This is a genomic window from Cronobacter universalis NCTC 9529, assembly GCF_001277175.1.
Classification (GTDB): Bacteria; Pseudomonadota; Gammaproteobacteria; order Enterobacterales; family Enterobacteriaceae; genus Cronobacter; species Cronobacter universalis.
The window spans coordinates 2,004,997-2,113,285 of record NZ_CP012257.1; the positions used below are offsets into that span (position 1 = coordinate 2,004,997).

A 108,289-nucleotide genomic window follows, 5' to 3' on the forward strand; every position below is an offset into this window, starting at 1 on the left:
TAGGGAAAATCCTCTTCTGACCACTAAAATTGATAAAGCTTATGACTTTTTAAGTTAAATCATTGTTAAACCTGCGTGCTTCCCCGGCGCAGAATCGTTTTTTCCTCGCCGGAAAGAGCGTAAACGTAGCGGCTGGCAGCCGGTTTTAAGCAAAAATCCCTGTCAGACGGCGAGGACGCTACACTTTCACGCATTAACCGTTAAATAGTTGTCCCGGACGGTGGATCGAAGGCGGTTATTTCAGTAGGTTATAGAAAGTTTGTGACAACGATATGGATGGCGAACACCACGGCGCCGCGCTTTTTCGCCGGGCGTTTTCGTCTGCTAAGCGAGTGACAGACCATCTTAAAAATCGATGGAAGGGAATACTATGCGTATTGGTGTACCAAAAGAGCGGGTAACTCTGGAAACCCGCGTCGCGGCGACCCCAAAAACGGTGGAGCAGCTGCTGAAGCTTGGTTTCAGCGTCGCGGTGGAACGCGATGCCGGTAAGCTGGCGAGTTTCGATGACGACGCGTTTATCGCCGCAGGCGCAAGCGTCGTGGAGACCGCCGAGGTCTGGGAATCGGATGTCATCCTGAAGGTCAATGCGCCGCAGGAGGACGAAATCGAGCGGTTGCGTCCCGGCACGACGCTGATTAGCTTTATCTGGCCTGCGCAAAACCCACAGCTGCTGGAAAAACTGGCCGCGAAAAACGTCACCGTCATGGCGATGGATTCCGTGCCGCGCATCTCCCGCGCGCAGTCACTGGATGCCTTAAGCTCAATGGCCAATATCGCCGGTTACCGCGCGATTGTGGAAGCCGCCCATGAGTTTGGCCGCTTCTTTACCGGCCAGATCACCGCCGCCGGTAAGGTGCCGCCTGCCAAAGTCATGGTGATTGGCGCAGGCGTCGCGGGCCTTGCCGCTATCGGCGCCGCTAACAGCCTCGGCGCTATCGTGCGCGCGTTCGACACCCGTCCGGAAGTAAAAGAGCAGGTGCAGAGCATGGGCGCCGAGTTCCTTGAACTCGATTTTAAAGAAGAAGCGGGCAGCGGCGACGGCTACGCCAAAGTGATGTCCGAGGCTTTCATCAAAGCGGAAATGGCGCTGTTCGCCGCCCAGGCGAAAGAGGTGGATATTATCGTCACCACGGCGCTGATCCCGGGCAAACCGGCGCCGACGCTTATCACCCGTGAAATGGTCGATTCCATGCAGCCGGGCAGCGTGATTGTCGATCTCGCGGCGCAGAACGGCGGCAACTGCGAATACACCGTGCCGAATGAAATTTTCGTCACCCCTGGCGGCGTCAAGGTGATTGGTTATACCGATCTGCCGGGCCGCCTGCCGACGCAGTCTTCACAGCTTTACGGCACCAACCTCGTCAACCTGCTGAAACTCCTGTGCAAGGAGAAAGACGGGGCGGTCGTGGTCGATTTCGACGATGTCGTGGTGCGCGGCGTAACGGTCATTCGCGACGGCGAAGTCACCTGGCCTGCGCCGCCGATTCAGGTTTCCGCACAGCCGCAGGCCGCCGCGAGCGCGAAACCAAAGGCTGCGTCGGTCGAGCCGCCTGCGCCGTCGTCGCCGTGGCGTAAATATGCGCTGATCGCGCTCGCCATTATTCTGTTTGGCTGGCTGGCGAACGTGGCGCCGAAAGAGTTCCTCGGCCACTTCACCGTGTTCGCGCTCGCCTGCGTGGTCGGCTACTACGTCGTCTGGAACGTTTCCCATGCGCTGCATACGCCGCTCATGTCAGTCACGAACGCGATTTCAGGGATTATCGTCGTCGGCGCGCTGTTGCAGATTGGCGACGGGGGCTGGATCAGCTTCTTCAGCTTTATCGCGATCCTCATCGCCAGCATCAATATTTTTGGTGGTTTCACCGTCACTCAGCGCATGCTGAAAATGTTCCGGAAGAACTAAGGGGTAAGTTATGTCTGGAGGATTAGTTACGGCTGCGTACATCGTCGCCGCAATTCTCTTTATTTTCAGCCTGGCGGGGCTTTCGAAGCACGAAACCTCACGGCAGGGCAACCTGTTCGGCATCGCGGGGATGGCGATCGCGCTGATCGCCACTATTTTCGGGCCATACGCCAGCAATGTGGGCTGGATAATCATCGCGATGGCGATCGGCGGGGCTATCGGTATTCGCCTTGCTAAACGCGTTGAAATGACCGAAATGCCGGAGCTGGTGGCGATTCTGCACAGCTTCGTGGGCCTCGCGGCGGTGCTGGTGGGCTTTAACAGCTACCTGCACCACGAGCCGGGTCTCGCGCCGGTGCTGGTCAATATCCATCTGACCGAAGTGTTCCTCGGCATCTTCATCGGCGCGGTGACCTTTACCGGCTCGGTGGTGGCGTTTGGCAAACTGCGCGGCAAGATCTCTTCTAAACCGCTGATGCTGCCGAACCGTCACAAACTGAACCTGGCGGCGCTGGTGGTCTCTTTCATTCTGCTGCTGATTTTCGTGCAGACAGAGAGCGCCGGCATGCAGGGCTTTGCGCTGTTCGTGATGACGGTTATCGCGCTGGCGTTCGGCTGGCATCTGGTGGCGTCTATCGGCGGCGCGGATATGCCGGTGGTCGTCTCCATGCTGAACTCCTATTCCGGCTGGGCGGCCGCGGCGGCAGGCTTTATGCTGAGCAACGATCTGCTGATCGTCACCGGCGCGCTGGTGGGGTCTTCGGGCGCTATCCTCTCTTACATTATGTGTAAGGCGATGAACCGCTCGTTTATCAGCGTGATTGCCGGTGGCTTCGGCACCGACGGCTCCTCCACCGGCGAGAGCGACGAGGTGGGCGAGCACCGCGAAATCACCGCGGAAGAGACGGCAGAAATGCTGCGCAACTCTACGTCTGTGATCATCACCCCCGGCTACGGCATGGCGGTGGCGCAGGCGCAATATCCGGTGGCGGAAATCACCGAGAAGCTGCGCGCGCGCGGCATCAAGGTGCGTTTCGGCATTCACCCGGTGGCGGGCCGTCTGCCGGGGCATATGAACGTGCTGCTGGCGGAGGCGAAAGTGCCTTATGACATCGTGCTGGAGATGGATGAGATCAACGACGATTTCAGCGATACCGACACGGTGCTGGTGATTGGCGCGAACGATACCGTCAACCCGGCCGCCCAGGACGATCCGAAGAGCCCGATCGCCGGGATGCCGGTGCTGGAAGTGTGGAAGGCGCAGAACGTTATCGTTTTCAAACGCTCAATGAACACCGGCTATGCCGGCGTGCAGAATCCGCTGTTCTTTAAAGAGAACACGCAGATGCTGTTTGGCGACGCCAAAGCGAGCGTCGACGCCATCCTGAAAGCGCTGTAATTTGCTTCTATATCCAGAACCGCCAGCCCGCTGGCGGTTTTTTTCGCCCGTCGCCTGCGTTGCGGCAATAAAAAACCCGCCGGGCGGCGGGTTTTCTTCAGACGAGTGACGTCAGTCGTCATCGTCCTCTTCATCATCGAGCTCGACGCTGCTCTGGAAATCGTCCGGCTTAATCACCAGCAAATCGCAGCGCAGATGGTCAATCACCTGCTCGGCGGTGTTGCCGAGAAACGCCGCGGAAATCCCGGTGCGCCCGATGGTGCCCAGCACCACGATCCCGGCCTGTAAATGCTCCGCCAGATCCGGAATGACTTCTTCCGGCAGCCCTTTTTCGACATGCGTGACGCGCTCGCCGATGCCGAATTTCTGGCGCAGGGCTTTCATCGCCAGCAGATGCTGGCCGCGAATGGCGTCGTTATAAACGCTCGGGTCGAAATCGGGAAGCTCGATGGCGATGTTAATCGGCGTCGCCGGGTAGGCGCCCACCAGATGCACTTCGGTATGGTTAACCTGTTCGGCCAGGTGCAGCGTTTCACGCACCAGTTTCTCGTTCAGGCCTGTGTGGTAAGGCTCTTCGCTGGCGAGATTCACCGCCACCACGGCTTTACCGCCTTCCGGCCACGGCTGGTCTTTCACCATCCAGACCGGGCAGGGGCATTTACGCAGCAGGTGCCAGTCGGTCGGCGTGAAAATCACCGATTCCAGACGGTCGTGCTGGTGCGCCATTTTCAGCAGCAGATCGTGATGGCCGCTGATCACTTCCTGGATGATGGCTTCAAAGGGACGGTTATGCCAGACCACTTTGATATCGATGGGCACGCCCGCTTCTAAATAATATTTCGCCTGCTCGCGGATCCACGCGGTGCGCTGGCTGATAACGCCCTGGCGCATCGCGGTGCGCTCGTCAGGGGAGAGCAGGGTGGTCATTTCGTAGGAAAAGTCATAGATCGGCAGAAAGGCTTTGATTCGCCCGCCGATCCGCTGGTGTAGATAAACTGCACGCCGTAGAGCCGGTTGGTCATCCTGATTGGGGTCGATGGCCACCAGCATGTTTTGATACCTTGCCATACAGGGTCTCCTTACAACTGCTTACCCACAGTTTGTCGTTTAAGAGTAACCCATATGATGTGAATGAAACAGGAGAGAATTCCCAGCCGGATCAATAAATCACGAAAAATTAACGATCCGGCGGGAGAGGAAAAGCTTAAGCCACGTTGCGCGATTGACCGGCGAGTTCCGCCAGAATTTCGTGGTTTTCGATGGTGATATATTTGCCTTTTACCGCCAGCATTCCGCTCTTCTGGAAACGGCCCAGCAGACGGCTGATGGTTTCTACCGTCAGGCCGAGGTAGTTGCCGATATCGCCGCGGGTCATGGTCAGGCGGAATTCGCGAGGCGAGAAGCCGCGTTCGGCGAAACGGCGCGACAGGTTATAGATAAAGGCCGCGAGGCGCTCCTCGGCGTTCTTTTTCGACAGCAGCAGGATCATATCCTGGTCGCCTTTGATCTCGCCGCTCATCAGACGCATCATCTGCTGGCGCAGGCTCGGCATTTTACCGGAGAGATCGTCGAGCGTCTCGAACGGGATTTCACAGACCATGGACGTTTCCAGCGCCTGAGCGAAGCTTGGGTGATGCGCGGTGCCGATAGCATCAAAACCCACCAGATCGCCTGCCAGGTGGAAGCCGGTGATCTGCTCGTCGCCCTGTTCGGTGATGGTGTAGCTCTTAATCGTGCCGGAACGGATAGCGTAAAGCGATTTTAATTCATCGCCCGCTTTGAAGAGCGTTTGCCCTTTCTGGATGGGCTTTTTGCGCTCGATAATATTATCGAGCTGATCAAGCTCATGCTCATTCAGGGTAAAAGGGATACACAACTGGCTGATACTGCAATCCTGGCAATGGATGGCACAACCGCCAGACTGAATGCGTCGTATAATTCGCTTTTCCGGGATCATAAGTTCGCTCAAGCCTTAATTGATATTAGTCAATTTTAACATAAATTGACCGCACAGGTAAATCGGGCTAATGCGCAATAAGACAAAAGATCCTGGTTCAAATCTGACGTTTACTGCCATCCATCTGAATTACGGCGTATTTAATAATTGCCGGAAAATATTATTTTACGATGTGAATTAAAGCAGTAAATAACCTTCATGGCGCAGCAGCCACTCTTTGCGCGCCACGCCGCCCGCATAGCCGGTTAAGGTGCCGTTACGGCCAATAACGCGGTGGCATGGCACCACGATGCTGATGGGGTTTGAGCCGTTTGCCGCCCCCACGGCGCGGGCCGCGCCCGGACGTCCCAGACGCGCCGCCATCTCGCCATAGTGCGTCACCTGGCCGCACGGAATGGTGCGCAACATCTGCCAGACTTCCCGCTGAAACGGCGTTCCCGCCGTGGCGGTGGGCAGCGTGTCAATCACCGCCAGATCGCCGGCGAACCACGCGCGCAGCGCGTCTGAGAGCCCGCCCGGGTTAACACAGCCCACGCGGCGAAAGCCTTCCTGACGGTAGTGAATGGCGAGCAGCTGCTCCATGCGATCGCTGTGTTCTTCCCACTCGACGGCGCGCAGACGCGACGCTTCATCGGCAATGATCCACAGCGGGCCCAGGGGCGTGTCGATTTTATCTTCCAGTAACGTGAGCATGCGCGTCTCCTTGTTAAGGCGTCAACATAGCATGGCGACCAGCGGCTCGCCATACCGCCACAGGGGGAGCGGAGGGGGATAATAACGGGCACTCCATTGCCCGAAGCGGCCGGTAAACGGCGCGCCCACAGCACTGCGAATGGCAGGGTAAGGGATAACCTTTGCGCGAAGCCGCCTGCATTTCCGGAAAAAACAGAGCGGGCTCTCTTTTTTCTGGAAAATAAAAAAACAGAGCCTGAAGACATCATATTCAGGCCCCACAGTACACACAGCAGCGCATCCAGGCTTTGTACCGCGATTATTATTCCTTAACATGCGGATAAGAAATATATAGCAACATAAATGCATATTGTCACAGCGAAGGGGTGATTTCATTCACATATATTTAACACCAAACATTAACAGAGCTAAATAATGTGATCCCGGCTGACAATGTTCATTGCGCCGCCGCGCGGACAATGCGCCTGCGTTTCTGCTCTTTTCCGCTTCGCCTGAACGGTACGCGACATAACCGTGCAGAAAATAGTGCGCACAGCGCCGCACATTGAGCCATTCTGAAAGGGAAGCTATAGTGTGCGCCCTGACGAAGTCCCGGAGGATTGACCGTGAACCCTGACGACAAATCACTCTTTCTTGACGCCATGGAAGATGTCAAACCCCTGAAAAACGCCAACGTCGCGCCGTGCCTGAAACCGAAAGCCCCGCGCCTTGTGCCGCGTGTCGACACCTTACAGCTCGACAACCCGCTGACCACCGGCTTTCTGGATCTCATCCCGCGCGAACAGCTGCTCGAATTTCGCCGCGAGGGGCTCCAGCAGGGCGTGCTGGATAAACTGAGGCTCGGTAAATATACCCAGCAGGCGAGCCTCAATCTGCTGCGCCAGCCGGTGGAGCAGTGCCGCCAGATGCTCTTTACGTTCATCCATCAGGCGAAACGCGACGGGCTGCGCAATCTCCTGATCATTCACGGCAAAGGGCGCGAGGATAACTCCCACGCCAATGTCATCCGCAGCTATCTGGCGCGCTGGCTGACTGAGCTCGATGACGTGCAGGCGTTTTGCGCCGCGCTCGCCCACCACGGCGGCAGCGGGGCCTGTTACGTGGCGCTGAAAAAATCCGCCGAGGCGAAGCAGGAGAACTGGGAGCGCCACGCCAAGCGCAGCCGCTAATCCGCACCGGGCGGCAGTCGCCCGGTATCTCTGCATGACACCTTCCAGCTGCCGCGCTGCGGTTTCCGCTATCTTTAACAGGACCATTCCCTGTCGCCTGGAGGTTTCATATGAAAATGATTGCAGCTTTACTCATATGGAAACCGAATAAAACAGTGTTAGCATGAGCCGCTTATGTGGTAACGACTTAATGAGGCAGTATGAAAATTCAGCTCATCGCAGTAGATATGGACGGCACCTTTCTCAACGACAACAAACAGTACGACAAAGAAAGGTTTACCACGCAGTATGCGGCGCTGAAGCAGCAAGGCATTAAATTTGTGGTGGCGAGCGGCAACCAGTATTACCAGCTCATCTCGTTCTTCCCGGAGATCAAAGATGAGATAGCCTTTGTCGCTGAAAACGGCGCGCTGGTCTATGACCACGGCGAGCGCATCCATCACGGCGAGCTGACCCGCGGGCAGTATCATCAGGTGGTGAATACGCTCTCAGCGCAGGGCGATTTCAACTATGTGGTTTGCGGGCTTGCGAGCGCGTATTACCAGGCGGGCGCGCCGGAGGCGTTTATCAGCCTGATGTCGAAGCACTATCACCGCCTGAAGCCGGTGGAAAACCTGCTCGATATCGACGACACCATCTTTAAATTTTCCCTCAACCTGCCGGATGACCAGATCCCGGCGCTGATTGAGAACCTGCACAACGAGCTTGAAGGCGTCGTTAAGCCCGTGACCAGCGGCTACGGGTTTGTGGATCTGATTATCCCCGGATCGCACAAAGCCAGCGGTCTTGAGCGCCTGATGGCGCGCTGGAATATCACGCCGGAGGCCTGCGTGGCGGTGGGCGACAGCGCCAATGACCTCGAAATGCTGCGTCTGGTGAAATACTCGTTTGCGATGGATAACGCGGCGGCGGAAGTGAAAGAGACGGCGCGTTATGCGACCGGATCGAACAACCAGAGCGGCGCGCTGCAGGTGATCGACGCCGTGCTGTCTCACCACAGCCCGTTTAACGCGCAGTAGCCGGGCGCACAGACGCCCGGCGGCAGATCAGGCTGGCACAAACGGCTCGCCGAGCGTCAGCATCAGGCGGTTCGCCCAGGCGAAAAACGCGGTGGCCTGCGCCAGATCCAGCAGTTCCAGGTCGGTCAACCCCTGCTCACGGAGCGCTGCCACATGCGCCGCGCCAGCCGTGGCGGGGGTGGCCGACAGCGCGGTGCTGAAATCGATAATCGCCTGCCAGCGCGCCGATTGCCCCGCGCTCAGGCTCCCGCCCGGCGCCACCTCCAGCAAACGCTGCACCGCGTCGTTATCTTTCGACAGCTGACTCGCCTTGCGGGCATGGACCGAGGCGCAGTAAATGCAGCCATTCACTTTGCTCGCGACGGTCGCCGCCAGCTCCCGCTCCGCCCGCGACAGCCCGCCTGGGGTGTAGAAAATCCCTTTGTCCGTCAGCGTCCGGGCTTCCAGCACGGGCAGGTTACGCGCCAGCAGGCGGAAATAGCCGGAGTCCTGATGCCCGAATCGGCGCAGCGTCTCCTGCTCATCCGGGCTGAAGGCGGCGAGCGCTTTCGGCGCAAGCCACGGCTCCCAGCCCAGTTCAGCCTGCGTGAAGGCGGTCGGGGCAGGCTGTCCGCTCTGCGTGGTGGGCGTGGTATGCCAGCGGCCAGCGGGCGGTATGGCCGTCTCGCCCGCCACGCGCCCGCCGTTAATCAGCCGGTAGCCGCGCAGCAGTCGGCTCTCAAAACTGACAAACGCCACCACCTGCGCGAGCGTCACAATGGCTTCTTCGCTGAACCCGGCGTCCGTCAGCGCCGTTATCGCCTGCGCGGTCGCCTGTACCGGGCGAAACGCCAGGATCTCCGCATGGCCGAGCGCGGCGGAGAGACGCGCGGGCGGCGCCTGTTCGTCTTTCAGCGCCACCGAATAGTGCGCGTACAGCGCCTCATCCTCATGCCAGCGCGCCACCTCGCGGGCGAGATGCAGGCGCTCCGCGCGGGTGAGATCGCTTGCGCCGTCAAACAGCGCCTCGCGGCTACGTGCAATGTTCTGCGTGGCGGCGTCGCGGGTGGCGCGCGCCAGCGCCAGCGGAGAGCCGGGGGCGATATCCGCCAGGGTATCGAGAAGATCGGGCGAGCGGGTCATAAGGTTTCCTTGATCGGGTTAAGGGAGGCGACATCAGCGAACGGCGCGGCCGGTTTCCAGCCAAGCGCAGGCGCCACCTGCTGCGCCAGCAGCGAGATGGAGCGCAAAATAAACGGGTGCGGCGGATCGATGGAGTGCACCTGGAACGACAGATCGGTGGCGCGCGCCAGCGCCGTATCGCGCGACAGCGTGGCGAGCGTTTCCTGCGGCGTGCCGAGGTGCACATCGAACGCGGCGATATAGTCCTCCAGCGTCTCGCCCGCGAGCCGGTGGCCCTGGGCGCGGAACTGCGTCGCCTGGGCCGCAAGCCCGGTCTGCGCGAAGCGGCGGGCGTCGTCGCCGTTATCCGTCACAAACGCGGTGCGCGAGGCCATAATGCGCGGCGCGACGCCGGCGGGCAGCGCGTCGAGATAGGCGTCGATAATCGGGTTTTGCAGCGCGTCCAGCGGCATATCCGGCTCGCCTGGCGGACGCGGCTGGGTGCGTGACAGCATCAGGCCGTCGCCGTCGCGGCCGGCGCGCGCGCCGCCGTCCACCGAGAAAGTCGCCTGCCAGAGCCGCAGACGCAACCCGCGCGCCGCCGGGTAGAGGTGATTATCGGTGCCCGCCAGCGGTTCATCGTTCAGCGCCGCGCGCAGCAGCGCCAGATGACGTCCATAGGCCTCGCCGCGTTCTTCGCTCTGCAGCCCGAACGGCGGGAACGAAGAGGGCGTGCCGCCGGAGCCCAGCCCCAGCTCCACGCGCCCGTCGCTGAGCAGATCCAGCACGGCGGCGTCTTCCGCCACGCGCAGCGGCGATTCCATCGGCAGCGTAATGATCCCCGTGCCGAGACGGATGCGTCGCGTCTGCGCCGCCACATGCGCTAAAAACAGCAGCGGCGAGGGCAGCCCGCCTTCCGCTTCATGAAAGTGGTGCTGCGCCACCCAGGCGGTATCAAAGCCGCTGCGTTCGGCGTGCAGGATCTGCTCGGTGGCGAGGCGGTAGCGCTCGGCCGCGCTGACGCGGTCCAGCAGACGGGTGAAAAAACCTAAACGTTTTTTGGTCATGCGACATCCTTATTAAACGGGCGGGGCGCCGGAATGGCGTCCAGCAACTGGCGCGTGTAATCGCTCTGCGGCGCGTGGAACACGGAGGCGACATCGCCGTGCTCCACAAGCTTACCGGCGCGCAGCACCGAGACCTGATGTGCGAAGCGGCGCACGGTCGCCAGATCGTGGGAGATAAACAGGTAGGTGAGGCCGAGCTCATCCTGCAAGGTTTCAAGCAGCGTCAGGATCTGCGCCTGCACGGTGACATCCAGCGCTGACGTCGCCTCATCAAGAATGACGATTTGCGGGCCGGGGATCAGCGCCCGCGCGATCGCCACGCGCTGACGCTGGCCGCCGGAGAGCTGATGCGGCCTGTGCGCCAGTAGCGCAGGGGCCAGCGCCACGCGCGCGGCCATGTCATAGACTTTCTCGCGCCGCTCGGCGCGGGAGAGGCGGGTAAAGTTGCGAAGCGGCTCTTCGATAATCGAGAACAGGCTCTGGCGCGGATCGAGCGACGAAAACGGGTTCTGCCAGACCATCTGAATCGTCTGGCGCAGCGAGCGGCGCGCCTCGCGGCTGAGCGTGGCGTACTCTTTGCCATTAACCGTCACCGTGCCGCTGACCGGCGTCTGAAAGCCGAGCAAAATGCGCGCCAGCGTGGTTTTGCCGCTGCCGGATTCGCCCACCAGCGCATGGGTCATGCCGCGTTCCAGCGTCAGGTTTACCGCATCCAGCGCGGTCAACGTATGGCCGCCGCCCAGCGTGAAGCGTTGCGTCAGCGCGCGGATCTCCGCAGCCGGCGGGCCATTTCGCGCCGGGCGCGTCCGAAAGCCGTCGGCGAACGCCGGAGCGTCGGCAAAGAGCTGCCGGGTATAGGCCGCGCGCGGCGCGTGGGTGATTTGCGTAGCACCCCCCAGCTCCTGGATCTCGCCGTGACGAAACACCAGCAGCCGGTCGGCGCGCGAGGCGGCGAGCGCCAGATCGTGCGTGATAAACAGCACGGCGGTGCCGGCGTCGCGGCGCAGTTCATCGAGCAGATCGAGAATGCGCGCCTGTACCGTCACATCCAGCGCGCTGGTGGGCTCATCGGCGATGATAAGCGCGGGCTTCAGCGCCAGCGCGATGGCTATCAGCACCCGCTGTTTCATGCCGCCGGAGAGCTGGTGCGGATACTGCTTCGCCCGCAGCGCCGGTTCGCTCAGCCCGACGCGCGCGAGCAGCGCCGCCACTTCCGCGTCACGCGCCTGTCGGCTAAGCCCGGTGTGAAGCGCTAACACCTCCGCGACCTGATCGCCGATGGTTTTCACCGGGTTCAGCGAACTGCCGGGGTCCTGCGGCACGAGGCTGATGACTTTGCCGCGCAGGGCGTTCATCCGCCGTTCGCTTGCGTGGGTTATCGTTTCGCCGTTCAGGCGGATATCCCCGCCCAGCCATACGCCGTTTTCGCCCGCAAGCCCGATGATCGTCTGCGCGAGCGTAGTCTTGCCGGAGCCGGATTCGCCGACAATCGCCAGCACTTCGCCGGGATCGACGGAAAAAGAGACGTTATGAACCACGCGGCGCACGTCGCGCCCGTGACGCCAGCCGAGGCTGAGATTGCGCACATCCAGTACAGGTTCGCTCATCATGCTCTCCGGGTGTAGTGGTGGCTAAGGGTATTGGCGGCCAGCACCACGGCGATCGCCGCAAGGCCGGGGAAGGTGGTGAGCCACCAGGCGGTTGAGAGATAGTTGCGCCCTTCGGCAATCAGCAATCCCCATTCCGGCGTGGGCGGCGGCGTGCCGTAGCCGAGAAAGCTCAGGGTGGAGAGCGCAAGAATGGCGTTGCCGAACTGGAGCGCGGCGTAGGCCAGCACCGAGGTCAGCGAATTGGGCAGAATATGGCGCCACAGCGTGCTGAAGAACGTGCCGCCGCAGGCGATCGCCGCCTCGACATAATCGGTATGCCGCACGCGGACGACTTCGGCGCGGGCAAGACGCGCGAAGCTCGCCACCGAGGTGACGCCCACCGCCAGCGCGGCGTTCACCGTGCCAAAACCGAGCAGAATGATGACGCACAGCGCCAGCAGCAGGCCTGGGATCGCGAGCAGCACATCCACCAGCCGCATCAGCCATTGCTCGGTGCGACCGCCCGCGGCACCCGCGACGACGCCATACAGCGTGCCTGCGCCAAGCCCCAGCGCGACGGCCACCAGCGCGCCGCTGAGCGTATGCGACGCGCCCCAGACCAGCCGGGCGTAAAGATCGCGCCCCAGTTGATCGGTGCCGAGCCAGTGTTCGGCTCCCGGCGGCAGGCGCTGCGCGCCCGGCGTGCCGGTGAGCGGATCAAACGCGGTGAAGACGGACGGAAAGAGCGCCCACAACGCGGTCAGCAACAGCGTAAGCCAGGCGAGCGTCAGCCCTGGCGGCAGATGAGGACGCCGCAAAAAACGCCCGCGGCGCGCCCGGACGTGCGAGAGGTCAAGTGTGGTCATCAGGCGGCCCTCCGCGACAGTGACAGCCGGGGATCGAGCAGCGGATAGAGCAGATCCACCAGCAGATTGATGAGTACAAACCCGAGCGCCGCCACCAGCACAATCGCCTGTAACACGGCCAGATCCTGATTGTTCACCGCGTCGCGGGTCAGTTGCCCAAGCCCGTTTAAGCCAAACACGGTTTCGGTCACCAGCGCGCCGGCGATAAGCTCACCCAGCAGCAGGCCCGCGACGGTCAGCACCGGCAGCAGGGCGTTGCGCGCGACATGGCGCCACAGCACGCCGCGGTGGCTGGCGCCTTTGGCGCGCGCGACGGTGACAAAGGGCTGGTGCATCACCACGTCAATATTGCGAATCAGCAGTTGCGCCAGCGGGGCGCTGATGGGCACCGCAAGCGTCATCACCGGCAGTATCAGCCCCTCCCAGAATCCCGGATTAATCACCGGGATCAGCCGCCACTGGAAAGAAAAAAGCTGAATAAGCGTGATCCCAAGCCAGAACGTCGGCACCGCGACAAACAGCGACGGCAGCGCCGCGAACGTCCGGCGCAGCACGCGCCCGTGGCTAAGCGTGGAGAGCGCGGCGAGCAGGACGGCGATAACCAGCGCCAGCGTAAACCCGAGCGCGGCGAGGCGCAGCGTGGCGGGAAGGCTTTCGGCGAGCAGGGCGCTCACCGGTACGCCCGCCTGGAGAGAAAAGCCGAAATCCCCGCGCAGCGCGCCGCCGAGGCTTTCCAGGTATTTCCGCCACAGTGGCGCGTCGGCCCCATAGGCGGTGCGCATTTGCGCTATCTGAGCGGCGTTTAACCCCAGCTCCGGGTTCTGAAACTTAATGGCGATCGCATCGCCCGGCAGCAGTTGCAGCAAGACGAACGAGACCGTAAAGCTGGCCCACAGCACCAGCAGCGCCTGAGCGACGCGCGCGGCGAGATAACGCCCGTCCATCAGTGTTTCTCCAGCCAGACGCCGTAAAAGCTCGGACGGCCCACCGCTTCGAACGCGAGGTTTTTCACCCACGGCGCGGCGGCGTAGACCTGCGGCTCTTCGAAGATCGGAATGATATAGGCGTTATCGATGAGATAGGTCTGCGCGTCGCCCGCCGCCGCGAGGCGTTTTTGCGGGTCGACCTCCGAGGCGATGGTGGTGAGCAGCGCATTGAGTTTGTCATCGATAAAATCGGTTTTCTGGCTCAGACCGCCTTTTTGCAGCAGCGCGTCGCGGTTTAACGGGTGAAACTGGCTTTTGATGACGTCCGGATCGGCGCGGCCCACTTCCACCACGTTAACCGGCGTTTTGGCCGGGTCGAGGCTGTCCTGCGCTTTGGTGCCCGCGTCGCCCGCGCGCACGTTGAGCTGCACGCCCACCTGTCTCCACTGCTGCGCCACCAGTTGCAGCACCTCTTTATTCTGCGGCTGCGGCAGCGATTCATAGACCGTCAGGCTCAGCGGCTGTCCCGCTTTGGCCCGGATGCCGTTGGCGCCTTTTTGCCAGCCCGCTTCGTCCAGCAAACGGTTCGCAAGCGCCGGGTCAAAGGTCAGTCTGGCGCTTAAATCGCGATAGCCGGGCGCGCTTTTCGCCACCACAGACGTAGCGACCGGATAATTCGGCGAAAAGAGGGTATCGACAATCTGGCGCGCGTTGGTCGCATGGAGCAGCGCCTGGCGCACTTTCAGATCGGCCACCAGCGGGTTGGCGGGGCGAAAGGCGATGCTGTCATTGACGCCGCGGGTCGGCGCGGCATAGACCGGGAACTGCTGGTCGGCCGCCTGTTTTTCATCATAGGCCTGCACCTGGCGAATGGCGTCCGCCTGGCCTGCCAGCAGCGCGCCGATGCGCACGCTGTCTTCCGGCGTCACCACAATTTTAATGCCGTCGAGATTCGCCGGGCCCTGCTGCGCGCTGTTCTGCGGGCCCCACTGGTAATCCTTGCGCGCGGTAAGATTCACCTCGCGGCCCAGCGTCTCGCTCTGCACCACAAACGGGCCGGAGCCGATGATATGGCGCGCGTCGCCGAGTTCATCAAGATTGCGCGCGAGCGTGCTGAGCGACACCAGCCCGGAGCCGATCGCCGAGGTGCCCTGTAAAAAGCCGGGCGAGGGCTTGCTGAAGTAAAACTTCACGGTCAGCGGATCGATGACTTCGCTGCGCTGGTAGTTGTTAATCACCTCGGAAACCGGCAGGCGCTGCGCCTTATTGCCAAGTCCGTAGGTATCGAAGTTTTTCGCCACCGCACTGGCGTCAAGCGGCGTGCCGTCAGAGAACGTTACGCCGGGGCGGATTTTAAAGGTGTATTCGGTTTTATCCGCGTTGCTGCTCCAGGACTGCGCTATCCACGGCTCTATTTCCAGCGTTTTCGGGTTCTGCCAGGTGAGCTTATCGGTTATCTGGTTCAGGATGCCGCCGTTGGGGTAAAAGCCGCCTGCGGGCGGGTAGAGCGTCGTGTGCGCCTGCTGCTCCAGATAAATCAGCGTGCCGCCTTTCACCGGCGCGGCGCTGGCCGTATTTATCAGACCAAACGCGAGGCCGAGCGCCACGCCGCGCGCGGTAATGGAAAAATGCATGGTGAATGTCCCTTATCGTCCGTTGTTATTAACTGTCTGTCGACGTTATAAAAACGCAGGCCGTCGGGGATGAGAACCAACAAAAATCGCTATCTAAATGCGGAAAATATATTTGGCCCCTCCGCGGGCGCGAAGGGGCGAGGGCGTCAGAAGAAATATTTAAAGCGCACGCGGGCGCCGTAGCGGTCTTTATCGCCCTCGTTGTCATACTCGCTCTCTTTGAGCGACAGCTGCGACCAGTAGGCGCCGAGGTAGATATTGAAGTTGTCCATATCCATCACGTTGGTGAAGCCGTATGAAAGGTGGACGGTGTGGATATCATATTTGCCGGGGTATTTCAGCTGGCCGTCTTCTTCACCGACGCTCGTCATATTGAAATCATCAATATTGTTGTGCGCGTAAATATAGCCAAGCTCCAGATGACGCCACAGCACGTTGGCCCCGGCGCTGAAGTCGGTTTCGTCGTCGGCGTCCATATACGCGGTGTTAAGGTTTATCACCGTGCCGTCGTCCGGATCGTTCTTCAGGCTGTTCCAGGTGAAGGTCGCGCCATAGCCGGTGCGGTCTGACTGATCCTGAAAACGCCCCTGGGCGTCGTTATAGCCGTAAGCGTTGCTCACCACGTTGGTTTCCATCGCCACGGCGGCGGAGAAGTGGTCGTCGCGCCACGCAATCACCGGGCGCATATAAATGACGTTCTTTTTGTTCTCCAGCGCGTTGCCGTGATAGGTATCGTCGGCAAACAGCGTGGTGCCGTCTTTCACCATATTGTTCAACTCGAAATACCAGTTGCCATATTCGCCGCTGAACTGCACCGCGCCGCCGTTGCTGCTGCGCCCGCGGCCCTCTTTCATCATGTAGACATAGCCGAAACCGTCGCCGTAGATATCGTTCGCGGTGTTGCCGGAGTACTGAATAAAGGTGTCCTGATTGAGCGGGAACATGTCGTAGGCTTCAAAACGGCCGACCTTGATTTTCCAGGCCTGCGGCTGGCCGAAGTAAAACGCCGCGTCATCGAGATTGGTGTGCCCCGACAGATCCGCGAGCGGCTGCACCGTGAACCCGGCGAAATTGCCGTTTTTCTCGCGGTAACCATCCACGCCCAGCAGAATACGGCCGTTGACGTCCCACTTTTCGTGGTCGCCCGGTTTCCAGTCTTTATCGTCAGAGGTGCGCAGCGACGTAAGCTGTCCGGTGCGGCTCGCCGCATCGACGTTAAACTCCACGTCGCCGTAGAATTTCAGCTCGCCCTGCGGCGTATTCACTTTCATTTCCGCCATCGCGCAGGGCGCCAGCAGGCTGAACACACAGGGCAGTACCATCATCTTTTTCATCGTGTCTCTCTTATTGTTGTCAGTTTTTGGGCATAAGGCGGCCTTACCGCCGTCCGAAAACGGCGGTGCGGGCCTGTCAGAGGTTTTATTCCGTACGCGCGGGGCGTTCTTCTTTACGCGCGGGCGACCGACAGCGTGATACGGTTCCAGGTGAGCGGCGCGAGCGTGAGCGTGTTCTCGCGCAGGCTGCCGTGCGGGTAGTCGATAATCTCCGGGCGCACGCGGTTCGGATCGTCGAAAGTGTTTTTCGCGTACAGATCGTCGCTGCGCAGTATTTTGTGTTCCGTCAGGCGGCAGTCGCTGAAGGCGGGCAGGGTGATATCAAGCTCATAAGCGGTGGTGAAATCGCAGTTGACGGCAAATAGATAAATTTCGCCGCGCGCCTCGTTATACACCACCGACGACTGAACGCTGCGGGCGTCGCCATATTTGCTGGCGAACGTCGGCACCGGCAGCTGGTGGCGCAGCACCACGCCGTCGCTGACGCTCGCGACCATCTCGAACGGCCAGTAGAGCGTCTGGCAGAGCGCGCCTTTGCCGGGCTCCGTGAAAATCGGCGCGATGACGTTCACCAGCTGCGCCAGGCTCGCCATTTTCACCCGGTCGGCGTGGTTCAGCAGCGAGCAGAGCAGGCCGCCCATCACCAGCGCGTCGAGGAACGAGTAGCGGTCTTCCAGCAGCGGCGGGGCCTCGCGAAAGCGGTTCGCCGGATCTTTCATCGGCGCGTCCCACGGATCGCCGCGCAGATACCAGACGTTCCACTCATCAAAGGAGATCATCATCTCTTTATTGCTGCGCCGCACCGCTTTGGCGTAATTGGCGGTGCTGACGATGGTTTCGATGAAATTGTCCATATTGACGAACGAGGCGAGGAAATCGGTCTCGCTGCCTTCGTTCTCGTAATACTGGTGACAGGAGATGAAATCGACATAATCGTACAGCTCCTCCAGCACGATGCGGTCCCACTCCGGGAAGGTCGTCATCGCCGAGCTGGAGCTGCCGCACGCCACCAGCTGCGCCTTAGGGTCGATACAGCGCAGGATCTTGGCGGTTTCGCGCGCCTTATGCGCATACTCGCGGGCGTTCATCTGGCCGGTCTGCCACGGCCCGTCCATCTCATTGCCAAGACACCACAGGCGGAAGTTATACGGCTCGCGGCGGCCATGCTGAATGCGCAAGTCGCTGAGCGTCGTGCCGCCGGGGTGGTTGCAGTACTCGGCGAAATAGCCCGCTTCCTGCGGCGTGCCGGTGCCGAGGTTCACAGCGATCATCGGCTCGACGCCGGTTTTTTCGCACCAGCGCGCAAATTCATCTATGCCAAACTGGTTGGTCTCTTTGCTAATCCAGGCGTAATCGAGGCGCACCGGGCGATCTTCTTTCGGGCCGATGCTGTCGCGCCAGTTAAAGCCGGAGACATAATTCCCGCCGGGGTAGCGCACCGTGGTGACGTGCAGCCCTTTGACGAGGTCAATCACGTCCTTACGAAACCCGTCCTCATCCGCGAGCGGATGCGCCGGCTCATAGACGCCGGTGTAGACCGCGCGGCCCAGATGTTCGATGAACGAGCCGAACAGGCGCGGATCGATGGCGGAAATCACGTTCTGCGGGTCGAGCGTGAACGAAAGCGTGGTCATAACGTCTCCTTATTATCGAAGGGCGGCATCGCTGGCATATTTGCCGACGCTCAGGTCATCCTGAATTTTCTGCATCGTCTTTTTGTCGAGCTTATAAAACAGGAAAATGGTGGAGGTCAGTACGCCGCCGATGGCCGGAATAAAAGTAATCAGCATCATAATGGCCTGCTGGGTGGCGGGCGCCTGCACGGCGGCTTCCGGGACATAATGCGTGGCGGAGAGCACCAGCGCGGTAATGGCGCCGCCGATGGCGAGGCTCACTTTCAGCGCGAACAGGTTGCCGGAGGCGTAAATACCGGACATGCGTTTTTTCAGTTTCCATTCGCCATAATCGTCGGCATCGGCGATAAACGACCAGAATACCGGAACGGTAATCGCGCCAATCCACGCGCGCAGCGTATTCAGAATAAAGATCAGCATCACATTTTGCGGGTCGACAAAATAAATCACCACGGAAATAGCAGCCGTAATAAAACCCACCGCGATATAGAGTTTCACTTTGCAGATATAACGGGTGACGACACTCGTCGCGAGATTACCGAGCACGCAGGCGACCACGCCAATACTGATAAACAGCGTCGTCATGGTGTTATCGAGATGCATTAAATATTTGGTGAAATAGATAGTCGCGCCGCCGCAGACGAACGCCGGAATACAGCCAATAAACATCCCGGCGACCACCATCAGCCACTGGTCATTTTTAAAGGCCGAGCGGAAATTACGCACGATATTTTCCTGCTTTTCGCGCTGCGGCATAATGCGCTCGCGGGTATTAAAAAAGCAGAGTAAAAACAGGCACAGGCCGATAACCGAGAACATCGCGTTAGTAATAAAAAAGCCTTTCTGCTGATTGCCGCCGCCGAGATAATCCACCAGCGGCAGCAGCGTCAGGGAGCAGAGCAGCACGGCGCTGTTGGCCATGGTGAAGCGGTAGGACTGGCAGGCCACGCGGTCTACCGGGTTCGCGGTAATCACGCTGCCAAGCGAGCAGTAAGGAATATTCACGGTGCTGTAGAGTACCGAGAGCAGTAAATAGGTGACAAAAGCGTAAATCTCTTTCGCGCCGGTACTTAAATCCGGCGTATAAAACGCGAAAATACAGATGGCGCAAAAGGGCACGCAGCCGTAGAGGATCCACGGGCGAAAACGGCCGTGGCGGGTCGGGTAACGGTCGGCCAGCGCGCCGATCAGCGGATCAATAAACGCATCGAGCAGGCGCACGACTAAAAACATCGTGGCGATAAGCGCGGCGTTTAAACCAAATATATCGGTATAAAACCAGGTTAAAAACATGGTTACCGGACCCCAGCTCATATTGCAGGCCGCATCACCAAATCCGAAACCTAATTTCTCCCGGACCGTCAGACGGTCCTGGGCAGGCGTCACTTTATCCAGCACTGCTGATTGCTGCACCATGATAAACCTCGTTAAATGAAATACCTGAAAGCCAGGGTGAGCATAAGGTAGCGGAGGAATACCCGGTGCGATGTGGCGCGCTTTTTATATTTTATAAATGCCGCATCTCATCCATATAAACGACAAAAAAATACATACCGCTATTTCGAATGAAAATTAATGTGGCGAGATAATTACTTTCTTAAAGTGATTATAATTTCAGGAAATAATCCCGGAGATATTTGCTGTTATTATTTGCCGCTACGCTTATAGGCTTAATAATGGTGTGCCTATATTGGATGGCATAATAAAAATATATTTTCTGTATTAGGATTATCCTTAGGTCTGGAAAACCATAGCTTCAGGCCAGGCAGGGAGGGATAATAAGAAAACGCGATGGCCGGGCTCACCGGCCTGGCGAAAAATCAGTGCGCTACGGCGCGAGAAAAAAGGTTAATCACGATAACGCCCGCGATAATCAGCCCCATGCCGAGCATGGCGGGCAGATCGAGCTTCTGGCCGAGGAAGATCCAGCCCACCACACTAATCAGCACGATGCCGACGCCGGACCAGATGGCGTAAATAATGCCGGTCGGGATGGTGCGCATGGTGACGCTTAAACACCAGAACGCAATGCCGTAACAAACCGCCGTCACCAGCGTCGGCAGCAGGCGGCTGAAGCCTTCAGAGAGTTTCAGAAACGTGGTGCCAATCACTTCACACACAATCGCCACAGAGAGCAGCAGCCAGGTCATAACGTCACTCCGTCATTGCCGGTAAGGTTTCGATTCGCGCCGCGTTATTTCAGACGACGCATATTCATTATCGTCACGCGGCAGGGAAAGCGAAAAAGGCCAGCGCGAAGGCTGGCCTGAAAGGGGATTAATGCGCTTTTAAGCCTGCGGCGCTCATCAGCAGGCGCAACACCATGCTGACCGCGCCGAGCGCCAGAACGCTCGCGGACCAGATTACCACCAGCCACATCAGCTTTTTCCAGCGCGGCGAATCGTGCTGTTCCATCAGTGATAGCCCTCCCCATGCTGAACTTTGCCGCGGAACACGTAGTAGCTCCAGAAGGTGTAGACCAGGATTATCGGGATAATCAGCAGCGCGCCCACCAGCATAAAGCCCTGGCTTGCGGGCGGCGCGGCGGCCTCCCAGAGCGTGATATCAGGCGGAATGATGTGGGGCCAGATGCTGATGCCAAGCCCGCTGAATCCTAAGAAAATCAGCCCCAGGGTGAGCACAAATGGCAGCGTGTGGCTCTCAGTATCCGCCAGTTTGCGCCACAGCCAGAGGCTGAACAGCGCCACCAGCGCCGGCACCGGCAGCAGGAACCAGAGGTTCGGCAGCGTGAACCAGCGATCGGCCACCGCCTGATGCGAGAGCGGCGTCCAGGCGCTGATGATGACAATCACCGCCAGCAGCGCCAGCAGCAGCGAGCGCGCCAGGCGACGCATATTCTGGTGCAGCTGGTTTTCACTCTTCATGACAATCCAGCTTGCGCCGAGCAGCGCATAGGCCACCACCAGGCCCACGCCGCAGAAGAGGTTGAACGGCGTCAGCCAGTCGAGCGCCGAACCGCTGAAGGTGCGGCCGGTGACTTTAAAGCCGTTGATCACCGCGCCCACGACAATGCCCTGGCAAAAGGTCGCCAGGATCGAGCCGCTCAGAAACGCCTTATCCCAGAAGGGGCGGTGGGCGGGCGTCGCCTTAAAGCGGAACTCAAACGCCACGCCGCGAAAGATAAGGCCAATCAGCATCAGCGTCAGCGGAATGGTCAGCGCGTCGATGATAACGGCGTAGGCCAGCGGAAACGCGCCGAACAGGCCCGCGCCGCCCAGCACCAGCCAGGTTTCGTTGCCGTCCCATACGGGCGCCACGCTGTTGACCATCACATCGCGGTCGTGGCCGTCCCGCACAAACGGGAACAGAATGCCGATGCCGAGATCAAAGCCGTCCATCACGATATACATCAGCGTGGCGAAGACGATAATCACGAACCAGATAATGGAGAGATCGATACCCATTACGCTTTCTCCTCTGCGCTGTCCAGAGATTCACCCGCCGCCGACAGCGGACGCGCTGGCCTGCCGTCGGTGCTGGAAGGCATATCGTCCAGCGGCTGCGGCCCTTTTTTAATCAGTCGGATCATGTAGCTGTAGCCGACGCCGAAGACCGAGGTATAGACCACGATAAAGGCGATGAGGCTCAGGCTCATCTGCAAATCGCCGTGGCCGGAGACCGCGTCGCGGGTGCGTTGCAGCCCGTAGACCACCCACGGCTGGCGGCCCACTTCGGTCGTCACCCAGCCCGCGAGAATGGCAATCAGTCCGGCGGGGCCCATCCAGAGCGCGAAGTGGTGGAAGGGGCGAGACGTGTAGAGCCGGTTCTTATAGCGCAGCCAGACGCTCACCACGCCAAGCAGGATCATCAAAAGCCCCATCGCCACCATAATGCGGAACGACCAGAACACGATAGTGGAGTTCGGTCGGTCTTCTTTCGGGAACTCTTTGAGCGCTGGCACCTGTTTATCGAGGCTGTGGGTCAGGATAATGCTGCCGAGTTTCGGCACTTCCAGCGCGTACTTAGTGCGTTCTTCATCCATATCCGGAATGCCGAAGAGCGTCAGCGGCGTCGCTTCGCCCGGCGGGTTCTCCCAGTGGCCTTCGATGGCCGCGATTTTGGCTGGCTGATGCTTAAGCGTATTCAGCCCGTGCATATCGCCAATCATCGCCTGAACCGGCGCGACGATCAGCGCCATCCACAGCGCCATCGAGAACATGCGTCGAATCGCGGGGGTATCGTTGCCGCGCAGCAGATGCCAGGCGGCGGACGCGCCGACGAAAAACGCGCTGCTCAGGAACGCCGCTATCGACATATGCAGCAGGCGGTACGGGAAGGAGGGGTTAAATATCACCGCCACCCAGTCCACCGGCACCACCTGGCCGTTGTGGATCTCAAAGCCCTGCGGCGTGTGCATCCAGCTGTTGGAGGCGAGGATCCAGAAGGTCGAGATCAGCGTGCCGAGCGCCACCATGCAGGTGGAGAAAAAGTGCAGGCCGGGGCCGACTTTGTTCCAGCCAAACAGCATTACGCCGAGGAAACCGGCTTCAAGGAAGAAGGCGGTCAGTACTTCGTAGGTCAGCAGCGGGCCGGTAATGCTGCCCGCGAACTGCGAAAAGCCGCTCCAGTTCGTGCCGAACTGATAGGCCATCACCAGCCCTGAGACCACGCCCATCCCGAAGTTAACGGCGAAGATTTTCGACCAGAAATGGTACAGCGAGCGCCATACCGGATTTTTTGTTTTCACCCACAGCCCTTCCAGCACCGCCAGATAGCTGGCGAGACCGATAGTGATAGCGGGGAAAATAATGTGGAAAGAGACAGTAAAAGCGAACTGAATCCTTGCCAGATGAAACGCATCTAAACCGAACATGCAAACCTCATGACATATAGTTGTCCGCGATCATAGTAATCAGGAGCAGCACTCACGTGCAGAAACAGAAAAACGTTATTTGACTATAACAGTTAAATAAAAAGTTGCGATTTCGCTTGCCTGATCTAACCAGACGGCACGATGATACGCGCTCTGCGTTAACCCCTTGTGAAGGCGGCCGGATGCCGCGAGGTGCGATGAAAAAATACCAGCGACTGGCTCAGCAGATTACCGATCAGATTGCCCTCGGGGTGTGGCACCCCGGCGACCGGCTGCCGTCCCTGCGCGAGCAGGTGGCGAACAGCGGCATGAGCTTTATGACCGTGAGCCACGCCTATCAGACGCTGGAAAGCCAGGGGATCATCGTGGCGCGCCCGCAGTCGGGCTACTACGTCGCCCCGAAACCGACGCCCCGCGCGCCGCAGGCGCTCGAACAGGTGACGCGTGACGAGCAGGTCGACATCAACACCTATATTTTCGATGTGCTCCAGGCGAGCACCGACGCCGCCGTGGTGCCGTTCGGCTCGGCGTTTCCCGATCCGCGTCTGTTTCCGCTGGCGCAGCTTAACCGCTCGCTCTCAAGCGTCAGCCGTTCGGCCAACGCCATGAGCGTGATTGAAAACCTGCCGCCGGGCAACGAGGCGCTGCGCCACGCCATCGCCCGACGTTACGCGATGCAGGGGATGAATGTCTCGCCGGATGAAATTGTCATTACCGCAGGCGCGCTCGAAGCATTAAACCTGAGCCTCCAGGCGGTGACCGAGCCCGGCGACTGGGTGATTGTCGAAAACCCGTGTTTTTACGGGGCGCTCCAGGCGCTGGAGCGCTTACGGCTGAAGGCGCTCTCTGTGGCGACCGACGCGGTCAACGGCATCGATCTCGCGGCGCTGGAAAAAGCGCTTCAGGAGTATCCGGTGAAAGCCTGCTGGCTGATGAGCAACGCCCAGAACCCACTGGGCTTTACGCTGAGCGCGCAGAAAAAGCAGCAGCTGATGGCGCTGCTTTCGCGCTACAACGTGGTGCTGATTGAAGATGACGTCTACAGCGAGCTTTATTACGGGCGCGAGAAACCGCTGCCGGTGAAGGCCTGGGATGACCAGGGGCTGACGCTGCACTGCTCCTCTTTTTCTAAATGTCTGGTGGCGGGGTTTCGCATCGGCTGGGTGGCGGCGGGGCGTCATGCGCAGCGCATCCAGCAGCTCCAGCTCATGAGCACGCTCTCCACCAGCTCGCCGATGCAGATGGCGCTGGTGGATTATCTCGCCACCCGGCGCTATGACACCCACCTGCGCCGTCTGCGGCGCGTGCTGGCGGAGCGCAAACAGGCGGCATGGCAGTCGCTGCGCCGCCACTTTCCGCAGGCCGTCAAAATTCACCGCAGCGAGAGCGGCTATTTTTTGTGGGTGGAGCTGCCCGCGTCGCTGGACGCCGGCAGGCTGCACGAGCGCGCGCTGGCGCACCAGATCAGCATCGCGCCGGGCAAGATGTTCACCACCAGTACGCTCTGGCATAACTATTTTCGCTTTAACGCTTCCTGGGCGTGGGGCGAGCGCGAAGAGCAGGCGGTCAGGACCCTCGCGCGGCTTATTCGCGAGGCGCTGGCGAAGGCGCCGCAATGAAGCGATAAACGCGCGAAATAACCTTTCGGGCGCGCGTTTATATTCTCAAATAAAGAAAAGGTTATTGCCGAAATAAAAAACCACGCCTGCTTCAGGCTTATTCCGCAGCGATTATTTCTGTTAATCGTATTTCCGTTCGGGCATACGAAATCATAATAGTTAACGGAAAACGCTTCACATCGCTAAGCGCCTGTCTACACTGTGAAAAACCACCCCATGATTTATGTAACGACAGCACTGAAACAATAAAGAGTGCGCGGTTTGTCACAACCTGAATAAATTCCGCCAGCGGTCACAGGCGCGTTTATCCGGGCCTGTATATGGTTATTTTGGGAGATATTTTTACGGCACGGCGGCCGATTCATCATTCAGACAGGAGCAACGACCATGACCAAATCCTTCGCGCTTAGCGCGGCCGCCGCGCTGTGTCTGACGACCGGCATCGTCAGCGCCGCCGAGCCGCCTTCACAACTCGGCCAGGGAGAAGGCCGCCTCGATATCATCGCGTGGCCGGGCTATATCGAACGCGGCCAGACGGATAAAGCCTATGACTGGGTAACTGAATTTGAAAAATCGACCGGCTGTGCCGTCAATGTGAAAACCGCCGCCACGTCGGATGAAATGGTCAGCCTGATGGCGAAAGGCGGTTACGATCTGGTCACGGCCTCCGGCGACGCCTCGCTGCGCCTTATTATGGGCAAGCGCGTGCAGCCGATTAACACCGCGCTCATCCCGAACTGGAAAAATGTCGACCCGCGCCTCGTTAAAGGCGAATGGTTTAACCTTGACGGCAAAGTCTACGGCACGCCGTATCAGTGGGGGCCAAACCTGCTGATGTACAACACCAAAGCGTTCCCGACGCCGCCGGACAGCTGGGCGGTGCTGTTTGTGAAGCAGGCGCTGGCGGACGGCAAATCCAACCAGGGCCGCGTCCAGGCCTACGACGGGCCGATTTATATCGCCGACGCGGCGCTTTACGTCAAAGCGACCCAGCCTGAGCTCGGCATCACCGATCCTTACCAGCTGACCGAGGCGCAGTATGGCGCGGTGCTGAAAGCGCTGCGCGACCAGCATCAGCTTATCCACCGCTACTGGCACGACACCACGGTACAGATGAGCGATTTCAAAAACGAGGGCGTCGTGGCCGCCAGCGCGTGGCCGTACCAGGCGAACGCGCTGAAAAACGAAGGCCAGCCCATCGCCACCGTTTTCCCGAAAGAGGGCGTGACCGGCTGGGCCGATACCTCCATGCTGCACGCCGACGCGAAACACCCTAACTGTGCTTACCAGTGGATGAACTGGTCGCTGACGCCGAAAGTGCAGGGCGATGTCGCCGCCTGGTTCGGCTCGCTCCCGGCGGTGCCGGAAGGCTGCAAGGCCAGCACATTGCTCGGCGAGAAGGGCTGCGAAACCAACGGCTTTACCTTCTTCGACAAAATCGCCTTCTGGAAAACCCCGGTGTCGCAGGGCGGGAAATATGTGCCCTACAGCCGCTGGACCCAGGATTACATCGCCATCATGGGCGGGCGCTAAGCGCGGGGGACGTATGGCTTACGCAGTGGAGTTTCAGCAGGTCTCGCGGCGCTACGGCGACGTGCGCGCGGTCGATAACGTCAGCATGACCATCGAAGACGGGGAGTTTTTCTCCATGCTGGGGCCGTCCGGCTCCGGCAAAACCACCTGCCTGCGGATGATCGCGGGCTTTGAGCAGTTGAGCGACGGCGCGATTCGCCTGTTTGGCCGCGAAGCCAGCGAGCTGCCGCCGTGGGAGCGCGACGTTAACACGGTGTTTCAGGATTACGCGCTGTTTCCGCATATGTCGGTGCTGGAGAACGTCGCCTACGGGCTGATGGTCAAAGGCGTCGATAAAAAAACGCGGCTGGCCCGCGCCCGCGAGGCGCTGGAGCGGGTGGCGCTCGGCTTTACCCATGCGCGTAAACCGTCGCAGCTCTCCGGCGGCCAGCGCCAGCGCGTCGCCATCGCCCGCGCGCTGGTGAACCAGCCGCGCGTGCTGCTGCTCGACGAACCGCTCGGCGCGCTCGATCTCAAACTGCGCGAGCAGATGCAGGTGGAGCTGAAAAACCTGCAACGCTCGCTCGGCATTACGTTTGTGTTTGTCACGCACGATCAGGGCGAAGCGCTGTCGATGTCCGACCGGGTGGCGGTGTTTAACAACGGGCGCATCGAGCAGATAGACGCGCCGCGCGAGCTCTACATGCGTCCGCGCACGCCGTTTGTCGCGGGCTTCGTCGGTACCGCGAACGTGCTGAGCGACGCCATGATGCGCGAACTCGGCGGCGAGCCGGGCACGTTTTCCCTGCGCCCTGAGCATATCCGGCTTAACGAGCCTGGCGATATTCATGTCCGCGGCACGGTGCAGGCGGTACAGTTCCAGGGCGCGGCCACGCGCATAGAACTGATGCTGGAGAGCGGCGAAAAACTGCTGGTGAGCCAGGCGAACCCGTCGCCGGTCGCCGATGCGGCGCTGCCGCGGGCAGGCCAGGCGGTGACCGCCTCCTGGGCGCGCGCCGCCATGATCCGACTGCAGGGAGAGGGGTGAGATGGATATGACGCTTTCGCCTCCTGCGCGCGCCAGCGGCCCGCTGCGACGCGCGGCGGCGCTGCTCTGGCGGCGTCCCAATCTCTGGCTGTTTCTGCTGTTGCTGCCGCCGCTGATGTGGTTCGGCATTATCTATCTCGGCTCGCTCCTGACGCTGCTGTGGCAGGGGTTTTACACCTTCGACGACTTTACGATGTCGGTGACGCCGGATTTCACGCTCGCCAACCTGAGCGCGCTGTTTAATCCCGCTAATTACGACATCATCGTGCGCACGCTGGTGATGGCGATGGCCGTTTCCATCGCCTGCGCCATTCTCGCGTTCCCGATGGCCTGGTACATGGCGCGCTACACGCGCGGCTCGCTGAAGGCATTTTTCTATATCGCCGTCATGCTGCCGATGTGGGCAAGCTATATCGTTAAAGCCTACGCCTGGACGCTCCTGCTGGCGCGCGACGGCGTGGCGCAGTGGTTCCTGCAACATCTGGGGCTGGAAGGGGCGCTTAACGCGCTGCTGACGCTGCCAGGCATTGGCGGCAACACGCTCTCCACCTCCGGGCTCGGGCGGTTTCTGGTGTTCGTCTATATCTGGCTGCCGTTTATGATCCTGCCGGTGCAGGCGGCGCTGGAGCGTCTGCCGCCGTCGCTGTTGCAGGCCTCCGCCGATCTCGGTGCCCGGCCCTCTCAGACGTTTCGCCACGTTGTGCTGCCGCTGGCGGTGCCGGGCATCGCCGCCGGTTCGATTTTCACGTTTTCATTAACGCTCGGCGATTTTATCGTGCCGCAGCTCGTCGGCCCGCCGGGCTTTTTCATCGGCAATATGGTCTATTCCCAGCAGGGGGCGATTGGCAATATGCCGATGGCGGCGGCGTTTACGCTGGTGCCGATTATCCTGATTGCCGTTTATCTGGCGTTCGTAAAGCGCCTGGGAGCGTTCGATGCACTCTGACCGCGCGCCGTGGCTGCTTAAAATCGCCGCTTGGGGCGGCGTGATTTTCCTGCACTTCCCGCTGGCGATTATCGCGCTTTACGCGTTTAACACCGAAGAATCCGCCTTCAGCTTTCCACCGCAGGGCTTCACGCTGCGCTGGTTTGAGGTGGCGGCGCAGCGCGCCGATATGCTCGAATCCGTGACGTTGTCACTTAAAGTCGCGACGCTTGCGACGCTGCTGGCGCTGGTGCTTGGCACGCTGGCCGCCGCCGCGCTCTGGCGACGCGAGTTTTTCGGCAAAAGCGCGGTGTCGCTGCTGTTGCTGCTGCCCATCGCGCTGCCGGGCATCATTACCGGTATCGCGCTGCTGACCGCGTTTAAACAGCTCGACATCGAACCGGGCTTTCTCACGATGGTGGTGGGCCACGCCACCTTTTGCGTGGTGGTGGTCTTTAATAATGTGATTGCGAGACTGCGGCGCACGGCGTACAGCCAGATTGAGGCGTCGATGGATCTCGGCGCCGACGGCTGGCAGACCTTTCGCTATATCGTGATGCCCAATCTCGGCACCGCGCTGCTGGCGGGCGGGATGCTCGCCTTCGCGCTCTCGTTTGATGAAATTATTGTCACCACGTTTACCGCAGGCCACGAGCGCACGCTGCCGCTGTGGCTGCTGAACCAGCTTGGCCGTCCGCGCGACGTGCCGGTGACCAACGTGGTGGCGCTGTGCGTCATGCTCCTCACCATGATCCCGATCCTCGGGGCGTGGTGGCTGACGCGCGATGATGAAACTGTCGCCGGTAGCGGCAAATAACCTCAAAGGAACACGCTATGCAGAGTCAATTACTGATTAACGGCGCGCTGGTGGAAGGCAAGGGCGAGCGCCTGCCGGTCTATAATCCCGCGACGGGCGAGGTGCTGCTGGAGATTGCCGAAGCCAGCCCTGAACAGGTGGATGCGGCGGTAAAGAGCGCCGACGCGGCGTTTGAACAGTGGCGGCTGACCACGCCGAAGGAGCGCGCCGAGGCGCTGCTCAAACTTGCGGAGGTGATTGAGGCGAACGCGCAGACGTTCGCGGAGCTGGAGTCGAAAAACTGCGGCAAGCCGCTGCACTGCGTGGCGGGTGACGAAATCCCGGCGGTGGCGGATGTGTTCCGCTTCTTTGCCGGGGCCGCGCGCTGTTTAAACGGACTTGCCGCCGGGGAATATCTGGCGGATCACACCTCGATGATCCGCCGTGATCCGGTGGGCGTCGTGGCCTCTATCGCCCCCTGGAACTACCCGCTGATGATGGCCGCCTGGAAACTGGCCCCGGCGCTGGCGGCGGGCAACTGCGTGGTGCTCAAGCCCTCTGAAATTACGCCGCTGACCGCGTTTAAACTCGCGGAGCTGGCGAAAGATATCTTCCCGGCGGGCGTGCTGAACGTGCTGTTTGGCCGCGGCCAGACGGTGGGCGACCCGCTCACCAGCCATGAGAAAGTGCGCATGGTGTCGCTCACCGGCTCTATCGCGACCGGAGAACACATCATCAGCCGTACCGCGTCGTCCATCAAGCGCACCCATATGGAGCTTGGCGGCAAAGCGCCGGTACTGGTGTTTGACGACGCCGATCTTGACGCCGTCGTCGAAGGCATTCGTACCTTCGGGTTCTATAACGCGGGCCAGGATTGTACGGCGGCATGCCGCATCTACGCCCAAAAAGGGATCTACGACGCGCTCGTTGAAAAGCTCGGCGCCGCGGTGGGCAGCCTGAAAACGGGCGCGCCGGAGGATGAAACCACCGAACTCGGGCCGCTCAGTTCACAAGCGCATCTGGAGCGCGTGAGCCAGGCGGTGGAAGCCGCGAAAGCGCTGCCGCATATTCGTGTGGTGACCGGCGGCGCGAAAGTCGACGGGCCGGGTTATTTCTTCCAGCCGACGGTTCTCGCCGGCGCGAAGCAGGAGGACGCCATCGTGCAGCGCGAAGTCTTCGGCCCGGTCATCAGCGTGACGCCGTTTGAGGATGAAGCGCAGGCGCTCACCTACGCCAACGATTCGCAATATGGCCTGGCGTCATCCGTCTGGACCCGCGACGTGGGCCGCGCGCACCGCCTCAGCGCCCGCCTGCAATATGGCTGCACCTGGGTGAATACGCACTTTATGCTGGTGAGCGAAATGCCCCACGGCGGCCAGAAACTCTCCGGCTACGGTAAGGATATGTCGATGTACGGGCTTGAGGATTACACTGTGGTGCGGCATGTGATGATAAAACACTAGGAGGTGGTGAAGTGGTTGATTTGCTAAAGGATTACATGTCAGCCGCTTTACCCTGGGGCATCGGTGGGGCATTAAAGCCAAAGTTTTGGTTCAGTATGGCTACCTGGTCTCCGTTTTTATCGGACATCCACTTTGCATAGACGTTGAAAACCATCTGTGCATTTGTGTGCCCCATCTGATTTGCAATGAAGCTCGGATTCACTCCGGCGCTTAGAGCCCAGCATGCAAATGTATGCCTGGATTCGTATGCTTTCCTATGCCTGATTCCGGCTCGCTTTAGCAGATGGTTCCATGAGGCTGCAATCGATCCTGGAATGTAGCATATGCTTTTGGTTGGATACCGTCCGGAAACTGATGGATTGAAAACAAATGTGCACTGGTCAGTCCTTGTTTTACCGTACTCCCTGAGGTGGACAGTAACGTCATGCTGTTTTTGCATTCTCGTATACTGCATCTGGTCCTTTATGGCCTCGATGGCTGCGGTGGTCAGAATGATTGTGCGGATTCCACTTTCAGTTTTTGGCGGTGTGAAGTGATCTGAAATAGCCAGGTTGCGCTGCACCTTAATTGTCCAGTCTGTGGTATCGATATCCTCCCATGCCAGTGCGCATATCTCTCCATGCCGCATGCCGGTGCTAACGGCCAGTATCCATAGATTTCTTATCTGCGGGTGATTAGCCATTGCCAGCATCCTTACGAACTCATCCTTGCTTAGCGGATCTGGTTCAGACCTGGACTTTCTGAGAGGCTTCACATCTGAAATTACTTTCCCGCCGGTATATCCATTTTTCTCTGCAAACTTAAGCATCTCCAGCATAACCGCCATGTATCCGTTAACGGTTCTTACTGTTCGGCCTTTTTTGTGTGATCGCTCCAGCGTTTTCCCTACAAGCTGGTAACCGGTCAAAAGCTCATGACGCAAAGAAAGCAGGTTCTCATGAGTAAGAGAAGAAACGGGCATCGTCTCATCCAGAATTCTAAGGCACATCTTTATGTAAGATGTGTATCTCATGTGGGTGTTCTTAGCCAAAACGGTTTCTTTTAGCGAAAGCCATTTATTGGCTAATTCCTCAATCGTCACCTTAGCTTTTGTGTCCTCATGTTGTGTAACCCGCGGCGAGTTAGGGAACTGCGATGCGTAATCAAAATTACCAGTCCTGATTGCATAGCAAACCGCTGTCCTTAACTCGCCAGCGGCTTTCCTGTTTTTCGGTGTATCAGGGACGCCGAGGTTTTCCCTTACCCTGGCACCCTTATAGATGAACCATATCCGCAGTGTTCCGCCGTGATTCTCCACTCCTGTTGGATACTTGTTCATAACGATTCCTCGTCAGTTAATGGGGAAGGGTATTTAAGCAGATTTCTGGCGGGGAATCGCTGGACGTTGACGCTCTACCCACGCATCGACTTCATGCCGGTTGTAGAGGATAGGGGAGTTATCCTTGGGCTGGCAGTCGCCGGAGTAGTGCCGATACTCCTTACCCTCCATCCATGACTTCTCTCGCGCTGATTTAATGGCATTTTTCGTCAGTCCGGTGATCGCCATCAGTACTTCTTCGGATACCCATTTGTTGGGGACAAGCTGAATCACTTCATTCATTCGATTATCTCCAGGCAATAAAAAACCCCGCCGGGGCGAGGTCGATTAGTAAATTCTGCTATTTATGGATTTGACTGGAAAATAAAGCCAACCTTATCAGCAGCAAGATAGTAATAATCAACATATCCTGCTCCATCAAGTGAGAATCCAATGCAGCGTTTGTCATTTAACTGACTGAATAAACGAATGGAAACTTCTGACTTTAATACTTTTAATTGATTGTTGACTGAAGGGCCATTCCTTCCCGGCTTAATGCCAGGCGTGAACTCTGCCTGCATTTTCAGATCGGGATACTCTCTTGTATGCACTTCGACCATTTTAACCTTCCTTTTGATAGACCGGGTCCGTTCCCCGTGGAAACTTCATCGACTCTTCCCTGTAAAACTTTAGCTGCTCCTGAAAGTACTCCCGAAGCGCTTCCGGCTGTTGCATCTCAACTTCATACGCCACTACCGGCATATTCATGCGCTATTTATAAGCAACGCCTGAAGGAAGCCACTAAATCCACGTTAATCTTATCCCTTTCTTCTTTGCTGCGCGCTAAGAGATTATTTGTCATCATGACTCCTTACCATCAGCCGAGCGCCCGCGCTTTACTCTTAATTCGTATGGCGAGCGGTAGGTGTCAACTGAGGTGACTATCCCATTTTCAAAGCGCTCACCGTTTGCCACATCGATCAGACGCTTAATATGGCTGTATTTTTTCAGCATGTGACGGTGACGCTCAGCGGGGGTCATTCTGGCGAGCAGATCATTTTCTTTTTTTCGACTTCTGCTTTTTCTTCGTGACATGATGGTACCTCCTGAGTGGAGTATATCGCTTATCCGGCGTAATAGGTCAGCCGTGATAGTGGCTCACTCACTCACCCCCTGTCTCAAGATTGATGCCAGCAGCGCGTAAAGAACGTCGCAGAACAGTCTCAAGTTCGCTACGAACACGCCCAGCGAGAGCGCTGTAGTCTTCTCCGTCAAATTCATAACCGTCTTCGTACATGAACGAGGCGACAGGAGCCATCACATCGTGCTCGCAGTTATCAGGCAACTTAACCGCGCGCGCCTCAAGCCCGGCATTGCGCTTCTCTGCGGCTTCCAGCGCTGCTATCAGCTCAAGCACGTCACGCGTTGAGACCACAACGTTGGGGCGGAAATCATCTTTCGCCTTCTCAGCCGCCGCTTTCAGTTTTGCCATCAGTTCTTTGGTGTTATTCATGGTTGGGCCCCATGCGTTTTATTTTTACCGGCTGCACAGGGATAGCTTTAAGCTCACCATCGTCCAGCGCTGCGAGTTGAGCGGATACCAGTTTTGCCTCCCACTCATTCAGAGTTCGGATATAACCCTGGCCTGTTGATGCATCAGTGAATACCAGTGCAGCATCCGCTAATTCGATTTGACGGCTCATGCGGCACCGCCTTTACGCAGCCAGCGGTTGAGGTATTTGTTGTTATTCACAGAGCCGAAGCTGTTGCGCTTCATGAGCTCTTCGCGGCTCGGCATCGGCTGAGATTTGACGCGAGCGGCCAGCTCGCTTGGTGTGATAAGCGGGTCATGTGTAATCATGGATTTTTCCTCGCGCCGTCCGTGGCGCACGATTAAACGCGACGCAGGCTGATGTGCTCGCGCTTTGCCATCTGGCGGATAGATTCGTATGAGCGGTTTAACTGGCGGGCGATGACTTTAGGGTGGACGGTGCCAGCCAGGGATTTGATGAGGGTTAGCTCTTTGGTAGTCCAGTTGCGGCCCAGCGTCTGCTGATTGCCACGGCGTTTTTTGAATGGCTCGCTCATGGCAGCTACCTGATTAACAGTGATGGCTTGCCGGTCTTCAGTGTCGCGCCAGGCACATCCTTGCCGCCCTCCAACAGATGCTTGATAGCCATTTTGTCGGGCTTAATCACCGTGTCGTATTCGACGTATTCAGGCGGGAGAAGGGCGCTGTCGGTTATCTCTACTGAACGACAAGGCGCGCGGACTGTTACCTGGTGAATACCGGCCCGAATTGATTTCTTACCGGCGGTTTCGAGTGATGTGGCGATGTAGGCGCGGATGCTGGCAACCTTGTTTTCAATACTCACCGCTCGCTCGGTCAGGTTCTTTGCCTCATCCCTGAGGCGCTCCGCATACGTCGATTCGTTTTTGCAGATGGCAAGCAGTTGCTCGATTTTATCGGCCAGCTCACCCTCAATCCCTTCGAGGGTGTCTGCCATTGCTTCCGGGTCGATATCGGCATCCATCAGCCTGGCGTAGTCGCTGGCAACTTCATACAGTTTGCTCATTGGCGGCCTCCAGTTTCACTTTGCATTCTGCGTAAACTGCCTGGACGTTTTGCTGCAACTTCATGCCGGATGTCAGCTTGTACGCCTCTGCAAATTTCCGTTTCAGGTCGTCCATGGTTTCGGACTGAGCCATTTCATCACAAAGGTCGCTGGCTTTATCGATGACTTCCTGTTGTCGCTTGCGCTCGTCTTCCCTGATTTGCTCTTCGGAGTGGTAGGGCATTACCGGCTCCTGATGCATCCCTTCATCATCGTTAAGCAGGTGAATAGCGTTATCCAGACGCTGCGCTTTAGGCCAGTATTTGCTGGCGCGCTTAACGATGGTCTTGCGGGCCATCTCTTCCCAGAAGTTTTTCCAGGGACCGTTCTTAGCCTTGCTGGTAGCTTCTACGGCCTTGATTTCTGCGAGGCTCATCTCTTCCGTGAGGTAATCGCCATCAGGCGTTTTAATGGTGCAATAACCGCCGACAACTTCGCCACGGTCGCCGAACGCGTTGTATTTGTGCGTCGGCGCTTTATCCAGTCCATTGGATTCGTAGGTATCGTTGGCGCATACCAGCTTGCACTGACCCCACTTAATTGAGCCGGACGACTGAGCCAGATGAAGCAGGCCCATGTAGCTGATGTCGAGGCACACCATGCCGTCACGCGGCACCAGGTACGCCAGCTTGCTCGCCGGGTTCAGCGTGATGCCGATGGCCGCGACATTGATGATGGCGTTCTGCGCGCTGGTAGGGTTGTTGATTGCCGTCTTCGCGAGGAAGTCGTTTTTCTGAAATAGTTGGATGGCAAACTGGCTTTCCTTAGCCCATGTGACCGTCTGGTCTGTCATTGCTCCGCAAAACAGTGGCTCCTGCTGCTTAACGAAACTGACGATATCGAATGGCATTACGCTGCCTCCCTGTGTGAATGTCGCGCTTTGAAGATGCTGATGGCGTACTCAGAGGTAACGCGCTCGGTCAGCGCATCAATCCACCAACCTTCCGACGCGTCCTGAAACGCGATGCTATGGCCTTCGAGGTAGTTCATGGCGTCATTGGTATGCTCATCTGCATCCGTCGACGCCAGAGCCGAAATAAACGGGTTAGCTTTCTTCGCCAGACGCTCAACCTCATCGCTGATTCGCTCGTTGTCCGTTGCATCCAGAGCCGCGATAATCTGCTCAATTTCTTTGACGTCGTTCAGGGTCAGTCTCATTGCTTCTGCTCCTGTGGTTTGGGTTGCTGTTTCATCAAATCTTTCATGAGGCGGATAAAGGCATCATCCGACCATTCGCGAACTGGAGTTGTCATTGCGGCCTCCGGTACCAGGGCATGCTCACTGCCTGCTTCATCTGCTTATTGGCCTGTAGCCACATCCCGGCGTCACCGAGGAAGCGGGCAATAACCGCCTTGCTCTGCGCGGCCATAAGGGCCTGATGGTTTACTGTTTGATTGCCGTACATGTCAGCTCCTTAAGCGTTTTGCAGATACCGCGCATGCGGCGGGTGATGAGGTCGAGTAGCGATTCATTGAGTTGAGCGGCACCCAAGACGGCACCGCCCGCGATAGCAAATGTCATCGTGGGATTCCTTATGTTTGAATGATTGGCATAGCGAAAACGCCTCGAATGAAGCGCTGTTGATATGCGGCGATGAAAAAGCCGCGCTTAGGCGGCCTTTGTCAGATCAGCCCTTTTACGATTTCTTCGGCGATTTCTTCCGCGTCGTCTTCGCCATAATTTTCGGCGAGCTTATCTACGAAATCGTCCCAGTTATCTTCCAGAAAGTTGCGGACATACGGGGCATAGCAATCTTCAATTTTCTTTGACATGGCATTCTCCAGGCGAAAAAAAGCCCTCCGGAGAGGGCGAACAGACAACAAAGGTTATTTCTCCATTTAACCAGAACAGGTCTTCGTCTCCTGTCTTGGTTATGATGCGGATTGCATCAGATAACCGACTCCATGAATCGGCTATCGGCTGCTATTCAGCGGGCGGAGCTGGCAATTCCGCCCAATGTGTCACTTCTCCAATCGTTGACCAGTCATTGCCAGAATGAATGACCGGGAAATGCTTCTCTGAATGCCTTGACTGCCTGCAAGCAGCCATGCCGACTGTTTTCCCATCTGTGACCATAACGTCTGTATTCACAGGCGGCATCTGGTCGCTACATTTAATCCATTCGCTCATATCTCACCTCAGATAAGTGGCTTGCTGCCAAGTTTCATTTTCTGCCGGCCGACACAGGTCACACCCATTTCATTGCGCGGCGCGCTGTACCATTTGCGGTTAGGTTTCTGCTGCGTTACTTCCGGCTTCTTGTCGCGGAGAGCTACGAGCGAAGTGGCTCGCGATGCTCTGACGCAACCAGAGAGCTTCTGTTCGATTCGGCGAGCAAGAGAAGCGTCTTGCTGTGCCTGTTCAATCTTGGCGGCCCGGCGCGCTTTATAGCGGCTCTTGGCAGTGCCTTTTGCTTCTTTCCAGATGATGGTTGCCATGCTGACCTCCGGTTAAGTGGTTTAGGTACATGGCGCGCCAGATGCTTATCTTCTGGTTGCTTCTGCGAGCTGCAATTCGCGCCATCTCCAAAACCACCTTGGTTCTGGTCTCAACGGTTAGGTTGAGAGTTCATCGATGTTAAAGAGCGACGCCAATCTGTTCCGTTTGGCTACCAGCGTCCTGCTGATGGAAATGATAGTCACATATTGTGATTTAATGGTCAATCACAAAATGTGTAAAATAAGGATGTGACACGTTATGTGTATGATTTTTTGGTGTAAATAGTTTTCCCCGCGATGGTTTTGCTTACTTAAGTCGGGGGCAACAGCAGGATGGTGTGCTGAAAAGTTCGAAAAACGAGCGAAGTAGGTGGTGGCGAGATGGCGGGATATGGGAGTTGTATTAAGAATTATAGTAACTTAATCAAAGGCTTGCGCTGGCTGGCAGGTGCTGTCCTGATAGTGATCGGCGGGAAATAAAAAACCCGGCGCGGTGGCCGGGTTGTTTTAGAGGATGGGGGTAACAGAAATATGGATAAGCCGGATTTAGCTAGCCCAAAAGGTTTGATCAGGTAGGGTGCCTTTGGCTTGCCACTCAGTCATAACCTTACGGGCCGCCCTAGCAAAATATAATTTCCTGTTATCATCTGGCATTGAAGATATCAGCTTAAGGTCGCCTGTTTGTGAGTTAACCGCAAACTTCCCCTCACTCCCTTTTTCGCTTACAAAAGAATAGGTTACACTAGTTGGTGTCGATTTAATTTTTTTTATCCTAACCAGAATCGCCATCATATGCCTCCTCTGGGTTCCAGTGATAGCCTAGTCCAATAGCTTCATTGTGGGCTTTGACGTAATCTAATCCTTTTCTCCTCTCAAGTATAGACTCTACTTGCTCGTGCTTGAAGAAATCGATATCACTTTCAACATGGTCACCTTCGGTGAGACGACTCCATGCATTGACTATCTCTGGGTCTGGATCGAATCTTCTTTTCTCAATCAAGTCATCCACTATAAAAATGTGTTCTCTAAAGAAGACATGATCTTTTACTCGAGTCACAACTCTTGATGATTCAGAGATATTGCTGCAAATCCTATCTATGTCTTTGTGATCGTTCCTTATTTCTTCATAATGCCGCTCTGCTTCGACCCAGCTATCACTATCGTTTTGATCAAGTATGATGCGAGCCTGCTGTGATTTTAGCTTTGACTCTTCCGATAGGATTGCATCTAAGTCACTTAAATACTTATTAAAAGCATCATCATTGATCATTTTGTGATTTCAGAAAGACCTAGTTCTTCAACAATATAAGACATAGTAAAGGTATGATAATCAACAAATTCTTTAAAGCTTTTGGCGCCCATGCCGTATGGTCGAATTAGCGTGTAACAAAACATAGCAACGCCATCTTTAACAGAAAGATTTCCTGAAATAATCTGAAAGTTGATTTCATTAACCTTTTTTAATACTTCATATTCATTTAGGCCATCCTTCAATTGTAAGGTAATCATGAACAAGATGTTACCGCTGGGCATCATAGCGGCACTTGATTTAACGCCTTTTATAGTAAAAATAAGCCTATTTTCAACAACTTCATCACATTCATAACCGTTTTCTGATAAGAATTTCTTTATGTCATCAAGGGTAGTTTTTTTGTTGATGATATCCATATTTAATCCCGGAATGGCTTCGTGTGTTTATATCGGTTAATGAGAGTGAATTTTTACCCAAACGTCTCTTCAGGCCACTGCGCCTTAACTACCTTGCCTATGATGCGGCAGCTATGGTCGCAATCCAGGGTTCTGTATGCCGGGTTTAAAGGCACCAGGTAACTAACCCCTGCATCCTTCTCATACTTCTTGAACGTTGCCTCTGAATCACCATTTGCAGAGGCCACGCAGAAATCCCCAGACTCTACCGGCTCGGCCGGATCAACGAGTATCAGCATACCCTCAGGAAAGCTCGGCCTTACGCCCTGTGGCGCAGTCATAGAATGGCCTTTCACCTCAAGCCAGAAAGCTTTTTCGCTGGCTTTTGTAGTCGTTGGGACCCATGCCTTTGCATCGCTGGCTGTGTAGCTTCCCACCTCCGAAAATGGCCCGGCCTGCACTGAAGAAAATAACGGGTACTCATATTGGCGAAATACGGCGTCTGAATCCTCGCCAAACATTATTTTTGCCGGAGATACGCCAAGTGCCGCCCCAAGAACCAGCGCGTCATCCGCGCTAACCTTTCTTGTTCCTAACTCGTAGTTCCCCAGGCGTGAAGGCGCAGCCCAGCCGCAAAGCTTGGCCAATTGAGCCTGGCTAAGTCCTTTAGCTTCTCTAAGGGACTTGATCCTTTCCCCGATAATTTCATGCATCGTTTTCATCCCTTAAATGTAACACGCAACGTGATTGAACTCTGTACACGAATTGAGGTTGACTGTTAATCACAAATTGTGTGTAATGGGTGTGTGATTAATGCTAGGGAGACCGCAATGAACAAAATTGCCCAGCAGCGAAAAAAAATCGGAGTTTCGCAAGCTGTACTAGCTTCGGCAATTGGTTGGGGGCAATCCCGCATCGCCAACTATGAGCTGAATATCCGTACTCCTGGCCTTAACGATTGCCGAATGATCGTAGAAGGCCTCAGGAAGTTAGGGTGCCAATGTTCTTTGGATGATGTTTTCCCTCCATCCAGTAACAAAGCCGCCTAAGTAGTACCCGCTCTTTAACAGTTCTGGCCGCTCACCTCTAACCGGGTAAGCAAAAACCAAGTGGCAGACCCCACGGTCTGCGCACGTATCTATCTAAACAACAAAGGAAGAATACCGAATGGAACACGCAAATAAACGCAACGAGTCGTTACGCATTGAGAGCGCCTTGCTTAACAAGATCGCAATGATTGGCACAGAGAAAACAGCAGCAGCTGTCGGTGTCGATAAAGCGCAAATCAGTCGGTGGAAACGCGACTGGATACCGAAGTTCTCGATGTTACTTGCAGTGCTGGAATGGGGTGTCGTGGATGACGAGATGGCCCGCCTTGCTGAGCAGGTAGCGAAGATACTCAAAAATGAAAAAGCCCCTAAGAACGGTGAATTCTTAGAGGCTTAAGCACACTGTGTTACGCCAAGTAACAGGAGTAATTATGTCAAAAACACTCAGTCCTGACCAGGACAAATTACACAAAAACATTATTCGTGATCGCTACCTGTCCAGTTTTAAGCAGCCTGGTCGATTCCGGGCTGAGTGGGAACGGGTGAAAAAATTATTCAGAGGTAAAGGTCATGAGTAATCTCGCAACAGTAACTCAGTTAAGGCCTGTAGAGCGGCCTGCGGAGCGTCGCGTGGCAGAAATTGAAGATGGATATACCCGTCTTGCAAATGCCCTGTATGACGAGCTTATCGGCGCAGATTTAACGAAGAACCAGAGCAAGGTTGCTCATGCCATTTGTCGAAAAACATACGGCTTTGGTAAGAAAATGGACCGCATCTCCGACAGCCAATTAGCTCAACTTACCCGGCTGCCAAGACAGAAAGTCAACAAGGCCAAGAATGAGCTGATCGCAATGAAAGTTATCAAGCGTGACGGGCACTTAATCGGGCCGAACAAGGAAATCAGTGAGTGGCAAATCGAAGGGTGTCACTACTCTGGTGATAATGTCACTGCAATGGTGACAAATAGTGTCACCAAAACGGTGACAGCGCTGTCACCAAAACAGAGTCACACAAAAGAAACTATTACAAAAGAAAATAAAGAAACTACCCCCTTACCCCCTGAAGGGGGAGACGGGCAGGGCTCTAAACCTGAAAAGCGAAAAGCAAATCGCATCGACTACCAGGCATTCCTGCTGGCCTACAACGAAGAAGTCGGCGAGTTGCTACCCCACGCGGTGGCGCTGAATGATTCCCGCAAGCGCCGCCTGAAGAAATTAATCCCGCAACTGAAGACCCCGAATGCAGAAGGCTGGCGCGCTTACGTGCGGGCTTTCGTGCATCAGGCCAAGCCGTTTTACTTCGGTGAGAATGACTCTGGCTGGTCGGCGGATATCGATTACCTGCTGCGAGACTCCACCCTGACAGGTGTTCGTGAAGGCAAGTTTGCAGGCAAGGAGATGGCATGAGACAGGATATCGAGGCGAGCGTGATTGGCGGCCTGATGATTGGCGGATTGACGCCGATGGCGAGCGAGGTTCTTGCGACGCTTGAGCCGGAGTCGTTCACGATCCCGCTCTACCAGAAAGCCTTTCGCGTTATCCAGAAGCAAGCCCGCAACCGGAACCTCATCGACATGCTCATGGTGGCGGAAGAGTGTGGCGACGAGCATTTCGGCGACATCATCGAGACTGCAAAGTCGTGCCCCAGCGCGGCGAACCTGAAAGGGTACGCTGGCATGGTCGCGGACAACCATCACCGGCGGCTGGTTTTGCAGCTGATGGATGAGATGCGAGGCCCAATTCAGAGCGGCACCATCGACGCATCAGGTCAGGCAATGGACGAGCTGGTTAAGCGTCTTTCGGCAATCCGCAAGCCGCGCGACGAAGTAAGGCCTGTTCATCTGGCTGAGGTCATCAACGAATACGCCGACGTGCTGGAGAAACGGCAGTGCAACGGCGAAGAGTCTGACACGCTGAAGACCGGGATTTATGAGCTGGATGCGATCACCGGCGGCATGAACGCGCAGGACCTGGTAATTATCGCGGCTCGTCCGGGGTGCGGTAAAACAGAGCTGGCGCTGAAGATTGCCGAAGGCGTTGCAAGTCACGCAATGCCTGGCGGTGAGCGTCGCGGCGTTCTGATTTTCAGCATGGAGATGAGCAATCTCCAGATAGCAGAGCGAAGTATCGCCGGAGCCGGGATGTTGCCGGTAAACGCGCTTCGCAACCCAGCACGACTGGACGATGAAGGCTGGGCCCGAATTTCTAACGGCATTTCAGCTCTCATTGGTCTGGATGTGTGGCTGGTTGATGCGTCGAGCCTGACCATCGAGCAGATCCGCTCTATCGCAGAACGGCACAAGCAGGAACATCCAAACCTTTCGCTGATTCTGGCTGACTATCTCGGCCTGATTAAGAAGCCAAAGGCGGAGCGTAACGACCTGGCAATTGGTCACATATCGGGAAGCCTGAAGGCAATGGCAAAGGACCTGCGAACGCCGGTTATCTGCCTTAGCCAGCTTTCGCGTGATGTGGAAAAACGCCCCAACAAACGACCAAACAACTCCGACCTTCGAGACTCCGGCAGCATCGAACAGGACGCCGACTCAATCATCATGCTCTACCGCGAGGCGGTGTATGACGAGAACAGCCCTGCTGCGCCATTTGCAGAAATCATCGTCACCAAAAACCGCTTCGGCTCACTCGGCACCGTGTATCAGCGATTTGTGCATGGTCACTTCACTTCATGCGACCAGGACGAAGCCCGCCAGAAATGCACGCAGGCCGCCGCGCCTAAACAGAAGGGCCAGCGTTACGCGCTGCCTGACGTCTAACCAAACATCACAAGGATTAACCATGAGCAAGGCAACCACAACGGCGGCGCTACAGAGCGCAGCGCTGAAGGAGTTCTCTGCGCGAAATCAGCGATACTGGTCAGCTTCAAGCCTGCCGACGCGCGAGAAGGTGAAGCACCGGAAGCCGCTTAAGGCATACCGTCGCGACCGGGTTATGAACGCCATCCTGCGCCGGGATATCAACCGAAAACTGGAAGTCGCCCGCAACGAAACCATCGCCAAAATCGGAGGGAAGAAATCATGAGCACTATTAGCAATGTAACCCGTTATCGGGCAGGTCTTGATGAAGACGGCATCGTCTGTCACAGAGAGAAGGAAGATGGCAGGTGGGTTAAGTACGAGGATTACGAGCAACTTGAGAAAGAGCTTCTGGCGCTGCGCAAAGATCGGGAGAAGGTAGTCAATGGTGGCTGCGAAAAATGCGGCGGAAATGGCTCTGTCGAAATCGACCACGGCGAGATGGGAATAGAGCACATGCAATGCCCTAACTGCGTTGCAAAGCCTGTAGCAGAAACCGACAACACCGCGCAGCAGTTCGAATCGCTGGCAGGTAAGGCGTCTGTGCCGGCGGGATGGAAACTGGTGCCAATTGAGCCGACTGTTGAAATGCAGATTGCCTTTGCTGAGACATGGTTCAGCAAAGTGCGCTGCATAGATGACTGTGAGCTTGAGGATGCCTATATCGCCATGCTCGCCGCAGCGCCTGAGCCATGCAAATAACCCGTGACGACATAGACACCATAGCCGCCTACATCGGCACCCCTTACTTCCTCAGCATCGAAACACTCACTAAACAATATCTCAATTCCAGCCTGCTAATTGCTTTAGAAGCGATAAGCCGCGCGAGGTATTGAGCGGAGCAATCCCATGAAAACGATACGAGCAAAAATTCTCGCCATCATGCAGGCAGGGAAGGTCATGACCACGACCGAAATAGCTGACCGGACAGGAAATACGTTAGAGGCTGTGCGCAGCGTACTCAATCGAATGAAGCGCGACGGAGAGCTTACCGGAACAAGTCAGAACCCCAAGCGCTGGCGTCTGGTCGATTCCGTTAACCACAGAGCCGAGCTAATCCGCTGCGTGAAAGAGTTCGGCGCGCTCACTGCAATTCAGGCCAGCGAAATTACCGGCCTTTCTCCGGTGTATTGCATCAACACCATGCGGGTGCTGGAGATGAACGGCGAGCTGACACGGAAGTATGTCCACACCGAGCTATCAGATGGCCGCAAGACACGCTGCTACGAGTATTACCCGGCACCTGAGCGCAAGCCAATTAACCAAGCTGCGGCGATAAGCCCGTTTGCAAAACTCATCACCTCACGAATCGGAGCCTGATATGAGCGTCCTGATGACTGGATTTACCGGCGCAATGTTTCTTATTGGCGCTATCGCAATGCGAGATGGGCTGATGTTCACCAACGCCTGTGTATTCATTTGCTGTTCGTTGTTGCTGGCCAAAGAGGAGAAGCGCCGTGGATAAGAGCAGAGAGCAGTTTGAGGCTCGGGTAAAAAGTGAAACAGGATTGAATCTTGACCGGACTAACTACGCGCTCTCAGAGGTGGGTGAACAGCAATATATCGACCATGACACCAATCTTGCATGGTGGGCATGGCAGGCATCCCGCGCGGCGGTTGAGATTGAGTTGCCGCCAACAACAGAAGTACACCCACTCGGACCAAGCACGGCGAAAATGTTTTGTGAGCTGCATAAAAACACTGTCGCAGAATGTGCCAATTCCATCCGCGCCGCAGGTCTGAAAATTAAGGGGGAGTGATGAGTGCATCAGTTTTTGTCGTAAGCATCCGGGGCTTTGAGGGTGAAATGGAATCAGTGGCTGCATTCACCACATATAAAAAAGCGAATAAATATCTGAAGAGCAAAGGAATAACTTCATGGGCAATTGAAGAGCTTAAACTTGACGAGGAATGCCATGAGGAAACAAACGTTTGAAATCCGCACTCCGCTAGTCCAGCAAAACGCCATCCGTACCATCCAGCAGCTTTACCCCGACCCCGAAAGACCTCTCATCGTGACCATTCAGGAAAAGACGCGCTCAGTAGAGCAGAACAAGCGTCTTTGGGCCACGCTGCGCGATGTGTCTGAACAGGTCGTCTGGCATGGCATGAGGCTCGATAGCGAAGACTGGAAGCACATCTTCACGGCAGCGCTTAAGGGGCAGCGCTCAGCGCCAGGCATCAACGGCGGCTTTGTCGTGCTCGGGCAGTCGACCAGCAAGATGCGCGTAAGCGAATTCAGCGAGCTTCTGGAGCTGATTTACGCATTCGGTGCAGAGAGAGGCGTCCGGTGGAGCGAGGACGCTCAGGAAGCAATTGAGTGGGCCAAACGAACAGGAAGAAGGGTGGCGGCATGAAGCGATGTTACAGATGCGGTGAGCTGAAAGACGATTATCTTTTCCGCCCTGGACAGCCTTACTGGTTTCAGTGGTGTATCCGGTGCGAGCGCTCTCCGATTGGTCAGTTTCCGCTACCTCAGACTCAGGAGGACGTATGGCGCGACAGCGACGAAGTATCACCGACATAGTCTGCGAAAACTGTATCTACCGCGTTACCCACCGAAAGAAACGAAAGCCAGAAGTATCTCCATCCGAAATACCTTCATTCCATTACACCGCGCACCTAACCGACATCCGTTGGTTGCGTAGTCGCGCCAGGAGGAAAAATGTCATCTGAATACGAGTACGCAGAGCGCTTTGCTGATTTGATGGAAGATATGCAGGGCGATGGCGTGGACGCGATGAACATCCTGATGAATTACCTCATGGGCTTCGTTGAGCAGATGAGCGAGGGCGAAGAAGACAAAGGGCTCATCTGGCAACTGGAAGACAAAGAGCTGGTTATCACCATTGAGCCAGTCGACGGCACAAACACAGCGAGGCTGCACTGATGGACTATTCACAGTTAAGTGATGATGAAATTAATAACATGGTAGGGCGCGTAGTTTCACAGAGATTTCGCACCGACTACTGCAACGACCCCGGCGCCGCATGGCCGATTATTCGAGGTAACAGGATTGGGATAATTCCAGCCCCTTGCGCTGGCGAATGGAAGGCTGCTCATCGTGATGTTGGTGACGATGGAACTCCTCGCCATTTTACCCGACATATCAACCCACTCCGCGCCGCCATGATTGTCTTCCTCATGATGCAGGAAAGCCAACATGCTTAACCCCATCCAAACCCAAGCCTACGAGCAGCAGAGCATAGCCAGAGCTCTCTGCGCAGGATGCAGCAAGCAACTGGAGCCGGATGAAACCTACGCATGCGGCGAGTGCATCAACGAATGGCTTGTGTATCGAGACCCGAACGGAGATATCGCAAATGACGATATTCAGGAGCAATAAATGGCTTCAGGCAGTCAGGGAAATAGATTGCTGCGTTATGTGTGGTCGGTATGGAGTTCAGGCTGCACATCGAAACGAAGGGAAGGGAATCGGCCTCAAGGTCGACGACAGCTTAACAGCGGCGCTTTGTCCGTCATGTCATGAGCGAATCGACAACGGCAAAGACCTCAGCCGGGAAGAAAGGCGATCTGAAATGGACCGCGCTATCGTCCTGACGCTGCAAAAGCTAACGCGAGAAGGGAGGGTAACGGTGCGATGAATCAATACCGAATAGTCCTGCCCTGGCCGCCTTCCAATAATCGGTATTGGAGGCACTCAAGAGGAATCCACTACATCAGCGATTGGGGTAAGCGATACCGACGAGAAGTAATCGAAATCATTCAGCAGCACAAGTTAGACATCAAGATCCAACCCCGCATCAGAATCACCATCCACGCAGCACCCCCCGATAACCGCAAACGCGATTTGGACAATCTACCCAAAGCCGTTTTTGACGCACTCACAAGTGCGGGCTTCTGGCTGGATGACGGTCAGGTAGACGATATGCGCATCAAGCGCTGTCAGGCGGTTAAAGGCGGAATGCTCGTTTTGGTGGTGACTGAGCTGGGCGGCAAATTACCCGATATAGCCGAAATTATGGAGGCAGCATGATTATCGTTCAGACAGTTCCTCGCTTACTTCAGGAATGTAACGGATGCCTCAGCGAGGTAGCCCGTAAGCTTTCATGCCACCGCGATACTGTCAGGAAGTACATCGGTGACACTAACGCTCAGCGTCACGCAGTCATTAATGGCGTGCTGATGACCAGCGCCCGCTCGCATGAGGAGGCATCATCGTGACCACAGTAACCAGTATCGCATTAGCGCAGCAGCGCCAGAAGGACAAGGAAATGCTTGAGGCTGTTGAGTGGCAGCTTAACAACGTTCACGAGACGGAGAAGCGCCTGATGGAAATGCGCCGGGAGCTGGTAAATCGGCTCGGCATCAATAAGCCAGATGGAGGCGATGCAGCATGAACCTGGAAAACGCACTGAAATACCACTTCGCTAAATCGACCATGATAAGTGATTCCCCGAGAGCCACGGCATCAGACGCATTGACCGGCACTGATATCATGGCAGCTCAGGGAATGGTGCAGAATCGCGCGCAGATGGGCTTTGCGGCATTTATGGGGAAAATGGGTGTCAGCAGCAATGACCGTGAGAAAGCTATTGAACTGCTGACCCTGTATGCAATTGAGCGCTGCGATAAGGTTGCCGCCTTACGCAAGCTCGAATGTGATATTAAGCCAAAGGTAATGCAAGCGCTCGCAACTTACGCCTTTGAGGACTACTCACGCAACGCCGGGAGCACCCGGCAGTGTGAATGCTGCAATGGCGCTGGCTTCATACATGCTGAAGTCGTGACTATGAAGCATATCGGCAGGCCGAATCTGGCGGCGAGGAGGGAGCAGGTGAAAGTGCTGTGCCAGAAGTGCAAAGGGAAGGGCGTAGTCTCGACAGCATGCTCTGACTGTAAAGGGCGTGGAAAGGCGATCAACCAGGAGGAAACAGAAAAGCAGGGCGTTCCTGTGATATCTGACTGCAAACGCTGCGGCGGCGTCGGCTACCCTCGACTGCCGTCTACCGAGGCCTTTGCTGCGGTATGCCAGATTACTGATGCCATCTCACTCGATACGTGGAAGAAGTCAGTTAAACCTTTCTACGACGCTCTTATCATCAAGTTTGAGGTGGAAGAATCGTGGGCTGACGCACAGTTACGAGAAGTCACCAGGTAGAAACCGAAAATAGCGCATTAATTTGTCGTGCGCTATTTACTTTTCCCGAACCTGCGGATATGATTTCTAACAGTGGAAGTTGCGCACGTTGTTAAGCGCTCAAAGAAACATGAAGCCCCTGAGTTTATCGCTCCGGGGCTTTTGTTTTATTGGTCAGATTCTTTCAGGTGCTTCGCCAGCATGTTGAGTGCTGTAGTCACAACATGAGATTGCGGCGCTCCCATCTGGTCTGACAGTTGCTCCAGTAGCGCGATGGTGTCAGTGTGAAGCTTAATGCCTTTAACCTTCATCCCGCGCTTCTCATCGCTACGCTTCTGAATGTCTGATATTGACTGTGCCATGCTCCAACCTTATATTTTGAGTTATGGGTTGGAGGGGATTTCTCCCCTCCGCCTGACTGTCTTAGTAAGCTGGCCAGCTAATCACTAAGAGAACAATCAGGATGATGATTAACTTCATCATAACCCGTTCCTCACTAGCCCCTGCTTCGGTAGGGGCTTTCCCGTTTCAGCGTCTTGCTGATGAAATAAATTATAGGTTAACCTATATCATCAGGCAAGCACTATTTTGCTAAAACCAGCAAATAATCAAATTATTAGGCTCGCTTCGGCGGGCCTTTTTCGTATTAGGCCACAGGCAATCAATCACAGATGAACCCTCGCATCCGATGCCTCGCTGGCCTTTCCTGACACTACCCACAGCACCCGCTTTAACGCGAGGTGAGAGATATGAAAATGCCCTACAAAAGCGATCCGAATATCTGGTCCATCCTCATCGCTTTCGGCATGACCCTTGTTGGCGCTATAGCCAGTTACTCCTTCAAAGTTCTCAACGGAGAATCCTTTAGTTGGAGGACAATGTGCCTTCAGCTAATTGTGTCGATATTCGCTGGTTTAATCATGACCATGATCGCCATCCACTATAACTGGCCGCAAGAGGTGATGGGCGGCGTGTGTGGAATGGCTGGCTGGTCTGGTTCCTCCCTGATTAAAGCGCTTGAGAATCGTTTTCTGAACAAAGCATCAGGCAAAGAGGTATCCAATGACTAAAGACCAGTTCATGCGAGCTGCGGGCATCAGTAGCTCGCTGGCTGAGAAGTGGTATCCGCACATCGTCGAAGCCATGAACACCTACGGCATCGACACACCAAAACGCCAGGCTCACTTCATTGGGCAAATCGGCACCGAGTCGGGCGGCTTCCAGTCTGTGCAGGAGTCGCTGAACTACAGCGTCGCCGGTCTGGCGATATTCGGCTCTCGTTTAACAGCTGCCCAACGCGAACAGTTAGGTCGCAAGCCCGGCGAAAAGGCTTTATCCCCTGAACGACAGGCAGCTATTGCCAACATCGTCTACGGCGGCCGATTCGGCAATAACCTGAATGGCGACGGATGGAAGTATCGCGGTCGCGGCCTGAAACAAATCACCTTCAAAGCCAACTACGAAGAGTGCGGCAAAGCGCTTGGGCTCAATCTGGTCGACTCGCCGGGCCTGTTACTACAGGACAAATACGCAGCTCTCTCTGCCGGATGGTTCTGGAAAGCAAACGGCTGTAACCAGTTTGCTGATGCTGGCGACGTGAACGGTCTGACCCGGCGCATTAACGGCGGCCTTAATGGCTTGCAGGACCGCATCGACAGGACGAAGCGAGCGGAAGGAGTTTTGTTATGAGTTTCACGACTATCAAAAACCTGATCCCGTTCGTGTTCGCCCTCATCATCATCGGATTCATTGCAAAGCTTGGCGCTGATAATCGCCAGCTGCGCATTGAAAACAGCTCTCTGGTGAAAGACAACCGCGAACTGAACGGTAAGAACGCTGACCTGGCGAACACGCTGCAAAATCTGGCTGACAAAGTCGGCGAGATGAACCAGCTCGTTGATGCAGAGTCACGCCGTCGCGCAGCAGCAGAAATGAAGTCACAACGGCTTCAGGAGGAAGTGAAGAGTGCGCTCAAAGACAACAAGTGCTCTGTCGAGCTTATTCCTGATTCTGTTATTGACCAGATGCGCCGACAAGCCGACGCAATACGAGGTGTTGAAAGCACCGACGCTACCGATACCGGCAAACCTTCTCGTTGACTGCGTTATCCCTGAAATACAAAGCAACATGACTTTCGGGGATAGCGTACAGCTCAACATCCTGTTGCTCGATTCACTGGACGCCTGTAACGGGCAGATTCGAACGATCAGAAAGATAGAAAGTAAACGAGCCTCGCAATAGCGGGGCTTTTTTATGCGCTTCACACGCGCAAACAATAGTCCGAGCCTTTCGGAATATATAAATAAGGTGTTGATTAACTCTCTTAAGGAAAATAATTCATGATGAAAATTGTTAAAGCCTCAATCGTAGCTGTTTCTGTGATCGCATCTTTTTCAGCTATGGCTGACTGGCAGCCTTATAAAACCGTTGTATTGGATGGTTATACTAATACAATTCCCGGGGGTAGTGTTTACAGTGAAACAAGTGTGCCTTCAGGCGTTTATCGCTTCCGTATTGACCCGGCTTCAGCTGGAGTTGACTTTGCCACTGGCCAAGCGGGAAATACGAAATCTAAATCCGCTGTACTAATGACCTATGATCGTACGACCACCACAGATAAAACCGCTGCTGTGAGTTATTATGGTTTGAATAATGACGGTCTTAAAGCTTCATCTCAGATGCATGCCTTTCCACAAGGAGGCGCGTTTAACCTATTCTTAGAAGACTGGGTACGGCAGGATGATTCTGGCTCTGTGAGCGTCATCATCGAAAAATGGAAGGATTAATTTCCAAGTAGAATAATTTTGAAAGTAAGCACTCTATATCGTCAGTGGATTATATAGGGTGCTTTTTTATTGTTGGTATCAGTTACAGGAATTAGCTTTTATCAAGCTTAAGGGTATTTGCACACAAAAATAACTGGTGGGTAAGTAATTGTTTAGATTGAAAGAAAATATGCCGTATGTCTGCCAATCCAGAAATATGGTCTGTTTGGAGTGCGAAGATGGCAGACTGATTCGCCGCCTTATTACTACCAAAGTTACCATCACAAGGCGCATTCACGGATGCGCTTCAGGACTACATCAGGCAGCAGTGCCTGAAATAAGTCGCCTGAAATATTGATAGGTCCATTTAGTAGCGGACTGGATTGCGTTTGCTACGAGCATTACTACGACACCACTGACGATTTGATCAAGCATGAAGCCCCCTTGTTTGGTTTAGTTGTTAAAGGGGTGCCAATTCAATTGCCATCCCTTGCTTACTAATCCTTAGTGAAGCTTACCGAGATTCATTACAGATACATCAGCAGCACAACCCCTTCGCGCGTCGCAGCGCATAACATTCCCGAGTCTTTCAGAAAGCTGAGCCTGAGAACTGCCGTATATGGTGGCGACCATCTCGGGGCGGCTTTTCTGTGCGAACAGGCTCAACTTTCTAAAAGGTAATCGCTATGCAATTAGTTGAAATCAAGAAACTCGACCTTGTCACTAACACTGATGCCATCGCCAAAGGCGTTGGTCGAGACCATGACACCATCATCAAGCTGGTTGACCGTAACAAAAGTGACATTGAGGAATTTGGAAGGGTCGGATTTGAAATCCGTACCTTGGAAACTAATGGCGGCAAGCAAAAGCAAAGGGTGGCGCTGTTAAACGAACAACAAACCACGCTGCTAATCACCTACATGCGAAACAACGAAGTTGTCCGGGCATTCAAGAAACGCCTGGTCTCTGAATTCTTCGCGATGCGTGGAGAGTTGGCTAAGAAGAAGATGGACCGCAACGCCGCGCGCCTTGAATACAAACCTATGACCGACGCTATTAAGCATGAGCGCGAATCTCAGGGTAAGCAGATCGCGCCTCATCACTTCAGTAACGAAGCCGACCTGATTAACCGCATCGCTCTTGGCATGACCTCTGCTAAGTTTCGAGTGCATCACGAAATAGGCAAGAAAGAGCCTATTCGGGATTACCTGACGCCAGAGCAGATTCACTGCATCACCGAATTACAGCGAGCAAACACGGTATTCATCACCATGGGATGGGATTTTGAGCAAAGGAAGGCGAGTTTGACCGGCCTGTTTGAGCGCAATCATCGCCAGCCTCTGATTGAAGAGCAGCACAAGCTGGCAGCCTAAGAAGAGGTGAGAGCCTCTTTCACAACGGCTTTCATCACAAGGCGCATTTGCGAGTGCGCCTGATGATATGGCCTGATTAAGCACAGCCTTATCGCGAGACAAGCGGTTTTTACGATCTCATTTATGGATGGGCTGATGGCTATAAAAGCCGCAATATAAATTTCTGACGTCATGAATCCTCCTGTGGATGTTAATCGGACGCTTTGTTGCTCCTATAGTCCGCCCTAATTACTTAATGACGAATGGAGGAGAGCATGACAGACACCTACCGCATCACAGTCAAAACCAAAACTGGCGAGACGCATGAAGGTCTGATGAACCGATCTCAGCCAGAGATTATCAACGGCTTCATCGGCATCGCTCGCGAAGACGGCTCATGGGTATACCTGGCACCTGATGAGGTACTCAACATGGAGTACGTACTTGCTCAAAGCGACATTCTGCATAATGAGAAAATCTGAAAGAATGCCCTTATGGATAATATCAAGGGCACTTGATGACTTAGGAGGAAGGTATATAGGGTGCAAGAAGTGGCAGAAATGGTGCAACAATGGACACATGTTGAGCTGTGACCTCTATAAATCTTAAATAGGATTTTTTGAAATCCTTACCTTTGTAATTATTTCTCATTTGTTCGATAGTTTTTGAAATTTTAACAAAATCATCGACAGGCACCTTCGATTTCATCTCCTGCTCAATAGTGTCGATAGTTTTATGAAAATTCTCATCGTTGGTAAAAGAAGAATCACTGAAGTTGTTGTTGTTGCTATTGTTAAGGCTGACTCCCACATCGAAGTTTTTAACTTTCATGCCTGAAAAGTCATTACCATGGCTGTCTTCCATCACAATTGCACAGCTTTTACTGCTATCTAAGATCGATCTTGAATTACTCATAGGACCATCCTTTACTCAACCATAACATTTTCGTGTAGTTAAAAGGTATTTATGGCACTCACCGACAAACAAGAAATGTTCTGTCGCGAGTACCTCATCGATTTGAACGCTACGCAAGCGGCTATTCGGGCGGGGTACAGCGAAAAGACCGCCAATGAACAAGGCTCGCAAAACTTAGCGAAACTTAACATCCAGTCCAGAATCTCCGAACTTAAAGCAGAACGCAATGATCGGGTCGAGGTTGATGCTGATTATGTGCTGAAACGCTTGTTTGATATCGACCAGATGGACGTCGCTGACATCCTACTGGCTAACGGGGAAATCAAGCCGATTAAGGACTGGCCGAAGGTATGGCGCACAACACTTTCTGGAATTGACGTCATAGAGATGGCTGCCGCCGATAGTGCTGCCTTATTGAAGAAGATTAAGTGGCCTGACAAGGTTAAGAACCTTGAGCTTCTCGGCAAGCACATTAGCGTGATGGCTTTCAAAGAGCAGGCGGCGCATGAGCATACAGGCAAGAACGGCGGACCGATTGAAGTTGCCGCATTAACGAAAGACGAATACAAAGCTGCCCGGCGGGAGATGTTGGAGGATGACGACTGCTGAGCAAAAGAACTATGCGCGCCGGATAGAGTGCGAAGAGGACGGGCTTTACTTTGCCCGCTACTTCTTCAAACAGCGAACTGGCGGCAAGATGATAGTTGCACCTCATCACAAGGTTATTCAGCAAACGCTGGATAGAGTGATAGATGGCGAGATTAACCGGCTTGTCATCAACGTTCCACCTGGGTACACGAAAACAGAGCTGGCAACCATCAACATGATGGGGCGTGGGCTAGCGCTGAATAAGCGGGCCCGGTTCATGCACCTGTCCTACTCGCACAACCTCGCGCTTCTGAACTCATCCACTGCCCGCAGCATGATTAAGTCGCAAGCCTACCAGGCGATGTGGCCGATGGAGCTGCGCGACGATGCTGACAGTAAGGCGATGTGGTGGACTGAGTATGGCGGCGGTGTGTATGCCTCATCGTCAGCAGGGCAGGTAACGGGTTTCCGTGCCGGGCATATGGAGCCAGGCTGGCAGGGCGCGCTGATTATCGATGACCCGGTTAAACCCGATGACGCCTATTCAGAGACTGTTCGTGACGGCGTAAACAGCCGCTTCAACGAGACGATTAAATCGCGTCTGGCTATCGAAACCACGCCGATGATAGTCATCATGCAGCGCATCCACTACCACGACCTGAGCGGGTATCTGTTGCGAGGTGGTAGTGGTGAGATGTGGCACCACCTGAATCTGCCGGTAATCATCGACAACAGCCGATCCTATCTGGAGCAGTACCCTGACAACAGTCACGCCATACCGATTGAGCACGGTTTGCCTGATGGCTGGCTCTGGCCTTTCAAGCACAACGAGAGCCATCGCACAGCGCTGTTCTCTCATCGCCGTACAGCCGAAGCGCAGTACATGCAGAACCCTCGCAGGTTCAACGCAGAGGGCGCGCTGTGGACAGAGCAGATGATTGCAGCAGCACGCGCTCTGAACATCACCGAGCAGCTATCCAGAACGGTTATTGCTATCGACCCGCAAGCCACCAACAGCGAAGAGAGCGATGAAACGGGGATTGTGGCCGCAAGCTCATACGGTGCTGGAGATAAGCGACAGTACTCAGCCGATGGTGACTACAGCGGCAAATATTCCCCTAACGGTTGGGCAACGCGTGCAATGGACGCTTACAAACAGCATGACGCCGATGCGATTGTGATTGAAACCAACCAGGGCGGTGACATGGCAGAGGACACGCTCCGCAATGCCGGGTTCAAAGACCGAATCATCCGTGTCCATGCGAGCAAGGGTAAGTTCGCGCGAGCCGAGCCAATATCAGCGCTGTATGCACAGGGCCGCGTCGCCCACCGCGGCAATCTCTATCAACTGGAAAACCAGCAAATGGAGTACGTGCCAACCACCTCCAAAAAATCACCCGACCGCCTCGATGCGCTGGTATGGGCGATGACCGAATTAAGCGGCCAGGCTAAAGGCGCAATCTTCTTCTAAGGAGTTCATCAGTGAGTGAACAACAAGGCGAGGTTTCATTCCTCGTGAACGCCCTTGCTGATGCGATAGGGCGGCAACGAATGCTGTACGCCCACGGGCAGAACGGGAACACCAAGCGCACAAAGCTGTGGGACGAGTTCGGATATCCGAGCGAGGTACGTTTCGACCAGTACTATCGCGCTTATGAACGTAATGCTGTTGCTCATGCAGCGGTGCATAAGCTTCTGGACTCGTGCTGGGTCGATAATCCGACCATCATCGACGGCGAAGAGAAGGATGAATCTGGCGAGACCACCGAATGGGAGCGCACCGTTCAAAAGCTTCTCAAACGCCATTGGGCGAAGCTGAAAGACGCCGACCGCCGCAATCTCGTGGGGCGCTATTCGGCCCTGTTAATTCAAGTTAAGGATGGCCGCGAATGGAAAGACCCGATCAACGCCGACTACATCAGGTCTCTCGGCACCGAGCGCCTGAAGGCAGTGGTTAAGCTTATCCCGGCATGGGAAGCGCAGATTAAGCCAGGCAATTTCGACACAGATACAATGTCGGAAACGTACGGCCAGCCTGTGATGTACAACTTCAACGAGCAGCCAGTCGGTGATGATGGCACTTATGGTCAGGTGCGTAGCGTTCAGGTTCACCCGAGCCGCGTAATTATCCTCTGTGAAGGCGCAGAAGACGAGAATATGCTCTCCGGCATCCCGCTCTTGCGCGCCGGGTACAACAAGCTTCTCGACATTGAGAAAACATCGGGTGGTAGTGCTGAAGGATTCCTGAAGAATGCCAGTCGCCAGCTTAGCATTGCATTTGGTGAATCCACGCAGATGGAGAACATTGCTCGCATGGCAGTGGAGGCGGGATATAAAGACCTCGGCGAAGCGATGAATGACAAGATGATGAAGCTTAATAGCGGTACTGATTCAGCGCTGGTCACTCAATCTGGAACAACGTCTGTGCTGTCGGTTGCTACCGCCGACCCGACACCTACATGGAATGTGGCTGCTAATGAGTTCTCCGCGACGATTCAGTGTCCGTTCACCATTCTCTTTGGCCAGCAGACCGGTCGTCTTGCTTCAGATGAGGACAAGACGGACTGGGCCAAGCGCTGCAATGGTCGTCGCTGGGGCTTCATGTCTGACTTCATCACCCGCGTCATTGAGCGCTTCTGGGAGATTGGCGTCATCGACCCACCGAAGTCTGGCGAGGTTACGCTCGCATGGTCTGACCTACTCGCGCCGAGTGAGAAAGAGAAGATCGCAAATATGCAGGCGATGGCAGCCGTGGCTAAAGACACTCAGCAGGCATACGGCACTCCAGCGATTACTGAGAATGAAATCCGTGCTGTCGGTGAGCTTGAGCCAATCAGTGAACCAGAGGAGCCTGCCGGCACCGCGACTACAGACCCGCTGACAGGTGACCCAATTGAACAACCGACAACGACCGGGCAGCCCGATAATTCCGCGCAATAAAGCCGACCCCACGCAGTCATACCGACCGGTTAACCGGATGTTCCGGGATATCGAGAACCGTTATTACCAGATAAAGATGGCACTGAAGCAGTTGCTCGATGGGTATCTGGTTGGCAGAGAGCGCAGTGGCAATTCGCTGTACGGCTATATCCTGGCGAGGGAAGGTAGTAAGCCGGACACGCTCTACCAGGTGAATGCGGGAACTTTCATCTACGATATGTCGCCACAGCAACTGTCTGACCTGCTAGTGCGCATAGAAACGATTCTGGACGATTATCTCCTGGAGGGTGGGAGTAACAACCTTTGGGCGCTCCAGTACGTTTCTGATGAGTATCAGCGCGGTACATTGCAGGCGTTCACCAATCTTTCGGCGCAGTCGGCTGTCTACGAGCAGTCAACGACGCTTCAGCAGTTGCTAAGCAGTCCGGCGTATCAAAACCAGGTTGCAGCGGCCTATATCTCCACTTACAGCGAATGGCGCGGGATAAGTGATGCCGCCCGTGCTGACCTGTCGAACATCGTAGCTGATGCGATAGGCCGTGGCGTTAACCCGCGCGAGACGGCAAGCCTGATTAGCAAGCGCCTCGATGTTTCGATGAGCCGAGCCAAAACAATAGCGCAGACGGAGCAGGTTGGTGCGTTAAGGCAGGCTCAATGGTCAGAAGCAGAATGGTCGAAGGAGCGTCTGGGCCTTAACACAGCGCTGCTGTGGATATCGGCTCTGAAATCGACGACACGCCCCTGGCACGCTGCACGACACGGTAAGACTTTCACCACGGAAGAAGTAGAGGCTTTCTACGCGCAAAATGGCAACCGTTGGAATTGCTATTGCAGCCAGATTCCGGTGCTGCTGGATGATGATGGACACATTTTTAATGAAGGTCTGGCGGATAAGTTGGCAAGTGAAAGAAAGAAATGGCAACCTGCAAGCTAGGTGGTAGCTATTTTTCACTGTAATGGAGATGAAAATGGAAGAGCTGGATCTAGAAATTCGTAAGATTCTAACCCGGGCCGAATACGAAGGAAATATAGGGTCTTCGTCGACAGGTAATCTAATTCTGGAAGCAATTAAGCGGCATTACCATGACCCAGCCGTGGCTGCAGCTGCCAAGGATCGGATTGAAGCCCTGAAAAAGCAGCCAGGCGTCTCCTTCCCGGCTAATTACGAAGAATTACTTGCTAACTAAATGAACACATAATCTAAGGTCGCCACGGCGGCCTTTTTTATTGCCTGAAATCCACCAATGAGGCTGCTATGTGGCAATTAGCTTATGACCTTAATTTCCCGATTCGAGGCTGGGTTTACTCAAAGCGTATAGAGATGCGGTGGGACAATGGAAACATTGAGAATGTGTGCTTATGCCACTTCTTTCCTGCCAAACCAACCAAGAAGCAACTCCGCAAGGCGCGCAAAAACAAAATTCATTAAGAGGAAGCAACGTGAAGCTATCCAGCATCCACGTTAAATCCCTCGCCATCAACTCTTCAAACATCTCAACTGAAACCATCGACGGTGACGAGCATATCGTCATTCGTGGCGTCGTGCCTGTCGTGGATGACGTTGTCATGAATGGCGGGTTGTATCCGGCTGAGGAGATTAACAAGAGCTTTAAAACGCTCGAAGGCAATCCCATGCCTTTCGGGCATCCGAAGATTGGCAACGAGCACGTCAGCGCCACTAACCCTCGAGCGGTTAACCAGTTTCACGTGGGCGCATGGGCTGAGAATGTCCGCAAAGACGGCGATCGCGTCGTTATGGACATGAAGGTCAACAAGCGTATCGCTCAGTCCAGCGAGAAGGGTAAGCGCCTCATCGAGCGTCTTGATGAGCTTCAGGCCAACTCAAACGCTGAGCCGATCCACGTATCTACCGGGCTCCTGCTGCGTCGCGAGCAGAACAGCGGCAAGTCGAAGGGTAAGAGCTACTCATGGGTCGCTCGCAATATGCAGTTCGACCATGTGGCAATCCTTCTTGATGAGCGGGGAGCCGCAACCCCTGAAGAAGGCGTCGGCATCTTCGTTAACGCGGACAACTCCCAACAGGAAGTAAGCGTAGAAAACGCAGACCTCGCGCAGGCATCGAACTGCACGAGGGAAGGCCTGCTTAACAAGACCAAATTCTTCTTTACCAACGCATCAAATTTCTCATTCGACGATATCCAGCGGGCTATTAGCGACAAGCTCCGTGAGGGTCGTGACAACGATGATTGGGTATGGCCGGAAAGCGTATGGCCGGACTCCTTCGTTTATCGGGATGCAGATAAATATTTCAAACAGAAGTACCTCATCGACGATGACGGCAAGGCTCAATTCGTCGGCGAACCTGTAGAAGTCGTGCGCAAACCACCTGAGTACGAAATTAAAACCAACGGAGAAAGAGATCCGATGAAAGACATGATTATCAATGCGCTGAAAGCCGCTGGTAAGCCGACAGAAGGCAAATCAGAAGCTGAGCTGCTGGATGCGTTCAACCAGATGGCTGTTGAGAAAGCGGCTTCTAAAGGTGGGACGCCGGAAGAAAAGGCTGCTCGCGAGAAGAAAGAGGCCGAAGAAAAGGCCGCCAAAGACAAAGCCACCAATAGCGAAGAAGCACCGGCATGGTTTAAGCCGTTTGCCGACAAGCTGAGCTCTATCGAATCCGGCCTGACCGCTAACGCCGACCAGGAAAAAGCGACTAAGCGCGAAGCGGTGAAAGCTAAGTTCAAGCTCGACGACATGGCCGTCAACGCCCTCGACGGCGCAGCTCTGGATGGCCTGTATGCACAGTGCGCTACCACTCGCAGCCTGTCCGGCGCATTCAACCATTCCACCGATAAACCCTTCTCTGAGATGCCGGAGTAATAAAAATGGCTAAAGACGGTAAACACGTAATTCACGCGGGTGGCGTATTCCCGAACCCGCTTCTGAACCGCGAAGGCGGGGCAGCCGCAGCGACTCAGCCGGGCACCATCGGCGTATTCACCAACGGCAAATTCACCGCATCCACCAACGGCGGCGAAAGCGCTGTGCTGTATGTGGCGAACTATGACTATCTGCGCTGCATGGGCGTCGATGACGTCATTCCTGCTAACGAGCTGGTCGTCGGCATTCAGTTACTGCCAGGCATGTTCCTGAACGTCCGCGCTGCTGCTGGCACTTATAACAAAGGCCAGGCACTGGCTATCTCTAATGGTCGCGTCACTTCCGGCGGCACTGCATCCGCAGTCCTGTTCGTGGAAGAAGACAAAGCGACAACTGTTGCTGCAGGCGACCTGCTGCGCGTAGTGGTCAAGTAAGGAGACCGATTAATGTTTGTATATTCCAAATCACTTGGCGAGAAGACTGGCAACCTGGAAGTAAACCAGGCTCAGTTCCGCGCGCTGCAGGCCGAACGTAACGCTACCGCCCAGGCGGTTGCTGATTTTCTGTCTCGCACCCAATGGCGTGGCGCTGCTGAAGATACTCCGACGCTGAACGCCGTTAACGCGGTTGATGATATCCGTCGCCTGTACCGTGCGTACGATACCACCGTGACACAGCAGTTCGAACCCAACACGCAGTTCACTCTGCTGAACGACCTGATGCCGCTTTCCCGCTCTGTACGTATCGAGCAATCCCGTTACGACTACGCCCGCACCGGCGGTCGTGGTTGGGCACACACATCAATGTCCGGCCAGATTGGCGCAGCACTCGATGCTCGCGTCTATACCTTCGACGGCACGATGGTTCCGATCCACGATTCCGGCTTCAAGTTCACCTGGCGTGACCCAATCTTCAACAGCCCGTCGGCGCTTCAGTCTCAGGCTGACGCTCAGCGCGGCTCCGTGGAAGATGTTCAGCGTCAGTACGTTGATTACATGTGGGACGGCTACCGCGACGCGGCTGGTAACTACGCAGTATTCGACGGCCTGACCTGGAAAGGCTTCCGCGCTGATGAGCGTGTCGCTCAGGTGACGCTGAACGTAAACATGGCGACCAGCACCGACCCGAAAGCCATGCGCGCCGAATCAATCCGTCTGCGCGATGTGCTGAAGCTTGGCAACTACCAGTACGGCCAGCAGACCTGGTACGTTTCCTCTGAAATCGTCTCCAACTGGGAGCAGTATTACAGCGACAACTTCCAGTCCCGCACCGTGCTGCAGGAACTCCTGACCCTGACCGGCATCGCGGCCATTAAAGAAGACGCGAAGCTGCAGGGGAACGAAATCCTGATTGTTCCGCTGCAGGCTGGCGTAGTTGCTCCGATTGTAGGCCAGGCCATCGGCACCGTTGCCGACCCGCGTCCGTTCTACAACAGCGATTACATCTGGCGCACCTGGGGTGCAATGGGCCTGATGGTCAAAACCGACATCAACGGTCACTACTCCGTGGTTCACGCCACCGGCGAAGCGACCAGCTAAGGAAGCGATATGGCACTGGTAAAAGTAATTTCATCAAACCTTTTTGCCGGTGCCAATTTCCAGAAGCTGGAGATTGGCTCTGAGGTAGAGGTTGCCGATTCAATCGCCGAACGCTGGGTTAATGCCGGGCTGGCCGAGTACCTGGAAGAGCGCCAGCTGGAAGTCGCCACACCCAGGCGCGGACGGAAACCCAAAGATAAGGAGTGACCATGGCTATCACGCCAATCACAGCAGCGCAGGTTAAACAGCAGCTGTCGTCCCTCGGTTACTCCATCCCTGATTTCATCATCGACGCATATCTCTGCAAGCTCAGCAGCATTGAGCAGTGCCTGGAGGCGTCTGGCTACGACGAATGTGACGTCGTGCTGATTCAGGTCTATGCCGTATCTCTCATGGCCTTAACGGCATACAGTCAGCGCATTAAATCGCAGTCAGCGCCTTCAGGGGCGTCGCGGTCGTTCGACTACACCGGCGATGTGCTTTCGATGCGTGATTCGCTCCTGTCACTGGACAAGAGCGGATGCACGGCATCGCTGCCGATTGATGTGGGTAGCCGAGTCGGCTTCTTTGATGTTGTTGGGGGCTGCTGATGGCAAATTGCATTAATTCATCCTTATCTGGTGTGTATGTCGAAATTACCTATATCGACTCCACTGGTGAGCACACATATAAAGCCATCAAAGACCGCAAGACACATCCGAAGGCATTCTTCCTCTACCTGGGGTTTGACAGCGATTCACCACCACCTTTCTTCCCATTGGGTAAAGGTGATTACGTAAGCTCATCAATTGTCACACGAGTAAAGGTTAAGCCCATCAAAGTAGGGTTAGAACCAGACCAGCACCTGGAGTATGCCTTATGAGCGCTGTAGCTAACTGGTCATACACCGCGACAGCGACAATCTGGCGCAAGCTTGATGGTCAGGACGATTACGGCGACCCGCTCGGTTATGCAGCGCCTGAGCAGATTCTTTGCGGCTATGAAGGCGGCCTGAGCAAGCGCGTCGGCGGTATTGGTTCAGAAATCGTTGCGAAAAACACAATCTGGACTGAGTACGCACTGGCTAAGGCTGGCGATTATGTGCTGATAGGGATCTCCGACCTGGCTGACCCGAAAGAAGCTGGAGCCGATGAGATTCAACAGGTGCTTCGCGATGAAGACACCTTCGAGCGGATCGCCGACGACTACGCCATCATAACGGGAGTCTGATATGGCCGGTAAAGTTCGCGGCATTGCCCAGGCGAAAGCTAATCTGGACGCGCTGATTAATGACGTGCAGGGGCGTAAGGTCGTTAGGGCTGTGCAGTCAGCGCTGTTAATCGGCGGAGCTCAGGCAGCGCTATACACACCAATCGACACATCAACGCTTCTCAACAGCCAATTTCGTGAGATTGACGCCAACGGCACAAAGGTAACTGGCAGGGTGGGTTACTCGGCCAAGTATGCGGTTTATGTTCACGATCCGAATGTTCCTCAAACCTTCCGCCGCGCCACAGCCCGTAAAGAGTTTTTGACCAAAGGCTTTGAGGACACCCGCGAGCAGATTGATCGGGTTATGAAGCAGGAGTTGTCACTATGAATCCGCCGATGCATACGCGCGTGCGTAACTACTTCATCAATGCTGGTCTGACGGATGGCTTTAAGGTTCAGCTGCTGATGTGGACTGACTCAGGCACTGAATCTGACCGGTTCATAGTGTTTCGTCCAAATGGCGGCAGCAATATTCGCAATGGCCTCGGCAATGAGCAGTACATCTTGGTCGACGTTATCGGCGCAAAAGGTGGCAATGCTTTTGTCGATGAGCGCGTGCAGCAGATTGTCGATTACGTCCAGCAAAATCCTATGACCGATGATTGCGTCGGTTATCTCCAGAATGTGGGCGCTATGCCCGCACCAGTTCCTACAACCGAGGGACGCCTTGTCTATCGGCTTCAATTCGTCGCCACCTACGGCGAGTAATTAAACGTCAAAGAGGAAGTAACATGGCTAATTGCCCAACCAGCAACGAACGCTTGTTCGGTGGCGCTATTGTGCTTGAAGTTGCCGACGGCTGCCCGGACACCGTGCCGCTTGAATCGGAATTTAAAGCACTGGCCGCCGGTACGTCGAAAGGGTTCGACTTCAGCCCGAACACCGTGACCAGTGATGCTGACGATGGCGGCGGCTTTGTCGAGAGCATCACCACAAACTCGGACTTCACCATCAGCTTTGAAGGTGAGGTGCGTAAAAACGACAAGCTTGACCAGTACGGCATCGGTCGTTTCATCAAGTACTTCGCTAGCGAGCTTAAAGCCAAGCGTCAGCCTGGCATCTGGGTTCGCATGGAATACGGTCCGGTGACCTTCCAGGGTTACATGGTTATCACTGCCCTCAGCTCTGACGGTGGCACCAATGATATCGTGACCTTCACCACCGAGTTCAAAGTGGGTGACTCCAGCACCGTGCAGGTTACTGACACCTCCGAACCTTCCAGCTAAAACACAGCGGGGCGCAAGCCCCCTTTCTGAGACAGAGATATGCAGGTTCTGATAAACGGAATTCCTTACGAGCCAGCGTCGGCGCGCTCATCTGGCATTGGTATTGCCATCACCACTCATAACCGACCAGACGTACTGGCTCGCGCTCTTGAGCAGCACCAGAAACATCTGCCGCCCGGCGCAGTGGTTGTGATTGTCGATGATGGCTCGGTGCCGGCTGCCGTAGCGCCAGAATACGCACGGCTCATACGTCATGAACAATCACAGGGAATCGTGGCATCCAAAAACGCCAGCATTGAAGCCCTGATTGATGCCGGTTGCGAACACCTCTTCCTGTGGGACGATGACGCATGGCCGATTGCTGATGACTGGCATATTCCGTATATCGAGTCTCCTGAGCCTCATCTTGCGTATCAGTTTCTCGACCTGGCTGGCCCACGAAAGCTGAATGACCTTTCAGTCCTGTACCGCGATGAAAAACACATCGCCTACACAGGGCAGCGCGGCGTGATGCTCTACTACCACCGGAGCGCGATTGAAAAGGTCGGCGGGTTCGACCCGGTTTACGGGCGCGGGATGTACGAGCATTCAGACCTCGCTCTGCGCATTCATAATGCAGGCCTTACTTCATGGGCATATGCCGACGTTATCGGCTCTGGGAAGCTGATTTACTCACTGGATGAGCATGAGTCGGTAGAGCGCTCAGTACCCAAGCCAGAGCGCGAGCGGCAGGTCAGCAACAACGTAAAAATACACAATGAGCGCCGCGACTCCGGTTATACCGGGTGGGCGCCGTACCGCAGACAGCGTAATGCCGTAATCACAACCTTACTGACCAGTCATCCTGACCCGCAGCGAGGAACCAGGATGAAGCCAGAGCAGTCGCTTGTCGCCAGATGGTCAGAATCGATTAAAGGGGCCGATGCAGTCATTCTCGCTGACGAGTTTGAATACTCACCGCCAGGCCAGACGACGGTGCGAGTACCTGTTGTAGATATGAACGTTTACTTCCGGCGCTGGCTGCATATCTGGCAGCACCTGCGCGAGCATCCGGAATATCGTTTCGTCTGGTGTACCGACGGGACTGATGTCGAGATGCTTCTCTCACCATGGGAAGAAATGCAGCCCGGCGTGATTTATGTCGGTTCTGAGCCGAAGACTTATTCCGATGAATGGGCCATCAAAAATCATCCTGAGCGCGTGTATCAGTCATTCCTGAAACAGTACGCCAGCGACACCATGCTGAATGCCGGATTACTTGGCGGGTTAAGAGAAGATGTCATGGAGTTTGCTCACCGCATCGTGCGGCTTTACTACCGCATTGAGTCGGAGCGCTTCTGGAAGAAAGAGGGGGCAGCCAGGGCGGTTGGCGACATGATCGCATTCGGCATCGTGGCGAAGTTTTTCGGTGACCGAGTTATTACCGGCCCGAAAGTGCACACGGTGTTTAAGACCAACGGAATCGGCAAGGAAACAGCATGGTGGCAGCACAAGTGACATTCGCGGTGGTAGGTCATCACCGACGCGCCGAGCAGGCTCACAGGCTTGCTGAGAGCCTTAATGCGCGGCTTTTTATCGATGATGCCGACCACGGTGCCAACTGGAATCACCTGAGAGCAATTAATTGGGCTGCCGGCCAGTCAGCGCGAGTGACCGTCCTGGAAGATGATGCCCAGCCGGTGGATGGTTTTGCAGAACTCGCGGCTGAATGGTGCGCCAGATTCCCTGATGAGCTAATCAGTTTCTACCTTGGCACCGGTCGCCCGCCGCAGTATCAGCAACAGATTGCTGAACGTCTTATCGCAGCTGACAGGTGCCGTGCGGATTACATCACCCTGAACCGACTGATTCACGGCGTCTGCTATGCGCTGCCAGCCAGCGGAATTAACCGCATCCTGATGAACTGGAGCCAGCGTAAACCGGCGGACTATGCGCTCGGCGACGCATGGGGAAGGGATGTTGTTTACCCTTGCTATTCCCTTGTAGACCATGCCGACGAGATGCCCGTGGAAAAGGCTTTCGACGGCCTGCCGAGAACCGAGAGAAGAAAAGCGTGGAGGCTTTACCGGTGAATATCCCCCTTAAAGAGATTGGCGAGTGCCTCATCAGCGTTGACGGTGAGGATTACTTCTTCCGGCCGTCATTTGTGAACATGTCGCGTATTGGTGAGCCAGAGGAGATCGTTCAGGTGTTTTACGACCTGCACAACGATGAAGTAACCAGCCTGGTGAATCGAGCCGTTGAGGCTTACGGATACGTTCCGCAATGGCTTATCAGCCATATCAAGACCACCAGTTACGGCCGCAAGGCGTTTCTCGCTTCAGTGGTTGTTCTCAATGCATGTTGTGAAAAGGACGCTGGCCCGTTGACCGGAGTATTCCATCCGTCGAAAGGCAACGGTCGCACATTCAAGATTCGAAAGGGCGCGCTGCCTGAATCTGACATGCTGCTGATTGCGCAGTCACTGATAACCCATGGCGTTATAGGCAAGGCGAAAGTGCGCAGACTCCAGCGGCATGAAAACGGGGAGACCAGCACAGAGTTCCGCGCCGTTGATTACATCGTGGCCGCGCAGGCACATTTCGGCATGACCGAGCAGGAAGCCGGGAATCTGACGATGACCAAGTTTCAGATGCTACTGGCAACCAAATACCCTGAGCAGAAAGGATTTACCCGCGAAGAGTACGATCAGGTAGCAGATGATTATCTTGCCAGGAAGGCTAGAAGGTTGTCTTCTACCTGACAAATGAACAGTAACATCCTTAAAATGGTCGTGGTAAATTTACCAAAAACATAAGTGGTAAATTCTATGAGCGAAGAAGAACGGCGCAATTTGGAGCACCAACAATATCTTGAGAAAAGGCTTAAGCAAGTAACTCCAGAGTTGTTTGCTGATTTTCTTGCATCCAAAGGAATTGCCGTTCCAGTGTGCTTATGCTGTGGTAGCGATAACGTAGGATCGCCTCAAGCACAAGAAGTTGAAGTTGGTCCTAATGGCAGTCGGTCTTCCGTATATGTTTCTTGGGTAAGGGTGGATGCCTATGGACCTCCTTTATCTTTTATAAATTATGAGCACAGGATAATTTGCAGAAACTGCGGTTTCACAAGCTATCACTCCGTTTGGCCGGTTGTTAAATGGGTAGAGGAAAAACTCAATGAATCAAAGGAATGAGGACCCATTTGCTAACGTTGTTGACATAAAAACCCATCACGGAGGGGGAGGTGGCGGAGGAGGCGGTATGTTTGAGAGTGAGAGGCTAACAAGGCTTGAAGTCAATGATGCTATTCGAGAGAAGAGCATCAGTGACATTAGCTCAGAGATTCGCGGCATTCGTCATGAGATGAGTGGTTTTGAAAGACGATTGGGCGACAAAATTGAGGAGAATCAGAAATGGTTAGTGGGCCTCATTGTATCGTCTATCATTGTGCCGCTGCTGATTGCGCTGATTACAAAATAAACCCGCTCCGGCGGGTTTTTTGCATGCAATCCTCCGCAAGTTTCCCTCCCGCTGGTTGATATGTGAATACGAGTAAGTTGAAGAGGCTGATTTGGCAGTAAGTGCTCTAAATTAATAAGTAAGGGTGTTGAAGGAGAGTTTTCTTAGTCTTGTTTTTTTTCTTTATCCTCGATGAGTGAGGAGGGGGAGGGATATTTAACTTCTTGGATAACCTGCATTACAACGCTTTCAAGCTTTTCGACTTTTCTTGTTAGCGCCTCTACATCTACCTTAACTGGTTCTTGTTTCGGACTTTTCTTTACCCAAGCCTCTATAGCTGCAACCATTTCAGCATTAGCGGAGCGGCCATTGCTCTCTGCCAACTCTGCAATTCTGTTTTTGAGGTCTTCTGGGAGTCGCAGGTTGACCTGAGGATGTTTGTACTTTCTTTCAGCCATAGCTACCGCACGGGCGACCTTTAAGATGCCCACGCGTCCCCATTTTAAAATTGATAGTTCCCTCCAATATAAACTGCATACCTATTGACTAGCAATGCGTACCACAATACTATGTATGCGTACCACATACATATGGAGGAAGGGATGAAAGTAAAGACGCTGCGCATGCCCGAGTGGCTTGAAAGGGCCGTTGAGGAGTTGGCCGAAAAGTCAGACCGGTCATTTAGTAAAGAGGTCGTAAGGGCGGTGAGGGAGTATGTAGAAAGGAACGGAATCAGATGCCCGGAATGAACGAAGCCCCAACTGCGCTAACAGTCAGGGCTTCTAATTTGTCAGTAACTTCCAAGGAACTAACAATGAAGAGTGTAGCAAAAGAAAGCGTGCAATTCACTATTTTCAAGTTCGGTGATAGCGAAATCCGTGTGATAGATAAGGCAGGGGAGCCGTGGTTTGTAGCTGCCGATATTTGCCGTGCGCTTGAGCTTGGCAACCCTACTAAGGCGATCAAGAACCTCGATGAAGATGAGGTAGCCCTAACTTCAATTCAGGGCTTGAGTCGCGGTAATGACCAAGCCAACATCGTTAGTGAGTCAGGCATGTACACTCTTGTGCTTCGCTGCCGCGATGCTGTGAACAAGGGTTCCGTTCCTCACGCATTTCGCAAGTGGGTTACTGCCGAAGTGCTTCCCGCCATCCGTAAGCATGGCGCGTATGTGAAGCCGGTTGTAGCTAAGAAGGATCACCAGTCATCAGCGGCTCAGCTCACCCCACTTCGCCAAACGGCGGAGCGCCTGATTGCTACGGGCTTTGGGCGCATTTACCCCGACATTTGGAAGCACGTTCACAGTAAGTTTGAAGTCAAACACATTCATCAGCTTACACCAACTCAGATTGGTGAAGCGATTGAGTACCTGAACGGCTTAGAGGGTGAGTTTCTTGGAAAGGCCAATAAGCAAATGGCCCTGCCAATTTCTTACCCAATGTCCTACTTCAATCAGTACAGCCATATCAGAGAATTGAATGATCACACTCTCAGTGCGCCATGGAGATATCCGGTAGATAATTTGGTTCCAAATGGCGATAACCCCAATCCTCTTGGAAGAATGCTGGGTGACTTGAGAAATATGGGATATGAAGTGGAGGCGGCCTTGTTCCAACTGCTTTCTCTTCAGCATCACCTTGAAAGCCTCCGACAGAAAATAGGCATGATTGAGCGCGCAATCCGCTAGTCGAACTAGTGTGTCAGCCAATCTCCTGAAAGTAAGGATAACCCAAACCCGCTCCGGCGGGTTTTTTGCTACCAAAAATGGCGGGTAAGTCATGCGGTCTTATGATGTTAAGATGTTTCTGATTGCAATCAATGGAAACATAAAAAATGAAAAAGGCATTGGCTTTAGCCGCAGTAGTAATGTTGTTGGCAGGATGTAGCTCACGCGTGGCCGATTTGACCGTGGCGAGTACAAAAAACTACAACCTCAATTCAAACAATTTCGTTAAAGGTGCTCGCGTTCAGGGAGAAGACTCAGCTCCTGTGGTAATTTTCCCTCTCGGCATTCCCAATGTGAAGACTGCTATCGACAGAGCTATTGAGAAGAATCGTTGCTCAGTTGCGCTTTCTGATGTCGTTGTGACTCAGTTCAACCACTCTTTCCTGTTCGGTAAGTTTGGCTTTATTGTTGAAGGGACTGAGGTCATTGACCGTCGCCAGCCAGGTTGCGAGAACGCGAGCTAAAAAATAGCCACCTTCGGGTGGCTTTTTTGTATCAGTCGCTATGCAATCCCCCGCAAGTTCACCTCTCGTTGGTTGATATGTGATCGCTTTTTGATAGCATGTCAGGAAATGTAACGGAGGGTTTATGAAATCTCATTTTGCGGCAGCAATGCTTATGCTATTTGCCTGTAACGCAGTTGCGGAGTCTGACGCGCTGATTCAAATAAAGCGTTCGCCAGAAGTTATCTGCGCTGATAACTCAAAAAAAGACCAGTGCCAGGAAACAGTTAAAGCGCTTATCTACGCAGTAAACAGCATTGCGTCGCTTAATGCTACCTGCGAAAGCAATAAAGAACTTCGCCAGCATATGAATCAGAAGCTTAAAGACCAGTGTGATTCGGCGAAAGAAATATCAGAATATGCAAAACATCTACAGTGAATCTTTTTAATAAATAAAAACCCGCTCCGGCGGGTTTTTTGTTGCCCGGAGATAAACATGGCAGGCGAACAAAATGCTGGCAGTATCGTTTATGAGATAAGCGCTGAAGTAGCCCCGCTGTTACAAGGGGGGAGGCAAGCCAGTCGGACTCTTACAGACCTGGAATCTTCGGTTAATGAAAATATTAACACCTTCAAAAAATTAGACACACAGCTCTCCAGTACAGCTAAGGCTGTCAACGAGGCGTCCAATTCCTCAGGAAAATTTAGAAGCACATTCCAGCAGGCTGGCTACCAAATTCAGGACTTCATTGTTCAAGTGCAGGGAGGTCAGTCTGCTCTGGTAGCATTCAGTCAACAGGGGTCACAATTAGCAGGAGCTTTTGGTCCTGCTGGCGCAGTAGTTGGTGCATTCATAGCCCTTGGTTCGGTATTGACTGGCGTATTAATGACAGCGCTTGGAAGTACCAGCAATGAGATGGAAAAGCTTGAGAAAGCGGCTACTGACCTAAATAAAATAGTGGTCATCAATAGCCAAGGTGTGGCCGCTTTGTCTAATGATTATGCTCGACTTGCCGTAACAAATGCTGCGCTCGCCACTCAGCTCAGAGATGCTGCTATCGCAAAATACGCCTCAGAGGTAGAAAAGGCGCGCTCGGCGATAGGCAATATCGTTGATCAGCAATCATCATGGCTTCGAAGTATCAATGGTGGCGCTGCCAGTGTTAAGGCGGCTGGAAATGCATTAGATGCACTGAGCATTACCACGGATAACTATACCGACGCTATGAGTCAAGCAAGCGCGGCTGGGCCAGCTTTCAATCAGACCACACTAACAATATCTAACACCGTAGAGTTACTAGCAGATAAGTTTTCAATTTCTCGCCAGTCAGCATTTGAGCTAATCAGAATGCTCAACGATCTGGCACGAAACCCCTCTCCTAATAACGTAACAAGATTATCTCAAGCGATAGGGCAAATGAGCTCCACTACTTCAGAGGGTAAATTAGCTCTTTCTGGATTTAGGGAAGAATTAACATTGTCAGGGGCTTCTGCAGCCAATGCAGAACAAGCGGTTAAAGACCTTGAAAACCAGCTTTCATCCTTACGCACAGAGGCTCAACAAGCAAATTTCGACAATATCAGCAAGCAGCTTGAGGCGCAGAGAATTGCTTTAACTAAGGGTAAACAGGCCGCCGTAGAGTACGGAATTTCTCAGCAGGACCTAACAAAAGAACAAAAAGACCAACTCATCGCATCATCAAGAATAAATGCACAACTTGAGCAGGAAAAAAAAGCAAGGGAAGATGCCGAGCGGGCTGCGAAAAAACAATCAACAGTAACCGAATCAGTAGCCCAGAAGCTTGAAAACTTGCGTCAGAAAGCAATGCTGGCTGGGGCGACAACTCAGGAGCTAAGCAGAGAGCAGGCCATTCTACAGGCGCAACAATCGCTTGGTAAAAGCGCAACCCAGGAACAGATCAGACTGGCTGGAGAATACGCAGCGCAGGCCTACGACACCGCAAGCGCTTTGAAGGAGCAGCAAAAGGCTGAGAAGCAGAGACAAGATACCGAAAAGGCTTATCAAAATGTTCGCAATCAGTCTTCACCTGTTTTGTCAGCAGATAATCAGTTCCAGCAACAGATGGCCTCATTAGATGCGTATGTTCAACTTTATCCTCAAAAAATTGCCGAGGTTGAGCAAACTCGCGCCGCTATAGAAGATCAGTATCGCCAACAAAGAATGGCTGCAATGTGGCAGGAATGGCAGCAGCAGAGCGAAATCAACCAGCTCGCCGCTTCTGCCATCGACTCGCTTCAGGGCGGAGCAACCAATGCGATAACCGGGCTTGTTAACGGCACCCAAAACCTTCAGGAAGCCTTCGCCAATATCGGCACTACCATCCTCGGAAGTGTGGTCGGCGGACTGGTTGAGATGGGCATTCAATGGGTAAAAAGCCAAATCATGGGCCAGGCTGCGGCTGCGGCATCACTTGCTTCAACGATGGCACAAGCAACGGCAGCTGCATCAGCATGGGCTCCTGCAGCCATTAGCGCATCTATTGCCACCTATGGCTCAGCGGCGGCTGTCGGTCAGACGGCATATGCTGGCTCTCTGCTTGCAGCAAAAGGAATGGCTGTTGCTGGCGCGCGTGAGCATGGTGGGCCTGTATCCGCAAATTCCATGTATCGGGTAGGCGAGGGCGGTAAGCCCGAGATTTACCAGGCTAATAACGGCAGCCAGTACATGATACCGGGTGACAATGGTCGGGTGATTAGCAACAGGGATATGCAGAAGGGCGGGAGCGGTGGGAGCAGCATCGTTCAGAACATTAACTTCGAAATAAACACTACTGGCGGCATAGATGATGCCACTATGTCGAAGATGGCACAGATGATGAAACAAGTTAGCCTCAAAACCATTCGTGACCAGCAGCGGCCTAATGGCCTGCTAAACCGGGGGAAATAATGCCGCAGACATTCACCTGGTCACCACAAAAGGCGTTCCCCGTTGAGCGTACACCTAATGTAGCGGTGGTAAAGCTTGGTGACGGTTATGAGCAGCGCCAGGTTAAAGGTATAAACCCGCTCATGGATAAGTACTCGCTTGTGTTCAGGGGTGCAGACGACAACTGTCGGGCTAATCCGGTAAAAGCTATCGACGCGTTCCTTAAAGCAAGAATGGCCGTCGAGTCCTTCTACTGGACGCCGTCAGATACCGGGATACAGAAGTTATTTGTCTGTCGGTCATGGATCACGGTCAAAACGGGCGGATATTACGAACTGACAGCCACTTTCGAACAAGTACCAAGATAAGCCACCTTAGGGTGGCTTTTTTAATGGGAGTTTTCCGTGCGCAATATACCAGCGGAACTGATTATCGAAAGCGTTGACGCGGGCGTTGGCGCGTTCATTGACCTTTTCGAGGCAAACCTTCAGCCCTATGGCGGTGATGTAATCCGCTTTCACTCCGGCACCAATGGATATTACGGGGATGTCGTTTGGAAGGGGGCCACCTATCCCGCATACCCGATAGCTGTTGAAGGGTTTCAGAGCAATAACGAAGGGGCGTATGCGCGCCCAACCATGACGGTTGCAAATATCACCGGCCTGATAACCGGCATTAACCATGACTTCGACGACATGCTCGGGGTGGTGATTACTCGCCGCCAGGTGCCGGTTAAGCATCTCGATGCCGTCAATTTTCCAAATGGTAACCCCGATGCAGATCCATCGATGGAGGCGGTTTCTCGTTACGTCGTGGAAGAGATGACAGAGGAAACCGCCGAGCAGGTCACCTATACCCTGGCAACGCCAATTGATTGCGATAACGCCATCATCCCGGCCAGAACCATTCTTGCTGATGTATGCCAGTGGCAGTATCGCGGGACCGGATGTGGATACGATGGTCCGCCAGTTGCAGACGAAAGGGATAACCCGACATCTGACCCTGCCAAAGATAAATGCTCTCACAGGAGGACAGGATGCAGGTTTCGATTCCCGCGCCCGGAGCCAATGCCGATAAGCAGCTTCCCAGGCTCACAGAAGGTGAGCTGATTCAGCAGTGCCTCGATTATGCCGTAACATCAGGTGACGAGGTGTGCGGGCTAATCATTGATGACTCAGTGTTCTTCCCATGCAGTAACTCACACCCTGAGCCAGCGCGACACTTCCGTATAAGCGACGATGACTGGCTTGCAGCAGAAGAGCTGGGTGATATCACGGCGGTATTCCATTCACACCCTGAAAGCTACTCCGTCCTCTCAGGTGCAGATCGTCATGCGCAGGTGCTGACTGACCTGCCATGGTGGCTGGCATCTAATGGCCGGTTGCTCAAGTTCAGGGCAGTACCGCATTTGCTTGGCCGCCGGTTCGAGCATGGGGTGATGGATTGCTACACCCTTTTTCGTGATGCGTATCATCTCTGCGGTATCGACCTGCCTGATTTTGAGAGGACGCAGGGGTGGTGGCTGCGGGAAGAGAACCTGTATCTCAAAAATATGGAGGCCAATGATTTCCATCGGGTGGAACTGTCGGAAGTTGAGCCCGGCGACGTAATCATTCGCCAGCCTTTCCCTGGTGCTGACCCATGCCACGCCATGATCCTCCTGCACGAAAATATGGTGCTCCATCATGACTGCGCTGGTCACCTCAGCCGCAGGGAGCCTTACAGGCCAGCGTTCATTAAGCAAACTCATTCCATCTGGAGACACGAAAGGTGCTCATCTTTAAATTTGCAGGGCATTTACGAAGACATTTCCGCCAGGTCAAGATGAATGTTGAGACCCCTGCTCAGGGGTTGCGTCTTCTGTTGGCACAGAGCCCCGAATTCAAAAAGGATTTCCTGAAAACCCGCATACGCATCCGTATGGCTGGCGAAGATGTGACAGAAGAATCCATCCGCCTGCACATGGACAGGAAGCTTCCTGATGGCTCAACCGTGCTTTTCGTTCCTGTAGTGGAAGGCGCTATCACAGGCACCGTAGCCCTGGTGGCTACGCTCGTTATAGCCGCGGCATCTGTTGCCTACTCCATCTACATGGCGCGTAACATGAAAACAAAGAACGCTGCAGAAGCGGCAGAAAATAACACCATCACGAACAACTCTTTTACAAGCGCTGAAAACCGCGTCGGTCAGGGCCGGCCGGTGCCTCTTCTTCTTGGCGAGATGGTGGTTGGCTCAAACGTAATATCCCTCGGTATCGACACTTCGAACAACCAGGACTGGACAGAATCAATTAGCTAAGGTGGCTTTATGTCTTCAGGCGGCGGCAAGGCCAGCACCCCCAAACTTCTCGACGATAACCTCAAATCAAAACAGTTTTACCGTGTGCTGGACCTCATCAGTGAGGGGCCAATTTACGGTCCGGTAGACCAGTCACACCTTTCCTCTTTCATGCTCAACAAAACGCCTATTACAGATGGCAACGGTAATGTAAGCATCAACGGGGTGAGTGCTGCCTGGCGTCCTGGCTCAGAGACACAGGCACCAATAAATGGGTTTTCTGCCATAGAGGCGACCACTATCGTCAATACAGAGGTTAAGTATGCAACGCCTCTGGTGCGAACCATCACAGACCAGGATGTGACGCGTGTGCGCTTCAACGTTGGCGTTACCGGACTTGTTCAGCAGGACACAAAGGGAAACCAGAAAAACACGTCAGTAACGCTTGTTCTTGAAACCCGCACTGCATCGGCAGGCTGGGTTCAGCAGAAAACGGTCACGATTAACGGCAAGATTTCGGGTGAATATCTTGAGGCTCATGTCATCGATGCGCCTGACATTAAACCATTCGATATCCGTGTACGCCGCGTAACGCCTGACAGTACGAGTGACCTGCTGACTAACGGCACTATCTGGAACAGCTTTACTGAGATAACCGACGATAACCTTTCTTATCCATTCTCGGCGATTGCTGGCGCTGTAATCGACCGCGACCAGTACACAGACACCCCAAGCCGCACATATCATCTGCGCGGGCTAATTGTTGATGTGCCGGATAATTACAACCCAATAACCAGAACCTATACCGGGTTATGGCTAGGGGGCTTTAAGAAGGCATGGACCAATAACCCAGCATGGCTTTTCCGTGAACTGGCAAAGAATACTCGGTTCGGACTGGCACGCAGGGCGGGTTCAATTGATGTCGATGACGGCGCGCTGTATGTCCTTTCTCAGTATTGCGATCAGCTTGTAGATGATGGCTACGGTGGTCAAGAGCCCAGAATGACTCTGAACGCCTACATTACTGAGCAGGCCAGCGCCCGCGACATTCTCGACAAAATTGCCGGGATGTTCAGAGGTATTGCACTTTGGGACGGCATGCGGCTGACAGTCATGCTGGATGCTCCGCAAGACCCTATCGCCACCGTAACCAATGCTAACGTGGTTGACGGGAAGTTCAGTCGCAGCTCGGTTAAGCGATCGGAGAAGTACAACGCTGTCGTGGTGTCCTGGACCGACCCGGATAACGGCTGGGAACAGGTGAAGGAGTACGTTTCTGATGATGAGATGATCTCCCGAGGCAATTACAACGAAACCACTATCGAGGCATTCGGGTGTACGTCACGCGGCCAGGCATGGCGAGCGGGTAAGTGGATTCTTGAGACTGCGAAACGTGAGAGCAACAGACTGACGTTCCAGATGGCGCGAGATGCAATCGCATTTACACCCGGCGACATCATTGAGGTCATGGATAATGATTACGCTGGCGCAAGGCTTGGCGGTCGAATACTTTCGCACTCAGGCAATAAAATCACCGTAGATGCGAATCTCTCCAGCCTGGTATCTCCCGGCGATGTTATGTCCATTATGGGAAGCAACGGGAAGTTCTCGAAGTATGAAATCACAACGGTGTCTGGAGCGGTCGTTACACTGAAAACCACGCCAGCATGGGTAAGGGACGGGACTGTATTTGCTATCTCAACTACGGAGGTTTCTACTCGTCTTTTCCGTATCCTGAGTATTGGCGAGACAGAAAACAACTCCGTTTATAGCATAACCGCCTCACAGCACGATCCGAACAAACAAGCTGTGGTAGATGCCGGCGCAGTATTTGAGGTCCCGAACGACACGCTGAACGGCTATCGCGTGCCAAATATTGAAAACCTGCGCGTTATTAACGTAAACAGCGAAACTGTACAGGTTACGGCGACCTGGGAGACGGCCACGACCACCAAAAAACTGGTATTCGAACTCTATGTCTATAACGATTCGGGAAAAGTGGTTGCGCAATATCAGACCGAGAAGTTTAGCTATGACTTCTACGGACTGAATGCCGGAAGCTACACGCTTGGCGTCAGAGGCCGGAATGAGAACGGAATGAAAGGCGCTGAAACTCAGGTTAGCCTGGTGATAGGCGCGCCGCTGGCACCAACATCAGTTATATGGACGCCTGGAATTTTTTCGGCTGATATTGTTCCGGTGATGAGCGTAACAGCAACAACTGATACAACATTTGAGTTTTGGTATTCAGGCGAGAATCGCATCACTGACCCCTCGCTCATTGAGGATCAGACCCAATTCCTGGGGCGCTCCAGTCAGTGGACGCTTCATAATCTCAAAGCAGACACTACGTACTATATGTACGTAAGAACAAAAAACGCATTTGGTGTTTCTCCGTTTGTCGAAGCATCAGGGCAGGCTTCTGCTGATATCCCAGGCATGCTTGATTATATTGATGATGCTATCCGCAATTCAGGCGCATTTGAAAATCTTCAGAATGGTATTGATACCAATATTGAGGGGATTTTAGAAAACGCTCTCGCCAATAACTCTACTGTTGACCATCAATGGGCGCAGTACGGGGAAGTCAGAGCGGATATTCTTATCGTTAAAACCACGGTTGCCGATGTAGATAAGTCTCTTGCTGAATTAACCACTCAGGTTCAGGCTCAATATGAGCAAACTACAGCAGCACTTAACCAAAAGCTAACCGCAACTGTTACGGACAATGGAACAGCCAAGGCATTCTATACGCTCAACCTCGGCATAAAACGAGGTGACCAATTGTATAATACTGGTTTTGCAATGGGTATAGAGCCTGACGGTGCAGGAAGTTATAAGTCGACTACCGTTTTTGCCGCTGACCAGTTTGGTATTTATTCCGGTAGTGATCCGGGTAATTATCAGGCGGCTTTCTTTGTGGTTAATGGGCAGGTGTTTATACGCTCCGCGTTTATTCAGGATGGGAGCATAGATAATGCCAAAATTGGTAACTTCATACAGTCTGCTAATTATGTTGCTGGTTCAACTGGATGGAGGCTGGATAAAAATGGTAACTTCGAAATTAACGGTGTTGCAGGCGGAGGGAAAATGCTCATAACAAGCACTCTTGTTCAGATATGGGACTCGAATAATATCCTGCGAATCAGAATGGGGCTTTTCTAATGTCTGGCTTACAGTGCTGGGATGGTAGTGGGAAGTTAATTGTTGATCTTGGAGACTACATGGTGCGCTACATAGGGCGCACCGTAGTAAATGCCCCGGCAGGTATATCACAAATGAACGTTCCCTACGCTGGATTAACTGCCAGCGGTTCATTTGCTGCAATAGTGAAGCTTACTGGCGTTGTAAGAATATGGAGCACGTCCTGTTATGATGGGGGATTCACTCTCTACTTCGTTCCCGGGACGAGCTACGCAGATACCATAACAGTGGATTTATATAATTTCCTATGAGCGGATTCGAAGTAAGAAATTCAGCGGGTGCTCTTACTGTAAACAGCGATTATAAATCACCACTGTTAGCATCCTCTGCTGCCGCCAGCACGGACACAGTTGGTGATTTCGACCTGAATATCCCTGGTTTTGGGAACCTCAATCAGCTTGGGTATGTACTTGATGATAATCTGTATTCTCCAGGACAACTCGCATGGTTCAGGCTTAATGTGAATGGATGGGGAGTTCCGGGCGCGAGATACTTTTTGCCGGGCTCGGTTTTTATTGCCAAAACGAAAATAGATTTGGCCGTAGAGAGTGGTTATCTCGACGTTTTCAATGCTCAAGGTACATTGATATGGTCGGCGAAGTCGGCAGCAAAGATGCCACGGGTTCTCGGGTTTATCACGATACCTCCTAATTATGATCTGCAAAACAACACCTTGACAGTTGGCGTGTCCGGAACTCCTTTTTACCTAATGGATATCATTTCTGGAGCCTTAGCTGAAGACCAGGAAGGCGTTGGTGCAAAAAACGGCATCGTCATGAAGCAGCAGTCTGGCTCGGTGATATTAAGGTATATAAACCAGAACGGGAAAAATTACGTGAGCACTCCGCTTTACTCTCGTGGCTTCAAAATACCTTATGCTGTTTTCCCTACCATTTAGGTTTGTTTTCTAAAAATAAACATGACTCATTAAATCAGGAGAATGCCATGTCGGCAGGTACTCTATCGCTTACAAACAAATCGGCTGCTGTTTCAGGCACTGGAACATCGTTCACAACGGAGCTAAAGGTAGGAGACTTCATTGTTTTTAATGTTGGAGGAACGGCATATACCATTCCTGTGAAAGCAATTACTAATAACACTCAATTGACACTTATTAGTAATTATACCGGGCCCACACAAAGTGGTGTTGCGTGGTTTTCTGTACCGCAGGAAGCGCAGAGCCTAATTTCCTCGGCACTTGCCACTCAGTCAGCAGAAGCGTTGCGCGGGCTTAATTATGACAAGATGAACTGGCAGCAGGTTTTCTCTGCGACAGGAAATGTGACTGTTACTTTACCGGATGGGAGCACGTTCACTGGGCCATCGTGGGGAAGCATAACCACCTCGCTTGCAGACAAAGCAAAAAAAGGCGCAAATAATGACATCACAAGCCTGTCAGCGTTAACTACAGCTATCACCGTCGCTCAGGGAGGGACAGGGGCAAGTAACGCATCGGCAGCAAGAAATAACCTTGGGCTGAAAGGTGCCGCCATAATGGATGCCGTAGGTTCAGTAGGTAATAGTTCAGCCATTATTGAGTCCGGAGCTACATCCAGTGGTAATTATTTGAAGTTCGCAGATGGTTCAATGATCTGTTGGTTTAACCGTGGAAGTATTGATGTTACCAGCTCAGCCCGAACCGAAGGAAGCACGTCTTTTTACTGGCTAGCCTATAGTTGGGTTTTTCCAGCGGCATTTTTCGATACATCCAAAATTGCAATCTCTGTAACCACCGCTGCGTGGGGTGGTTCTGCCGGTACAGGTGCCAGTGCGGTTATGACAGGATCATCAATTTCAGGATTAAGCACAACAAGTGTTGCAGCTCGCATATACGCACCAATTCAGTTCTCCTCACTATATCCGTTAACGTTAATTGCTACAGGAACCTGGAAATAATGTTCAAGTTAAAGCTAATTCCACAGCACAGAGAAGACATATTATCAATCAAAGCGAACAACGCAGTGTTAACTGTAAATGGTGAGGACTATGATTTCAGTCCAATGAGCGCGGGTGACTATCTGCCATTTTCAGCTGTAGATTGCGTATTTTTCGTCGATGGGATTTTCTGTGATGAGCATGGGGACATAAGTGCCGCTCTGGTATATCCGTGCGCGCCGGGAGATGTGGAGATGGAGATACAAATGGAAAATGGCGTTGAATACTCATTTGGTAAAAAGGAGGTCGAAGGTGATCGACTGGACGAAACTCAACAAAGCTAAAGACGTGTCTGATGCTGAGCATCTAAGGATGAGGGATAGCGTGGTAAGTCAGCGCCTGGCAGCATACAGGGCTGAGTCAGACCAGTTGAAAGTAGAAGCCGACTATGATGCCGCAGTCAGCGGCTCAAAGCCAGATTACACGGCGTGGGTGGCCAAGGTAAAAGAGATCAAGGAAAGGTTCCCAATGCCTTGATTAACTCCCTCATACCATGGGGCATGCATGGGGCAAAAAATTAGCGCAAAACAACTCAAAACCTTGGGAGGTGTCGATTCGTCTTGCGCTAATGCATTGCTTGCAACCTAGTTTTCTGCCACATCAACCCGCCTTCGCAGAAAAGGCACGCCTATGATGATTAAACACTAGTATTCATAAGCGGGTGGATAAAATACGCTCAATATCCATCCGCTATGTCTATGTCTATGGCTATTGAAATGATATTAATACAAAAGTTCGGATTCATTATGGTTTGGTTTTTATGCCTTTAGAACGCTTTGCTGTATATCAGTTACAGGCATGGTTTGGTCTGGCGGTGTGATTTATTAAATTATATGTTTTTTCAGCCAAAAACGTGAATCATGAAGCGCTCATCGTTTGCCTCTGACTTTTCATTATCCCAATAAAGCTTATTGTCGCACTGCCTGGATAAAAAAGGTGGAATTAATGATGGCTAAACTCCACCCACACCAATAAATATTAGCGGCCGCCTAAGAATAAAAACCTTGTTATCCATGCTTTTTTCAAGCACTTCGCTATTAAAATGCACAGGGCAATAATAAAGAATGCGTAGATTGGAGTTATTATAAAATTATATATGATGCTATTGTCACAATAAGCAGTGATGTCAATGTAATTTGCTATTCTGTATAAAATAAGTGTTGAAATTATGTAAATTGGTAATGTGTAGATACCGAGCGATGATGCGAGTAATGTAAACAACTTGAGTTTAGTGGTATATGAATATAGATATATGATAGAAAAGCATCCAGCAAAGCCAATAGCATACCGAAACAAAACAACCTTCAATTGGTTAGTAAATTCAACGCCATGGAATGACATTTTTGTTATGTAAATGTAGTCGCTTTTATCCCAGAAAAACAACATTACGATCCAGGTTATCAAAGAAATTAATCCGAGCTTGTGCTTATTTGAACGTATGTAGTTAATGAAATAATGTACACTTACTCCCAGCAGAAAATATGGAGCCATGAACTTTGTTCTGTCCATATTCCAGGAATCCCCAAAAAAGAGAGAAACAAAGAATATAACAGAAAATATTAACCAGGGTTTGCCTTTGTAGACGGCTTGTGATAGTGACATCGTTATCGATAAAAAAAACAAAGAAGACAGGAACCAGAAAGGGAATACTAAACCATATCTAAGGTTTGGAATGTTGATATCTCTCCCTATTAAAATGGATTCCAGTATAAACCATGATGCAGACGGCAACATGAGTTGAAGAATTTTCTTTTTTATCAGCTCACCCATCTCATTCCGTTGCAGACTATAAAAGAATAAATATCCACTTATTATCATGAATAATGGCATATGGAAGCTGTAAATTATTATAAATAGCGGGTTCTCAAAAAACGACACTCCAGCTTTTTTAACAAATTGTATAGAATGACCCCAACAAACCAAAAAGATCGCTAAACCTTTAATGGAATCAATAAATAGCATTCTTTCATTATTTTTTTTAAGTAACATTGGTTGCGGCATGATTACCAGATAATTATAGCGTTAATATACTTTAAAGTTTATCATGATTTATCGTGATTGACAAACAAGTAATTATTTTTGTGAATTTTATCCTTTTCAAATTATTAAACAGGCTTTAGTGGCAGCGTGGTGTACTTATTTTTTTTTGCACATTTTGTAATATTTCTGATTAAGCAATCAATCTCTATCCCTTCCTCTCGTCTCAAAATCACACTCTTGTTAAAGTTCTTATTAATATCAAAAACATACTTGCTGCATTCATATTCAGCTTTTCAAAAAGTTGATGGCTATGTCTCTATACAACGACATACCTGGAGTTTTCAGTAGAGGGGAACGTAGCTCCAAATTGTTCCAGTGACGCGAATATACTGATTAAGTATATACCTGTCCCGACCTGCTTAATGGGGAGGCAATTCTTAAAGTTCCCCCAAAAACCGCAGTTGACACAGCCACTTATCGCGGCTCAGGCTAATGTCATTCCATAACAACTCGTACCTCGCCAGCATAAAGAGACAGATAACCATGATAACGACCCGAGCCGCGACGCCTGCTGATGCCACGGCCATCAGCGCCTTATTAACCGAACTGGATTACCCGGATACGGCGCACTTTATCGGCCAACGCCTCGCGGAACTGCTGGCGCACCCGGATGAAAGAGTGCTGGTGGCGGAAGAAGGCGGCGTGCTGTTGGGCGTGTTGTCGCTGCATTTTATCCCCCAGCTGGCGCTTGAAGGCGATTTCTGCCGCATCAGCTATTTCTGCGTCAACGGTAACGCGCGCAGCAAAGGGATCGGCAGGCTGCTCGAAAGCGAAGGCGAGGCGCTCGCCCGCGCGCGTGGTTGCGATCGTATTGAAGTTCACTGCCACAGCCGTCGCAGCGACGCGCACCGTTTCTATTACCGTCAGGGTTATACCGAATCGCCGAAATATCTGTGCAAATCGCTGGTTGCTGCCGGGCGCGAAGGAGGCGAACAGTGATAATTCGCCATGCAACTCTTGACGATGTGCCTGCGCTTTGCCGGCTGTGTGAACAGGATTGCCTTGCCAGACGTGACCGCGCTGCTTACGCACAGCGAGGCTAACGGTTCATGTGTGCTGGTGGCCGATACCGCCGGGAAGCCTTGTGGCGCGATAGTGCTGCACGTTATTCAGCCGCTGCATGAGACCGGACAATGGGGGCACATTTCCGCGCTGATTGTCGATGAAACATTACGCGGCGCGGGAACTGGCGCGAGGCTGCCTGAAGCCGCGCACGACGAGGCGCGCGCGCAGGGCTGCACGCAGATTAAGCTTTCGAGTAGCGAAAGCGGCGTTCGCGCGCATCGCTTTTACGACGCGCAGGGTTATCGCGAAGTCCGTAAGCAGTTTGTGAAGCGCCCGGTATAAACACCAACTCCGCTACCTCTTAACATTCACATCCCTTTACCCTTTAGCGGTTTTACTGGTTAAATCGGCGTTATGAATCAGATAACATTCTGAGCAGGCATCACACCCGCATAACGCTGAGAACGCATGAAACCACTTTTAATCCTGTTTACGCTCGCGTGCGCGCTGTTTATGCAGTGCGCGCGGGCGGATATCGCGCCGGTAGCGCTTACAGACGTCCATTTTGTGAAAACCGAGGCGGGGAAGCTGCGTCTTGAAGGGATGGTCAAAAACCTCACCAACCGCTCCTTACGGCAGGTTTACGTGGCGTTTAATCTCCTGCGCAACGGCATGGTGGTGGGCTACACCACCGCCATCACTTTTAACCTCGCGCCGGATGACACCTGGCATTTTGAAGCGCCGTGCCGCACGCGCATATTCAAACCCGATCACTTCCGGCTGGCTGAGCTTTCGGCGATCCCCTGACGCTGCGCGCGAAAATACTCTACCTTTTAAGAGATAACGACTGAAAGGAGGATGTATGTCACTGTCTATCGACAAAAAACAGCAGCCGGGCGGGGCGTATGAATATACGGCCACCTGTCGCGAGAAAAATTACCACTTTGTCATTACCGGCAAAGGCGAAACGGCGACCGAAGCCGATACTAATCTGCTTGATAACCTGAAAGAGATGCAGCAGCGGCTCGATGAAGTCGCGCAAACCGGCAAACTTTCCGCCTGAATCTTCCGCAATCCACGCCTGCCGGGGTGTCTGGCAGGCAAAAATTCTGTACCATTATATAACAAACTGAAAACAATAATTTTTGTCCTTTAAGGAAGTTCTATGGCAATCACCCGACGTGATTTTCTCAATGGCGTCGCCATCACCGTGGCCGCCGGAATGACGCCGTGGCAAATCCTGCGCGCCTCGCCACAGACGGCAGCGCAGTCGCTCTACTATCCGCCGACCCTCACGGGGCTTCGCGGCAACCATCCGGGCTCGTTCGAACAGGCGCACGCGCTGGGGCGTGAGGGTAAGCGATTCGACCCGGCCAGCGTTCCGGTGGAGGAGGAGTACGATCTGGTGATTGTCGGCGCGGGGATCAGCGGGCTCGCCGCCGCCTGTTTCTGGCAGGAACTGCGCGGCAAACAGCAGCGCATTCTGCTGCTGGATAACCATGACGACTTCGGCGGCCACGCCAAGCGCAACGAATTTCACGTCGACGGGAAAACCGTGCTCGGCTACGGCGGCAGCGAGTCTTTCCAGTCGCCTGCGAATAACTTCAGCGAAACCGCGATGGGGCTGCTGAAGACGCTCAACGTCAGCATCGAGCGCATGGCGAAAAGCTTCGATCAGGCCTTCTACCCGGATCTCAACTTAAGCCGCGGCGTCTATTTCGATAAAACCAACTTTGGCGTCGATAAAATCGTGAGTGGCGATCCGGGCCGCGCGGTGGCGGACGATATTCCGCCCGATCGTATGAACGCCCGCGACATTCGCGCCTTTATTAACGATTTCCCGCTGCCGCAGGCGGATCGCGACGCGTTAATCGCGCTGCACACCGAGAAAAAAGATTACCTCGCCGGGATGCGCGTTGAAGATAAAGTCGCCTGGCTCGACTCCCACAGCTACAGCCAGTTCCTGCGCGACAAAGTAGGGTTAAGCGACAGCGCCATCCGCTATTTCCAGCAGCGCACCAACGATTTCCAGGCGATTGGCATCGATGGCACGTCGGCGAGCGACGCGCGTATCTGCGCGCTGCCGGGGCTGGACGGCATGGATCTGCCGCCGCTTGACGCTGAATCGCTGGCGGATCTCGAAGAGCCGTACATCTATCACTTCCCGGACGGCAACGCCGGGCTGGCGCGCCTGATGGTGCGGCATCTTATTCCGGCCGTGGCGCCAGGCAACAGCATGGATGATATCGTGCTGGCGACCTTCGACTACAGCCAACTGGATAAACCGGCGCATCCGGTGCGCCTGCGTCTTAACAGCACCGGCGTCCACGCCGCCAATGTGGCGGGCGGCGTCGAAGTGACCTACCTGCGCGACGGTAAGCTGCACAAGGTAAAAGCCGGGCAGACCGTGATGGCGGGCTACAACATGATGATTCCGTATCTGGTGCCGGAAATCCCGCACCACCAGCAGGAGGCGCTCAAGCAGAACGTCAAGGCGCCGCTGGTCTACAGCAAAGTGGTTATTCGCAACTGGCAGCCGTTTATGAAGCTCGGCGTGCATGAGATCTACTCGCCGGCCGCGCCCTACAGCCGGGTCAAGCTCGACTACCCGGTGGATATGGGCGGCTACCCGCATCCGCGCGATCCGAACGCGCCCATCGGCCTGCATATGGTCTATGTGCCGACGTTCCCCGGCAGCGGGCTCAGCGCCCGCGAACAGTTCCGCAAGGGCCGCGCGTTTCTGCTCGGCACGCCGTTCGAGGTGCATGAGAAGATGATCCGCGAACAGTTGCAGGGCATGTTCGGCGCGGCCGGTTTTGACCACGAGCGCGATATCGCGGCGATCACCGTTAACCGCTGGTCGCACGGCTACTCTTACTTCTTCAGCGGTCTGTTTGACGATGAAGAAGGTTCGCAAAAAATCATCGAAAAAGCCCGCCAGCCGGTCGGGCGCATCACCATCGCCAACTCGGACGCCGACTGGAGCCCGTATGCCAACTCGGCGATAGACCAGGGCTACCGCGCGGTGAAAGAGCTGCACGAGATGGCGAAGGAGGGCGCATGAAACGTATCGCGTTACTGGCGCTGAGCCTGTGGGCAACGCAGGCGGGCGCGCAGACGATGTCGCGCGGCGAATATGTGGCGCGCGCGGGCGACTGCATGGCCTGCCATACGGCTGCGGACGGCGCGCCGCTCGCGGGCGGGCTGAAATTCGCCACGCCGCTCGGCGATATTTATTCCACCAACATCACGCCAGATAAAACCCACGGTATCGGCAGCTACAGCTACGACGAGTTCGCCCGCGCCATGCGCGAAGGTATCGCGAAGGACGGCCACCATCTCTACCCGGCGATGCCGTATCCGTCCTATGCGAAGATGAGCGATGACGACCTGCGCGCGCTCTATGACTACCTGATAAAAGAGGTGAAACCGCAGGCCACCGTGAACCGCGAGAGCGACATTCCGTGGCCGCTCTCGATGCGCTGGCCGCTCGGCGTCTGGAACAGCCTGTTTGTGGACGATAAACCGTTTACGCCGCGCGCGGATAAAAGCGCGGCCTGGAACCGCGGCGCGTATCTGGTGCAGGGGCCGGGCCACTGCGGCGCGTGCCATACGCCGCGCGGCGTGGGGATGCAGGAGAAGGCTTTCGACGAGCGTGATGAGCAGTTCCTCGCGGGCGAGGAGCTTAACGGCTGGTACGCGCCGTCGCTGCGCGGGCTGAAAATGTCCGAAGAGGATCTCGCCGTCCTGCTGCGCGACGGGCGCAGCAAACACGCGGCGCTCAGCGGGCCGATGGATGAGGTCGTCACCAACAGCACGCAATACCTGACCGATGACGACAACCGCGCCATAGCCGGTTATCTGTTAAGCCTGCCGGGCAGCGAGCCGGCGAAAGGCGACGCGCCGAAGGTAGCGAAAGCGGAAATGGAGAACGGTCATCAGCTCTATGCCCGCTACTGCGCCACCTGTCACGCCAGCAACGGCGAGGGCGCGGAATACGCCGTTCCGGCGCTGAAAGACAATCTCACCGTTAACGCCGATAACCCGCTGACGCTGCTTCGCGTGGTGCTGGAGGGCGGCAAAACGGCGGTGACGCAGGGACATCTGCCGTACAGCATGCCGGGTTATGGCTGGGCGCTCAGCGATCAGGACGCGGCGGACGTCACCAACTACATCCGCGGCAGTTTCGGCAACCACGCCGCGCCTGCGACGCCTGCGCAGGTGAAAGAGGCCCGCGAGCAACAACATAACGAGTAACGCTTACGGCGCCGTCGGGTACAGGCGGCGCCGGTTTTCTCTTTTTCACCTTTCTTCCCGCCCGTTTTTCTGAAACATTCCGCTACGGGCCGTTCAGTTTTTTCCCGTTGATTCTCATCAAGCTTTCCCCGCTCAGGGCTTTGCAGAATACGCCCTTTTGATGGGGGAACATGATGAAACCACTTACCCGAAAGGATGGGCCGGGCGAGGGCGGGCTGTCGCGCCGCGACTTTCTGCGCGCCACGTCGGCGCTGGCGGCCGCGCCGCTTTTTGTGAAGGCCGGCAAGGCTAACGCTAATGCGCCTGTAGCAGAGGCCGCTGAAAACATCGTGCCGACGTGCAGTACCTTTGACTGCGGCGGCAAATGCGATATCCGCGCGCACGTTAAAGAAGGTGTGGTGACGCGCATCTCCACCTGTCCGGATAACGAGGTTGACCCCGCCATGCCGCTGATGCGCGCCTGCGAGCGCGGGCGCGGGTATCGGCAGTTTGTCTACCACCCGGACCGGCTGAAATACCCGATGAAGCGCGTCGGCAAGCGCGGCGAAGGCAAGTTCGAGCGCATCAGCTGGGATGAGGCGACGACGCTGATTGCTGATAACCTACGGCGCATTACCGCGCAATATGGCCCGGCGTCGCGCTTTATGCACACCGACACGGCGGTCTCCGGCGGCGCGTTCTCCGGCGATAAAATGGCGCGACGCCTGCTGAACCTGACCGGCGGCTATCTGGAGTCATACCACTCCGTCAGCATGGGCAACACCGCCGCGGCCACGCCTTACACCTACGGCACCGCCGCGAGCGGCAGCTCGCTCGATACGCTCAAAGACACAAAGCTTGTGATCCTCTGGGGTCATAACCCGAACGAGACCATCTTCGGCCACACCAATTACTATTTTCAGCAGATGAAGCGCAACGGCACGCGGTTTATCGTGGTCGATCCCCGCTACTCCGACACCGTGGCGTCGCTCGCCGACCAGTGGGTGCCGCTACTGCCCACCACCGATAACGCGCTGATGGACGCGATGATGTACGTCATCATCAGCGAAAACCTGCATGACAGCGCGTTTATCGCCCGCCACGCGATCGGTTTTGACGAAAGCACGATGCCGGAAGGCGTACCGGCGCGCGAATCGCTGATGGCGTATCTCTTTGGTGAAAAAGATGGCGTGAAAAAAACGCCGGAGTGGGCGGAGCGCATCACCCATGTTCCCGCGCAGACCATCCGCCAGCTCGCCCGTGACTTCGCCACTGCCAGACCGGCGGCGCTGATCCAGGGCTGGGGCCCGCAGCGCCACATCTGCGGCGAGCGCACCGCGCGCGGCTCCACGCTGCTCGCCACGATCACCGGCAATGTCGGCGTTAAGGGCGGCTGGGCGGCAGGCTACGGCGGCATCGGCAACCGACTTTTTTGCGCCGATCCCTACAGCGTGCCGAACCCCGTGGCGGCGAAAATCTCCATCATGAACTGGGTACAGGCCTGCGACGACGCGGCGAAGGTCACGCCGGAAAACGGCCTGAAAGACGCTGAGACGCTCACCAGCAACATCAAATTCATCTTTAATCTCGCGGGCAACTATCTGGCGAACCAGAACCCGGACATCAACCAGACCGTTAAGGTGCTGGAAGATGAAAGTAAAGTTGAGTTTATCGTGGTGAGCGATCTCTTCCTTACGCCCAGCGCCCGCTACGCCGATCTGCTGCTGCCGGAAACCAGCTTTATGGAGCGCTGGAACATCGGCGAAACCTGGGGCACCGGCAACTATCTGCTGCTGTCGCAAAAGCTGGTGGAGCCGGAGTTTGAGCGCCGCTCGGACTACGACTGGCTGCGCGACGTCGCGCGCAAGCTCGACGTCGAGGCGCGCTTTAGCGAAGGGCGCAACGAAAAACAGTGGGTGGAGCATATCTGGGAGAAAACCCGCGAGGCGCTGGCGGACCACGATCTGCCCGATTTCGCCGGGCTGTGCGCCAATCCGCACGTCTACCTGAAATCGCCGCCGTATGTCGCGTTTGAAGAGAACATTCGCGACCCGGACAACCATCCGTTCCCGACGCCCTCCGGCAAAATTGAAATCTTCTCAAAGCGGCTCTGGGAGATGAAACATCCGGAGATCCCGGCGCTGTCACACTATGTTCCCGCACAGGAAGGGCCGCAGGACGCGCTGCGCGCGAAATACCCGCTACAGCTCATTACCTGGAAGGGTAAAAACCGCGCCAACTCGACGCAATACGCCAACCCGTGGCTGCAGGAGGTGCAACGCCAGCAGCTCTGGATTAACCCGCAGGACGCGCAGGCGCGCGGCATTGAGCAGGGCGATTTGGTGCGGATTCATAACGATCGGGGCGTGGTGCGCATTCCTGCCGAAGTGACGCCGCGCATTATGCCGGGCGTGGTGGCGATGCAGGCGGGCGCCTGGTGGCAGCCGGACGCTGACGGCGTCGATAACGGCGGCTGTCCGAATGTGCTCACCAGCGCGCGCATCACTCCGCTTGCCAAAGGCAACGCCCATCAAACCCTGCTCGTTGAGGTAACCAGACATGAGTCAGTTTAAAGACTATCCCCCGGTCAGCGGCGAGCAACTGGGCTTTTTTATCGATTCATCGCGCTGTTCTGGCTGCAAAGCCTGCCAGGTGGCGTGCAAAGACAAAAATAATCTCGAACCGGGGCGGCGCTTTCGCCGCGTCTATGAAGTCCACGGCGGCGGCTTCACGCCGACCGGCGCGGGCGGGCTTATGCATAACGTCTTCGCTTACACGCTGACGGTTTCGTGCAACCACTGCGCCGACCCCCTCTGCACGCGCAACTGCCCGACCACGGCGATGCACAAACGCGACGGCGACGGCATCGTGCGGGTGAATACCGATAAATGCGTCGGCTGCGGCTACTGCGCCTGGTCGTGCCCTTACGGCGCGCCGCAGCGCAACACGCAGACCGGGCAGATGTCGAAATGCGATTTCTGCATCGATCGGCTGGCGCAGGGCGAGCCGCCGGTGTGCGTCGCCACCTGTCCGCTCGGGGCTATCCAGTTCGGGCCGATAACGATGCTGCGCGAACGCTTTGGCGCGCTCTCTGACGTAAAAGGGTTGCCGCCGTCATCCGTCACGAAGCCGAATCTGGTCATTAAGCCGCATCAGGGCGCGCAGCAAGAGGAGCAGCACGATGCATGAGTTTCCGTTAGTCATATTTACGCTGCTTCTGCAGGGCGCGGTGGGATTTATGCTGATGCTCTGCCTCACCGCCGGGCAGATGCCGCGCGCGGGGCAACGCACGCTTGCCACGCTGCCTGCGCTCGTCGGCGCGGGCGTCGCGGCAGCGCTCGGTTTGATCGCCTCAATGCTGCATCTGGGGTATCCGCTGAATGCGTTTAACGCGCTGCGCCATCTTTCCAGCTCCTGGCTGAGCCGGGAAATCGCGCTCGCCGGGGTGTTTATGGCGCTGTTGGCTATTAGCATCTTACTGCTGATGATGAAGCGCGCTACGCCGTGGCCCCTGCTGTGGCTGAGCGTGCTGGCGGGGCTTATGGATATGGCCGCGATGGCGTCCATCTACAATCATACGTCGGTCGTGACATGGCAGCACATTAATACCTGGGCCATGTTCCTGGGCTCGGTAGTGTTAATCGGCGCGTCGCTGCTACAGCTGCGCCTCGCGCTGCGCCCGGTGCTCAACGCCCAGGCACAATTCGCGATAAGCCGCCGCCTCTCGTTGCTGGCGCTGGCGGCGGTGATGATCCGGCTGCTGATTCAGCCCGCGTATCATCACTATTTAGCGCACGCCGCGGTGCCGGTGGCTTTTCCGCTGCACCCGCTGGCGGCCTTCGACGCCTGCGCCGGGCTGCGCCTTGCGGGCTGGTGCAGTTCAGCCGGCGGCGCGCTGTTGTTGATCATCGGGCTGACGCGTCCTTACGGGGCACGGACACCGCAAATCGGCGGGTGCGGGCTGATCCTGCTCGGCGAATTGCTGCTGCGGCTGGCGTTTTTTTACATCGATGTCTGATGAATCTCTTTGACGCTCTGACGCCCATACCGCCCTGCGTGGGCGCGCGCTGCGCCAGAAAACGGCTGCGCCGCAGCCGCTGCGATGATTGCGTGACGCGCTGCCCGACCGGCGCGCTGAGCATCCACAATCATGAGGTTGTTCTCGCGCCGGAGCGATGCACCGGCTGCGGGATCTGCCTGTTTGTCTGCCCGGCGGACGCGCTGGAGAATCTCTCGCCGCTGGCGCGATGCCACCGCGACGGCGTACTGCTCGGGCCGTTCACGCTGCCGGTCGCGGCAGAAGAGTTGTTGCTCTGGCATTCGCATTACGCTATTCGCGCCGTCGCGGTGGATCTCACGCGCGACAGCCACTGGCTGCGCCCGCTGGCGGAACTTAACCTGCGACTGCAACAGCGTGGCGAGCCGGGCTGGCAATGCGTGGCGGTTTCACCCGCGGCAGGTGAGGCGAAGCGCCGTCTGCTGCGCCCTGGCGGCGCTCGCGCTCGCGTACCGCATGATGCCGCCGCGCGCCGCGCCGTGGGGGCGTTTTTATCAGCATACGCTGTGACGCTGGACGCTACGCGCTGTCTGCTATGCGGCGCCTGCGGCCGGGCATGCGCCAGCGGCGCGATACGCTTTAGCGAACAGGCCGTTACGCTCGATTCAACGCGCTGCGATGGCTGCGGTGACTGCGCGGCGGTCTGTCCGGTTGATGCTATAACCATAACGGAGGGCGACGCCGGGCCGCTGATTCGCCGGGCGTTGCATCACGCCCGCTGCGAGCGTTGCGGCGAGCCGTGGCGCGCCTGGCGGCCGGGCGAAAAACACTGCCCGGTTTGTCGGCGTCATGGTTTCAACATGCGCGGCGGTTAACGCAGTGACCTGCTGAATCCACAGGGGAAACGGGCGCTGTCATTAATCTGTCACGCCTGCGTCTTATAACAGTGCCACCCCGACTCTGGATCTGAAAACCATGAAAATCAAACCGCTTACGCTCGCTTTCGCCGCGCTTTTCCCGCTCTGTTCCCTGGCCGCCGCGCCGCAGGTTGAACGCTATGTCGTGACATTCCCGCAGGAAGATCATGTGGTCTATTCCGGCAATTATGCCAGCGCATTTCCCGACGGCCTGCCGGTGGGCGTGGGCTCCGGCCTGCTGTTTTTACGCAAAGAGGGCGATGACCTGATTTTCGCGACCGTCACCGACCGCGGCCCGAACGCCGACTCGCCGAAAATGGGCAAGCAGGAGTCGAAAATTTTCGCGAGCCCCGAGTATACGCCGCTGATGATGACCATCCGCGTCAGCAAAGATAAGGCGCAGGCGAGCGACCCGATGCCGCTGCATGACGAGCAGGGCAACATCAGCGGACTGCCGCTGCCGACCGGGCTCATCGGCGCGACGAACGAACTGGCGCTCAACGACGCGCTGCAAACGCTCACCGGCGATAAGCGCGGGCTGGATACGGAAGGGATCACCCCCGACGGCGAAGGCGGCTACTGGCTGTGCGACGAGTATGGCCCGTTTATCATCCATGTGGATGCCAGCGGCGCGATCCTTGCTAAACATGGCCCGCAGGCGGGCAAAGGCGAAGAGGGCGTGGCGGGCGGCCTGCCGAATATCATTAAATGGCGCCAGCCTAACCGCGGTTTTGAAGGGCTGACCCGGATGCCGGACGGGCGCATTATCGCGGCGGTGCAGAGCACGCTGGATATCGATGGCAAAACCAAAAACACCGCGCGCTTTACGCGCCTGGTGAGTTTTGACCCGGCCACCGGCAAAACCGCCATGTACGGTTATCCGATTGACATCGACGTCTATAAAAAAGCCAAAGACGCCAAAATCGGCGATATCGCGGCGCTGGACGACCATCGTATTCTGCTTATCGAGCAGGGCGGCGATAAAAACAAAACCATGCGCAACCGCGTCTATGTGGTCGATCTCAGCAACGCCACCGATCTGAGCACGCTGGATAACACCCAGCCGCCGGAATTCGACGATGCGGAAAAACTCAGCGCGCGCGGCGTGAAGCTCGCCACAAAACAGCTGGCGGTAGACTTGCGTGAACTGGGCTGGCAGCAGGAGAAAGCCGAAGGGCTGGCGCTTATCGACTCGAAAACCCTCGCGGTCATTAACGATAACGACTTCGGTTTACAGTCAGAGCTACTGGATCCGCAGGGCGACAAAAAAGCGATGGATGACTATAACGTCGACGGAAAGGGGCATCTGACCCTGGACGGCAAGCCGGTCGCCAGCAAAATCGGCATCAAACCGCTCGAGAAACCCGCCTCGCAAAATGAGCTGTGGGTGATCAAGCTCGATAAGCCGCTGTAAGCGCAAAAAAAAGGGCAGGCCGAAGCCTGCCCTGACTCGTTTTACAACCGTTAGCTCAGTTTAAACACCGCGACCGCCTGATTGAGCAGCTGTGACTGCTCTTTCAGCGAGTGGGCGGCGGCAGAGGCTTCTTCCACCAGCGCGGCGTTCTGCTGGGTAACGGAATCCATCTGCGCCACGGCCTGGTTGATCTGCTCAATACCGCGGCTCTGCTCACCGGTGGAGAGCGCGATTTCCGACATCAGCTCAGAGACTTGCTTAATCGAGCCGATAATGCGCTTCATGCTTTCGCCCGCGCGCGCCACGCGGTCGCTGCCCAGCACCACCTGCTCGCCGGACTGCTCGATAAGCTCTTTGATCTCTTTCGCGGCGACCGACGAGCGCTGCGCCAGGTTGCGCACCTCGCTTGCCACCACCGCGAAACCGCGGCCCTGTTCACCCGCACGGGCGGCTTCCACCGCGGCGTTGAGCGCCAGGATGTTAGTCTGGAAGGCGATATCTTCGATAATGCCGATAATGTTATCGATCTTGCTTGAGCTGGACTCGATCTCCTGCATCGATACCACAACTTCTTCGACGATAGCGTTGCCTTCCTGCGCGGCGCTGCGCATATTGCCCGCGAGCTTATTCGCCTCGGCGGTGTTCTCCGAGGTGTGCTTCACAGTGGAGGTCAGCTGTTCCATGCTGGCGGCGGTTTCGCCGAGCGACGCGGCCTGCTCTTCGGTACGCGCCGAGAGATCGACGTTACCGGCGGCAATCTCTTCCGCGGCGTGGGCCACGCTCTGGCTGGAATCTCGCACCTGGGCGATGATATCGACCAGCGACAGACGCATCTGCTCAAGCGAGCCGAGCATATCGCCAATCTCATCTTTCGAGCCGGACAGCACCGGGGTGTGCAGTTCGCCTTCCGCCATCTGCTGGCAGTGAAGACGCGCGGCATCCAGCGGCGCCAGTACGCGGCGCTTCAGCAGAATAAACATCGCGCCAATCAGCAGCGTAAACAGCAGGGCGAACACCGCGATGGTGATGATGCTGTTTACAAAGCGCTCCTGCGCCTCCTGGTTCAGACGCTGGGCATATTTCTCACGGAACGCCAGCAACTGATCGAGCGTGATTTCGAACTGGCGATCCAGTTGCGGGATCGTCGTGCTCACCAGCTGGTTAAAACGCGCGGTATCGTTGCGGCTTGCGGCATCCATCAGCGGACGCAGACCGTCATCGACATAGGCCTGCCAGGCCTGACGGTACGGGGCGGCCAGCGCCTCTTCACCTTCAACGGCAGGGGCTGCTTTATAGTTATTGAACGCCGCGATGGCTTTTTGCATCACCTCGTTGGCGGTTTCAAGCGACGCCTGCGTTTTCTGGGTATCGCCGATGGAGGCGTTAATCATCGCCTCCATCAGGCGCACGCGCAGCGTACGGCTGTGGTTAATCGGATCAATCACCGAAAGCACCACGCGAATTTCTTTATTCACGTTATCCAGCGACTGATTGCTGCGGGTAAGCGACCAGAGGTTAGAGACGGTGCTGACGAGAAAGATAAAAAGTAACAGACTGAAAACGAGAAATGAAAAACGCCTTACTGACATGTTGTTCCCTTGCGTGAGGTTGTAACACAGCGACCCGGCCACTCAAAAAGAGGAGTGCCACCAGACGGTTATCGGAATATCAGCCAAAAAATTTAGGTTAAATAGGTTATTATCCGTAAAAACAAAGGGTTATATATATAACAGGTACAATAAGCGAGGCTTATGTATCGCCAGGCTATGCTTAACGCTGGCATCAGCGATTCGCGCGCAGGCGCATAAGGAGCGAGATTGAAAACGCTACAGGGACCTTCTCTTTTTCTTTCGCAATTTATCAGCGACCGTCCGCCGTTTAATCAGCTCGACACGCTGGCGGCCTGGGCGGCGGGGCTTGGCTATAAAGCGGTGCAGCTGCCGACGCATCTGCCGCATATTTTCGATCTCGCGAAAGCGGCGGAAAGCCTTGATTACTGCGCGCAGGTGCGTGAGACGCTCGGTAATATGGGGCTGCGAATCAGCGAGCTGTCGACGCATTTTCAGGGGCAACTGGTGGCGGTGCATCCGGCGTATGACCAGGCCTTTGCCGGTTTCGCGCCCGAAGCCGTGCGCCACGATCCGGTTGCGCGCCAGCAGTGGGCGGTCAGCACGCTGAAGCTTGCGGCGCGCGCCTCGCAAAACCTGAATCTCACGGCGCACGCCACCTTTTCCGGCTCGCTCGCCTGGCCCTTTTTCTACCCCTGGCCGCCGCATAATCCGCTGCTGGTGGAAGAGGCGTTTAACGAGCTGGCGAGCCGCTGGCTGCCGATTCTGCACAGCTTTGACGAGGCCGGGGTGGATCTCTGCTTTGAACTGCATCCGGGCGAAGATCTCCACGACGGCGTCACTTTCGGGCGGTTTCTGGAACTGACGGACAACCACCCGCGCTGCCACATCCTCTACGATCCGAGCCATATGCTGCTTCAGCACATGGATTATCTGGGGTTTATCGATCGCTGGCATTCGCGCATCAGGGCGTTTCACGTCAAAGACGCGGAGTTCCGGCCGTCAGCCGACAGCGGCGTATATGGCGGCTATCAACCCTGGATCGATCGCCCGGGGCGTTTTCGCTCGCCTGGCGACGGGCAAATTGATTTCAAAGCCATCTTCAGTAAGCTCGCGCGCTACGACTATCCCGGCTGGGCGACGCTTGAGTGGGAGTGCTGCCTGAAGGAGGGCGAGACCGGCGCGCGGGAAGGGGCGGAATTTATCGCCGAACATATCATTCATGTCTCTGAGCAAAACTTTGAGGATTACGCGCCCGGACAACACGATCGCGAGGCGGCGCGCGCGATGCTGGGTTTACCCCCCGGCAAATAAAAAGCCGGGCGCTGCGCCCGGCTTTGAGGAATGAGAAAGCGTTTATCAGTCAAAAACGTTATTGATAACGGCGGTCACCAGCGCCGTGCTGAGCGCAATCAGCACCAGGTCATCGCCAACCATCTTCCATTCATAGCCCGGATAATAGGGCAGTTCGTTCAGCATACTGGCCGGTACCGATTTTTTCGCGATGCCCGGCGGCAGCGGTTTACCGCGCGCGAGGTTTTTCGCGATGCCCGGCGGCAGCGATTCATAGCCGGTAAGACCATAATTCACGGCCAGGCTGCGGGCGCGACTGAAGCTGATATCTGACTCCACATGGTCGGGTTTGCCGTAGTTTTTTCGGCCCGATGCGTTGCCCTTGTCTTTTTCCTGGTCTTTATTCCCGGCGCTATTACCGTTGTTACCCTTATTACCGTTGCCATGATTACCGCTGTTGCCATGGCCGTTGCCATTTCCGTTGCCGTTCCCGTTGCCAGGATTAGCCAGCGCAGGCGTGGCGCAGACGGTAAAAGCCGCAAGCAGGAGCGCCAGCGCGCTCAGACGTTTCGTTTTCATAACCCTTCCTCAGTCAGATGGAGCAACGCTATTTCAGCATAACGGCAACAAAAATCGATTGCGCTTTTTCCTGGATTTCACACTTCGGAAGACATCTCGCAAAATTGTTACGCCGGTTTGCCTGCGCCGTTTCCGGGCGGCATTATGGCTGTATAAATAACCAGTTAATGAGAGCGCGGTAAGCGTCGCAGGAATGAACGGCATTCCGGGTTGAGCGAGTCAGAGATGAGAAGCCGGGCGCACAGGAGAACAGGATGACGAAAATACCAGGCAACCCTGATGAGATCGTGCCGGGAGACATACCGCGTCCGATGCTGACGGATTCGGAAGCGGCGCGCTATACCCCGCAAAACCTCTTCGCGCGGGGCGGCTGGCTGCATTCGCCGGATGGCCCCTGGCGGCCGGTCCGCATAACGCCCCCGCCCGCTGAGCGCGCGCGGGTGGTTGATGCGCAGCGCGGGCCATTCTTCACCGTGCAGCAGGCGGTGAATGCCGCTGTGGATGGCGCAGACAGCAGGGCGCGCGTCTGGATAGCCGTTACGCCCGGCGTTTATCGCGGGGTGGTGTATGTCCCTGCGAACGCGCCGCCCATCACGATTTACGGCACCGGAAATGCGCCGGAAGCGGTGCGCCTTGAACTGACGCTGGAGGCGCGCTTCACGCCGCAGCAGTATCAGGCGGCGGTCAACGCCTGCGGCGAATTTCAGCCGGGCGATCCTGCATGGGCGGCGTATCAGCGTATCGCCGGGTCCGGCGCGTCGGAAATCGGCACCGGCGCGTCCGCGGTCGTATGGGCGCAGTCGGACGACTTTCAATTGCTGAACCTGAGCGTGGTTAATACCTTGCTGGACAGTGCGGACGGGCAGGCGCACCAGGCCGTGGCGCTGCGCACCGACGGCGACAGAGCGCAGCTGGAGCGCCTGCGCCTGATCAGCCGTCAGGATACGCTCTGGCTTAACAGCCGCGGCGCGGCGCAGGGCGAGGCATCGTACATCAGCCGCGTCCGGGTGAAAGACTGTTATATCGAAGGGGATGTCGATTACGTTTTTGGTGCGGCAAGCGCGCTTTTTGAAGCCGTGCACTTTCATACGGTCTCCACACGCGGCGCGGGTGAAGCGTACGTGCTGGCGCCGTCCACGCCATATGATGTTCCCTTCGGGTTTCTCGTACAGCAGTGCCGCTTTACCACCGACAGCGATTTTGGCGAAACCCTGTCAGCGAAGCTGGGCCGCGCCTGGGATCACGGCGCGCGCGAAACGGGCTACCTTGCGGGCCGCACCGCCAATGGGCAGGCGCTTATTCGAGATTCCTGCATCGATGCGGGTTTTGATGCGAAAGCCCCCTGGGGCACGGCGGCCACCACCGGACGCCCGTTTGCGGCGAGCCGCGGCGCTGTGCGTGATGACGTGCGCTACAACCGTCTGGTGGAGTACCACAACCGGCGAACGCAGGAAAAAGCGCGGTAAAACGCCGGCGCGGGTACGCCGGCGGCAGAGGGTTAACGCGGGCCGATGATTTTCGCCAGCGCTTTACGGTCGGCAGGTTTGATATCGAGCGGGTGCTCGTAGCCAATATTTTCAATCGCGCGGGTGTAAAGCGCCACCAGCCAGTCGTAGACGTAACGGGTGGCGGCGTGCACAGGCTTTTCGCCAAGACGCGTGAGGCGTTTATCATGCGCGACGGCGGAGGCGAACAGCCGCTCGTTCGGATTGACGCGGCTCGCCGGTCGCTCCGCCTGCGGTATGCGCTCGAAGCCCAGCCAGCTCACGAAGTTGCCAAGCTCAGCGCGCAGCTGCGCGCCGGAAAGCCCTTCGTGCGCGGCCAGCGCTTCGAGACGGGCCGCCAGATCGAGCCGATAGCTCGCGATAATCAGCGTGTCGCCGAGCCAGTGCAGCGTGGCGGCGTCGATACCGAGCAGCGCGGCCTGTTCCTCGTTCTGCATCCACTGGCGAACGTGGTTCACCCACAGGCGATGCGCGCGACGGGCGAGCGACGCGCCGGAGGTGGTATCAACATGACGCGCGGAAGTGGACTCGCCGAAAAGATCGATCTCGGCGCTGAACAGCCCCTGCGGCGTCTCTTCGTGGCGCTCTTCGGTTTCACACAGCGCCTGCAGCGCGGCCGGGTCGGGCAGCAGCGCCTGGAGCAGATCCCCGTGACGCGCGGCCTGACGCTGCAACGTGCGCACGCCGTTTTCCGCCGTGGCCCGCAGCGTCGCCGCATCGGCGGTCAACGGGGCCAGATAACGGCTAAACAGCAGCGCGGGCTGCGCCTGCGCCTGTTCGGTCAGCAGCGCCAGACGGCGCTCGCGGCTGCTCTGGCTTAGCGCCTGCGACAGCCATTCGGTCAGGCGTTGCAGGTTGCGACCGTCGAGCGCCTGTAAGGTGCCCCAGGTGTGGCCCGGCTTGCCGAGCAGACGCTGTACGCCCTCGTCCAGATGCTGACCATCAAGAAAACGGGCGTCGTGCGGCGTGATGGCCCACACCAGGCCCGGCAGCGCGTCCGGTGAAGCAGGTTGCGTGGCGTTCACCCAGCGCAGCAGCGTGCGGGCGACCGGCGCGATGTCGGCGCGGCTCTGTACGGCGTTACAGACCATCAGCACGTCCGGCTGCTGGTGCTGGCGGTAGTAGTCGAGCAGAAACGCGATTTTGCTGGCGTTCAGGCTGTCGTTGTGGCGATACGTCGCGCCGGGTATATCCAGCAGGTCGACGCCTTCCGGTACAGAAGGTGTTGCGAGCGGCAGCGTCAGCTCGGCGCACAGCAGCGTCAGCGTCGTCAGCGGCAGGCTGACCATGCCCTGCAACTGCTGCTGTTCAAGCGCGCGCACCAGCACTTCGTCAGGCAGCGCCTCTTCGCCGGATCCCGCCGGGAGCAGAAAGCCCTCTACCGGCAGGGAGAAGTTATCGACCAGCAGGCTCAGCGGCGCGGCCACTTCGCGGGCATGGCCCAGCAGCAACAGGCCTTCGGCGAGCGTCATAAACTGCTGCGTCAGTTCAGCGATATCGCCCCACAGCAGCGCGTACAGCCGCGCCCGCTCGGGCAGATTCAGCGCGGGCAGCAGCTCTGCAAGTTGGTGCCATGCGTCGTCGCTCAGCGCGCGCTGGCGCGCGGGCGTCAGTTCACGCCAGCGGGCGGCGAGCGTCATGACATCCGGCGCGCTGATGGCCGGGTGGCTCTGCGGCTGGCCGAGGCTTTGCATCTGCGTTAAGCGCTGGCGCAGCTCTTCTTCGCTGACGGCGCGCGCCTGGCCGCTGGTCTGGTAGTGCGCGAGGAAAATCTGCACGAGCTCCGCCTCGCTGAAAAGCCGCAGGCGCAGCGGGAACTCCTCCGGCAGCGCAGACGGCGTGCGGGTAAAGCGCACCGCCATCGCGGTCGCGCTGTGGCCGGGATTGATATGGGTCAGCCAGTCGAGATGCTTATCGCCGGGCGCGACGGCCACCTGGCCCTGCGAGCCATTGGCCAGCGTCGCCAGCAGGTGGGCTTTGCCCGCCTGGGAATGGCCGTAAAGGCCGAGCGTGCGTGGTTCGCCGGCGAGCGTGCTGAGCGTCTGCGCCCCGGCGCGCAGCGCGTTCAGGCGCGCCAGCAGCGGGCCGGCTTCTTCATCGAGCAGCGGCGCATGTGCGCGGGTGGTTTCGACCCAGCGGGTCAGGGCGACAGGCGTAGTGAGTGTCTGGTTAATGAGGGTAGAAACTGTCATTTCAGATAAACGCTCCCGCTGTCGATCCAGTAGTGGCTGCCGGAACTGCGACGGTCAGCCAGAGTATTAAGTTTAAACGTGACCTGCTCCGGCGGCACGCGGGTGCCGTCGGAAAGCCAGGCTTCGCTGAGCATAAAGCCTTCCGGCGCTTCATGTTTGCTGTCGCCGGTCAGTTGCAGGCGCACATTGAGCACGCCGTCGCCGGCGATGGCTTTCGCCAGCTCCGGCGCGTTGACCGAGAGCGTGTAAAGCGGCGTGGCGGGCCAGCGGGCGTTATCGAGCTGGCGGAAGCCGAGCGTCACATTGCCGCGCAGCGGAAAATGCAGGCGGGCGTCGAGTTTCGCGCCCGGCGCGTCGAGGTCGATATCGCGATACCAGACGTTTTCGTCGCGCAGCGTATTGACCACGTTATCCAGCACGCCCAGGTAGCGCACGGTGGAGTAAGCGCCAATGTCCGCGGCTTTGAAGTTAAAGCGCGGCAGGCGCAGATCAAGCGCCAGGCTGCACAACATCGCGCCTACGGCGGCGGTGGATTTCGGGTTGCCCACGCGGCGGTGCTGACTGAAAGGATACCATTCATGCACTTCATAGTTATCGAGCCAGACCATACGGCTGACCGGCACCGGCTGCAGCAGACGGATCAGCGATTGCAGCCCCGGCAGACAGCCCGGACGACCGGTTATCAGCAGGACATCGCAGCAGTAGTAGGAGATAGCCTCGCACAGCGCCTGAATGGGCGCGCAGATGCTGAACTTCCCGCTATGCAGCGCCTCTTCAAGCTCGCTAAAGCTCACCTGCAGCGGCACGTCCAGCACGTTAAACGCCGGGCTGCCGGCGGGCAGCGCGTGTTCAATCGCCTGGTGAAGATAGTTATGCACGTTGCGGGTCGGCGGCTGTTTCAGCAGCTCGCCGAAGGTGGTGTACAGGCCGCTCTGGGTGTCGGCCGGATCGCTGTTTTCCCACGCCGAAAGTATGGCGTGGCCCAGCGGCATAAAGAGTTGCAGCGCGGTCTGCTGGCGCAGGATTGCCTGAGTGTCCATGCGGCCGGAATCGCCGAACAGCGTGGACATCAGCGTCGCGGCATCGGCCACGCCCGCTTTTTGCAGATGTTCCTGGAGCGCAGGCAACACGCAGCGCTGGATGACATCCAGCAGAATATCATCGCCCGCCACTTTAAAGCCTTCGCGGAACAGCAGCGTCGGGCTGATCTTCACATTGCTGCCGACGCCGTCATCAAGCTGATATTCGGCAATCGCCATATCCGTCGTGCCGCCGCCAATATCAATCGAGGCGACGCGCAACTGACGACCCGGCGTGGCGCCCGCCGGGGTTTCACGATCGGGGCGGGCGAGGCTTGCGAAAAAGCGTTCGGTCTGCCCGGCGAAATGCACCATCGCTTCGTTATAGAGCCACACCAGCTGGCCGCAGCTCGCTTCATCCCACTCCATTTGAATCTCAGGCACCGGTACGCGGCTCTTGCGCTGGCCTTTTTCGGCGCTGAAATCGTCGTCGTGCGGGTGCCAGCCCAGCGCTTTCCAGACCAGCGCGATGGCCTCCTGCATACGGCGGCGGAAAATCTCGCGCTCCTGTTTCGGCATCGCCGACGGCAGCGTCAGGATCAGCTGACGCAACTGGCGCGGCGAACTGGCGTTGCCCATGCGCAGGCGGCTGGCGACGCTGTTGATCTGGCAGACCGCCTGAGCGAGCAGCTCGCACAGCATATGGGTCATCAGGGAGCTGCGGCTGTATTGCGGCGAAAAGACCGGCAGACGCTCTTCCGGCGGCAACTGCCAGAGCGGCTCGCCGTCGTCGTTCATCAGGTTCATCAGCGGGCCCGCGGTCGCCAGCGGCTCGCGCTGGGTTTTCGGGGTCATCAGGTTAAAACGCCACTCCTGAGCCGCCGGGGTTTCATCCCACAGGTAACGGCGCGGGCTCGAAATCCCGCTGTTGCCCTCGGTGCCAAGACGCTGCATCGCGAGTTTGCGCGCTTCGTCGCCCACGCGAACAATAGAAGGCCAGACGAACGCTTCGTCGCGCCCGCTCTCCACCGAAAAATGCTGTTTGCCGAAACGCGCCTCGGCGAAGGCCAGGCGGCTGGTGAACATCAGGGCGTTCATAAACTGCGGCTCGCTAAGCGATCGCACCTGCAGCTCCATCGTCTGGCGCAGGCCGTCGTTCGCTTCGCCGTGATCTTCAATAATCACACCGCAGGTGTGGGTGTTGCCGACATCGAGAATCAGATCCACCGCCACCGGCTGGGAGCTCAGCGTGCCGGTGACGATTTTCAGCTCTGGCACGCTCAGCTGGTTGCCGAGGAGCGACATCATGTTGAGCCAGTGGGCCTGATATTCAAAGACTTTCAGCGCGCGCTGGATCTCCTGTTCGCTGCGTCCTTCATGCGCGCCAGCAAACTGGGTAAAGGCTTCGCGAAGCCAGCCGTCGACCCAGGTCTGGTCGAGAAAATCGGCGACTTCATCGTCGCGCCAGGCAAGCGCGAAACGCGTCCCGTTGCGCACGTCGTTTTCGACCGGCGCGAGCTGCGATGCTGCGCCTTCATCAGTCTGGATTTGCGTGTCGAACGCCAGCGTCACGCGGTGGGTATTGCCCGCGCCGTCCGGCTCGCTGAGCTTGCGGATCTGCACGCGCGCCCAGTTGTCCGGGCCCTGTACGAAAGTGCGCGGCGGGTTGAAGCGCAGCACCGGCAGGGGCAGCCAGACGCCATCCATCATCGCGAGCGACTGGCTCAGCGAGACGCTGCTTTCCGGCTTCACCACTTCAGGCTGTCCGCCGCGGCGGGCGGGCAGGGTGAATTTGCCGGAGGCGATATCATAATCGAGGCGCAGCAGCGGCCCGTTAGCGGTTTTACGCACGAAACGCCCGTCGTGGGGCGCTTCAATCGGCGTCAGGCCGAAATCAAGAAATTGCACCCCGCTGTTTTCAATCAGGGTGACGCTCTGTTTGTAATCACACAGGTTTGCCAGCATAAATCAGGCGCTCACTTTCTTCATGGTCAGGGGCAGAACGGTCTTTTCATCATAGCGACCGGTACATTCGGCAACATCATTCGGGCCGGCTTTACAGGCGATTTCCGGCATCGGGTAGCGGGAGCCGTCGCTGCAGCGGGCTTTGCCGCGCGTCTTGATCATCAGCTCGCCGGTCTGGTGCAGGCCCGAGAACAGCTCGGCTTTACAGACAACGTTATCGCCAAGCGTCACGCGCGCCATGCCTTTGTTGTTTTTCATATCGATACGCATCGAGGTCGATTTGCCGGTAAGCGGGTCCGGGCTGCCGATACTCAGACGCCAGGTGCCGTTCAGGAAACGGGTGGTTCCGGCTTTTACCTGATTCGCGTCCATCACCAGCGCGTTTTTATCGACGGGAGCCGGGGCAACGACAGGCTTCTCTTCCACCACCGGCGCCGGCGGCGTTACCTGGGCTGCGGCGAGCGGCAGCGTCGTGGTTGAGGCGACGGGCGCCACCGGCGCCGCGGAGACCGCAGGCGACGCGTCGACCGATTTCACCGGCGCAGGCGCGATTTCCTGCGCTTTGATTTGCGCGACCGAAATGGTCGGCGCGGCCGCTTCTTTCTGCTGCAACATATACCAGGTGACAGGGGCGGCTACGGCGCCCATGACGACGGCGGCGGCAAGCGGCCATGTCCAGAGCGGTACGCGCGAACGGCGGGCCGACGGCGGCGCGTTTACCGGCGCGGGATCGGCGTCTTCAGGCGATGTTGCGGCTTCAGCTTCGGCGGCATAAGCCGCCAGCGCGGCGGCAGACGCGTGTACAGGGGCGGCAGGCGCTGGCGCTACGGGCGCAGGCGTGACAGGCGGCGCAGCCAGCAGCGGCGCGTCCGGCTCGGCCATCATCACCGGCGTGGGTTCCGGCTCCGGCTCTTCCTGCGGCGTCATGATAATTTCCGGCTCGACAGGCTCGGCTTCGCGTAAACATTCGAGCACGTCATCGCGCGCGCCCTGGTTTAAATTCACGAAGCCCCAGAAGGTGATGACCGGCTTGCCATCCACCAGATAGAGGAAATTCGCGCCGGGGAACTGCACGGCCTTGGCGAGCAGCGCGCCAAAAAGCTGCTGGGCGGTCTTTTCCGATTCCAGGCAGCGTTTGCTCAGCGCGCGGGCGCTGGAGAGCGCGCTTTCCAGAAAGCGCAGGGCGCGCTCGCGCTCCTCGCTGCTGGCGGACGCCCAGCCCATTACTTTGCCGCTGACCGGCGAATACCAGTCCACGCGGTCGCCCTCTTCGTTAAGCTGAGGGATAGCAAGAGACTCCACCAGCGGCTGTTTGCGCAGGCGAAGGGTTTCACGGATTTGCAGTGCAGACTCGAAAACCGCCTGACCGTTTTCGCCTACCGACTGGAAGTCGTCAAGGTCGCCACTGCGCAATAGAATTTTTGCCACGTCATTCTCTCTGCTGGAAAAACTTTTTCACGGCTCTACTTTGAACGATAGACGGGTCAAGCAAAGGGTGAAAGAAACGCGAAAAAGCGTAAATTCTCGGGTCATTGAATCTTAGGAATTTTCTTGACTTAAGCAAAAATTCGCTGTGATGGCGCGACTTAACCGGAGCGTAAATCATTTTTATCTAAAATTGGCTGATATTCAGGCGAAAAATACCGGAAAGGCATAAAGCTACAGTTTTTTGTTATTTGCCAGTCTGCACAGGCTGTGATGAGATGGCTTTCCTCCTGAAAAGTAAAATAAAAGGCACAAGATGAAGACAGGAAAAACACTGCTCGGGCTGCTGTTAAGCGCCCTGTTACCGGCAAGCGCGATCGCGGCGAACAGCGATACCCTGATTTACTGCTCCGAGGCGTCGCCGGAGTCCTTCAACCCGCAGATCGCGAGTTCCGGCCCAAGCTTCGTGGCAAGCTCCCAGGTGCTCTATAACCGTCTGGTGAATTTCGATCCGAAAACCAATACCCCGGTGCCGTCGCTCGCCACCGAGTGGAAGGTCAGCCCGGACGGTAAAACCTGGACGTTCACGCTGCGTCAGGGCGTGAAGTTCAACAGCAATAAATTCTTTAAACCGACGCGCGATTTTAACGCCGACGACGTGATTTTCTCGGTGATGCGTCAGAAAGACCCGAACCACCCGTACCATAAGGTGTCGCAGGGCAATTACGAATATTTCCAGGATGTGGGTCTCGATAAGCTCATCACGGAGGTGAAAAAGCTCGACGATTACCACGTCCAGTTCACCCTGAGCGAACCGAACGCCGCGTTCCTGGCCGACTGGGGGATGGATTTCGCGTCTATTCTTTCGGCGGAATATGCCGATGCGATGATGAAAAAAGGCACGCCGGAGAACGTCGATAACTGGCCCATCGGCACCGGCCCGTACGCGCTGCAGCAGTACAAAGTCGATTCGCTGATCCGCTACATCGCCAACCCGAACTACTGGGATGGCGCGGTGCCGACCAAACATCTGATCTTCTCGATTACTCCGAACGTCGAGACGCGCCTCGCCAAGCTGAAAACCAACGAGTGCCAGATTATCCCGGCGCCGAGCCCGGTGCAGTTTGAACCGATCAAAGCCGATAAAAACCTGACGCTGCACAGCGTCGAGGCGCTGAACGTCGGTTATCTGGCTTTCAACACCGAGAAAAAACCGTTCGACAACGTGCTGGTGCGCCAGGCCCTGAACTACGCCGTCGATAAAAAATCGATCATCAACGCGGTGTTTATGGGCAGCGGCACGGTGGCGAAATCACCCATTCCGCCGAATATGCTCGGTTATGATAAAAACCTGAAAACCTACGATTACGATCCTGAAAAAGCGAAAGCGCTGCTGAAGCAGGCGGGGCTGGAGAAGGGCTTCGAAGCGACGCTGTGGTCGATGCCGGTGCAGCGCCCGTATAACCCGAACTCCCGCCGCATCGCCGAGATGATCCAGAGCGACTGGGCGAAAGTGGGCGTGAAGGCGAAAATCGTCAGCTACGAGTGGGGGGAATACCTCTCCGGCATTCGCAAGGGCGAGCACGACACCGCGCTGTATGGCTGGATGTCGGACAACGGCGACCCGGATAACTTCGCCGATGTCCTGCTGAGCTGCGACAGCATTCAGAGCGGCTCGAACGCGGCCCGCTGGTGCGATAAGAAATACACCGACCTTATCGGTCAGGCCAAGCGCGTCAGCGCGCCGGAAGAACGCGCGAAGCTCTATGAGCAGGCGCAGGAGATCTTCTACCAGCAGGCGCCGTGGGTGCCGCTCGCCAACGGCCGCACCTTCTACGCGACCCGCAGCAACGTCACGGGGTACAGCGTAAGCCTGATGGGCAGCGACTTCTCGAAAGCGAAAATCAACTAAGCCCTGCGCCGCGGCACCTGCCGCGGCGACGCGTTTAAGGAGGTTTTATGTCACATCGTGATGAAATGCAGCGCCGCGTTGACGCGGTGATTGAACAACACGTCATCGCGCCGATGAACGAGCTGTTGATCGCGCTCAGCGATGACGCGCAGCTGAGCCGCGAGGAGCGCTACGACCTGCAGCAGCAGTTGCGCACCGCGATTGCCCATCATGGCCGCCAGCATAAAGAAGATCGCGAGCGCGAGGCGGCGGAACGCCTGGCAGAGCTCACCCGCGGCGGCACCATTTTATAAACTTTAAGGAATACTCATGCATATTGCTTTTCTCGGTCTTGGCGGCATGGGCCAGCCGATGGCGGAAAATCTGGTTAAAGCGGGCTTTACGGTGACGGTCTGGAACCGCTCGCCTGCCTCCGCCGAGGCGCTGCGCGCGTCCGGCGCGCAGGTGGCGGCAAGCCCGAAGGATATTCACGGCGCCGATGTGTTAATCACCATTCTGGCGGATGACGCGGTTACTGAAAATGTGGTGGTAGAGCAGGGCGCGCTGGCGTCGCTCGCGCCGGGCGCGCTGTGGATCAACATGGCGACCGTTTCCGTGGCGTTTACTGAGGCGATGGACGCGCTGACCCGTCAGCGGAACATCGGCTATCTCGCTGCCCCGGTGCTCGGGCGCGTGGATGTCGCCGCTGCCGGCAATCTGAATATTCTCGCGGCGGGCGAGCCGCAGTGGCTTGCGAAAGCGCAGCCGATTTTCGACGTGCTGGGCCAGAAAACCTGGACCTTCGGCGACAGCCCGGCGCAGGCCGCGGCGGTGAAGCTGGCGGCGAACTTTATGCTGGCGAGCGCCATTGAGACGATGGGCGAAGCGTCGGCGCTGGTAGAAGCCTATGACGTCGGCAAAGGCGATTTTCTCGGTATGCTGACCAGCACGCTGTTCGCCGCGCCCGCGTATAAAAACTATGGCGCGATGATTGCCGAAGACCGTTATACGCCTGCCGGGTTTACCATGAAGCTGGGGTTGAAAGATGTGCGTCTCGCGCAGCAGGCCGCCGAGAGCAAAAACGTGCCGATGGGAATCGCAGGGGTGCTGCGCGATAACTACCTTGACGCGCTGGCCCACGGCGATGAACAGCTTGACTGGGCGGCGCTGGCGACCGTCAGCGCGCGCCGCAGCGGGCAGAAACCGAAAGCGTAACCTTCAGAACGTGCGCCTGGCGACTAGCCAGGCGCCAATCACCAGCAGCACCGCGCCCGCCACCGGCCCGGCCAGCATACGCAGCGTCAGGCCGCTGGTGCGCGCGATATCAAACAGCAACCCGCCAATCAGCTGGCTTGCGACCAGCACCGCAATGGTCGTGGCCGCGCCCAGATACTGATAGCCATTAATACTCGCGAAGACGAAAAACGATCCGAGCAGCCCAGGCAACAGCGTCCACCAGCGCACGGTGGCGATAAGCTCGCTGAAGCCCGCCGAGCCGTTACGCAGCAGCAGAATGGCGCAGAACAGCACAATCCCCACCAGCGAATTGAGCAGCATCGCAATAAGAATGGTGGAAGCCGACTGCGTGATGCGCACCATCAGCATATTCTGCACCACGAGTCCCGCCCCGGCGGCGGCCAGAAACAGCAGGCTTAACGACGAATTCATCACACAGCGTCCGGCTCGGTGCGGTTATCGAGCTGAAGCTGCATAAACGTCAGATCCAGCCAGCGGCCAAATTTGGTGCCCACCTGCGGCATCTGCGCGGTGATGGTAAAGCCGAGTTTTTCATGCAGCGCGATGGAGGCGGCGTTGCGCGACTCAATGCCCGCCACCATCACATGCTTGCCGATAGCCCGCGCCTCGACAATCAGTCGCGTCATCAGCGCCTTGCCGGTGCCTTTGCCGTGGTGCTCCGGGTGCACATAGACCGAGTGTTCAACGGTATGGCGAAAGCCGTCAAACGCGCGCCAGTCGCCGAACGAGGCGTAGCCGACGACCACGTCGCCTTCAACCGCCACCAGCACCGGGTAGCCCGCGTTGCCGCGCTGGTAAAACCAGGCGAGGCGGTTTTCGGTATCGACCGTGGCATCATTCCAGATGGCGGCGGTATGCAACACCGCATAGTTATAAATCTCAGCGATAGCGGCGCAGTCGTCCGCAGTGGCATGGCGTATCAGCATGGTTGAACCCCGGCAGTCGTACACTATAATGTTACGTTATGAATAATATAATCGACACATTAAATCAACGGATTGGTGAGCGCATTCGCGTCGAGCGCGAAACCCGCGGCTGGTCGCTGAGCGAACTCGCCGAGCGCGCCGGGGTTTCCCGCGCCATGATCCATAAAATCGAGCGCGGCGAGAGCAGCCCGACGGCGACGCTGTTAGGACGGCTCTCCGGCGCGCTGGGGCTGAGCATGTCCACGCTTATCGCCCGCGCGGAGATGAACGAAGGGCGGCTGCTG

At 55.8% G+C, this 108,289-nt stretch carries 136 protein-coding genes and 1 pseudogene (1 of these 137 cut by a window edge); 88 read left to right on the top strand and 49 right to left on the bottom strand.

Annotated elements, in window-relative coordinates:
- Window positions 1–370: 370 nt before the first annotated feature.
- Entirely contained in the window at window positions 371–1,906 is a 1,536-nt protein-coding gene (pntA, locus tag AFK65_RS09165; RefSeq protein ID WP_007697540.1) for a Re/Si-specific NAD(P)(+) transhydrogenase subunit alpha, read from the top strand.
- A 10-nt stretch (window positions 1,907–1,916) separates the two neighbouring features.
- On the top strand, window positions 1,917–3,305 hold the full coding sequence (gene pntB, locus AFK65_RS09170; protein WP_038857274.1) for a Re/Si-specific NAD(P)(+) transhydrogenase subunit beta: 1,389 nt from the start codon (window positions 1,917–1,919) through the stop codon (window positions 3,303–3,305).
- Window positions 3,306–3,416: 111 nt separating this feature from the next.
- Here the strand turns inward: pntB and uspE are convergent, their stop codons facing one another.
- From uspE to ogt, 3 genes are all read right to left on the bottom strand, one after another.
- The gene (gene uspE, locus AFK65_RS09175; protein WP_007697556.1) at window positions 3,417–4,373 is read right to left on the bottom strand and encodes a universal stress protein UspE; all 957 of its coding nucleotides are present in this window, start codon (window positions 4,371–4,373) and stop codon (window positions 3,417–3,419) included.
- A 136-nt stretch (window positions 4,374–4,509) separates the two neighbouring features.
- Entirely contained in the window at window positions 4,510–5,262 is a 753-nt protein-coding gene (gene fnr, locus AFK65_RS09180; protein WP_004385865.1) for a fumarate/nitrate reduction transcriptional regulator Fnr, read from the bottom strand.
- 177 nt (window positions 5,263–5,439) lie between these two features.
- Window positions 5,440–5,955, bottom strand: a complete 516-nt coding sequence (gene ogt / locus AFK65_RS09185; RefSeq protein WP_038857272.1) for a methylated-DNA--[protein]-cysteine S-methyltransferase — start codon at window positions 5,953–5,955, stop codon at window positions 5,440–5,442.
- 605 nt (window positions 5,956–6,560) lie between these two features.
- On the opposite strand from ogt, the gene smrA reads away from it, so the two are divergent.
- Both smrA and AFK65_RS09195 read left to right on the top strand, forming a co-directional pair.
- Window positions 6,561–7,124: a DNA endonuclease SmrA gene (gene smrA, locus AFK65_RS09190; protein WP_007697566.1), complete on the top strand. Its 564-nt coding sequence runs from the start codon at window positions 6,561–6,563 to the stop codon at window positions 7,122–7,124.
- A 200-nt stretch (window positions 7,125–7,324) separates the two neighbouring features.
- Window positions 7,325–8,143, top strand: a complete 819-nt coding sequence (locus tag AFK65_RS09195) for a Cof-type HAD-IIB family hydrolase (protein ID WP_007697568.1) — start codon at window positions 7,325–7,327, stop codon at window positions 8,141–8,143.
- Window positions 8,144–8,170: 27 nt separating this feature from the next.
- Here the strand turns inward: AFK65_RS09195 and AFK65_RS09200 are convergent, their stop codons facing one another.
- The 13 genes from AFK65_RS09200 to AFK65_RS09255 form a co-directional block, all read right to left on the bottom strand.
- Entirely contained in the window at window positions 8,171–9,265 is a 1,095-nt protein-coding gene (locus AFK65_RS09200) for an alkylhydroperoxidase domain protein (protein ID WP_007697572.1), read from the bottom strand.
- Window positions 9,262–10,311 carry a putative FMN-dependent luciferase-like monooxygenase gene (locus tag AFK65_RS09205; RefSeq protein WP_038857270.1) on the bottom strand — a complete coding sequence of 350 codons (1,050 nt, stop codon included), beginning with the start codon at window positions 10,309–10,311 and terminating at the stop codon, window positions 9,262–9,264. The genes AFK65_RS09200 and AFK65_RS09205 overlap by 4 nt, the downstream gene beginning before the upstream one ends.
- Window positions 10,308–11,918: a dipeptide ABC transporter ATP-binding protein gene (locus tag AFK65_RS09210; RefSeq protein WP_038857268.1), complete on the bottom strand. Its 1,611-nt coding sequence runs from the start codon at window positions 11,916–11,918 to the stop codon at window positions 10,308–10,310. The genes AFK65_RS09205 and AFK65_RS09210 overlap by 4 nt, the downstream gene beginning before the upstream one ends.
- The gene (locus AFK65_RS09215) at window positions 11,918–12,766 is read right to left on the bottom strand and encodes an ABC transporter permease (protein WP_038857267.1); all 849 of its coding nucleotides are present in this window, start codon (window positions 12,764–12,766) and stop codon (window positions 11,918–11,920) included. The genes AFK65_RS09210 and AFK65_RS09215 overlap by 1 nt, the downstream gene beginning before the upstream one ends.
- Complete coding sequence (locus AFK65_RS09220) at window positions 12,766–13,710, bottom strand: ABC transporter permease (RefSeq protein WP_038857266.1); 945 nt, start codon at window positions 13,708–13,710, stop codon at window positions 12,766–12,768. The genes AFK65_RS09215 and AFK65_RS09220 overlap by 1 nt, the downstream gene beginning before the upstream one ends.
- Complete coding sequence (locus AFK65_RS09225) at window positions 13,710–15,326, bottom strand: TIGR04028 family ABC transporter substrate-binding protein (RefSeq protein WP_038857263.1); 1,617 nt, start codon at window positions 15,324–15,326, stop codon at window positions 13,710–13,712. Before AFK65_RS09225 ends, AFK65_RS09220 begins: the two co-directional genes overlap by 1 nt.
- 146 nt (window positions 15,327–15,472) lie before the next feature.
- On the bottom strand, window positions 15,473–16,660 hold the full coding sequence (locus tag AFK65_RS09230) for a carbohydrate porin (protein ID WP_007697588.1): 1,188 nt from the start codon (window positions 16,658–16,660) through the stop codon (window positions 15,473–15,475).
- A 113-nt stretch (window positions 16,661–16,773) separates the two neighbouring features.
- Entirely contained in the window at window positions 16,774–18,294 is a 1,521-nt protein-coding gene (gene arfA / locus AFK65_RS09235; protein WP_007697591.1) for an arabinosylfuranosidase ArfA, read from the bottom strand.
- 12 nt (window positions 18,295–18,306) lie between these two features.
- Window positions 18,307–19,710 (bottom strand): glycoside-pentoside-hexuronide (GPH):cation symporter, encoded by a 1,404-nt coding sequence (locus AFK65_RS09240; protein WP_007697594.1) that lies wholly within the window; start codon window positions 19,708–19,710, stop codon window positions 18,307–18,309.
- A gap of 404 nt (window positions 19,711–20,114) precedes the next feature.
- A complete protein-coding gene (locus tag AFK65_RS09245; RefSeq protein ID WP_007697597.1) occupies window positions 20,115–20,444 on the bottom strand; it encodes an SMR family transporter in 330 nt (109 codons plus the stop codon).
- Window positions 20,445–20,571: 127 nt separating this feature from the next.
- Window positions 20,572–20,709, bottom strand: a complete 138-nt coding sequence (locus AFK65_RS20940; protein ID WP_007697599.1) for a DUF2474 domain-containing protein — start codon at window positions 20,707–20,709, stop codon at window positions 20,572–20,574.
- Window positions 20,709–21,719, bottom strand: coding sequence for a cytochrome d ubiquinol oxidase subunit II (gene cydB / locus AFK65_RS09250; protein WP_007697602.1), 1,011 nt, complete (start codon window positions 21,717–21,719; stop codon window positions 20,709–20,711). Before cydB ends, AFK65_RS20940 begins: the two co-directional genes overlap by 1 nt.
- Window positions 21,719–23,128, bottom strand: coding sequence for a cytochrome ubiquinol oxidase subunit I (locus tag AFK65_RS09255; protein ID WP_007697604.1), 1,410 nt, complete (start codon window positions 23,126–23,128; stop codon window positions 21,719–21,721). The genes cydB and AFK65_RS09255 overlap by 1 nt, the downstream gene beginning before the upstream one ends.
- 197 nt (window positions 23,129–23,325) lie before the next feature.
- On the opposite strand from AFK65_RS09255, the gene AFK65_RS09260 reads away from it, so the two are divergent.
- The 6 genes from AFK65_RS09260 to patD all read left to right on the top strand — a co-directional run bounded on the left by AFK65_RS09260 (window position 23,326) and on the right by patD (window position 30,491).
- Window positions 23,326–24,747: an aminotransferase-like domain-containing protein gene (locus AFK65_RS09260; RefSeq protein ID WP_038857262.1), complete on the top strand. Its 1,422-nt coding sequence runs from the start codon at window positions 23,326–23,328 to the stop codon at window positions 24,745–24,747.
- A 387-nt stretch (window positions 24,748–25,134) separates the two neighbouring features.
- A complete protein-coding gene (gene ydcS, locus AFK65_RS09265; protein WP_038857260.1) occupies window positions 25,135–26,280 on the top strand; it encodes a putative ABC transporter substrate-binding protein YdcS in 1,146 nt (381 codons plus the stop codon).
- 13 nt (window positions 26,281–26,293) lie between these two features.
- Window positions 26,294–27,307: an ABC transporter ATP-binding protein gene (locus AFK65_RS09270; protein ID WP_038857258.1), complete on the top strand. Its 1,014-nt coding sequence runs from the start codon at window positions 26,294–26,296 to the stop codon at window positions 27,305–27,307.
- 1 nt (window position 27,308) lies between these two features.
- Window positions 27,309–28,253, top strand: a complete 945-nt coding sequence (locus tag AFK65_RS09275) for an ABC transporter permease (protein WP_038857257.1) — start codon at window positions 27,309–27,311, stop codon at window positions 28,251–28,253.
- Window positions 28,243–29,049, top strand: coding sequence for an ABC transporter permease (locus AFK65_RS09280; protein WP_007706418.1), 807 nt, complete (start codon window positions 28,243–28,245; stop codon window positions 29,047–29,049). The genes AFK65_RS09275 and AFK65_RS09280 overlap by 11 nt, the downstream gene beginning before the upstream one ends.
- A 17-nt stretch (window positions 29,050–29,066) precedes the next feature.
- Complete coding sequence (gene patD / locus AFK65_RS09285) at window positions 29,067–30,491, top strand: aminobutyraldehyde dehydrogenase (RefSeq protein WP_038857254.1); 1,425 nt, start codon at window positions 29,067–29,069, stop codon at window positions 30,489–30,491.
- Window positions 30,492–30,522: 31 nt separating this feature from the next.
- On the opposite strand, the gene AFK65_RS09290 is transcribed toward patD, so the two are convergent.
- From AFK65_RS09290 to AFK65_RS09375, 21 genes and pseudogenes are all read right to left on the bottom strand, one after another.
- Entirely contained in the window at window positions 30,523–31,809 is a 1,287-nt protein-coding gene (locus AFK65_RS09290; protein ID WP_007706431.1) for a site-specific integrase, read from the bottom strand.
- A 33-nt stretch (window positions 31,810–31,842) separates the two neighbouring features.
- Window positions 31,843–32,091, bottom strand: a complete 249-nt coding sequence (locus AFK65_RS09295; RefSeq protein ID WP_032804352.1) for an excisionase family protein — start codon at window positions 32,089–32,091, stop codon at window positions 31,843–31,845.
- 62 nt (window positions 32,092–32,153) lie between these two features.
- Window positions 32,154–32,408: a hypothetical protein gene (locus AFK65_RS09300; RefSeq protein WP_032804354.1), complete on the bottom strand. Its 255-nt coding sequence runs from the start codon at window positions 32,406–32,408 to the stop codon at window positions 32,154–32,156.
- 1 nt (window position 32,409) lies between these two features.
- Window positions 32,410–32,650, bottom strand: a pseudogene (locus tag AFK65_RS09305) (DNA polymerase III subunit theta).
- A complete protein-coding gene (locus AFK65_RS09310) occupies window positions 32,650–32,883 on the bottom strand; it encodes a hypothetical protein (RefSeq protein WP_032804356.1) in 234 nt (77 codons plus the stop codon). Before AFK65_RS09310 ends, AFK65_RS09305 begins: the two are co-directional and overlap by 1 nt.
- 67 nt (window positions 32,884–32,950) lie before the next feature.
- A complete protein-coding gene (locus AFK65_RS09315) occupies window positions 32,951–33,301 on the bottom strand; it encodes a hypothetical protein (protein WP_007706441.1) in 351 nt (116 codons plus the stop codon).
- Window positions 33,294–33,491, bottom strand: a complete 198-nt coding sequence (locus AFK65_RS09320; protein WP_032804359.1) for a hypothetical protein — start codon at window positions 33,489–33,491, stop codon at window positions 33,294–33,296. Before AFK65_RS09320 ends, AFK65_RS09315 begins: the two co-directional genes overlap by 8 nt.
- Complete coding sequence (locus AFK65_RS20945; protein WP_007706444.1) at window positions 33,488–33,649, bottom strand: DUF2737 family protein; 162 nt, start codon at window positions 33,647–33,649, stop codon at window positions 33,488–33,490. Before AFK65_RS20945 ends, AFK65_RS09320 begins: the two co-directional genes overlap by 4 nt.
- 32 nt (window positions 33,650–33,681) lie before the next feature.
- A complete protein-coding gene (locus tag AFK65_RS09325) occupies window positions 33,682–33,876 on the bottom strand; it encodes a hypothetical protein (protein ID WP_007706447.1) in 195 nt (64 codons plus the stop codon).
- Between the two features lie 5 nt (window positions 33,877–33,881).
- On the bottom strand, window positions 33,882–34,364 hold the full coding sequence (locus AFK65_RS09330; RefSeq protein WP_007706450.1) for a siphovirus Gp157 family protein: 483 nt from the start codon (window positions 34,362–34,364) through the stop codon (window positions 33,882–33,884).
- On the bottom strand, window positions 34,348–35,253 hold the full coding sequence (locus AFK65_RS09335) for a recombinase RecT (protein ID WP_007706453.1): 906 nt from the start codon (window positions 35,251–35,253) through the stop codon (window positions 34,348–34,350). The genes AFK65_RS09330 and AFK65_RS09335 overlap by 17 nt, the downstream gene beginning before the upstream one ends.
- On the bottom strand, window positions 35,253–35,561 hold the full coding sequence (locus AFK65_RS09340; RefSeq protein WP_007706454.1) for a hypothetical protein: 309 nt from the start codon (window positions 35,559–35,561) through the stop codon (window positions 35,253–35,255). The genes AFK65_RS09335 and AFK65_RS09340 overlap by 1 nt, the downstream gene beginning before the upstream one ends.
- A gap of 91 nt (window positions 35,562–35,652) precedes the next feature.
- Window positions 35,653–35,808: a host cell division inhibitory peptide Kil gene (gene kil, locus AFK65_RS09345; protein ID WP_007706457.1), complete on the bottom strand. Its 156-nt coding sequence runs from the start codon at window positions 35,806–35,808 to the stop codon at window positions 35,653–35,655.
- Complete coding sequence (locus tag AFK65_RS09350; RefSeq protein ID WP_007706460.1) at window positions 35,787–35,924, bottom strand: protease FtsH-inhibitory lysogeny factor CIII; 138 nt, start codon at window positions 35,922–35,924, stop codon at window positions 35,787–35,789. The genes kil and AFK65_RS09350 overlap by 22 nt, the downstream gene beginning before the upstream one ends.
- Window positions 35,925–36,025: 101 nt before the next feature.
- Window positions 36,026–36,175 (bottom strand): hypothetical protein, encoded by a 150-nt coding sequence (locus AFK65_RS22110; RefSeq protein ID WP_007706462.1) that lies wholly within the window; start codon window positions 36,173–36,175, stop codon window positions 36,026–36,028.
- Between the two features lie 151 nt (window positions 36,176–36,326).
- Entirely contained in the window at window positions 36,327–36,533 is a 207-nt protein-coding gene (locus AFK65_RS22415; protein ID WP_071602519.1) for a DUF551 domain-containing protein, read from the bottom strand.
- Between the two features lie 8 nt (window positions 36,534–36,541).
- Complete coding sequence (locus tag AFK65_RS09355) at window positions 36,542–36,841, bottom strand: hypothetical protein (RefSeq protein WP_032804363.1); 300 nt, start codon at window positions 36,839–36,841, stop codon at window positions 36,542–36,544.
- 546 nt (window positions 36,842–37,387) lie between these two features.
- Complete coding sequence (locus AFK65_RS09360) at window positions 37,388–37,633, bottom strand: hypothetical protein (RefSeq protein WP_133051356.1); 246 nt, start codon at window positions 37,631–37,633, stop codon at window positions 37,388–37,390.
- Complete coding sequence (locus AFK65_RS09365) at window positions 37,614–38,111, bottom strand: hypothetical protein (RefSeq protein ID WP_050555777.1); 498 nt, start codon at window positions 38,109–38,111, stop codon at window positions 37,614–37,616. The genes AFK65_RS09360 and AFK65_RS09365 overlap by 20 nt, the downstream gene beginning before the upstream one ends.
- Window positions 38,108–38,509: a type III secretion system chaperone family protein gene (locus AFK65_RS09370; protein ID WP_007706464.1), complete on the bottom strand. Its 402-nt coding sequence runs from the start codon at window positions 38,507–38,509 to the stop codon at window positions 38,108–38,110. The genes AFK65_RS09365 and AFK65_RS09370 overlap by 4 nt, the downstream gene beginning before the upstream one ends.
- A gap of 53 nt (window positions 38,510–38,562) precedes the next feature.
- The gene (locus tag AFK65_RS09375) at window positions 38,563–39,210 is read right to left on the bottom strand and encodes a LexA family protein (RefSeq protein ID WP_001299796.1); all 648 of its coding nucleotides are present in this window, start codon (window positions 39,208–39,210) and stop codon (window positions 38,563–38,565) included.
- A gap of 108 nt (window positions 39,211–39,318) precedes the next feature.
- Here AFK65_RS09375 and AFK65_RS20955 point away from each other — a divergent pair, with 108 nt between their 5' ends.
- The 21 genes from AFK65_RS20955 (at window position 39,319) to AFK65_RS09450 (ending at window position 47,472) form a co-directional block, all read left to right on the top strand.
- Window positions 39,319–39,537 carry a helix-turn-helix transcriptional regulator gene (locus AFK65_RS20955; RefSeq protein WP_001033078.1) on the top strand — a complete coding sequence of 73 codons (219 nt, stop codon included), beginning with the start codon at window positions 39,319–39,321 and terminating at the stop codon, window positions 39,535–39,537.
- A gap of 118 nt (window positions 39,538–39,655) precedes the next feature.
- Window positions 39,656–39,934 (top strand): lambda phage CII family protein, encoded by a 279-nt coding sequence (locus AFK65_RS09380; protein ID WP_007706465.1) that lies wholly within the window; start codon window positions 39,656–39,658, stop codon window positions 39,932–39,934.
- A gap of 34 nt (window positions 39,935–39,968) precedes the next feature.
- On the top strand, window positions 39,969–40,115 hold the full coding sequence (locus tag AFK65_RS21780; protein ID WP_085958994.1) for a DUF2740 family protein: 147 nt from the start codon (window positions 39,969–39,971) through the stop codon (window positions 40,113–40,115).
- The gene (locus AFK65_RS09385) at window positions 40,108–40,944 is read left to right on the top strand and encodes a replication protein (protein WP_038857252.1); all 837 of its coding nucleotides are present in this window, start codon (window positions 40,108–40,110) and stop codon (window positions 40,942–40,944) included. The genes AFK65_RS21780 and AFK65_RS09385 overlap by 8 nt, the downstream gene beginning before the upstream one ends.
- Complete coding sequence (locus AFK65_RS09390; protein ID WP_007706472.1) at window positions 40,941–42,311, top strand: replicative DNA helicase; 1,371 nt, start codon at window positions 40,941–40,943, stop codon at window positions 42,309–42,311. Before AFK65_RS09385 ends, AFK65_RS09390 begins: the two co-directional genes overlap by 4 nt.
- A gap of 22 nt (window positions 42,312–42,333) precedes the next feature.
- Entirely contained in the window at window positions 42,334–42,576 is a 243-nt protein-coding gene (locus AFK65_RS09395) for a DUF7301 family protein (protein WP_007706475.1), read from the top strand.
- Window positions 42,573–43,052, top strand: a complete 480-nt coding sequence (locus tag AFK65_RS09400; RefSeq protein ID WP_007706484.1) for a hypothetical protein — start codon at window positions 42,573–42,575, stop codon at window positions 43,050–43,052. Before AFK65_RS09395 ends, AFK65_RS09400 begins: the two co-directional genes overlap by 4 nt.
- A gap of 147 nt (window positions 43,053–43,199) precedes the next feature.
- Entirely contained in the window at window positions 43,200–43,670 is a 471-nt protein-coding gene (locus AFK65_RS09405; RefSeq protein WP_226993378.1) for a winged helix-turn-helix domain-containing protein, read from the top strand.
- Between the two features lie 137 nt (window positions 43,671–43,807).
- The gene (locus AFK65_RS09410) at window positions 43,808–44,110 is read left to right on the top strand and encodes a hypothetical protein (protein WP_032804378.1); all 303 of its coding nucleotides are present in this window, start codon (window positions 43,808–43,810) and stop codon (window positions 44,108–44,110) included.
- Complete coding sequence (locus AFK65_RS22010; RefSeq protein ID WP_155886423.1) at window positions 44,110–44,286, top strand: hypothetical protein; 177 nt, start codon at window positions 44,110–44,112, stop codon at window positions 44,284–44,286. Before AFK65_RS09410 ends, AFK65_RS22010 begins: the two co-directional genes overlap by 1 nt.
- A complete protein-coding gene (locus tag AFK65_RS09415) occupies window positions 44,267–44,707 on the top strand; it encodes a recombination protein NinB (protein WP_007706489.1) in 441 nt (146 codons plus the stop codon). The genes AFK65_RS22010 and AFK65_RS09415 overlap by 20 nt, the downstream gene beginning before the upstream one ends.
- Window positions 44,704–44,877: a protein NinD gene (gene ninD, locus AFK65_RS20960; protein WP_032805264.1), complete on the top strand. Its 174-nt coding sequence runs from the start codon at window positions 44,704–44,706 to the stop codon at window positions 44,875–44,877. The genes AFK65_RS09415 and ninD overlap by 4 nt, the downstream gene beginning before the upstream one ends.
- On the top strand, window positions 44,844–45,026 hold the full coding sequence (locus AFK65_RS20965; protein ID WP_032804379.1) for a NinE family protein: 183 nt from the start codon (window positions 44,844–44,846) through the stop codon (window positions 45,024–45,026). Before ninD ends, AFK65_RS20965 begins: the two co-directional genes overlap by 34 nt.
- Entirely contained in the window at window positions 45,016–45,240 is a 225-nt protein-coding gene (locus AFK65_RS09420; RefSeq protein WP_007706493.1) for a hypothetical protein, read from the top strand. The genes AFK65_RS20965 and AFK65_RS09420 overlap by 11 nt, the downstream gene beginning before the upstream one ends.
- Window positions 45,240–45,521: a phage protein NinX family protein gene (locus AFK65_RS20970; protein ID WP_032804380.1), complete on the top strand. Its 282-nt coding sequence runs from the start codon at window positions 45,240–45,242 to the stop codon at window positions 45,519–45,521. The genes AFK65_RS09420 and AFK65_RS20970 overlap by 1 nt, the downstream gene beginning before the upstream one ends.
- Window positions 45,514–45,696, top strand: coding sequence for a protein NinF (locus AFK65_RS09430; protein ID WP_032804381.1), 183 nt, complete (start codon window positions 45,514–45,516; stop codon window positions 45,694–45,696). The genes AFK65_RS20970 and AFK65_RS09430 overlap by 8 nt, the downstream gene beginning before the upstream one ends.
- Complete coding sequence (locus AFK65_RS22225) at window positions 45,674–45,955, top strand: hypothetical protein (RefSeq protein ID WP_032804382.1); 282 nt, start codon at window positions 45,674–45,676, stop codon at window positions 45,953–45,955. The genes AFK65_RS09430 and AFK65_RS22225 overlap by 23 nt, the downstream gene beginning before the upstream one ends.
- A complete protein-coding gene (gene rusA / locus AFK65_RS09435; RefSeq protein ID WP_032804383.1) occupies window positions 45,952–46,347 on the top strand; it encodes a crossover junction endodeoxyribonuclease RusA in 396 nt (131 codons plus the stop codon). The genes AFK65_RS22225 and rusA overlap by 4 nt, the downstream gene beginning before the upstream one ends.
- Window positions 46,344–46,535, top strand: a complete 192-nt coding sequence (locus tag AFK65_RS09440) for a hypothetical protein (RefSeq protein ID WP_044599888.1) — start codon at window positions 46,344–46,346, stop codon at window positions 46,533–46,535. The genes rusA and AFK65_RS09440 overlap by 4 nt, the downstream gene beginning before the upstream one ends.
- Window positions 46,532–46,711: a hypothetical protein gene (locus AFK65_RS09445; RefSeq protein WP_032804384.1), complete on the top strand. Its 180-nt coding sequence runs from the start codon at window positions 46,532–46,534 to the stop codon at window positions 46,709–46,711. The genes AFK65_RS09440 and AFK65_RS09445 overlap by 4 nt, the downstream gene beginning before the upstream one ends.
- A complete protein-coding gene (locus AFK65_RS09450; protein ID WP_032804385.1) occupies window positions 46,708–47,472 on the top strand; it encodes an antitermination protein in 765 nt (254 codons plus the stop codon). The genes AFK65_RS09445 and AFK65_RS09450 overlap by 4 nt, the downstream gene beginning before the upstream one ends.
- Window positions 47,473–47,618: 146 nt before the next feature.
- Here the strand turns inward: AFK65_RS09450 and AFK65_RS09455 are convergent, their stop codons facing one another.
- Window positions 47,619–47,813 (bottom strand): hypothetical protein, encoded by a 195-nt coding sequence (locus tag AFK65_RS09455; RefSeq protein ID WP_032804386.1) that lies wholly within the window; start codon window positions 47,811–47,813, stop codon window positions 47,619–47,621.
- A 61-nt stretch (window positions 47,814–47,874) separates the two neighbouring features.
- A complete protein-coding gene (locus tag AFK65_RS22420; RefSeq protein ID WP_105874763.1) occupies window positions 47,875–47,934 on the bottom strand; it encodes a type I toxin-antitoxin system Ibs family toxin in 60 nt (19 codons plus the stop codon).
- 266 nt (window positions 47,935–48,200) lie between these two features.
- Here AFK65_RS22420 and AFK65_RS09460 point away from each other — a divergent pair, with 266 nt between their 5' ends.
- The 7 genes from AFK65_RS09460 (at window position 48,201) to AFK65_RS09485 (ending at window position 52,050) form a co-directional block, all read left to right on the top strand.
- Window positions 48,201–48,521, top strand: a complete 321-nt coding sequence (locus AFK65_RS09460; RefSeq protein ID WP_012815662.1) for a phage holin family protein — start codon at window positions 48,201–48,203, stop codon at window positions 48,519–48,521.
- On the top strand, window positions 48,514–49,140 hold the full coding sequence (locus tag AFK65_RS09465; protein ID WP_007706509.1) for a glycoside hydrolase family 19 protein: 627 nt from the start codon (window positions 48,514–48,516) through the stop codon (window positions 49,138–49,140). Before AFK65_RS09460 ends, AFK65_RS09465 begins: the two co-directional genes overlap by 8 nt.
- Window positions 49,137–49,550: a DUF2570 domain-containing protein gene (locus AFK65_RS09470; protein WP_007706518.1), complete on the top strand. Its 414-nt coding sequence runs from the start codon at window positions 49,137–49,139 to the stop codon at window positions 49,548–49,550. Before AFK65_RS09465 ends, AFK65_RS09470 begins: the two co-directional genes overlap by 4 nt.
- The gene (gene lysC / locus AFK65_RS22480; protein ID WP_420888509.1) at window positions 49,504–49,692 is read left to right on the top strand and encodes an Rz1-like lysis system protein LysC; all 189 of its coding nucleotides are present in this window, start codon (window positions 49,504–49,506) and stop codon (window positions 49,690–49,692) included. Before AFK65_RS09470 ends, lysC begins: the two co-directional genes overlap by 47 nt.
- A 98-nt stretch (window positions 49,693–49,790) precedes the next feature.
- A complete protein-coding gene (locus AFK65_RS09475) occupies window positions 49,791–50,237 on the top strand; it encodes a hypothetical protein (RefSeq protein WP_032804387.1) in 447 nt (148 codons plus the stop codon).
- Window positions 50,238–50,902: 665 nt separating this feature from the next.
- A complete protein-coding gene (locus tag AFK65_RS09480; RefSeq protein ID WP_007706523.1) occupies window positions 50,903–51,589 on the top strand; it encodes a Rha family transcriptional regulator in 687 nt (228 codons plus the stop codon).
- Window positions 51,590–51,843: 254 nt separating this feature from the next.
- Window positions 51,844–52,050, top strand: coding sequence for a hypothetical protein (locus tag AFK65_RS09485; RefSeq protein ID WP_007706527.1), 207 nt, complete (start codon window positions 51,844–51,846; stop codon window positions 52,048–52,050).
- Window positions 52,051–52,090: 40 nt separating this feature from the next.
- Here AFK65_RS09485 and AFK65_RS09490 read toward each other — a convergent pair whose 3' ends face one another.
- A complete protein-coding gene (locus AFK65_RS09490; protein ID WP_032804388.1) occupies window positions 52,091–52,483 on the bottom strand; it encodes a hypothetical protein in 393 nt (130 codons plus the stop codon).
- 51 nt (window positions 52,484–52,534) lie between these two features.
- Between AFK65_RS09490 and AFK65_RS09495 the strand changes: the two genes are divergently transcribed.
- From AFK65_RS09495 to AFK65_RS09580, 20 genes are all read left to right on the top strand, one after another.
- The gene (locus AFK65_RS09495; RefSeq protein WP_007706533.1) at window positions 52,535–53,092 is read left to right on the top strand and encodes a terminase small subunit; all 558 of its coding nucleotides are present in this window, start codon (window positions 52,535–52,537) and stop codon (window positions 53,090–53,092) included.
- Window positions 53,079–54,542 (top strand): phage terminase large subunit family protein, encoded by a 1,464-nt coding sequence (locus tag AFK65_RS09500; protein ID WP_032804389.1) that lies wholly within the window; start codon window positions 53,079–53,081, stop codon window positions 54,540–54,542. The genes AFK65_RS09495 and AFK65_RS09500 overlap by 14 nt, the downstream gene beginning before the upstream one ends.
- An 11-nt stretch (window positions 54,543–54,553) precedes the next feature.
- On the top strand, window positions 54,554–56,011 hold the full coding sequence (locus tag AFK65_RS09505) for a DUF1073 domain-containing protein (protein WP_007706535.1): 1,458 nt from the start codon (window positions 54,554–54,556) through the stop codon (window positions 56,009–56,011).
- On the top strand, window positions 55,965–56,945 hold the full coding sequence (locus AFK65_RS09510; RefSeq protein WP_007706545.1) for a phage minor head protein: 981 nt from the start codon (window positions 55,965–55,967) through the stop codon (window positions 56,943–56,945). The genes AFK65_RS09505 and AFK65_RS09510 overlap by 47 nt, the downstream gene beginning before the upstream one ends.
- Window positions 56,946–56,979: 34 nt before the next feature.
- Window positions 56,980–57,198, top strand: coding sequence for a hypothetical protein (locus AFK65_RS09515; protein WP_032804391.1), 219 nt, complete (start codon window positions 56,980–56,982; stop codon window positions 57,196–57,198).
- 134 nt (window positions 57,199–57,332) lie between these two features.
- A complete protein-coding gene (locus AFK65_RS22485; RefSeq protein ID WP_420888537.1) occupies window positions 57,333–57,440 on the top strand; it encodes a DUF7279 family protein in 108 nt (35 codons plus the stop codon).
- An 11-nt stretch (window positions 57,441–57,451) separates the two neighbouring features.
- A complete protein-coding gene (locus AFK65_RS09520; protein ID WP_007706549.1) occupies window positions 57,452–58,852 on the top strand; it encodes a DUF2213 domain-containing protein in 1,401 nt (466 codons plus the stop codon).
- Window positions 58,853–58,857: 5 nt separating this feature from the next.
- On the top strand, window positions 58,858–59,286 hold the full coding sequence (locus tag AFK65_RS09525) for a hypothetical protein (protein ID WP_007706555.1): 429 nt from the start codon (window positions 58,858–58,860) through the stop codon (window positions 59,284–59,286).
- Window positions 59,287–59,298: 12 nt separating this feature from the next.
- The gene (locus tag AFK65_RS09530) at window positions 59,299–60,390 is read left to right on the top strand and encodes a major capsid protein (protein WP_007706557.1); all 1,092 of its coding nucleotides are present in this window, start codon (window positions 59,299–59,301) and stop codon (window positions 60,388–60,390) included.
- 9 nt (window positions 60,391–60,399) lie between these two features.
- Window positions 60,400–60,597: a hypothetical protein gene (locus tag AFK65_RS09535; RefSeq protein ID WP_007706560.1), complete on the top strand. Its 198-nt coding sequence runs from the start codon at window positions 60,400–60,402 to the stop codon at window positions 60,595–60,597.
- Window positions 60,598–60,599: 2 nt separating this feature from the next.
- Window positions 60,600–60,980, top strand: coding sequence for a DUF7370 family protein (locus AFK65_RS09540; protein WP_007706565.1), 381 nt, complete (start codon window positions 60,600–60,602; stop codon window positions 60,978–60,980).
- Window positions 60,981–61,248: 268 nt separating this feature from the next.
- Window positions 61,249–61,599: a hypothetical protein gene (locus AFK65_RS09545; RefSeq protein ID WP_007706566.1), complete on the top strand. Its 351-nt coding sequence runs from the start codon at window positions 61,249–61,251 to the stop codon at window positions 61,597–61,599.
- A 1-nt stretch (window position 61,600) separates the two neighbouring features.
- Window positions 61,601–61,969, top strand: coding sequence for a hypothetical protein (locus AFK65_RS09550; RefSeq protein ID WP_007706567.1), 369 nt, complete (start codon window positions 61,601–61,603; stop codon window positions 61,967–61,969).
- Complete coding sequence (locus AFK65_RS09555; protein WP_007706568.1) at window positions 61,966–62,349, top strand: phage tail termination protein; 384 nt, start codon at window positions 61,966–61,968, stop codon at window positions 62,347–62,349. The genes AFK65_RS09550 and AFK65_RS09555 overlap by 4 nt, the downstream gene beginning before the upstream one ends.
- A 23-nt stretch (window positions 62,350–62,372) precedes the next feature.
- Window positions 62,373–62,867, top strand: a complete 495-nt coding sequence (locus AFK65_RS09560) for a hypothetical protein (RefSeq protein ID WP_032804392.1) — start codon at window positions 62,373–62,375, stop codon at window positions 62,865–62,867.
- A gap of 39 nt (window positions 62,868–62,906) precedes the next feature.
- A complete protein-coding gene (locus AFK65_RS09565) occupies window positions 62,907–64,364 on the top strand; it encodes a glycosyltransferase family 2 protein (protein ID WP_032804393.1) in 1,458 nt (485 codons plus the stop codon).
- A complete protein-coding gene (locus tag AFK65_RS09570) occupies window positions 64,346–64,939 on the top strand; it encodes a hypothetical protein (RefSeq protein ID WP_032804394.1) in 594 nt (197 codons plus the stop codon). The genes AFK65_RS09565 and AFK65_RS09570 overlap by 19 nt, the downstream gene beginning before the upstream one ends.
- Window positions 64,921–65,610, top strand: coding sequence for a DUF6246 family protein (locus tag AFK65_RS09575; protein ID WP_007706584.1), 690 nt, complete (start codon window positions 64,921–64,923; stop codon window positions 65,608–65,610). Before AFK65_RS09570 ends, AFK65_RS09575 begins: the two co-directional genes overlap by 19 nt.
- A gap of 66 nt (window positions 65,611–65,676) precedes the next feature.
- The gene (locus AFK65_RS21795; protein ID WP_032804395.1) at window positions 65,677–66,039 is read left to right on the top strand and encodes a hypothetical protein; all 363 of its coding nucleotides are present in this window, start codon (window positions 65,677–65,679) and stop codon (window positions 66,037–66,039) included.
- A complete protein-coding gene (locus AFK65_RS09580) occupies window positions 66,023–66,325 on the top strand; it encodes a hypothetical protein (RefSeq protein WP_050555778.1) in 303 nt (100 codons plus the stop codon). The genes AFK65_RS21795 and AFK65_RS09580 overlap by 17 nt, the downstream gene beginning before the upstream one ends.
- Window positions 66,326–66,468: 143 nt before the next feature.
- Here AFK65_RS09580 and AFK65_RS09585 read toward each other — a convergent pair whose 3' ends face one another.
- Entirely contained in the window at window positions 66,469–66,795 is a 327-nt protein-coding gene (locus AFK65_RS09585; protein WP_370445825.1) for an Arc family DNA-binding protein, read from the bottom strand.
- Window positions 66,796–67,040: 245 nt separating this feature from the next.
- Between AFK65_RS09585 and AFK65_RS22425 the strand changes: the two genes are divergently transcribed.
- The 13 genes from AFK65_RS22425 (at window position 67,041) to AFK65_RS09645 (ending at window position 79,253) form a co-directional block, all read left to right on the top strand.
- Window positions 67,041–67,991, top strand: coding sequence for a BRO-N domain-containing protein (locus tag AFK65_RS22425; protein WP_007706590.1), 951 nt, complete (start codon window positions 67,041–67,043; stop codon window positions 67,989–67,991).
- Between the two features lie 146 nt (window positions 67,992–68,137).
- Window positions 68,138–68,494 carry a putative periplasmic lipoprotein gene (locus AFK65_RS09595; protein WP_007706592.1) on the top strand — a complete coding sequence of 119 codons (357 nt, stop codon included), beginning with the start codon at window positions 68,138–68,140 and terminating at the stop codon, window positions 68,492–68,494.
- Window positions 68,495–68,618: 124 nt separating this feature from the next.
- Entirely contained in the window at window positions 68,619–68,912 is a 294-nt protein-coding gene (locus tag AFK65_RS09600; protein ID WP_007706594.1) for a hypothetical protein, read from the top strand.
- Window positions 68,913–68,969: 57 nt separating this feature from the next.
- Window positions 68,970–71,381 (top strand): phage tail protein, encoded by a 2,412-nt coding sequence (locus AFK65_RS09605; protein ID WP_236612729.1) that lies wholly within the window; start codon window positions 68,970–68,972, stop codon window positions 71,379–71,381.
- Window positions 71,381–71,728: a phage tail protein gene (locus AFK65_RS09610; RefSeq protein ID WP_007706599.1), complete on the top strand. Its 348-nt coding sequence runs from the start codon at window positions 71,381–71,383 to the stop codon at window positions 71,726–71,728. The genes AFK65_RS09605 and AFK65_RS09610 overlap by 1 nt, the downstream gene beginning before the upstream one ends.
- 36 nt (window positions 71,729–71,764) lie before the next feature.
- Entirely contained in the window at window positions 71,765–72,469 is a 705-nt protein-coding gene (locus tag AFK65_RS09615; RefSeq protein ID WP_032804398.1) for a phage minor tail protein L, read from the top strand.
- Window positions 72,469–73,188 carry a C40 family peptidase gene (locus AFK65_RS20990; RefSeq protein WP_071602529.1) on the top strand — a complete coding sequence of 240 codons (720 nt, stop codon included), beginning with the start codon at window positions 72,469–72,471 and terminating at the stop codon, window positions 73,186–73,188. The genes AFK65_RS09615 and AFK65_RS20990 overlap by 1 nt, the downstream gene beginning before the upstream one ends.
- Window positions 73,131–73,658 carry a tail assembly protein gene (locus tag AFK65_RS09625; RefSeq protein WP_032804400.1) on the top strand — a complete coding sequence of 176 codons (528 nt, stop codon included), beginning with the start codon at window positions 73,131–73,133 and terminating at the stop codon, window positions 73,656–73,658. The genes AFK65_RS20990 and AFK65_RS09625 overlap by 58 nt, the downstream gene beginning before the upstream one ends.
- A 9-nt stretch (window positions 73,659–73,667) precedes the next feature.
- A complete protein-coding gene (locus AFK65_RS09630) occupies window positions 73,668–76,802 on the top strand; it encodes a host specificity protein J (RefSeq protein WP_007706604.1) in 3,135 nt (1,044 codons plus the stop codon).
- 286 nt (window positions 76,803–77,088) lie between these two features.
- Window positions 77,089–77,739, top strand: a complete 651-nt coding sequence (locus AFK65_RS09635; protein WP_032804403.1) for a hypothetical protein — start codon at window positions 77,089–77,091, stop codon at window positions 77,737–77,739.
- 47 nt (window positions 77,740–77,786) lie between these two features.
- Entirely contained in the window at window positions 77,787–78,737 is a 951-nt protein-coding gene (locus AFK65_RS22365) for a hypothetical protein (RefSeq protein WP_007706605.1), read from the top strand.
- On the top strand, window positions 78,737–79,060 hold the full coding sequence (locus tag AFK65_RS09640; RefSeq protein ID WP_050555780.1) for a hypothetical protein: 324 nt from the start codon (window positions 78,737–78,739) through the stop codon (window positions 79,058–79,060). Before AFK65_RS22365 ends, AFK65_RS09640 begins: the two co-directional genes overlap by 1 nt.
- Entirely contained in the window at window positions 79,029–79,253 is a 225-nt protein-coding gene (locus AFK65_RS09645; RefSeq protein WP_032804405.1) for a hypothetical protein, read from the top strand. Before AFK65_RS09640 ends, AFK65_RS09645 begins: the two co-directional genes overlap by 32 nt.
- A gap of 501 nt (window positions 79,254–79,754) precedes the next feature.
- On the opposite strand, the gene AFK65_RS22430 is transcribed toward AFK65_RS09645, so the two are convergent.
- Complete coding sequence (locus tag AFK65_RS22430) at window positions 79,755–80,777, bottom strand: acyltransferase family protein (RefSeq protein ID WP_007706607.1); 1,023 nt, start codon at window positions 80,775–80,777, stop codon at window positions 79,755–79,757.
- A gap of 522 nt (window positions 80,778–81,299) precedes the next feature.
- Between AFK65_RS22430 and AFK65_RS09655 the strand changes: the two genes are divergently transcribed.
- The 11 genes from AFK65_RS09655 to AFK65_RS09705 all read left to right on the top strand — a co-directional run bounded on the left by AFK65_RS09655 (window position 81,300) and on the right by AFK65_RS09705 (window position 92,385).
- Window positions 81,300–81,755 (top strand): GNAT family N-acetyltransferase, encoded by a 456-nt coding sequence (locus AFK65_RS09655; protein WP_007706609.1) that lies wholly within the window; start codon window positions 81,300–81,302, stop codon window positions 81,753–81,755.
- Window positions 81,756–81,827: 72 nt separating this feature from the next.
- The gene (locus AFK65_RS09660; RefSeq protein ID WP_007706610.1) at window positions 81,828–82,163 is read left to right on the top strand and encodes a GNAT family N-acetyltransferase; all 336 of its coding nucleotides are present in this window, start codon (window positions 81,828–81,830) and stop codon (window positions 82,161–82,163) included.
- Window positions 82,164–82,289: 126 nt separating this feature from the next.
- Window positions 82,290–82,628: an FxLYD domain-containing protein gene (locus AFK65_RS09665; protein ID WP_007706612.1), complete on the top strand. Its 339-nt coding sequence runs from the start codon at window positions 82,290–82,292 to the stop codon at window positions 82,626–82,628.
- A gap of 55 nt (window positions 82,629–82,683) precedes the next feature.
- A complete protein-coding gene (locus AFK65_RS09670) occupies window positions 82,684–82,884 on the top strand; it encodes a hypothetical protein (protein ID WP_007706614.1) in 201 nt (66 codons plus the stop codon).
- A gap of 102 nt (window positions 82,885–82,986) precedes the next feature.
- On the top strand, window positions 82,987–84,885 hold the full coding sequence (locus tag AFK65_RS09675) for an NAD(P)-binding protein (RefSeq protein WP_007706616.1): 1,899 nt from the start codon (window positions 82,987–82,989) through the stop codon (window positions 84,883–84,885).
- Window positions 84,882–86,078: a c-type cytochrome gene (locus AFK65_RS09680; RefSeq protein WP_038857241.1), complete on the top strand. Its 1,197-nt coding sequence runs from the start codon at window positions 84,882–84,884 to the stop codon at window positions 86,076–86,078. Before AFK65_RS09675 ends, AFK65_RS09680 begins: the two co-directional genes overlap by 4 nt.
- A gap of 173 nt (window positions 86,079–86,251) precedes the next feature.
- Complete coding sequence (locus AFK65_RS09685) at window positions 86,252–88,630, top strand: DMSO/selenate family reductase complex A subunit (RefSeq protein ID WP_038857240.1); 2,379 nt, start codon at window positions 86,252–86,254, stop codon at window positions 88,628–88,630.
- Window positions 88,617–89,246, top strand: a complete 630-nt coding sequence (locus tag AFK65_RS09690) for a DMSO/selenate family reductase complex B subunit (protein WP_007697634.1) — start codon at window positions 88,617–88,619, stop codon at window positions 89,244–89,246. Before AFK65_RS09685 ends, AFK65_RS09690 begins: the two co-directional genes overlap by 14 nt.
- Window positions 89,239–90,075: a dimethyl sulfoxide reductase anchor subunit family protein gene (locus tag AFK65_RS09695; protein ID WP_007697637.1), complete on the top strand. Its 837-nt coding sequence runs from the start codon at window positions 89,239–89,241 to the stop codon at window positions 90,073–90,075. Before AFK65_RS09690 ends, AFK65_RS09695 begins: the two co-directional genes overlap by 8 nt.
- Window positions 90,075–90,929: a 4Fe-4S dicluster domain-containing protein gene (locus tag AFK65_RS09700; protein WP_038857239.1), complete on the top strand. Its 855-nt coding sequence runs from the start codon at window positions 90,075–90,077 to the stop codon at window positions 90,927–90,929. The genes AFK65_RS09695 and AFK65_RS09700 overlap by 1 nt, the downstream gene beginning before the upstream one ends.
- Before the next feature lie 100 nt (window positions 90,930–91,029).
- Window positions 91,030–92,385: an esterase-like activity of phytase family protein gene (locus tag AFK65_RS09705; RefSeq protein WP_007697649.1), complete on the top strand. Its 1,356-nt coding sequence runs from the start codon at window positions 91,030–91,032 to the stop codon at window positions 92,383–92,385.
- Between the two features lie 50 nt (window positions 92,386–92,435).
- Here AFK65_RS09705 and AFK65_RS09710 read toward each other — a convergent pair whose 3' ends face one another.
- Entirely contained in the window at window positions 92,436–93,974 is a 1,539-nt protein-coding gene (locus AFK65_RS09710) for a methyl-accepting chemotaxis protein (RefSeq protein WP_007697654.1), read from the bottom strand.
- A gap of 228 nt (window positions 93,975–94,202) precedes the next feature.
- Between AFK65_RS09710 and AFK65_RS09715 the strand changes: the two genes are divergently transcribed.
- Window positions 94,203–95,267: a sugar phosphate isomerase/epimerase family protein gene (locus AFK65_RS09715; RefSeq protein WP_007697660.1), complete on the top strand. Its 1,065-nt coding sequence runs from the start codon at window positions 94,203–94,205 to the stop codon at window positions 95,265–95,267.
- Between the two features lie 45 nt (window positions 95,268–95,312).
- Here the strand turns inward: AFK65_RS09715 and AFK65_RS09720 are convergent, their stop codons facing one another.
- Window positions 95,313–95,825, bottom strand: coding sequence for an anti-virulence regulator CigR family protein (locus AFK65_RS09720; RefSeq protein WP_007697663.1), 513 nt, complete (start codon window positions 95,823–95,825; stop codon window positions 95,313–95,315).
- A 254-nt stretch (window positions 95,826–96,079) separates the two neighbouring features.
- Between AFK65_RS09720 and AFK65_RS09725 the strand changes: the two genes are divergently transcribed.
- Window positions 96,080–97,291 carry a putative acyl-CoA thioester hydrolase gene (locus tag AFK65_RS09725; RefSeq protein ID WP_050569308.1) on the top strand — a complete coding sequence of 404 codons (1,212 nt, stop codon included), beginning with the start codon at window positions 96,080–96,082 and terminating at the stop codon, window positions 97,289–97,291.
- Window positions 97,292–97,323: 32 nt separating this feature from the next.
- Here the strand turns inward: AFK65_RS09725 and AFK65_RS09730 are convergent, their stop codons facing one another.
- From AFK65_RS09730 to AFK65_RS09740, 3 genes are read right to left on the bottom strand one after another with little or no spacing between them, the layout of a single operon-like run.
- A complete protein-coding gene (locus AFK65_RS09730) occupies window positions 97,324–99,522 on the bottom strand; it encodes a virulence factor SrfC family protein (protein ID WP_038857238.1) in 2,199 nt (732 codons plus the stop codon).
- A complete protein-coding gene (locus AFK65_RS09735; RefSeq protein WP_038857236.1) occupies window positions 99,519–102,506 on the bottom strand; it encodes a virulence factor SrfB in 2,988 nt (995 codons plus the stop codon). Before AFK65_RS09735 ends, AFK65_RS09730 begins: the two co-directional genes overlap by 4 nt.
- A 3-nt stretch (window positions 102,507–102,509) precedes the next feature.
- Window positions 102,510–103,934 carry an SrfA family protein gene (locus tag AFK65_RS09740; RefSeq protein WP_038857235.1) on the bottom strand — a complete coding sequence of 475 codons (1,425 nt, stop codon included), beginning with the start codon at window positions 103,932–103,934 and terminating at the stop codon, window positions 102,510–102,512.
- A gap of 313 nt (window positions 103,935–104,247) precedes the next feature.
- On the opposite strand from AFK65_RS09740, the gene AFK65_RS09745 reads away from it, so the two are divergent.
- The 3 genes from AFK65_RS09745 to AFK65_RS09755 are packed head-to-tail and all read left to right on the top strand — an operon-like array spanning window position 104,248 to window position 107,037.
- The gene (locus AFK65_RS09745) at window positions 104,248–105,843 is read left to right on the top strand and encodes an ABC transporter substrate-binding protein (protein WP_007697708.1); all 1,596 of its coding nucleotides are present in this window, start codon (window positions 104,248–104,250) and stop codon (window positions 105,841–105,843) included.
- A 47-nt stretch (window positions 105,844–105,890) separates the two neighbouring features.
- Complete coding sequence (locus AFK65_RS09750; RefSeq protein WP_007697712.1) at window positions 105,891–106,136, top strand: DUF2526 family protein; 246 nt, start codon at window positions 105,891–105,893, stop codon at window positions 106,134–106,136.
- A gap of 16 nt (window positions 106,137–106,152) precedes the next feature.
- Complete coding sequence (locus tag AFK65_RS09755) at window positions 106,153–107,037, top strand: NAD(P)-dependent oxidoreductase (protein WP_007697715.1); 885 nt, start codon at window positions 106,153–106,155, stop codon at window positions 107,035–107,037.
- Between the two features lie 3 nt (window positions 107,038–107,040).
- Here the strand turns inward: AFK65_RS09755 and AFK65_RS09760 are convergent, their stop codons facing one another.
- Window positions 107,041–107,490 (bottom strand): DMT family transporter, encoded by a 450-nt coding sequence (locus tag AFK65_RS09760; protein WP_007697718.1) that lies wholly within the window; start codon window positions 107,488–107,490, stop codon window positions 107,041–107,043.
- The gene (locus tag AFK65_RS09765; protein WP_007697721.1) at window positions 107,490–108,005 is read right to left on the bottom strand and encodes a GNAT family N-acetyltransferase; all 516 of its coding nucleotides are present in this window, start codon (window positions 108,003–108,005) and stop codon (window positions 107,490–107,492) included. The genes AFK65_RS09760 and AFK65_RS09765 overlap by 1 nt, the downstream gene beginning before the upstream one ends.
- A gap of 38 nt (window positions 108,006–108,043) precedes the next feature.
- Here AFK65_RS09765 and AFK65_RS09770 point away from each other — a divergent pair, with 38 nt between their 5' ends.
- Window positions 108,044–108,289: the beginning of a helix-turn-helix domain-containing protein gene (locus AFK65_RS09770; RefSeq protein WP_007697725.1), read on the top strand. It continues 330 nt past the right edge of the window; the window shows 246 of its 576 coding nt (coding positions 1–246); the start codon lies at window positions 108,044–108,046; the stop codon falls past the right edge of the window.

What these genes read in the sequence shown, in the direction of transcription:
- AFK65_RS09725 (WP_050569308.1), top strand. Translation starts at nt 96,080, where the DNA reads ATGACGAAAATACCAGGCAACCCTGATGAGATCGTGCCGGGAGACATA.
- AFK65_RS09630 (WP_007706604.1), top strand. Translation starts at nt 73,668, where the DNA reads ATGTCTTCAGGCGGCGGCAAGGCCAGCACCCCCAAACTTCTCGACGAT.
- AFK65_RS20940 (WP_007697599.1), bottom strand. Translation starts at nt 20,709, where the DNA reads ATGGAACAGCACGATTCGCCGCGCTGGAAAAAGCTGATGTGGCTGGTG.
- AFK65_RS09720 (WP_007697663.1), bottom strand. Translation starts at nt 95,825, where the DNA reads ATGAAAACGAAACGTCTGAGCGCGCTGGCGCTCCTGCTTGCGGCTTTT.
- fnr (WP_004385865.1), bottom strand. Translation starts at nt 5,262, where the DNA reads ATGATCCCGGAAAAGCGAATTATACGACGCATTCAGTCTGGCGGTTGT.
- cydB (WP_007697602.1), bottom strand. Translation starts at nt 21,719, where the DNA reads ATGGGTATCGATCTCTCCATTATCTGGTTCGTGATTATCGTCTTCGCC.
- AFK65_RS09750 (WP_007697712.1), top strand. Translation starts at nt 105,891, where the DNA reads ATGTCACATCGTGATGAAATGCAGCGCCGCGTTGACGCGGTGATTGAA.
- AFK65_RS20965 (WP_032804379.1), top strand. Translation starts at nt 44,844, where the DNA reads ATGGCGCGACAGCGACGAAGTATCACCGACATAGTCTGCGAAAACTGT.
- AFK65_RS09500 (WP_032804389.1), top strand. Translation starts at nt 53,079, where the DNA reads ATGACGACTGCTGAGCAAAAGAACTATGCGCGCCGGATAGAGTGCGAA.
- uspE (WP_007697556.1), bottom strand. Translation starts at nt 4,373, where the DNA reads ATGGCAAGGTATCAAAACATGCTGGTGGCCATCGACCCCAATCAGGAT.
- AFK65_RS09370 (WP_007706464.1), bottom strand. Translation starts at nt 38,509, where the DNA reads ATGGATATCATCAACAAAAAAACTACCCTTGATGACATAAAGAAATTC.
- AFK65_RS09600 (WP_007706594.1), top strand. Translation starts at nt 68,619, where the DNA reads ATGAAATCTCATTTTGCGGCAGCAATGCTTATGCTATTTGCCTGTAAC.
- AFK65_RS09205 (WP_038857270.1), bottom strand. Translation starts at nt 10,311, where the DNA reads ATGACCAAAAAACGTTTAGGTTTTTTCACCCGTCTGCTGGACCGCGTC.
- AFK65_RS09580 (WP_050555778.1), top strand. Translation starts at nt 66,023, where the DNA reads ATGAATCAAAGGAATGAGGACCCATTTGCTAACGTTGTTGACATAAAA.
- AFK65_RS09470 (WP_007706518.1), top strand. Translation starts at nt 49,137, where the DNA reads ATGAGTTTCACGACTATCAAAAACCTGATCCCGTTCGTGTTCGCCCTC.
- AFK65_RS09195 (WP_007697568.1), top strand. Translation starts at nt 7,325, where the DNA reads ATGAAAATTCAGCTCATCGCAGTAGATATGGACGGCACCTTTCTCAAC.
- AFK65_RS22110 (WP_007706462.1), bottom strand. Translation starts at nt 36,175, where the DNA reads ATGTCAAAGAAAATTGAAGATTGCTATGCCCCGTATGTCCGCAACTTT.
- pntA (WP_007697540.1), top strand. Translation starts at nt 371, where the DNA reads ATGCGTATTGGTGTACCAAAAGAGCGGGTAACTCTGGAAACCCGCGTC.
- AFK65_RS09360 (WP_133051356.1), bottom strand. Translation starts at nt 37,633, where the DNA reads ATGATGGCGATTCTGGTTAGGATAAAAAAAATTAAATCGACACCAACT.
- arfA (WP_007697591.1), bottom strand. Translation starts at nt 18,294, where the DNA reads ATGACCACGCTTTCGTTCACGCTCGACCCGCAGAACGTGATTTCCGCC.
- AFK65_RS09735 (WP_038857236.1), bottom strand. Translation starts at nt 102,506, where the DNA reads ATGCTGGCAAACCTGTGTGATTACAAACAGAGCGTCACCCTGATTGAA.
- AFK65_RS09465 (WP_007706509.1), top strand. Translation starts at nt 48,514, where the DNA reads ATGACTAAAGACCAGTTCATGCGAGCTGCGGGCATCAGTAGCTCGCTG.
- AFK65_RS09375 (WP_001299796.1), bottom strand. Translation starts at nt 39,210, where the DNA reads ATGAAAACGATGCATGAAATTATCGGGGAAAGGATCAAGTCCCTTAGA.
- AFK65_RS09745 (WP_007697708.1), top strand. Translation starts at nt 104,248, where the DNA reads ATGAAGACAGGAAAAACACTGCTCGGGCTGCTGTTAAGCGCCCTGTTA.
- AFK65_RS09515 (WP_032804391.1), top strand. Translation starts at nt 56,980, where the DNA reads ATGGAAGAGCTGGATCTAGAAATTCGTAAGATTCTAACCCGGGCCGAA.
- AFK65_RS09290 (WP_007706431.1), bottom strand. Translation starts at nt 31,809, where the DNA reads ATGAACAAGTATCCAACAGGAGTGGAGAATCACGGCGGAACACTGCGG.
- AFK65_RS09685 (WP_038857240.1), top strand. Translation starts at nt 86,252, where the DNA reads ATGAAACCACTTACCCGAAAGGATGGGCCGGGCGAGGGCGGGCTGTCG.
- AFK65_RS09690 (WP_007697634.1), top strand. Translation starts at nt 88,617, where the DNA reads ATGAGTCAGTTTAAAGACTATCCCCCGGTCAGCGGCGAGCAACTGGGC.
- AFK65_RS09340 (WP_007706454.1), bottom strand. Translation starts at nt 35,561, where the DNA reads ATGAGACTGACCCTGAACGACGTCAAAGAAATTGAGCAGATTATCGCG.
- AFK65_RS09225 (WP_038857263.1), bottom strand. Translation starts at nt 15,326, where the DNA reads ATGCATTTTTCCATTACCGCGCGCGGCGTGGCGCTCGGCCTCGCGTTT.
- AFK65_RS09365 (WP_050555777.1), bottom strand. Translation starts at nt 38,111, where the DNA reads ATGATCAATGATGATGCTTTTAATAAGTATTTAAGTGACTTAGATGCA.
- AFK65_RS09595 (WP_007706592.1), top strand. Translation starts at nt 68,138, where the DNA reads ATGAAAAAGGCATTGGCTTTAGCCGCAGTAGTAATGTTGTTGGCAGGA.
- AFK65_RS09535 (WP_007706560.1), top strand. Translation starts at nt 60,400, where the DNA reads ATGGCACTGGTAAAAGTAATTTCATCAAACCTTTTTGCCGGTGCCAAT.
- AFK65_RS21780 (WP_085958994.1), top strand. Translation starts at nt 39,969, where the DNA reads ATGTCAAAAACACTCAGTCCTGACCAGGACAAATTACACAAAAACATT.
- AFK65_RS09605 (WP_236612729.1), top strand. Translation starts at nt 68,970, where the DNA reads ATGGCAGGCGAACAAAATGCTGGCAGTATCGTTTATGAGATAAGCGCT.
- AFK65_RS09280 (WP_007706418.1), top strand. Translation starts at nt 28,243, where the DNA reads ATGCACTCTGACCGCGCGCCGTGGCTGCTTAAAATCGCCGCTTGGGGC.
- ogt (WP_038857272.1), bottom strand. Translation starts at nt 5,955, where the DNA reads ATGCTCACGTTACTGGAAGATAAAATCGACACGCCCCTGGGCCCGCTG.
- AFK65_RS09540 (WP_007706565.1), top strand. Translation starts at nt 60,600, where the DNA reads ATGGCTATCACGCCAATCACAGCAGCGCAGGTTAAACAGCAGCTGTCG.
- AFK65_RS09315 (WP_007706441.1), bottom strand. Translation starts at nt 33,301, where the DNA reads ATGAATAACACCAAAGAACTGATGGCAAAACTGAAAGCGGCGGCTGAG.
- AFK65_RS09460 (WP_012815662.1), top strand. Translation starts at nt 48,201, where the DNA reads ATGAAAATGCCCTACAAAAGCGATCCGAATATCTGGTCCATCCTCATC.
- AFK65_RS09200 (WP_007697572.1), bottom strand. Translation starts at nt 9,265, where the DNA reads ATGACCCGCTCGCCCGATCTTCTCGATACCCTGGCGGATATCGCCCCC.
- AFK65_RS21795 (WP_032804395.1), top strand. Translation starts at nt 65,677, where the DNA reads ATGAGCGAAGAAGAACGGCGCAATTTGGAGCACCAACAATATCTTGAG.
- AFK65_RS09565 (WP_032804393.1), top strand. Translation starts at nt 62,907, where the DNA reads ATGCAGGTTCTGATAAACGGAATTCCTTACGAGCCAGCGTCGGCGCGC.
- AFK65_RS09270 (WP_038857258.1), top strand. Translation starts at nt 26,294, where the DNA reads ATGGCTTACGCAGTGGAGTTTCAGCAGGTCTCGCGGCGCTACGGCGAC.
- ninD (WP_032805264.1), top strand. Translation starts at nt 44,704, where the DNA reads ATGAAGCGATGTTACAGATGCGGTGAGCTGAAAGACGATTATCTTTTC.
- AFK65_RS09570 (WP_032804394.1), top strand. Translation starts at nt 64,346, where the DNA reads ATGGTGGCAGCACAAGTGACATTCGCGGTGGTAGGTCATCACCGACGC.
- AFK65_RS09480 (WP_007706523.1), top strand. Translation starts at nt 50,903, where the DNA reads ATGCAATTAGTTGAAATCAAGAAACTCGACCTTGTCACTAACACTGAT.
- AFK65_RS09705 (WP_007697649.1), top strand. Translation starts at nt 91,030, where the DNA reads ATGAAAATCAAACCGCTTACGCTCGCTTTCGCCGCGCTTTTCCCGCTC.
- AFK65_RS09330 (WP_007706450.1), bottom strand. Translation starts at nt 34,364, where the DNA reads ATGAGCAAACTGTATGAAGTTGCCAGCGACTACGCCAGGCTGATGGAT.
- AFK65_RS09320 (WP_032804359.1), bottom strand. Translation starts at nt 33,491, where the DNA reads ATGAGCCGTCAAATCGAATTAGCGGATGCTGCACTGGTATTCACTGAT.
- AFK65_RS09485 (WP_007706527.1), top strand. Translation starts at nt 51,844, where the DNA reads ATGACAGACACCTACCGCATCACAGTCAAAACCAAAACTGGCGAGACG.
- AFK65_RS09210 (WP_038857268.1), bottom strand. Translation starts at nt 11,918, where the DNA reads ATGAGCGAACCTGTACTGGATGTGCGCAATCTCAGCCTCGGCTGGCGT.
- AFK65_RS09355 (WP_032804363.1), bottom strand. Translation starts at nt 36,841, where the DNA reads ATGGCAACCATCATCTGGAAAGAAGCAAAAGGCACTGCCAAGAGCCGC.
- pntB (WP_038857274.1), top strand. Translation starts at nt 1,917, where the DNA reads ATGTCTGGAGGATTAGTTACGGCTGCGTACATCGTCGCCGCAATTCTC.
- AFK65_RS09700 (WP_038857239.1), top strand. Translation starts at nt 90,075, where the DNA reads ATGAATCTCTTTGACGCTCTGACGCCCATACCGCCCTGCGTGGGCGCG.
- AFK65_RS09405 (WP_226993378.1), top strand. Translation starts at nt 43,200, where the DNA reads ATGAAAACGATACGAGCAAAAATTCTCGCCATCATGCAGGCAGGGAAG.
- AFK65_RS20970 (WP_032804380.1), top strand. Translation starts at nt 45,240, where the DNA reads ATGGACTATTCACAGTTAAGTGATGATGAAATTAATAACATGGTAGGG.
- AFK65_RS22430 (WP_007706607.1), bottom strand. Translation starts at nt 80,777, where the DNA reads ATGCCGCAACCAATGTTACTTAAAAAAAATAATGAAAGAATGCTATTT.
- AFK65_RS09415 (WP_007706489.1), top strand. Translation starts at nt 44,267, where the DNA reads ATGAGGAAACAAACGTTTGAAATCCGCACTCCGCTAGTCCAGCAAAAC.
- AFK65_RS20945 (WP_007706444.1), bottom strand. Translation starts at nt 33,649, where the DNA reads ATGATTACACATGACCCGCTTATCACACCAAGCGAGCTGGCCGCTCGC.
- AFK65_RS09350 (WP_007706460.1), bottom strand. Translation starts at nt 35,924, where the DNA reads ATGACATTTGCTATCGCGGGCGGTGCCGTCTTGGGTGCCGCTCAACTC.
- AFK65_RS09610 (WP_007706599.1), top strand. Translation starts at nt 71,381, where the DNA reads ATGCCGCAGACATTCACCTGGTCACCACAAAAGGCGTTCCCCGTTGAG.
- AFK65_RS09385 (WP_038857252.1), top strand. Translation starts at nt 40,108, where the DNA reads ATGAGTAATCTCGCAACAGTAACTCAGTTAAGGCCTGTAGAGCGGCCT.
- AFK65_RS09310 (WP_032804356.1), bottom strand. Translation starts at nt 32,883, where the DNA reads ATGTCACGAAGAAAAAGCAGAAGTCGAAAAAAAGAAAATGATCTGCTC.
- AFK65_RS09730 (WP_038857238.1), bottom strand. Translation starts at nt 99,522, where the DNA reads ATGACAGTTTCTACCCTCATTAACCAGACACTCACTACGCCTGTCGCC.
- AFK65_RS09760 (WP_007697718.1), bottom strand. Translation starts at nt 107,490, where the DNA reads ATGAATTCGTCGTTAAGCCTGCTGTTTCTGGCCGCCGCCGGGGCGGGA.
- AFK65_RS22415 (WP_071602519.1), bottom strand. Translation starts at nt 36,533, where the DNA reads ATGAGCGAATGGATTAAATGTAGCGACCAGATGCCGCCTGTGAATACA.
- AFK65_RS09675 (WP_007706616.1), top strand. Translation starts at nt 82,987, where the DNA reads ATGGCAATCACCCGACGTGATTTTCTCAATGGCGTCGCCATCACCGTG.
- AFK65_RS09230 (WP_007697588.1), bottom strand. Translation starts at nt 16,660, where the DNA reads ATGAAAAAGATGATGGTACTGCCCTGTGTGTTCAGCCTGCTGGCGCCC.
- AFK65_RS09240 (WP_007697594.1), bottom strand. Translation starts at nt 19,710, where the DNA reads ATGGTGCAGCAATCAGCAGTGCTGGATAAAGTGACGCCTGCCCAGGAC.
- kil (WP_007706457.1), bottom strand. Translation starts at nt 35,808, where the DNA reads ATGTACGGCAATCAAACAGTAAACCATCAGGCCCTTATGGCCGCGCAG.
- AFK65_RS22010 (WP_155886423.1), top strand. Translation starts at nt 44,110, where the DNA reads ATGAGTGCATCAGTTTTTGTCGTAAGCATCCGGGGCTTTGAGGGTGAA.
- AFK65_RS22225 (WP_032804382.1), top strand. Translation starts at nt 45,674, where the DNA reads ATGACGATATTCAGGAGCAATAAATGGCTTCAGGCAGTCAGGGAAATA.
- AFK65_RS09530 (WP_007706557.1), top strand. Translation starts at nt 59,299, where the DNA reads ATGTTTGTATATTCCAAATCACTTGGCGAGAAGACTGGCAACCTGGAA.
- AFK65_RS09300 (WP_032804354.1), bottom strand. Translation starts at nt 32,408, where the DNA reads ATGGTCGAAGTGCATACAAGAGAGTATCCCGATCTGAAAATGCAGGCA.
- AFK65_RS09680 (WP_038857241.1), top strand. Translation starts at nt 84,882, where the DNA reads ATGAAACGTATCGCGTTACTGGCGCTGAGCCTGTGGGCAACGCAGGCG.
- AFK65_RS09245 (WP_007697597.1), bottom strand. Translation starts at nt 20,444, where the DNA reads ATGACCTGGCTGCTGCTCTCTGTGGCGATTGTGTGTGAAGTGATTGGC.
- AFK65_RS09640 (WP_050555780.1), top strand. Translation starts at nt 78,737, where the DNA reads ATGTTCAAGTTAAAGCTAATTCCACAGCACAGAGAAGACATATTATCA.
- AFK65_RS09295 (WP_032804352.1), bottom strand. Translation starts at nt 32,091, where the DNA reads ATGAATGAAGTGATTCAGCTTGTCCCCAACAAATGGGTATCCGAAGAA.
- AFK65_RS09655 (WP_007706609.1), top strand. Translation starts at nt 81,300, where the DNA reads ATGATAACGACCCGAGCCGCGACGCCTGCTGATGCCACGGCCATCAGC.
- AFK65_RS22425 (WP_007706590.1), top strand. Translation starts at nt 67,041, where the DNA reads ATGCCCGGAATGAACGAAGCCCCAACTGCGCTAACAGTCAGGGCTTCT.
- AFK65_RS09670 (WP_007706614.1), top strand. Translation starts at nt 82,684, where the DNA reads ATGTCACTGTCTATCGACAAAAAACAGCAGCCGGGCGGGGCGTATGAA.
- AFK65_RS09420 (WP_007706493.1), top strand. Translation starts at nt 45,016, where the DNA reads ATGTCATCTGAATACGAGTACGCAGAGCGCTTTGCTGATTTGATGGAA.
- AFK65_RS22365 (WP_007706605.1), top strand. Translation starts at nt 77,787, where the DNA reads ATGTCGGCAGGTACTCTATCGCTTACAAACAAATCGGCTGCTGTTTCA.
- AFK65_RS09220 (WP_038857266.1), bottom strand. Translation starts at nt 13,710, where the DNA reads ATGGACGGGCGTTATCTCGCCGCGCGCGTCGCTCAGGCGCTGCTGGTG.
- AFK65_RS09555 (WP_007706568.1), top strand. Translation starts at nt 61,966, where the DNA reads ATGAATCCGCCGATGCATACGCGCGTGCGTAACTACTTCATCAATGCT.
- AFK65_RS09525 (WP_007706555.1), top strand. Translation starts at nt 58,858, where the DNA reads ATGGCTAAAGACGGTAAACACGTAATTCACGCGGGTGGCGTATTCCCG.
- AFK65_RS20955 (WP_001033078.1), top strand. Translation starts at nt 39,319, where the DNA reads ATGAACAAAATTGCCCAGCAGCGAAAAAAAATCGGAGTTTCGCAAGCT.
- AFK65_RS09335 (WP_007706453.1), bottom strand. Translation starts at nt 35,253, where the DNA reads ATGCCATTCGATATCGTCAGTTTCGTTAAGCAGCAGGAGCCACTGTTT.
- AFK65_RS09710 (WP_007697654.1), bottom strand. Translation starts at nt 93,974, where the DNA reads ATGTCAGTAAGGCGTTTTTCATTTCTCGTTTTCAGTCTGTTACTTTTT.
- AFK65_RS09450 (WP_032804385.1), top strand. Translation starts at nt 46,708, where the DNA reads ATGAACCTGGAAAACGCACTGAAATACCACTTCGCTAAATCGACCATG.
- AFK65_RS09395 (WP_007706475.1), top strand. Translation starts at nt 42,334, where the DNA reads ATGAGCAAGGCAACCACAACGGCGGCGCTACAGAGCGCAGCGCTGAAG.
- AFK65_RS09325 (WP_007706447.1), bottom strand. Translation starts at nt 33,876, where the DNA reads ATGAGCGAGCCATTCAAAAAACGCCGTGGCAATCAGCAGACGCTGGGC.
- rusA (WP_032804383.1), top strand. Translation starts at nt 45,952, where the DNA reads ATGAATCAATACCGAATAGTCCTGCCCTGGCCGCCTTCCAATAATCGG.
- patD (WP_038857254.1), top strand. Translation starts at nt 29,067, where the DNA reads ATGCAGAGTCAATTACTGATTAACGGCGCGCTGGTGGAAGGCAAGGGC.
- AFK65_RS09695 (WP_007697637.1), top strand. Translation starts at nt 89,239, where the DNA reads ATGCATGAGTTTCCGTTAGTCATATTTACGCTGCTTCTGCAGGGCGCG.
- AFK65_RS09765 (WP_007697721.1), bottom strand. Translation starts at nt 108,005, where the DNA reads ATGCTGATACGCCATGCCACTGCGGACGACTGCGCCGCTATCGCTGAG.
- AFK65_RS09400 (WP_007706484.1), top strand. Translation starts at nt 42,573, where the DNA reads ATGAGCACTATTAGCAATGTAACCCGTTATCGGGCAGGTCTTGATGAA.
- AFK65_RS09550 (WP_007706567.1), top strand. Translation starts at nt 61,601, where the DNA reads ATGGCCGGTAAAGTTCGCGGCATTGCCCAGGCGAAAGCTAATCTGGAC.
- AFK65_RS09440 (WP_044599888.1), top strand. Translation starts at nt 46,344, where the DNA reads ATGATTATCGTTCAGACAGTTCCTCGCTTACTTCAGGAATGTAACGGA.
- AFK65_RS09455 (WP_032804386.1), bottom strand. Translation starts at nt 47,813, where the DNA reads ATGGCACAGTCAATATCAGACATTCAGAAGCGTAGCGATGAGAAGCGC.
- AFK65_RS09490 (WP_032804388.1), bottom strand. Translation starts at nt 52,483, where the DNA reads ATGAGTAATTCAAGATCGATCTTAGATAGCAGTAAAAGCTGTGCAATT.
- ydcS (WP_038857260.1), top strand. Translation starts at nt 25,135, where the DNA reads ATGACCAAATCCTTCGCGCTTAGCGCGGCCGCCGCGCTGTGTCTGACG.
- AFK65_RS09275 (WP_038857257.1), top strand. Translation starts at nt 27,309, where the DNA reads ATGGATATGACGCTTTCGCCTCCTGCGCGCGCCAGCGGCCCGCTGCGA.
- AFK65_RS09560 (WP_032804392.1), top strand. Translation starts at nt 62,373, where the DNA reads ATGGCTAATTGCCCAACCAGCAACGAACGCTTGTTCGGTGGCGCTATT.
- AFK65_RS09390 (WP_007706472.1), top strand. Translation starts at nt 40,941, where the DNA reads ATGAGACAGGATATCGAGGCGAGCGTGATTGGCGGCCTGATGATTGGC.
- AFK65_RS09665 (WP_007706612.1), top strand. Translation starts at nt 82,290, where the DNA reads ATGAAACCACTTTTAATCCTGTTTACGCTCGCGTGCGCGCTGTTTATG.
- AFK65_RS09635 (WP_032804403.1), top strand. Translation starts at nt 77,089, where the DNA reads ATGAGCGGATTCGAAGTAAGAAATTCAGCGGGTGCTCTTACTGTAAAC.
- AFK65_RS09255 (WP_007697604.1), bottom strand. Translation starts at nt 23,128, where the DNA reads ATGTTCGGTTTAGATGCGTTTCATCTGGCAAGGATTCAGTTCGCTTTT.
- AFK65_RS09495 (WP_007706533.1), top strand. Translation starts at nt 52,535, where the DNA reads ATGGCACTCACCGACAAACAAGAAATGTTCTGTCGCGAGTACCTCATC.
- AFK65_RS09755 (WP_007697715.1), top strand. Translation starts at nt 106,153, where the DNA reads ATGCATATTGCTTTTCTCGGTCTTGGCGGCATGGGCCAGCCGATGGCG.
- AFK65_RS09430 (WP_032804381.1), top strand. Translation starts at nt 45,514, where the DNA reads ATGCTTAACCCCATCCAAACCCAAGCCTACGAGCAGCAGAGCATAGCC.
- AFK65_RS09545 (WP_007706566.1), top strand. Translation starts at nt 61,249, where the DNA reads ATGAGCGCTGTAGCTAACTGGTCATACACCGCGACAGCGACAATCTGG.
- AFK65_RS09475 (WP_032804387.1), top strand. Translation starts at nt 49,791, where the DNA reads ATGATGAAAATTGTTAAAGCCTCAATCGTAGCTGTTTCTGTGATCGCA.
- AFK65_RS09380 (WP_007706465.1), top strand. Translation starts at nt 39,656, where the DNA reads ATGGAACACGCAAATAAACGCAACGAGTCGTTACGCATTGAGAGCGCC.
- AFK65_RS09215 (WP_038857267.1), bottom strand. Translation starts at nt 12,766, where the DNA reads ATGACCACACTTGACCTCTCGCACGTCCGGGCGCGCCGCGGGCGTTTT.
- AFK65_RS22485 (WP_420888537.1), top strand. Translation starts at nt 57,333, where the DNA reads ATGCGGTGGGACAATGGAAACATTGAGAATGTGTGCTTATGCCACTTC.
- AFK65_RS09260 (WP_038857262.1), top strand. Translation starts at nt 23,326, where the DNA reads ATGAAAAAATACCAGCGACTGGCTCAGCAGATTACCGATCAGATTGCC.